61 protein-coding genes (1 of these 61 cut by a window edge) are annotated in these 84,101 nt (G+C 33.7%); 30 read left to right on the top strand and 31 right to left on the bottom strand.

Translation table 11 applies throughout. The features are described 5' to 3' along the window. Nucleotides 1–682 precede the first annotated feature (682 nt). Nucleotides 683–1,363: a DUF4294 domain-containing protein gene (locus tag BUC29_RS18430; RefSeq protein ID WP_073417638.1), complete on the bottom strand. Its 681-nt coding sequence runs from the start codon at nucleotides 1,361–1,363 to the stop codon at nucleotides 683–685. A gap of 80 nt (nucleotides 1,364–1,443) precedes the next feature. Between BUC29_RS18430 and BUC29_RS18425 the strand changes: the two genes are divergently transcribed. From BUC29_RS18425 to BUC29_RS18400, 6 genes are all read left to right on the top strand, one after another. After that, nucleotides 1,444–2,532, top strand: coding sequence for a M42 family metallopeptidase (locus BUC29_RS18425; RefSeq protein ID WP_073417637.1), 1,089 nt, complete (start codon nucleotides 1,444–1,446; stop codon nucleotides 2,530–2,532). Nucleotides 2,533–2,589: 57 nt separating this feature from the next. Beyond that, nucleotides 2,590–3,270, top strand: a complete 681-nt coding sequence (locus BUC29_RS18420) for a response regulator transcription factor (RefSeq protein ID WP_073417636.1) — start codon at nucleotides 2,590–2,592, stop codon at nucleotides 3,268–3,270. Continuing rightward, entirely contained in the window at nucleotides 3,267–4,628 is a 1,362-nt protein-coding gene (locus BUC29_RS18415; protein ID WP_073417635.1) for a sensor histidine kinase, read from the top strand. Before BUC29_RS18420 ends, BUC29_RS18415 begins: the two co-directional genes overlap by 4 nt. Nucleotides 4,629–4,715: 87 nt before the next feature. Beyond that, nucleotides 4,716–5,963 (top strand): TolC family protein, encoded by a 1,248-nt coding sequence (locus BUC29_RS18410; RefSeq protein ID WP_084538674.1) that lies wholly within the window; start codon nucleotides 4,716–4,718, stop codon nucleotides 5,961–5,963. A gap of 12 nt (nucleotides 5,964–5,975) precedes the next feature. Then, complete coding sequence (locus tag BUC29_RS18405) at nucleotides 5,976–7,061, top strand: efflux RND transporter periplasmic adaptor subunit (protein ID WP_073417634.1); 1,086 nt, start codon at nucleotides 5,976–5,978, stop codon at nucleotides 7,059–7,061. A gap of 3 nt (nucleotides 7,062–7,064) precedes the next feature. Further along, complete coding sequence (locus BUC29_RS18400; protein WP_073417633.1) at nucleotides 7,065–10,163, top strand: efflux RND transporter permease subunit; 3,099 nt, start codon at nucleotides 7,065–7,067, stop codon at nucleotides 10,161–10,163. Between the two features lie 158 nt (nucleotides 10,164–10,321). On the opposite strand, the gene BUC29_RS18395 is transcribed toward BUC29_RS18400, so the two are convergent. The 6 genes from BUC29_RS18395 to BUC29_RS18370 all read right to left on the bottom strand — a co-directional run bounded on the left by BUC29_RS18395 (nucleotide 10,322) and on the right by BUC29_RS18370 (nucleotide 15,954). Next, complete coding sequence (locus BUC29_RS18395) at nucleotides 10,322–10,708, bottom strand: ankyrin repeat domain-containing protein (protein ID WP_073417632.1); 387 nt, start codon at nucleotides 10,706–10,708, stop codon at nucleotides 10,322–10,324. A 487-nt stretch (nucleotides 10,709–11,195) separates the two neighbouring features. Continuing rightward, complete coding sequence (locus BUC29_RS18390; RefSeq protein ID WP_073417631.1) at nucleotides 11,196–12,335, bottom strand: glycoside hydrolase family 26 protein; 1,140 nt, start codon at nucleotides 12,333–12,335, stop codon at nucleotides 11,196–11,198. A gap of 33 nt (nucleotides 12,336–12,368) precedes the next feature. After that, a complete protein-coding gene (locus BUC29_RS18385) occupies nucleotides 12,369–13,322 on the bottom strand; it encodes a phosphoribosylaminoimidazolesuccinocarboxamide synthase (protein ID WP_073417630.1) in 954 nt (317 codons plus the stop codon). Between the two features lie 172 nt (nucleotides 13,323–13,494). Then, nucleotides 13,495–14,325, bottom strand: a complete 831-nt coding sequence (locus BUC29_RS18380) for a Cof-type HAD-IIB family hydrolase (protein ID WP_073417629.1) — start codon at nucleotides 14,323–14,325, stop codon at nucleotides 13,495–13,497. Nucleotides 14,326–14,461: 136 nt separating this feature from the next. After that, nucleotides 14,462–14,824 (bottom strand): DUF1801 domain-containing protein, encoded by a 363-nt coding sequence (locus tag BUC29_RS18375; RefSeq protein ID WP_073417628.1) that lies wholly within the window; start codon nucleotides 14,822–14,824, stop codon nucleotides 14,462–14,464. A 179-nt stretch (nucleotides 14,825–15,003) separates the two neighbouring features. Continuing rightward, nucleotides 15,004–15,954 carry a PhoH family protein gene (locus tag BUC29_RS18370; protein WP_073417627.1) on the bottom strand — a complete coding sequence of 317 codons (951 nt, stop codon included), beginning with the start codon at nucleotides 15,952–15,954 and terminating at the stop codon, nucleotides 15,004–15,006. A gap of 295 nt (nucleotides 15,955–16,249) precedes the next feature. On the opposite strand from BUC29_RS18370, the gene BUC29_RS18365 reads away from it, so the two are divergent. The 7 genes from BUC29_RS18365 to BUC29_RS18335 all read left to right on the top strand — a co-directional run bounded on the left by BUC29_RS18365 (nucleotide 16,250) and on the right by BUC29_RS18335 (nucleotide 22,732). Beyond that, nucleotides 16,250–17,077, top strand: a complete 828-nt coding sequence (locus BUC29_RS18365; protein ID WP_073417626.1) for an SAM hydrolase/SAM-dependent halogenase family protein — start codon at nucleotides 16,250–16,252, stop codon at nucleotides 17,075–17,077. Between the two features lie 26 nt (nucleotides 17,078–17,103). Then, nucleotides 17,104–17,442, top strand: coding sequence for a hypothetical protein (locus tag BUC29_RS18360; RefSeq protein WP_073417625.1), 339 nt, complete (start codon nucleotides 17,104–17,106; stop codon nucleotides 17,440–17,442). Between the two features lie 290 nt (nucleotides 17,443–17,732). After that, nucleotides 17,733–18,029: a putative quinol monooxygenase gene (locus tag BUC29_RS18355; protein ID WP_073417657.1), complete on the top strand. Its 297-nt coding sequence runs from the start codon at nucleotides 17,733–17,735 to the stop codon at nucleotides 18,027–18,029. 75 nt (nucleotides 18,030–18,104) lie between these two features. Then, the gene (gene gldF / locus BUC29_RS18350) at nucleotides 18,105–18,830 is read left to right on the top strand and encodes a gliding motility-associated ABC transporter permease subunit GldF (protein WP_073417624.1); all 726 of its coding nucleotides are present in this window, start codon (nucleotides 18,105–18,107) and stop codon (nucleotides 18,828–18,830) included. Next, entirely contained in the window at nucleotides 18,830–20,515 is a 1,686-nt protein-coding gene (gldG, locus tag BUC29_RS18345; protein WP_073417623.1) for a gliding motility-associated ABC transporter substrate-binding protein GldG, read from the top strand. Before gldF ends, gldG begins: the two co-directional genes overlap by 1 nt. 106 nt (nucleotides 20,516–20,621) lie before the next feature. Further along, nucleotides 20,622–21,740 carry a DNA polymerase III subunit beta gene (gene dnaN / locus BUC29_RS18340; protein ID WP_073417622.1) on the top strand — a complete coding sequence of 373 codons (1,119 nt, stop codon included), beginning with the start codon at nucleotides 20,622–20,624 and terminating at the stop codon, nucleotides 21,738–21,740. Between the two features lie 362 nt (nucleotides 21,741–22,102). Then, nucleotides 22,103–22,732: a DsbA family oxidoreductase gene (locus BUC29_RS18335; RefSeq protein WP_073417621.1), complete on the top strand. Its 630-nt coding sequence runs from the start codon at nucleotides 22,103–22,105 to the stop codon at nucleotides 22,730–22,732. A gap of 58 nt (nucleotides 22,733–22,790) precedes the next feature. On the opposite strand, the gene BUC29_RS18330 is transcribed toward BUC29_RS18335, so the two are convergent. The 9 genes from BUC29_RS18330 to BUC29_RS18290 form a co-directional block, all read right to left on the bottom strand. Continuing rightward, nucleotides 22,791–23,690 carry an ROK family protein gene (locus tag BUC29_RS18330; RefSeq protein WP_073417620.1) on the bottom strand — a complete coding sequence of 300 codons (900 nt, stop codon included), beginning with the start codon at nucleotides 23,688–23,690 and terminating at the stop codon, nucleotides 22,791–22,793. A gap of 24 nt (nucleotides 23,691–23,714) precedes the next feature. Further along, a complete protein-coding gene (locus BUC29_RS18325; RefSeq protein WP_073417619.1) occupies nucleotides 23,715–25,178 on the bottom strand; it encodes a glycoside hydrolase family 125 protein in 1,464 nt (487 codons plus the stop codon). A 5-nt stretch (nucleotides 25,179–25,183) separates the two neighbouring features. Then, nucleotides 25,184–27,463 carry a GH92 family glycosyl hydrolase gene (locus BUC29_RS18320; RefSeq protein WP_073417618.1) on the bottom strand — a complete coding sequence of 760 codons (2,280 nt, stop codon included), beginning with the start codon at nucleotides 27,461–27,463 and terminating at the stop codon, nucleotides 25,184–25,186. Nucleotides 27,464–27,543: 80 nt separating this feature from the next. Beyond that, on the bottom strand, nucleotides 27,544–29,820 hold the full coding sequence (locus BUC29_RS18315) for a GH92 family glycosyl hydrolase (RefSeq protein ID WP_073417617.1): 2,277 nt from the start codon (nucleotides 29,818–29,820) through the stop codon (nucleotides 27,544–27,546). Nucleotides 29,821–30,350: 530 nt separating this feature from the next. Next, nucleotides 30,351–31,865 carry a SusD/RagB family nutrient-binding outer membrane lipoprotein gene (locus tag BUC29_RS18310; RefSeq protein ID WP_073417616.1) on the bottom strand — a complete coding sequence of 505 codons (1,515 nt, stop codon included), beginning with the start codon at nucleotides 31,863–31,865 and terminating at the stop codon, nucleotides 30,351–30,353. A gap of 11 nt (nucleotides 31,866–31,876) precedes the next feature. Then, nucleotides 31,877–34,969, bottom strand: coding sequence for a SusC/RagA family TonB-linked outer membrane protein (locus BUC29_RS18305; protein ID WP_073417656.1), 3,093 nt, complete (start codon nucleotides 34,967–34,969; stop codon nucleotides 31,877–31,879). Between the two features lie 204 nt (nucleotides 34,970–35,173). Then, nucleotides 35,174–36,184: a LacI family DNA-binding transcriptional regulator gene (locus BUC29_RS18300; RefSeq protein WP_073417615.1), complete on the bottom strand. Its 1,011-nt coding sequence runs from the start codon at nucleotides 36,182–36,184 to the stop codon at nucleotides 35,174–35,176. Nucleotides 36,185–36,630: 446 nt separating this feature from the next. Then, a complete protein-coding gene (locus BUC29_RS18295) occupies nucleotides 36,631–38,403 on the bottom strand; it encodes a MutS-related protein (RefSeq protein WP_073417614.1) in 1,773 nt (590 codons plus the stop codon). Nucleotides 38,404–38,471: 68 nt separating this feature from the next. After that, complete coding sequence (locus tag BUC29_RS18290) at nucleotides 38,472–39,305, bottom strand: universal stress protein (protein WP_073417613.1); 834 nt, start codon at nucleotides 39,303–39,305, stop codon at nucleotides 38,472–38,474. 183 nt (nucleotides 39,306–39,488) lie between these two features. On the opposite strand from BUC29_RS18290, the gene mnmE reads away from it, so the two are divergent. Next, nucleotides 39,489–40,889, top strand: coding sequence for a tRNA uridine-5-carboxymethylaminomethyl(34) synthesis GTPase MnmE (gene mnmE / locus BUC29_RS18285; RefSeq protein ID WP_073417612.1), 1,401 nt, complete (start codon nucleotides 39,489–39,491; stop codon nucleotides 40,887–40,889). A gap of 105 nt (nucleotides 40,890–40,994) precedes the next feature. Here the strand turns inward: mnmE and BUC29_RS18280 are convergent, their stop codons facing one another. After that, a complete protein-coding gene (locus tag BUC29_RS18280; protein ID WP_073417611.1) occupies nucleotides 40,995–41,969 on the bottom strand; it encodes a hypothetical protein in 975 nt (324 codons plus the stop codon). 728 nt (nucleotides 41,970–42,697) lie between these two features. On the opposite strand from BUC29_RS18280, the gene BUC29_RS18275 reads away from it, so the two are divergent. The 3 genes from BUC29_RS18275 to BUC29_RS18265 all read left to right on the top strand — a co-directional run bounded on the left by BUC29_RS18275 (nucleotide 42,698) and on the right by BUC29_RS18265 (nucleotide 49,134). Further along, on the top strand, nucleotides 42,698–46,012 hold the full coding sequence (locus BUC29_RS18275) for a SusC/RagA family TonB-linked outer membrane protein (protein WP_244160847.1): 3,315 nt from the start codon (nucleotides 42,698–42,700) through the stop codon (nucleotides 46,010–46,012). Between the two features lie 12 nt (nucleotides 46,013–46,024). Next, on the top strand, nucleotides 46,025–48,025 hold the full coding sequence (locus BUC29_RS18270; RefSeq protein ID WP_073417609.1) for a RagB/SusD family nutrient uptake outer membrane protein: 2,001 nt from the start codon (nucleotides 46,025–46,027) through the stop codon (nucleotides 48,023–48,025). Between the two features lie 320 nt (nucleotides 48,026–48,345). Continuing rightward, on the top strand, nucleotides 48,346–49,134 hold the full coding sequence (locus BUC29_RS18265; RefSeq protein WP_073417608.1) for a polysaccharide lyase: 789 nt from the start codon (nucleotides 48,346–48,348) through the stop codon (nucleotides 49,132–49,134). Nucleotides 49,135–49,192: 58 nt separating this feature from the next. On the opposite strand, the gene BUC29_RS18260 is transcribed toward BUC29_RS18265, so the two are convergent. Both BUC29_RS18260 and BUC29_RS18255 read right to left on the bottom strand, forming a co-directional pair. Further along, nucleotides 49,193–50,215: an LLM class flavin-dependent oxidoreductase gene (locus BUC29_RS18260; RefSeq protein ID WP_073417607.1), complete on the bottom strand. Its 1,023-nt coding sequence runs from the start codon at nucleotides 50,213–50,215 to the stop codon at nucleotides 49,193–49,195. Between the two features lie 118 nt (nucleotides 50,216–50,333). Beyond that, nucleotides 50,334–52,709: a TonB-dependent receptor gene (locus tag BUC29_RS18255; RefSeq protein WP_073417606.1), complete on the bottom strand. Its 2,376-nt coding sequence runs from the start codon at nucleotides 52,707–52,709 to the stop codon at nucleotides 50,334–50,336. Between the two features lie 58 nt (nucleotides 52,710–52,767). Between BUC29_RS18255 and BUC29_RS18250 the strand changes: the two genes are divergently transcribed. Both BUC29_RS18250 and BUC29_RS18245 read left to right on the top strand, forming a co-directional pair. Next, nucleotides 52,768–54,483, top strand: a complete 1,716-nt coding sequence (locus BUC29_RS18250) for a histidine kinase (RefSeq protein WP_073417605.1) — start codon at nucleotides 52,768–52,770, stop codon at nucleotides 54,481–54,483. Then, a complete protein-coding gene (locus BUC29_RS18245) occupies nucleotides 54,480–55,175 on the top strand; it encodes a LytR/AlgR family response regulator transcription factor (protein ID WP_073417604.1) in 696 nt (231 codons plus the stop codon). The genes BUC29_RS18250 and BUC29_RS18245 overlap by 4 nt, the downstream gene beginning before the upstream one ends. 178 nt (nucleotides 55,176–55,353) lie before the next feature. On the opposite strand, the gene BUC29_RS18240 is transcribed toward BUC29_RS18245, so the two are convergent. Continuing rightward, nucleotides 55,354–57,741 (bottom strand): TonB-dependent receptor, encoded by a 2,388-nt coding sequence (locus BUC29_RS18240; RefSeq protein ID WP_073417603.1) that lies wholly within the window; start codon nucleotides 57,739–57,741, stop codon nucleotides 55,354–55,356. Nucleotides 57,742–57,979: 238 nt separating this feature from the next. Between BUC29_RS18240 and BUC29_RS18235 the strand changes: the two genes are divergently transcribed. Further along, a complete protein-coding gene (locus BUC29_RS18235) occupies nucleotides 57,980–58,828 on the top strand; it encodes a helix-turn-helix domain-containing protein (protein WP_073417602.1) in 849 nt (282 codons plus the stop codon). Between the two features lie 138 nt (nucleotides 58,829–58,966). After that, complete coding sequence (locus BUC29_RS18230) at nucleotides 58,967–59,458, top strand: hypothetical protein (RefSeq protein WP_073417601.1); 492 nt, start codon at nucleotides 58,967–58,969, stop codon at nucleotides 59,456–59,458. Between the two features lie 51 nt (nucleotides 59,459–59,509). On the opposite strand, the gene BUC29_RS18225 is transcribed toward BUC29_RS18230, so the two are convergent. Further along, complete coding sequence (locus BUC29_RS18225) at nucleotides 59,510–60,448, bottom strand: alpha/beta fold hydrolase (RefSeq protein WP_084538672.1); 939 nt, start codon at nucleotides 60,446–60,448, stop codon at nucleotides 59,510–59,512. Between the two features lie 85 nt (nucleotides 60,449–60,533). Between BUC29_RS18225 and BUC29_RS18220 the strand changes: the two genes are divergently transcribed. Together BUC29_RS18220 and BUC29_RS18215 are read left to right on the top strand one after the other, a co-directional pair. After that, a complete protein-coding gene (locus tag BUC29_RS18220; RefSeq protein WP_073417600.1) occupies nucleotides 60,534–61,400 on the top strand; it encodes a LysR family transcriptional regulator in 867 nt (288 codons plus the stop codon). Nucleotides 61,401–61,405: 5 nt separating this feature from the next. Beyond that, a complete protein-coding gene (locus BUC29_RS18215; RefSeq protein WP_073417599.1) occupies nucleotides 61,406–61,765 on the top strand; it encodes a hypothetical protein in 360 nt (119 codons plus the stop codon). 63 nt (nucleotides 61,766–61,828) lie between these two features. Here the strand turns inward: BUC29_RS18215 and BUC29_RS18210 are convergent, their stop codons facing one another. The 5 genes from BUC29_RS18210 to BUC29_RS18190 form a co-directional block, all read right to left on the bottom strand. Continuing rightward, on the bottom strand, nucleotides 61,829–63,202 hold the full coding sequence (locus BUC29_RS18210) for an alginate export family protein (RefSeq protein ID WP_073417598.1): 1,374 nt from the start codon (nucleotides 63,200–63,202) through the stop codon (nucleotides 61,829–61,831). Nucleotides 63,203–63,237: 35 nt separating this feature from the next. After that, entirely contained in the window at nucleotides 63,238–64,257 is a 1,020-nt protein-coding gene (locus BUC29_RS18205; RefSeq protein ID WP_073417597.1) for an MBL fold metallo-hydrolase, read from the bottom strand. A gap of 21 nt (nucleotides 64,258–64,278) precedes the next feature. Then, entirely contained in the window at nucleotides 64,279–65,283 is a 1,005-nt protein-coding gene (locus tag BUC29_RS18200; RefSeq protein ID WP_073417596.1) for an alpha/beta fold hydrolase, read from the bottom strand. Nucleotides 65,284–65,693: 410 nt separating this feature from the next. Then, entirely contained in the window at nucleotides 65,694–66,395 is a 702-nt protein-coding gene (locus BUC29_RS18195) for a CPBP family intramembrane glutamic endopeptidase (protein WP_073417595.1), read from the bottom strand. A 72-nt stretch (nucleotides 66,396–66,467) separates the two neighbouring features. Continuing rightward, nucleotides 66,468–67,058, bottom strand: coding sequence for a Crp/Fnr family transcriptional regulator (locus BUC29_RS18190; RefSeq protein WP_073417594.1), 591 nt, complete (start codon nucleotides 67,056–67,058; stop codon nucleotides 66,468–66,470). Between the two features lie 200 nt (nucleotides 67,059–67,258). On the opposite strand from BUC29_RS18190, the gene BUC29_RS18185 reads away from it, so the two are divergent. Further along, nucleotides 67,259–67,552 (top strand): hypothetical protein, encoded by a 294-nt coding sequence (locus BUC29_RS18185; RefSeq protein ID WP_073417593.1) that lies wholly within the window; start codon nucleotides 67,259–67,261, stop codon nucleotides 67,550–67,552. Nucleotides 67,553–67,632: 80 nt separating this feature from the next. Here the strand turns inward: BUC29_RS18185 and BUC29_RS18180 are convergent, their stop codons facing one another. The 5 genes from BUC29_RS18180 to BUC29_RS18160 all read right to left on the bottom strand — a co-directional run bounded on the left by BUC29_RS18180 (nucleotide 67,633) and on the right by BUC29_RS18160 (nucleotide 74,428). Then, nucleotides 67,633–67,881 carry a hypothetical protein gene (locus tag BUC29_RS18180; RefSeq protein WP_073417592.1) on the bottom strand — a complete coding sequence of 83 codons (249 nt, stop codon included), beginning with the start codon at nucleotides 67,879–67,881 and terminating at the stop codon, nucleotides 67,633–67,635. 174 nt (nucleotides 67,882–68,055) lie between these two features. Further along, entirely contained in the window at nucleotides 68,056–69,576 is a 1,521-nt protein-coding gene (locus BUC29_RS18175) for a glycoside hydrolase family protein (RefSeq protein ID WP_073417591.1), read from the bottom strand. Nucleotides 69,577–69,584: 8 nt separating this feature from the next. Beyond that, nucleotides 69,585–71,765: an HAD-IIB family hydrolase gene (locus BUC29_RS18170; RefSeq protein ID WP_073417590.1), complete on the bottom strand. Its 2,181-nt coding sequence runs from the start codon at nucleotides 71,763–71,765 to the stop codon at nucleotides 69,585–69,587. A 107-nt stretch (nucleotides 71,766–71,872) separates the two neighbouring features. Further along, nucleotides 71,873–73,540 (bottom strand): serine hydrolase domain-containing protein, encoded by a 1,668-nt coding sequence (locus BUC29_RS18165; protein ID WP_073417589.1) that lies wholly within the window; start codon nucleotides 73,538–73,540, stop codon nucleotides 71,873–71,875. A 78-nt stretch (nucleotides 73,541–73,618) separates the two neighbouring features. Next, a complete protein-coding gene (locus BUC29_RS18160) occupies nucleotides 73,619–74,428 on the bottom strand; it encodes a helix-turn-helix domain-containing protein (protein ID WP_073417588.1) in 810 nt (269 codons plus the stop codon). 158 nt (nucleotides 74,429–74,586) lie between these two features. Between BUC29_RS18160 and BUC29_RS21580 the strand changes: the two genes are divergently transcribed. From BUC29_RS21580 to BUC29_RS18135, 6 genes are all read left to right on the top strand, one after another. Then, entirely contained in the window at nucleotides 74,587–74,742 is a 156-nt protein-coding gene (locus BUC29_RS21580; RefSeq protein ID WP_167369547.1) for a hypothetical protein, read from the top strand. A gap of 149 nt (nucleotides 74,743–74,891) precedes the next feature. Next, nucleotides 74,892–75,269: a response regulator gene (locus tag BUC29_RS18155; protein ID WP_073417654.1), complete on the top strand. Its 378-nt coding sequence runs from the start codon at nucleotides 74,892–74,894 to the stop codon at nucleotides 75,267–75,269. A 105-nt stretch (nucleotides 75,270–75,374) separates the two neighbouring features. Next, a complete protein-coding gene (locus tag BUC29_RS18150) occupies nucleotides 75,375–76,826 on the top strand; it encodes a sensor histidine kinase (protein ID WP_073417587.1) in 1,452 nt (483 codons plus the stop codon). Beyond that, nucleotides 76,823–77,254 (top strand): response regulator, encoded by a 432-nt coding sequence (locus BUC29_RS18145; protein ID WP_073417586.1) that lies wholly within the window; start codon nucleotides 76,823–76,825, stop codon nucleotides 77,252–77,254. Before BUC29_RS18150 ends, BUC29_RS18145 begins: the two co-directional genes overlap by 4 nt. A gap of 133 nt (nucleotides 77,255–77,387) precedes the next feature. Next, nucleotides 77,388–83,762 (top strand): hybrid sensor histidine kinase/response regulator, encoded by a 6,375-nt coding sequence (locus tag BUC29_RS18140; RefSeq protein WP_084538670.1) that lies wholly within the window; start codon nucleotides 77,388–77,390, stop codon nucleotides 83,760–83,762. Nucleotides 83,763–83,771: 9 nt separating this feature from the next. Beyond that, nucleotides 83,772–84,101, top strand: partial view of a sensor histidine kinase gene (locus BUC29_RS18135; RefSeq protein WP_073417585.1) — the start only. The gene runs 915 nt beyond the window's last position; the window shows 330 of its 1,245 coding nt (coding positions 1–330); it begins with the start codon at nucleotides 83,772–83,774; its stop codon lies off the right edge, out of view.

Genomic DNA, 84,101 nt, shown 5'->3' with positions numbered 1-84,101 from the left:
TATCAAAGAGCTTTCCGTGTTTTGCGGGGTGCAAATGTAAAAAGCATTTTCAAATCTCACAAGCTTTTTTGAATCTTTTTTTCGAAAATTTCTTTTCACTAATTCAATACAACCTGTCAGTATTTCGAAGAGCGTTTTTCGCTGTTGCGGGTGCAAAAGTAGAACCTTTTTCCATTTATACAACAACTTTTTACAAGTTTTTTTATTCTTTTTTTGATTTATTTCTTAACTGTCTCATAACAGCTTATTTACATTTTAAACTTTTTTAACTTTACGTACGATTTTTCTTTGTTCTAATAGTATTTAGGTTATTTTACGCAAAGACACCAACACAAAAAGCTTTCTTTTCTGCCTTTTTTAATTCCGAAATACCGCTGATATACTAAGTTTATGCTTCTCTTTCTTCTCGAAACAGATCTCCCGGCCCCGATAGAAAGGGAAATCTTTTGATTTTTTCTTTAAAAACCAAAAAATTGAAGCCGGCAGAGAAATTAAGATCTTCATTATATTCAAATATTAAATTAAAATCCTAAATTCCAAAAATCAAGACCTCGCTTAGCTCAGATGAACAAAATATTTACTCATATATATTATAGTATACTTTTCTAATCTTAATATATCTATAAAAAACAAACCCGACTGGTTTTTAAAACCTATCGGGTTGTACATATAATAGAGTATGTTATTTTTTATTAAGTTCTTTTGCTTTTGTTTCCCAATGTTCCATAAGATTGTTATAGTTTACGGGATGTGCTGGTGTTTGATTTAGCAAGCGTCCAGATTCGAAACCTCGGACAAGGATTGTTTCTATTAAATAGTCTTCGTTGACTTCGTATGGTTTGTATTCTTCTTTTAAACTTATATCAAATAAATTTGCTGTTGTATTTGATACAAATGCTTTAAAACCACTTTTTAATGTTTTGATTAATTCATAAGTCGTTTTTCCGGTTTGGCGGTGAACTAACTTTACCAGAATCTGTCCTTGTTTTCTGGAAAGCTTTTTAAGTCTGTCTTCAAATTCATTATTAAGATAATCTTCGACGATTTTAAAATATTTCTTTTTTTCGCGATTGGTTTTCAATCTAGCCATTCCGTTATTTAATGCCGTCAATCTATCTGCCGCTAATCTAGCATATGGATATACTTTATAAACTCTGTTCTGCAAGATTTGAAATTGTTTCATTTCTTCGGCACTCATTCTCTCTCCTTTTGAAATAATAATCTCAGGCAGCTGGATAGTGTCATTCAGGATTGAATCTTGCTCTGTTAATATATAACCCATTTGCTGATTTTCTTTTGGAGTAACCTGGGCCTGACTTGTAAAGGCAATCAATAGTAAAAACAAAATACTGGTAAATCTCATAGAGTCTTAATTTAAATGTAAAATTATATATTTATACACAACTCTGATACCAAATTTATAAATTAGCGAAAATTTTTTTTATGAGTACAAAATCTATCTTAAATGATACTTCGATTGCTTTCCTTGAAAGCTACTTAAATAACGCTTCGCCGACTGGGTATGAAAGTGAAGGGCAAAAACTTTGGATGAATTATTTGAAACCGTATGTTGACACATTTATTACTGATACATATGGAACAGCTGTTGGTGTTATTAATCCAGATGCTCCGTTTAAAGTTGTTATAGAGGGACATGCCGATGAAATTTCCTGGTATGTAAATTATATTACTGATGATGGTTTATTATATGTAATTAGAAATGGTGGTTCTGATCATCAAATTGCGCCTTCAAAACGCGTTAATATTCATACCAAAAAAGGAATTGTAAAAGGTGTTTTTGGATGGCCGGCAATTCATACACGTTTAAGAGATAAAGAGGAAATTCCGAAGTTGAGCAATATTTTCATTGACCTTGGATGCGAAACCAAAGAACAGGTTGAAGCAATGGGAGTGCACGTAGGATGTGTGATTACTTATCCTGATGAATTTATGATTTTAAACGAAAATAAATTTGTATGTCGTGCAATTGATAACAGAATGGGTGGTTTTATGATTGCCGAAGTGGCTCGTTTACTATATGAAAATAAAAAATCACTTCCGTTTGGATTATATATCGTTAACTCGGTTCAGGAAGAAATTGGGCTTCGCGGTGCAGAAATGATTGCGCATACTATTAAACCTAATGTTGCGATTGTCACAGATGTTTGCCACGACACCACTACTCCAATGATTGATAAAAAGGTTGAAGGCGATTTAAAAATGGGAAAAGGTCCAGTTATTGCTTATTCGCCGGCGATTCAAAATAAATTACGTGATTTGATTGTAGAAACTGCCGAAGAAAATAAAATTCCTTTTCAGCGTCATGCAACATCGAGAGCAACCGGAACTGATACTGATGCTTTTGCTTATAGCAATGGCGGTGTAGCATCGGCGTTGATTTCTTTACCTTTACGTTATATGCACACAACTGTAGAAATGGTTCATAAGGAAGATGTTGAAAATGTGATTCAGCTTATTTATGAATCTTTGCTAAAAATTGAAAACAATCATACTTTTTCATATTTCAAATAAAAAATTAAAACATAAACCAGGTCAATATTAATGACTGGGTTTATAAAAAAATAAAACATGAAAATTTTACTACTCGAAGATGATTTTACTTTATCAAAAGAGATTTCGGCGTTCTTTAAAAATAAAGAATTCGAGTGTGTACCCTATTATGATGGTTCGTTATTATTAAAAAAATACTTTCCTTACGAATATGACTTGATTATTCTTGATATCAATGTTCCGGGAAAAAACGGAATTGATGTTTGCAAAGGTATTCGTGAAATTGACAAAAAGACTCCTATAATAATGCTGACGGCTTTTAGCGAGATTGAAGATAAACTTTCTTCTTTTGATAATGGTGCCGATGATTATTTGGTTAAACCTTTTCATTTTGACGAATTATTTGCAAGAATTTCATCTTTATTAAGAAGAAAAGAAATTCCGCAGCAGGTAGAAAAAAAAATCATTGTTGAAAATCTGGAAATTCTGGAAGAAGAAATGAAGGTTTTTCGTTCTGGAGAAGAAATCAAACTTACCCCAAAAGAGTTTAAACTTATTTTGATTTTAGCTCATGCTAAAGGAAAAGTTTTGTCTAAGCAATTCATTGCCGAAAAACTTTGGGATTACCATATCGAAACAAACCAAAATACAATTGAAGTTTATATTAATTTTCTTCGAAAGAAAATCGACAAAGATCATGAAACAAAACTTATTCGTACCAAAATTGGTTACGGATATTACTTAAGCAGTGAAGAATGACTTTAAAAAACCGAATATCACTTTTAGTAAGTTTACTGTTTACAATCCTTTTTGGGTTGGCTTCTACGGTGATATTTGTTTTGTATTCTAATTTCAGAAAAGAAGAATTTCGTGATCGTTTAGAGATAAAAGCGCTATCAAACATTAAACTTTTAGTGAATGTTAAAGAAGTCGACGATCAGCTTTTGAAGATGATTGACCAAAATTCAATCAATAAATTATATGATGAAAAGACTTTGGTTTTTGATTCTCATTATAAACTTATCTACAGCAGCATTGACGATGCAAAAATAAACTGGTCGGTTGAAGATTTAAAATATCTTAAAAAACATAAAACCTTTTTTAAACAGCAAGGTGATTATGAAGTTTATGGTGTTTTTTATGATACAAAAGACAAAGATTTCTATGCCTTAATTTCGGCTACGGATGATTACGGGAAGAGGAAACTATTATTTTTAAGATATACTTTAATTGTATCCTATATTTTATTCACCTGTATTTGCTGGGTTTTAACTTCTTTTATGGTAAGAAAGGCCATGAATCCACTTGGTTTATTTCATCAAAAAATAAAAAACATTAACGAAAACAATCTCGATACCCGTATTGAATCAAAAAGCAATAAGGATGAGATCGATTTGATTGCCAGCGAATTTAATTTCATGATGGACAGAATCGAAATTTCTTATCAAAAACAAAAAGAGTTTACAGCTCACGCTTCTCACGAACTGAGAACGCCTTTATCGAGAATTACAGCTCAAATAGAAAATACGATTTCAGATCCGGCAACTTCTGTTAAAGGAAAAACTTTCCTGACTACTATTTTATCTGATGTCAATCATTTGACAGAATTAATTAGCTCTCTATTAATATTGTCAAAAATCGACAATAATAGAAACAACGAAGACAATGAAATTCAAAGAATGGATGAAATTCTCTTCTCGGCAATTGAAAATTTAAAGAAAAGTTTTCCTGAATTTAGTATTTTATTTGAAATTGAAGAAAGTGATAATTTAGATACAGCTTTAGAAATTAGAGGAAATAAAAACCTGTTGGAGATCGCTTTAATTAATGTTTTAAAAAATGCCTGTGTTTATTCAGATAACAAACAAGCTTTAGTAAAAATAAGCACTCAGGAAAATCATCTCGTTATTTCTGTTTTAAATAGCGGAAAAACCTTAAGTGAAAGCGAACAAAAGAATTTATTTCAGCCTTTTATGCGAGGTAAAAATTCTAAGGGAACATCTGGTTTTGGCCTTGGTTTACGAATTGTAAATCGTATTTTGACTCTACATAAAGCAAACATAACTTACAGCATACCAAACAGTAAAGAAAATTTATTCCAATTATTCTTTCATTAATATTTTATTTTAAGCTATTTTTAAGGTAGATTTTAAGCCCTCTTAAAGTCTGCTGATAGCATATTTGTACAAAATAAAATAGATACAATGAGAAAAGTATATGCATTATTGCTGCTTGTGCTAATTAATCAGGCAGTTTTGGCTCAAAAAACAATCACACTTCAGGATTGTGAGAGCCAGTTTCTTAAGAATAATCTTTTTTTGTTAGCCTCTCATTATAATATTGATGCTGCAAAAGCAATGACCATTCAGGCCCGAATATGGGATAATCCCACGATTACTGCAGAATTAAATGCCTACAATCCAGACAGCGATAAACTATTTGATGTTGGAAAAGAAGGGCAAAAGTCATTTGGCGTTGAGCAGCTAATTTATTTAGGAGGAAAAAAACGTAATGAAATTAAACTGGCTCAAACCAATGAACAGCTGGCAGAACTTCAATTTAATGATTTACTAAGGACATTAAAGTTACAATTACGTCAAAGTTTTTACACTGTTTATTACAATACAAAAAGTCTTGAAATAACAGATAAACAGCTCGCTCACATCGAAGATTTAATTAACTCCTACTCTATTCAGGCTCAAAAAGGTAATATTCCTTTGCGAGATGTTGTGCGTTTACAGTCTCTGTATCTTAATTTTAAGAACGAACGAATGGAAGTTGTCAATAGCAGCATCGAAGAACAGGCAAACCTGAAACTTCTGCTGAACTCAACCGAAACCATAATTCCGGATGTTTCTAAAGATGATTTTAATAAATATCTTAAAATAATTCCTTTTGATTTAAAATCTTTTGAAGATGATGCTATTGCCAATCGCCCGGATTATTTAGCAAAGCAAAAAGAAATTGAGGCAAACGAACTGAATGTAAAATGGCAGAAATCACTTGCTGTTCCTGATTTAACATTAGGCGCCAATTACGATCAGCGAGGCGGCGCTTTTAATAAAGAAGCCAATGTAACTATTGGGATTCCTTTGCCGCTTTGGAACAAAAACAAAGGGAATATAAAAAATGCCCAAACGGTTCTCGCACAATCCAAAGTAGAAAAACAAAATTTTGAACTTCAATTACAGACTGAAATCACATCGGCATGGAATAAATGGGACGAATCCCGTAAAAACTATGCGGTAATTAAACCAACTGTAAATGCAGATTTTGAAGCGGTTTATAATGGAATCTTAACCAATTTTCAAAAGCGAAATATCAGCTTATTAGAATTTACCGATTTTATGGAAAGCTATAATCAGGCTAATATTCAGGTTAATGAACTGAAGAAAAAACTGGCTCTATCTGGCGAAGAACTAAATACTACCATCAACAAGGATTTATTTTAAAATTAAATAATAATGAAACATACACTAATTATAGGAATTGCAATTGTGAGTTTATCACTTACAAGCTGCAAAAAAGAAGTAGATAATCCTCAGACAAATACTTCTTTCGCCTTGAGCGATAGTATGCTAAAAACTACTACTACTGCAACCGCAGAAAAACAAACTGTAAAAAATGAACTGAGTTTTTACGGAAAAATCACAGCTGACAACAATAAATTAATCGATGTTTACCCGCTAGTTGGTGGAAACGTAATTAAAGTAAATGTTGAACTTGGAGATTATGTAAAGAAAGGGCAAGTTCTGGCTACTATAAAAAGTACCGATGTAGCTGATTTTGAAAAGCAGTCTATCGATGCCAAAAGCGATTTACTGGTTGCCAAAAACAATTTAAAGGTCGCTCAGGAATTATTTGACGGAAAATTAAATTCTGAAAGCGATGTGCTTCAGGCAAAATCTGAAGTAAATAAAGCACAGTCTCAATTAAGCAAAATTCAGGAAACGTATAAAATCTATAATATTAAAGCGGGTTCTATTTATGAAGTAACAGCGCCAATAAGCGGTTTTATTATTCAAAAAAGTATTAATCAGGATATGCTTTTACGTTCAGACCGTTCTGAAAATATTTTTGACATTGCCGAAATCAGCGAAGTTTGGGCAATGGCTAATATTAATGAAATTGATATTAATAAAATAAAACTCGGAATTGATGCAAGCGTTACAACTTTAAGTTATCCTGATAAAGTTTTTAAAGGAAAAGTCGATAAAATCTTCAATGTAATTGATCCAGAAACCAAAGCGATGCAGGCGCGAATTAAACTTCAAAATCCCGGATTTTTACTAAAACCGGATATGAATGCTAATATCAAATTATCTTACGATGAAAACGAATCAATGATAGCAATTCCAAGCAAAGCTATTGTTTTTGATAAAAGTAAAAATTTCGTGATGATATTTAAAGATCGTCATAACATAGAAACAAGACAAGTTGAAGTTTACCGAGTTGTGGGCGATACAACTTACATTTCCAGCGGTTTAAAGGAAAATGAAAAAGTCATTACCAATAATCAATTATTTATTTATCGCGCTTTAAACGATTAAGACATGAACAAATTCATACGAAATATAATTGCTTTTTCGCTTAAGAATAAAGCCTTTACATTTTTTTGGGTGGGAATATTGGCCGTGGCCGGATTTATTTCCTTCAAAAATATGCCAATTGACGCTTTTCCAGATGTAACCAATACGCAGATTATTATTATTACACAATGGAACGGTAAAAGTGCCGAAGAAGTAGAACGTTTTGTTACTACTCCGATTGAAATCTCAATGAACTCTGTTCAGAAAAAAACAAGCGTTAGAAGTATCACCATGTTTGGTTTATCTGTAATCAAAATTATTTTTGATGATGGTGTCGACGATACTTTTGCCCGTTTTCAGGTAAATAACCTTCTTAAAAATGTCACACTTCCAGATGATGTTGAACCAGATGTTCAGCCGCCATACGGACCAACTGGAGAAATTTTCAGATATATTGTAAAAAGTAACAGCCGTGACAGCCGTGAATTATTGACTTATCAAAACTGGGTAATTGACAAACAATTACGTGCCGTTCCCGGAGTTGCAGATTTAAACGTATTTGGAGGTCAGACAAAAACGTATGAAGTTGGTGTTGATCCTGTAAAACTGGCAAAATATAATATTACGCCGCTTCAGGTTTACAATGCTATTGATGCCGGAAACTTAAATGTTGGCGGTGATATTATAGAAAAAAACGGTCAGGCTTTTGTCGTTCGCGGAGTTGGTCTTTTAAAATCGATTCAGGATATTGAAAACATTATTGTTGACGATGCCGGAGGAAATCCGATTTTGGTAAAAAATGTCGCTAATGTTTATGAAAGCTCTATGCCAAGAGTGGGTCAAACCGGAATTGGTAAAAATGACGATGCCGTTGAAGGTATTGTTGTAATGCGAAAAGGTGAAAATGCTCAGGAAACTTTAGCCTTAATTAAAGATAAAATTAAGGACTTAAATGAAAATGTACTTCCGAAAGACATTAAAATTGAGACGTTTTACGATCGTGACAATTTAATGAATTTCACTACTGAAACGGTAATGCATAATTTATTCGAAGGAATTATTCTCGTTACCTGCGTCGTATTTCTTTTCATGGCCGACTGGAGAACCACTTTTACAGTTTCTATTGTAATTCCGCTTTCATTATTATTTGCATTTTTATGTCTGAAAATGATGGGAATGAGCGCCAACCTGCTGAGTTTAGGTGCGGTCGATTTCGGTATTATCATCGATGGAGCCGTTGTTATGGTCGAAGGATTATTTGTTGTTCTCGATCATCGGGCGCATCAGTTAGGAATGGAGAAATTCAATAAAATTGCCAAAGGAAGCCTGATTAAGAAAACAGGAACTGAAATGGGAAAAGCTATTTTCTTTTCTAAATTAATCATTATTACAGCTTTACTTCCAATATTTTCATTCCAAAAAGTAGAAGGAAAAATGTTCTCTCCTCTTGCCTACACATTAGGTTTTGCTTTAATGGGAGCTTTAATTTTTACTTTGACTTTAGTTCCGGTTTTATCTCATATTTTATTAAACAAAAATGTAAAAGAGAAAAATAATCCGTTTGTGAATTTTTGGGACAGAAATGTTGCAAAAGGTTTTGCCTGGACATTCAAACATAAAGTAAAAACGTTAGTTATCTCTTTGTCAATAATTGCTGTAACTTTCTTCTCAGCTTCGTTTTTAGGAACAGAATTTTTACCGCAGTTGAATGAAGGAGCATTATGGGTTACGGCCGAATTACCAATGAGTACTTCGCTTCCTGAAAGTGTGCAGACAGCTGCAATGATCAGAAAAGATCTGGAAACTTTTCCTGAAGTAAAAAATGTGCTTTCTCAAACCGGACGAAGCAACGACGGAACAGATCCAAACGGTTTTGGGTTTATTCAGCTACAGGTAGATTTAAAACCAAAAGCAGAATGGAAACGAAAAATCTCAATGGATGAACTGATTAATGAAATGGATGAAAAGCTAAAAGTTCACCAGGGAATCACTTATAACTATTCTCAGCCTGTAATTGACAACGTTGCCGAATCTGTAGCAGGATTTAAAGCTTCAAATGCAGTTAAAATTTATGGGGATGATTTAGATAAACTCGATGAATTATCGAATGAAGTTTTGGCAAAAATTAAAAACATTCCAGGAATCAAAGATGTCGGGATTCTTCGAAATGTTGGGCAGCCGGAAATAAGTGTAATTCTTGATCGTGAAAAAATGGCAGCTTACGGAGTAACTTTAAGTGATGCCCAAGCGGTTTTAGAATTAGCTTTTGGAGGAAAAACGGCAACTCAAAAATATGAAGATGAAAAGAAATTTGATGTTCGAGTTCGTTTTTCTAAAGAATACCGTAAAGACGAAGAAGATTTAGCAGAATTAAAAGTTCCAACAATCAGCGGAGCAAAAATTCCGTTAAAAGAAATCTGCGATATTAAAACGATAACCGGGCCTGCATTTATATATCGAGATAATACAAAACGTTTTATCGGGGTAAAATTCTCTGTTCGAGACCGTGATTTAGGAAGTACAATTGCCGAAGCACAATCAAAAGTAGCAGAAGTAAAAATGCCTCCGGGATATACCACAGGATGGACAGGTGAATTTGAAAATCAGGTTCGTGCCAGTGCTCGTCTGGCTCAGGTAGTACCAATCAGTTTAATTGGAATATTTGTTTTGTTATTTATTCTGTTTGGAAATATTAAAGATTCATTACTTGTTTTGGCGAATGTTCCGTTTGCTGTAATTGGCGGAATTATCGCCTTACATGTTACCGGAATGAATTTCGGAATTTCAGCCGGAGTTGGATTTATTGCTTTGCTCGGGATTTGTATTCAGAACGGTGTAATTCTAATATCTGAATTCCATCATAATCTCAAGGCAAAATTCTCACTTGAAGAATCAATTTTAATGGGAGTTAAAGCCAGAACGAGAGCCGTAATCATGACAGCGCTTATGGCATCGATAGGTTTAATGCCGGCAGCAATTTCAACCGGAATTGGCTCTGAATCTCAAAAACCTCTTGCAATTGTAATTATTGGAGGTTTGGTAACTGCAACCATTTTAACACTATTGGTTTTCCCGATTTTGTTCTGGATATTCAATCGAAAAAAACATGAAGCAATAGAATAGTTCAATTTACGATAAAATTAATTTGGTTAGATTAATTTGGTTTAAAAAGAAAAAGCATCATTAAAATTTAATGGTGCTTTTTTGATTTTCTATTAAAATAAAAAAACAGCCTTCCGCTCAAAGAAGGCTGTTTGTACTAACTCAAACTTTTTAAACTATTATTTTGCGTCTTTTAAAAGTGCAATAGCTTCTGTTGCATTTGATAATTGAGCAAATTTTAATGCTGTGTATCCTTTTTCGTTTTTATCTGATGGACGAGCTCCAGCAGCTAATAAAACTTTGATAATTTCTACTTTATTATAACGAGCAGCTGTCATTAATGGTGACATATCATCTGATTTTTCATTTACATTAGCACCGTACTCAATAAATTTCTTTACTGTATCGATATCTCCTTTACTTACTGCAACTACTAGAGGTGTTCCGTCATCGTATACAGCTGATACTGCAACTTGATTTTTAACAACTGATGTGTTATTTGAAGCTGTTGCTACATTTACAAATGTTACTAAAGCTAATCCTAAATAAATAACTGAATTTTTCATAATGATTGGGTTTGTTTAATTGATTGATAAATATTTGATTGATAATGAATTATTTTTAATTCTTGACAAATGTAATCTATTTTCATTACAATGCATTACATAGTACTTTGTTTTAACTAATTCTTAACGTTTTATTAATGAATTCGAAATATTGTCTTTCTAAAATTGAAATTCTATATAAAAGACGCTGCAAATGTAGAAATGTTACACGAAATCACATTTTTTTTCAAAATAAAACCTAATTTATTTAAGAAAAATGGCGAAGAAAAGTACATAGTTTTAACTATACAATAATTACATGTATAAAAAAGGAAGATTTTTTTCATTAAAGCTAAAATTTATACCCAGATTTTATGAATTTTCAATTAAAATCAAGTTACTTGTTAAATAATTTAAATAGTAGGAAATAACTTAAATTATAACGAAATAGTTTTGTGATTTTAGTAGTCCAAAATGCTATTAAATGCTAAAATCTTCATTAAAAAACTTATTTTAACTTTATTTTTTTCTTATAAATATCCTTTAAATCATTTTCAAACAATGTAAACGGATCATTATAGAATTCAATAAAATCGGCTGCACTAACCTGCCCGAGATAAGGAGCGTAAAAATGTGTCGGACTATGTACATCATTACGCCAAACTAAAACATAAGAAAGCTGAATATTTTCTTGTTTGAGACTTTTTAATAAAATATCTGTCCACCAGGTTTTATTGGGAACAGATTCTAAACCTGTTTCTGTAAAAGCGGCTAATTTTTTCTTTTTAATGGCTAAATCTGAAATTATTTTAAGTCTTTTAACTCCTGCATCCAAATCATATTTTCTATCTCGCCCGAAGTCACCATAATCATCAATTCCGAATAGATCAACGTATTTATCACCGGGATAACGTTCTAAATATTCTGATTCTGAATTGAATCTTGTGTCTGGAGAAAATGCATAAATAAAATTATGAACGCCTAAAGTATCGCGTAAATAGGAAACGGTAAACTGCCATACTTCTATAAAATCTTCACGCGAAGTATATTTCTTTCCCCACCAAAACCAATCACCGTCAAATTCATGAAAAGGTCTGAAAATCATCGGAACTAATTTTCCGTCTTTAGCTTTTACAGAATGAGCAAAGTCAGCAATGGTTTTTAAAATTTCTTTGTATTGTTCATGATGTGAACCATCTTTTTTGATTAAGGACATCGCAGCGAGCGAAACAGAATCTTTCCAATAAAAGCCGCCTCCGGAAGCCGGATTATTAAAATGCCATGAAACGGTTGTAATTCCGCCGCGTTCATACGTATCAATAACATTCTTTTTTAAAACCGTTTTATTTTTTTCGATTTCTTCTTTAGAATGTCCAGAAAATCCACTAAAATCAATTCCTACGACTGCGGGATGCGAACCTGTAACTAATTTCACATCAGATTTATTGGATTCGTCTTTCCAGCCGTGTCCGTATTCTAAGGCATGCTGATGTCCGAATAAAATATGATTTTTAGAAATAGTTTTTAAATTTTGATATAAAATTTTGGTTTCTTTAGTAGCTTTTTTATCAATCTGCGAAAAAAGAAAATGCCCTGTTATCATACATACAGATAACAAGGCAGTTTTTTTATTTGTTATAAATTTCATGGTTTTAAATAGTTAGTTTAAAACCCGAAATTACTATTTAGAAGCAAGGTATTGTAATACGTTTTTTTCAATACGTTGATCAATATTGTCAATATCGGCTTTTACAAATTTTTCTCCTAAAATATTCTCGTACAATTCAATGTATCTTTCAGAAACTGATTCAATATAAGTATCTGTCATTTCCGGAATCTGTTGTCCTTCCTGACCCTGAAAACCGTTTTCGATTAACCAGCGGCGAACAAATTCTTTAGAAAGCTGTTTTTGCTCCTCTCCTTTTGCTTGTCTTTCTGCATATCCGTCAGCATAAAAATAGCGAGAAGAATCCGGAGTGTGAATTTCGTCAATTAAAACGATAACACCGTCTTTCGTTTTTCCGAATTCGTATTTTGTATCAACTAAAATCAAGCCGCGGGCAGCAGCAATTTCAGTTCCTCTTTGAAATAATGCTCTAGTATATTTTTCTAAAACTAAATAATCTTCTTCAGAGACAATTCCTTTTGATAGAATATCTTCACGAGAAATATCTTCATCATGAGAACCATTATCTGCTTTTGTAGTAGGCGTAATAATTGGCTCAGGGAATTTATCGTTTTCTTTTAACCCTTCGGCCATAGTTACGCCGCAGATTTGTTTTCTTCCAGCTGCATATTCACGTGCTGCGTGTCCTGAAAGATAACCTCTTATAACCATTTCTACTTTAAAAGGTTCGCATAAATGTCCAACAGCAACGTTTGGATCCGGAGTTGCAATCAGCCAGTTCGGAACAATATCTTCTGTCAATTCCATAAATTTTGTTGCAATCTGGTTTAAGATTTGTCCTTTGTAAGGAATTCCTTTTGGTAAAACCACATCAAATGCCGAAAGTCTATCGGTTGCTACCATTACCAAAAGTTCGTCATTTATATTATAAACTTCTCTAACTTTTCCTCGGTAAACTGATTTCTGATTCGGAAAATTAAAATTTGTGGTTGTGATTGTATTACTCATTATTTTGTTGTGTTGTTTTTTATGAATGCAAATTTAAAATTATTTCACAGAGTTTCATCATCAAAAGAAAGAGATAAGTAAGAAATGTGAAATATTTCAATTTTAATATATGGGTAAACAAAAAATCCCTGAAATATATTCAGGGATTTCTATTATAATTGATTCCAAAAAATCAGCCTGCTGCTAATTCTTTATCTAATATTTTAGATGCAATGTATCTTGCCACACCATCTTCGGCATTTGTTTTTATAATTTCAAGATCCGGGAGTGTTTCTTTTAAAATTGAAGGCGCGTTTCCCATAATTAAACCTTTTCCTGCCGCAGATAACATTTGTACATCATTAAACCCATCTCCAAATGCTACTGCTTCTGCCAATGTAAAACCTTCTTTTTCCAGAACTTGCTCAATTGCAACTGCTTTATCTATAGATTTATCCATAAATTCCAAACAAGTTGGCAAACTGAAAGCGTGGTGTAAATGTTCCGAAGAATTGGCTAAAACATCATCTTTTAGTTTTACTAATTTTTCGTGATTATCGCATGAAAAAAATATTTTAATGGCTCCAAAATCTTCCAGCGCTTTATAATCTACTAATTCCGGACGATAATTTAATTCTGATTGATAAGCATTCAGCTTTTCACTTATTCTATTGGTCTGCCAAACGTTTTCTTTAAATAAAACTACGGTAATTTCGGGATCGATTTCTACATTTAAAGCCGCTTTTACAACATCGCTGTCTAAGTTAAAAGAAAACAATTGTTCTTTATTTGGTGAATGAATTCTCGCTCCATTAGAACTCACTAGATAAACCGGAACTTCCAGTGTTTCGATAATTGCCATGGCATCAAGATGATGACGGCCTGTAGCAACAACAATAAGATAATTTTGATTGTGAAGTTCCTGAAAAATGGATTTTGTATAATCTGAAATTCGGTGTTGAGGGTTGAGTAAAGTTCCGTCAAGGTCACTTACAACAACTTTTATATTTTTAAGTTTTGTCATATTAATATTAACTATTTATAATAGCAAATTTAAGGTTTTATGCCCAGCTGAACAAAGTTTGAACGGCTTAAAAGCCTAAAATAAGGCAAGTTTATTATTTATTTAACTATTCGGTTAAATACTGCGTTTTAAATATTTAAACCTTAATAATCTCAGATTTATATAAATTTATTGCTTTCTGAATTACGAACTCAATTTGTTCTACGGGAAGATCTTCATTAGAATCAAATAACATAATTTTCATTCTTGAACGACTTTCCTCAATTAAAAAAGATTCATCAAAATGTTTTCCTTCTACAATCCCTATATAAGGTTTTTTAAATTTTTTATGAATCCATAAATAGCAAAACATTTTTCCTCTATAACAGAAAAATGGCATTCCGTATTTTAAAACATGTGTAATGTCTTTGTCTTGCTTTAAAATAATATCTTTTAATGCCAGAAATGTTCCTTTAATAGGCTCTTCAACGTTTAAGTAAAAATCATCTATTGTCTTCATTTGGTTGGTTTATTTCTTTAAATAATATTAAATCAAAAAAAGATTTTGTTTTGGCAAAACATCTTTAAAAAAATATTCGTTTTACTCATTTCTAAAAAGAACATGAATAAAACGAATATAATAAATGCTAAAACACATTTTACGATTTACATTTAACATTTGGCTAAAAAAATTAAACTTTAGTCGTGATTTTCTATTTGTTTATAAGCGTCGATTACCTTTTTCACTAATCGGTGACGTACGATATCTTTATCATCCAGATAAATAATTCCGATGCCTTCTATATCTTTTAGAACCAAAAGTGCTTCTTTAAGTCCCGAAATAGTTCTGCGTGGTAAATCGACCTGTCCAGGATCTCCTGTAATCATGAATTTGGCATTTTTTCCCATACGGGTCAAAAACATTTTCATCTGCGAATGTGTGGTGTTTTGAGCTTCGTCAAGTATTACAAAAGCATTGTCAAGCGTACGTCCGCGCATAAAAGCCAAAGGTGCAATCTGAATAATTCCTTTCAGAATATAATCTTCAAGTTTTTCGTTTGGAATCATGTCGCGCAATGCATCATAAAGCGGCTGCATATACGGATCAAGTTTTTCTTTCATATCGCCGGGTAAAAACCCTAAATTTTCTCCAGCTTCAACCGCCGGTCGTGTCAATATGATCCTTTTTACTTCTTTATCCTTCAGCATTTTCACAGCCATTGCAACACCAGTGTAAGTTTTTCCTGTTCCGGCTGGCCCGACTGCAAAAACCATATCGTTTTTTTTGACTGTATCAACCAGCAGCTGCTGGTTTGGTGTCATGGCTTTTACGATTTTACCTCCAACACCGTGAACCAATATTTTGTCATGATCGTATGCTTTTTTTTCATCCTGACCATCACTCATTATTACACGTTCAATTACATTATCGTCGATGTTGTTGTATCTGGTAAAATGAAGCATCAGCCTCTGAAATCTCTTTTCGAATTCATCTAAAACATCTTTTTCGCCAAAAGCTTTTAAAGTTGTCCCTCGCGCTACTATTTTAAGCTTTGGGTAGTACTTTTTAATAATTTCAAGATGAGAATCCTGTGCGCCCCAAAAGTCTTTTGGAGCAATGTCTATAAGCTCAATAATTCTTTCGTTCAAATGAGATAAATTTAAATTAAAAATAAATTTGTTTTGTAAATCTATTGTTGTCGGGTATCTTTTATGAGTTGACAGTCGCAGTACACAGTGGCAGTTGTTTAAGGCAAATATTTATACATTTATAAGAGTCTGAAAACTGAAACCGATAACTGAGACTATTATAACAGTTACTTTACTTTAAAAATTGCAAATTGTCTTTTCTTTCTTTCAATTTGCATTTACTATTACTAGATTTGCATTTCTCAAATTTAATAAATTTTAGAGTTAAATACTATCAATAGTTATAAACAAAATGATGTCAATAATTACCCTTACTACAGATTACGGCTTAAAAGACCACTTTGTGGGTTCGCTGAAGGGTAAAATCATTTCGGAACTTCCAGATGCAAAAATTATTGATATTTCACACGACATTGATCCATTTAACACAGCAGAAGCAAGTTACATTGTTGGGGCATCTTATTTGAGCTTTCCAAAAGGTACTGTACACTTAATTGGAGTCGATATCGAACGCAATAAAGAAAACCAGCATATTGCCATGCAGTGGAACGATCATTTCTTTATTTGTGCAGATAACGGAATTCTCAGCATGCTTACGCAAAAGATTGTACCGCAAAAAATTGTCGAAATTAACATTCATGATCGTTTTCCTGTCGAATATACTGATCTTGATATCTTTATACAAGTTGCCTGCCATATTGCAAAAGGCGGTTTACTGAATGTTATTGGCAAAGAAATTCAAACCATTAAGGAAGTAACCGAATTACAAGCGGTTGTCGCCGCCGATGGAAATTCGCTAAAAGGTTACGTTATTTATATTGATCATTTTGGAAACGTTGTGACAAATATTTCAAAAAAACAATTTTTGGAAGTTTCACGCGGACGTCCTTATGAAATCGAAATGAAACCAAAAAGTATTAAAACTATTCTGCCAAATTATTCGGCTATAGCAACTTCTGAAAAATATCCGATTAAAACTTATGAAGGCGAAAAACTGGCGATTTTTAATGAAGCCGGCTTTCTGGAAATCGCCATTTTTAGAAGCAATCCTTCTAAAGTGGGTTCTGCTAATAGCCTGCTTGGATTAAATTATCGTGATGTGATTACGATTAAGTTTTCTTGATCAAAAACTTAAATACTATTAAAATTATGACACCTGAAGAATTTGTAAAGGGATTTTATTTAGAAAAAAAATCATTAATGAATGATGCATTCAATAAAGACAGTAAAAGTTCTGTTTCAACTTTAATTACTGAATTGAATCTAGATTCAGCCAATAATGAAAAAATAAAACGTATTATTTCAACATTGCTTACTGATGCCTTCTATACAATACTACTGGGTTTAGATGGAGCAGCATCAATTGGAGATGAACAACACATGTATAAAATATTAGATGAAAATGACAATGAAATTTCTGGCGGAGAAATTGAATCTTATGCTTACGATTATTTTCATGGTAATCAATTTGATTTAGAAAACGAATAACATAGATTGTATATCGATTATCAAAATAAAATCATTGTTTTTTGATTACGATTAAATTTAAATCGAATAAATCACAATGTTATCTTTAATATTCATTATTAAGTTGAATCTAATTTATTTTTGTCATTGTCTTTATGTTGAAATGACGAAATTGTAGAGAAACCATGTCTTTAGATTATTTTATTTTTTCTTAAAAAGAACAATCAATTTTGGTATTTTTGCGCACCTGTAAAGACTTTTTGGTTTCAAACAAATCTAAAATCAACATTCTAAAATCTAAAATTAAACACATGTTCGTAAGAATAGTAAAAATGAGTTTTCACGAAGAAAAAATTCCGGCTTTTCTGGAGAATTTTGAATCGGTGAAAGATAAAATACGAAATGCAGATGGAAATCGTTTTTTAGAATTGTATCAGGATAAAAATGATAAATGTATTTTCTTTACCTATAGTTATTGGGAAACCGAAGCAGATTTAGAAAATTACAGACAATCTGAATTATTTAATACCGTTTGGGATTTTACAAAAAAATTATTCAATGCAAAACCAGAAGCGTGGAGCGTTGATAAATTGGTTAGTTTAAATTAGTTTCATGTTTCAAGTTTCACGTTAAGTGGAGAACTTGAAACATGAAACATGAAACAATAAAAACAAAAAACACAAATGAAATCAATCATTTTAAGAGAAATAAAATCCTTTTTTGGCTCTCCTATTGGCTATTTGGTCATTGCGATTTTCTTAATCAGCAACGGACTTTTTTTATGGGTATTTAAAGGTGAATACAATATATTAGATACTGGTTATGCTGATTTGACACCGTTTTTTACTTTAACACCCTGGATTTTAATTTTCCTTATTCCGGCCGTAACCATGAGAAGTTTTTCTGATGAAAGAAAACAAGGAACTCTTGAATTGCTTTTGACTAAACCATTATCAATCTGGCAGATTGTAAACGGAAAATTTCTAGGATCTTTTTTTCTGATTATTCTGGCTATAATTCCAACTTTTATTTACGTAGAAGTAATTTCAAGTTTAGGTTCACCAGAAGGAAATATCGATATGGGAAGCACGATTGGTTCTTATTTCGGATTATTATTTCTGATAGCTTCCTATTCAGCAATTGGCATCTTCACTTCTACTCTATCAGAAAATCAAATCGTTGCATTTATAATTTCAGTGTTTTTGTGTTTCATATTTTATTTTGGTTTTGAAGGTCTGGCTTCATTAGTTCCGGGAGAATCAAACATAATTTCAGCATTCGGAATGCAGGATCATTTTAAAAGTATGAGCCGTGGCGTTATTGATACCCGCGATGTTATTTACTTTTTGAGCATCAGCGTTTTGTTTTTATCTTTTACCGTTTATCAATTAAAATCATTTAAAGCGTAATGAAAGCATCTAATAAATTAAATTTAAAGGCATTAGGCATTACAATTTTTATTTTAATTGTTTTAAATGTTCTCGGAAACTTATTTTTTCATCGTTTTGATTTAACCAAAGACAAACGGTATACTTTATCACCAACTTCTTTACAAATCGTAAAACAGATTAAAAACCCATTATCGATTAAGATTTATATGCAGGGCGATCTTCCTGCAGATTTTAGACGTTTGCAGCAGGAAACCAAACAATTACTGGAAGAATTTCAGGCTTATAACAGTAATATCGTTTTTGAGTTCGTCAATCCGTTGGAAAACGAAGACGAAAGCATGGAAATGGTAAAATCTCTTTACCAAAAAGGACTTACACCAATAAACATAACTGTTGACGATAAAGGAAAACAATCTCAGGCAATGGTTTTTCCGTGGGCAGTTGCAGTTTACAACAACAAAGAAGTGAATATTCCTTTATTGAAAAATATTATGGGAGCTTCGACTACTCAAAAAGTAATTGGATCAATTCAGCACTTAGAATATTCAATTGCCGATGCTATTAATAAAGTAACCAAAGACAGACAAAAAAAGGTTGCCATTATAAAAGGAAACGGCGAATTGTCTGAAATTCATATTGGTAAATTATTACGTCAAATTAAAGAAAGTTATTTCATTGCACCGATTACATTAGATTCTGTTGCCAAGAATCCAATCGGAACTTTAAATGAGCTTAAAAAATACGATCTCGCTATTATTTCGAAACCAACTGAAAAATTTTCAGATGAAGAAAAAGAGGTACTGGATCAGTTCATTATGCACGGCGGCAAAACTTTATGGCTAATCGATCAGGTTGCAGCAGATATGGATAGTTTATACAATCAGGCGGGTGCAACTTTGGCATATCCACGAGATTTGAATTTAAACGATTTGTTCTTCAAATACGGATTCAGAATTAATCCTGATCTGGTTAAAGATGAACAAGGAAGTCCAATAAAACTAGCGACTGGAGAACAAGGAAGTGCAACTCAATATCAGGATTTTATCTGGAAATTTGCACCTCAGGTTTATCCAACGAGCCAGCACCCGATCGTTAAAAATTTAGGCGGAATTAAATTTGATTTTGCCAGCCCGATCGATACTTTAAAAAACGGAATTAAAAAGACAGTTTTACTCCAGTCGTCTCAATATTCTAAAAAAATAGGAACTCCTTCTGAAGTTAATCTAAACATTGTAACAGAGAAAACAACGCCGCAGGATTATATTAATAAAGGAAATTTAAACCTTTCTGTTTTATTGGAAGGAAGTTTTCATTCGGTTTTTGAAAATCGCGTTCTGCCATTTAAAGACAATTCTTTTCAGGCGAAAGGAAAACCAACAAAAATGATTGTTGTTGCAGACGGAGATATTGCAAGAAATCAACTGGATAAAAATATGCTGCCTGTTGAATTGGGTTACGATCAAAGAACAGGAAATCTTTACGACAACAAAGATTTTATGATGAATTGTGTCAATTATCTTCTTGATGACACAGGACTTATTAACATTAGAAGTAAAGATGTTGAACTGCCTTTGTTAGATAAAGAAAAAGTTTACGAAAATTATACTACAACACAATTCATAACTATCGGGCTTCCAATCCTTATTTTATTGGTTTTCGGGTTAATATTTACCTTTATCAGAAAAAGGAAATACAGCCGATAGATGTTAATAAAAAAATTGCGAAACTTAGAATGTTTACGATATATTTGTAATCCGTATCTTTAGCGCATAAATACTAAAGAAGACTCCAAAAAATAAAACAAAAGAGATGAAATTTATAGTATCGAGTTCGTACTTATTAAAACAATTACAAGTTTTAGGTAGTGTAATTAACAGTAACAATACGTTGCCTATTTTAGACAACTTTTTATTTGAACTAAACAATAATGAGTTGACGGTTTCGGCTTCAGATCTTGAAACTACAATGTCGGCTACATTATCAATCGATTCTAAAAGTAAAGGAAGCGTTGCAGTACCTGCAAAACTTTTACTTGAAATTTTAAAAACATTTCCAGAGCAGCCTTTAACTTTTACAGTTGCTGATAATAATACCGTTGAGATTAGTTCTAACTCAGGTAAATATGCATTAGCATATGCTGCCGGAGAAGAATTTCCAAAATCTGTAAATCTTGAAGATCCGTCTATAACTTTAGTTCCTGCTGACGTTTTAGCTACTGCTGTAAGCAAAACAATTTTTGCTGCAGGAAACGATGATTTACGTCCGGTTATGTCTGGAGTTTTCTTTCAGTTCTCTCCGGAAGGTTTAACTTTTGTTGCTACTGATGCTCATAAATTAGTAAAATATGCACGTGCTGACGTAAAAGCGTCTCAGGTTGCTGATTTTATTATGCCAAAGAAACCTTTAAATATTTTAAAAAGTATTTTAGGAAGTTCTGACGCCGAAGTAAAAATTGAATACAACGATTCAAATGCGACTTTCTCATTTGACAATTATATCTTAATGTGTCGTTTAATCGACGGAAAATATCCGAACTACGAAGCGGTAATTCCAAAAGAAAATCCAAACAAATTGATGATCGATCGTTCTTTATTTTTAAGTTCTGTTCGTCGTGTTGCGATTTTCTCAAACAAAACTACACACCAAATCCGTTTAAAAATTGCAGGAGCTGAATTGAATGTTTCTGCAGAAGATATTGACTACTCAAACAAAGCAGAAGAAAGATTAACTTGTGATTATCAAGGAGATGATTTGCAAATTGGTTTTAACTCTCGTTTCTTAATCGAAATGCTCACAAACCTTCAATCTGATGTGATTATGTTAGAAATGTCATTGCCAAACAGAGCCGGAATTTTAACTCCTGCTGATGGTTTAGAAGAAGGTGAAACAGTAACAATGTTGGTAATGCCCGTAATGTTAAATAGTTAACATCAAAACTTCTTTTTGTTACAGGGATTTTTTTTAATTTAAAATTAAAGACATATCATTGTAAAAAAAAAATATCGCTATTAACCAACCATTTTTTATACCTAGAAACCGCAATTCTTTTTTAAGATTTGCGGTTTTTTATTTTGGTTTCAGGTTTCAGGTTTAACCGCAAAGAGCGCTAAGGTTTACGCAAGGTTCGCAAAGTTTTTAACACAAAGCTTTGCGAACCTTGTACTTATTAAGGATTAAAAACTTTGCGCTCTTTGCGGTTGAATTATTTATAAAGTATATCCAACCTAAAACTTTAAACCTGAAACCTAAAACTTTAAACCTGAAACAATTTTTTTCCGTAATTTTGCAATATGAAAATAGAAATTTGGTCGGACATCATGTGTCCGTTTTGTTATATCGGAAAAAGACAATTAGAAACGGCTTTAAAACAGTTTCCTGAAAATGAATTTGAAATTGAGTGGAAAAGTTTTCAGCTCGATCCAACTATTACGCCACAACCGGATAAAGACGTTTATGCGTATTTAGCGGAAAGAAAAGGCATGTCTGTTGAACAATCTAAAGAAATGCATAAAGGTGTCGCAGATCGCGCAAAAAGTGTTGGTTTAGATTACAACTTTGATAAAGCTGTAATTTCAAATTCTTTAGAAGCACATAGGATTATTCAGCTGGCAAAAACTAAAAAGCTAGGCGATGAAATGGAAGAAATCTTCTTTAAAGCTTATTTTACAGAAGGACGAGATTTAAACGACGGCCCGACGTTAATCGAATTGGCCGAAAAAGCAGGATTAAATAGAAATGATGTTTTAGAAGTTTTACAAAGCGAAACTTTATATTTAAAAGAAGTTGAGCATGATATTAATGAAGCACAGCAAATTGGTGTACAGGGAGTTCCGTTTTTTGTTTTTGACAGAAAGTATGCGGTTTCTGGTGCTCAACCTGTTGAAGCTTTTGTTCAGACAATAAAAGAAGGATTAAAATAAGATTTTAAATATGTCAATAAAAAAACGGATGAGTAAAATCATCCGTTTTTTATTTAATCTAATCGCGAAGAAAACTAACTGCTCCTAACAAGGCTGCAATTTCATTATTGTTAGAAATTGAAACAAGGATTTTGGTTCCTGATTCGTGAATGGCTTTTTTAAATGAAGGCATAAACAACCTGCTTGCATTGGCTATTTTTCCACCAATAATAATATGCTCTGCAGAGAAATTCTTTATCCATGGCAAAACAATAATGGCTAAATCTTCACCCATTTTTTCAAAAACCTGAATTGCTGGCTGATCTCCATTTAAAGCTAAATTATAAAGCTCTAAACTATTATTAAGGTCAATATTGCTTAAGGCTTTATAATGTGACAAAAGGCCTCGCGCAGAAACATAATCTTCTGCAATTCCTTCTTTATAAGGAAGATTATATATTTCGCCGTCTTTTGGCACAGAATCGCCTGAATTTACAGAAATTCCTTTGTCAATAAAACAAGCTCCTAATCCTGTTCCTAGTGTAACAGCCATTACTTTTCTCGAAAGGTTTTCCTGTTGTTTGAAAACTTCTCCTTTTCCAAAACAAACAGCATCATTTTCAAAAAGAACGGGAAAATCATTAGAAAATTTAAGACTTTCCAAAAGCAGTTCTCTAACATTAGAACCGTAAAAATGTTCGTATTTTGACTGATCTTTAATCCAGCAGATTCCGTTTTCATAATCAAAAGGTCCCGGCATACAAACCGCTAATCCTTTTATATTCTCTACTTTTGAATTTTCTATTGAAGTATTAATTACATCTTTCCAGATATTCATTACCTGATCTACCGGTAAGTTAGAATCAAATGATTCTTTATGCAATGAAAAGTCTATAACTTTCATTTCTGTTTTATCAATAACAGCTGCGGTAATATGTGTTCCTCCTATATCTAGCCCAATGGCATATGATGTGTTCATTTTTAATTATTTAGCTATTTAATACTAGATATTTTTATCTTTTAAAATTTGAGGATAATGGATACTGGTGTGTACAATCATTTCTCCAAATAGTGTATTGGCCCAGGCAAACCATTTACGGGTAAATTTATTTACGTCGTCTTTATGAAATGATTCGTGCATAAACCCTGTGTCGGCATTTGTTTTGATTAAATTGCTAATACAGGCTTTTATTTCTTTTTCATCGACACTTGTAATGGCTCTTAAAACAATACTCATTGGCCAGATAGTATCAACTCCCGTATGTGGGCCGCCAATTCCTTCTCCTGCTTTTCCTTTATAGAAAAACGGATTATTTTCTGAAAGCACTACTTTTCGCGTGTTTAAATACAAAGGATCATTTGGAGCAATGGCACCGAGATAAGGAAGTGATAATAATGACGGAACATTAGCATCATCCATCATGTGGAAACTTCCGTATCCGTTTACTTCAAAAGCGATAATTTTTCCGAATTTTGGATGTTCAATAATTCCATGTTCGTTTAGCCCTTTTTGAACCTGATCTCTTAATTCTGTGGCTTTGGCAACCAAATCATTATCTTTTAAAGCCGGTAACGAAAATATTTCGATCAAATAACCTAAAATTTCAATCGCGAACATATTACTAGGAATCAAATATCCAAACAGAGTACTGTCGTCACTTGGTCTAAAAGTAGAAACAATTAACCCGCAAGGTTTTACAGGATATCCGTAACCGCCCAACGGAACCCCATCTGTTGCCCAGGCTGTCTGACGCTGGAAACTGTATGGTCCGCCTTTTCCATCTAGTCTTTGCTGTTCTTTAAAAGTCTGCAGAATCAAAAGCATCGCCTCTTTCCATTTGGCATCAAATAAACTGATATCTCCGGTTTCTTTCCAATATCCGTGAGCTAATCGAACGGGATAACACAAACTGTCAATTTCCCATTTTCTTTCGTGAATTCCGGGCTGCATTTTAGTCAGGTCGTTTTTCCATTCGCTTTCTTTGGTAAAATCTTTATAAAAAGCATTGGCATACGGATCAAGTAAAATACATTTTGCCTGACGATTGATAACACCTTTTACCAGTTCTGCCAGTTTTGGATCTTCTTTTACAAATGGAATATAAGGCCAAATTTGTGCTGTACTATCCCTAAGCCACATGGCATCGATATCTCCGGTGATTACATACGTATCCGGTTTTCCGTCGATAATTTCAAAATCGACCGTTGTATCAAGTGTATTCGGAAAACAGTTTTCGAATATCCATGCCAGTTCAGGATTTGCTATTTGCTTTTTAATTTTTACAATCGCTGCTTCTACGGCTTTACTTGTAAATTTTCTTTCGGCAAGCGGAGGTCTTTTGCTTACAAATTCTTTTAAAGGAAACTGGAAAACGTCTGAATTAAATCCAAAAACATCAGTTTGCATGGCTAATAATCCTGCGGAAAAAATTCCTGTATTTTTTAAAAATTTTCTACGTGACTGCATAAATTTTATTTTGAGGTTGAATAAGAATAAGGATACGACTCTGATGCTGTACCTCTTTTTAAATTTGGCGAACTTACCATATCAAAATTTAGTTCTCCGCCTTTTAATACATCAAAATGGTTGATATAATTTTTATCGTAAGTCGAATTGTCCCATTTTAATTCATTTACATATCGGCTTACATCTGAGTTATTTGGCGCATTTATAATTAGCTCTTTTCCATTTTCAAGCTGTAATGTCATTTTCTTAAATAACGGTGCTCCCAAAACATATTCTTCTGTTGCTGGACAAACGGGATAAAATCCCATTGCTGAGAAAATATACCATGCAGAAGTTTGTCCGTTATCTTCATCACCACAATATCCATCCGGAGTTGGTTTGTATAAACGATTTATCACTTCTCTTGTCCAATATTGTGTTTTCCATGGTTCACCGGCATAATTGTATAAATAAATCATGTGCTGAATTGGCTGGTTTCCGTGTGCATATTGTCCCATATTCATGATCTGCATTTCGCGTATTTCATGAATAACAGAACCGTAATAACTATCGTCAAAAACCGGAGGTGTTGTAAATACGGCGTCTAATTTTGCTGTGAAATTTTTCTCTCCGCCCATCAAATCAATTAAACCCTGAATATCATGAAATACACTCCAGCTATAATGCCAGCTGTTTCCTTCTGTAAAAGCATCTCCCCATTTAAACGGATTAAAATTTTGTGGAAAACTTCCGTCTTTATTTCTTCCGCTCATTAAACCGATTGATGGATTATAGAGTTTTTTATAATTCATCATTCGTTTTTCCAAAAGATTAATTTCTTTTTTCGGACGATCTAAAGCTTTTGCTAATTTCCAGATTGCAAAATCATCATAGGCGTATTCCAGCGTTCTGGCTGCATTTTCATTAATCTGAACATCATAAGGAACATAACCTAAAGTATTGTAATACTGCACTCCTTTTCTGCCTACAGCTTCAAGCGGACCTTCATTATTAGCTCCGTGCTGTAGTGCTTCATACAAAGTATTGATATCATAACCTCGTAATCCTTTTATGTACGCATCAGAAACTACAGAAGCAGAATTATTTCCTACCATAACATTTCTAAAGCCCGGACTAGACCATTCTGGCAGAAAACCTCCTTCTTTATAATCGTTTAATAAACCTTCCTGCATTTCTTTATTTATCGAAGGATAAACTAAATTCAGCAAAGGGTATAAAGCACGGAAAGTATCCCAGAAACCTGTTCCTGCATACATATATCCATGTAAAATTTTCCCGTTATAAGGGCTGTAATGCACAATATTTCCGTCTTTATCTATTTCATATTGTTTTTGCGGAAAACAAACGGTGCGGTATAAACAAGAATAAAATGTTTTTAACTGATCTTCGTTTGTATCTTCTACTTTTATTTTGCCTAAAACTTTATTCCACTCGTTTTTGGATTGTGCTAAAGTTTCTTCGAAAGATGCATTACCTAATTCGTTTTTTAAAGTCAGTTCTGCCTGTTCCTCACTTATAAATGAAGAAGCGACTTTTACGTTGACTTTTTCTCCTTTTTTAGTTTTAAAACCAACGATTGCACCTGTATGAAATCCAGCTGCTTCTAATTTATCTTTGGTTAGAACTTTATCAACCCAAGTGGAATTTACAGCAAATGGCTTGTCGAAAATTAATACAAAATAGTTTTTAAAATTCTGGGGAACTCCCCCGCTGTTTCGGGTTGTATAACCAATAATTTTATTTTCTGAAGGAATTATTTTGATATATGATCCCTTGTCGAATGCATCGATTACGATGGAAGATTTTTCGTTTTGCGGAAATGTTATTTGAAAATGTGCCGCACGTTCTGTCGTTGTGATTTCAGTTGTAACGTCGTGATCGGCCAAATAAACACTGTAATAATAAGGTTTTGAAACTTCTGCTTTATGACTGAACCAGCTTGCTCTTTCATCTTCGGCAAAAGCCACTTTTCCCGTAACGGGCATTATCGAAAATTGACCGTAGTCGTTCATCCACGGCGATGGCTGATGCGTTTGTTTAAAACCCCTGATCTTTTCGGCAGTATAAGTATACGCCCATCCATCGCCCATTTTTCCGGTTTGCGGTGTCCAGAAATTCATACCCCAAGGTCTGCAGATTGCGGGATAAGTATTTCCGTTAGAAAGATTATGCAGCGACTGCGTTCCCATTAACGGGTTTACATATTCTACGGGTTCTTTAACTTGTGCATTTACTGAAATGCAATACTGTATTAATCCAAAAAAAATTAAACTTTTTATTTTCATAGTTTTTTTGTTTTTTGCTATATGCTTTAAAATGTAGGTTTTAGGCTGAAAATCTAAAATCTACACTCTTAAATCTAAAATCAATTAGGTCTGTTTTCTTTCTTCACTCCAAATGTTGGTGACGGTTTGTTTCCCATATACAATTTCAGTTCTCCGCCTTTTACAATCATTTCTTGTGTGATGTATGATTTAGTATAGGGTTTTCCGTTATACTCTGCTTTTTGAATGTAAATATTTGCTGCGCTGTTATTCATTGCATTTACAGTAAATGAAATCCCTTTTTTATGATGTATAACAGCTGTATTTACCAACGGACTTCCTAAAACGTAAATTCCGTTTGCAGGGTTTACAGAATAAAATCCCATTGAAGATAAAACATACCAGGCCGACATTTGCCCTAAATCTTCATTGCCGCATAATCCGTCTGGTTTTGTAGAGTAGAATTTATCATCGATTTCACGGATTAATTTTGCTGTTTTCCAAGGCTGTCCAGCAAAAGCATACATATATGGAATATGATGATTTGGTTCATTTCCGTGAGCATACTGGCCTATTAAACCACTTATATCCGGCGATACGTCTTCACCTTCTACTTTATCAGTTATTAAAAATAAGGAATCCAGTTTGGCTAAAAATTTATCTTCGCTTCCAAACAAATCGATCAAACCATAAGGATCTTGCGGAACAAGCCATGTATACTGCCATGCATTTCCTTCGACATAATCATCTTTACGATGCGCCGATGAAAGCGGATTAAAAGGTGTTCGCCAATTTCCGTTGGTTAATTTACCTCTCATAAAAGTAGTTTCTTTATCAAAATACAGTTTGTACAAATTGGCTCTTTTAGAAAAATATGTATAATCTTCTGTCTTATTTAATGCTTTTGCCATTTGTGCAATACAGTAATCGTCAATGGCATATTCAAGCGCATTTCCAACAGATTCGAGCATTTTATCCGCAGGAATATATTCCAATTTCTGAACATAATCCATCCCGTCGCGGGTTTGCATTGCTGTTTTTTTGATGGCTTCGTAAGCCAGTTCGGTATCATAATCACGATATCCTTTTAAATAAGCATCTACAATAACAGCGATTGAGTGATTTCCGTTCATGGTATTGGTTTCATTACCCATTAAATGCCAAACCGGTAACCTGCCCTGCTGCTGATAAATTGCTAAAAAAGATTTTACAATATCATTAATTTTTTCCGGCTGTGTTATTGTATATAATGGATGTAAACCGCGATACGTATCCCAAAGTGAAAAAGTAGTATAATTTGTAAAATCTGCTTTTGGATAAACTTTTTTATCTGTTCCCAGATAATCTCCGTTGGCATCATTAAAAATAGAAGGCGCAAACATGGTGTGATACAATGAAGTGTAAAAAACTTTCATTGTTTTTTCGTTTGCTTTTATCTGAATTTTACTAAGTTCTTTGTTCCATTTTGAATCTGCTTCTTTTACTATTTTCTCAAAATCCCAATTCGGAATTTCAGTTTTTATATTTGCAGAAGCATTTTCAGAACTTACCGGAGAAATCCCAACTTTTACCAGAACTTGTTTATTTTTTAAGGTTTTAAAATCTAAAACAGCTTTCATTTTTAATCCCTCACCCTGATTTACTTTTACAACTGCAGTACTGTCGTATAAAGCGATATTTGTGATAGGTTCAGAAAATTCCATGGCGAAATATATACGCTGGTCTGCAGCCCATCCGGAAGAATATCGATAGCCTTCGATCTTGTTTTCACTGACTTTTTTTATAAACGTTTTTACAGGTCTGTCCCACCCTATTCCGTCTGCTAAATCTAATAAAACATGATTATCATCGGCTGAATTAAAAGTGTATCTATGAAAACCCACTCTTTCACTGGCAGTTAATTCGGCTTTGATTTTATATTTATCTAAAATAACGCTATAATAACCTGGTTTGACAATTTCATTATTATGAGAAAAATAAGATCCATAACCCGTTGTCATATCTTCTTTTGTCCCTTTTGTTAGAGCCGCTTTGCCCGAAACCGGAAGCAGAAGAATGTCATTTAAATCACCAATTCCTGTTCCGCTTAAATGCGTATGCGTAAAACCTAAAATCGTGTTGCTTGCATAATTATAACCGCTGCACCAATCCCAGCCTTCAAAAACATTTACAGGACCTAACTGTACCGCTCCAAAAGGAACATTTGCTCCAACAAATACATGACCGTGACCTGCTGAGCCTATTAAAGGATTTACGAATTGTGTATAATTTAAATTCGTTTGTCTGGTCTTTTTTACCTGAGAAATAATAGGTTGAGAAAAGAATATGCTTAAAGTGAAAATACCGCTAAAAACGATTCTGTTGTATTTTTTAATCATTTTTTTATTTTTTGATCTCTAAAGTTCTAAGATACTGAGATTATCTGTTTTTCTATTAATCCAATATGATATTTGCTTGATATTTTTTAATTATTTTACCAAAGAAATGATGAAGAAATAGAAAAAAAATTTAATTATTTTGGCAGTTTAGAGAAGGAACAGAGCTTACTAATTATTCCTTCTCCCCAGAAATCTATTTTTTCGTTATTAACTCAAAAAAACAACTATTAATAGTTTCTTTTTTTACTGCCGTATGTGTATTGTAATTGATGTAGTATTTTGTTCTAAATCAACTTATTAATAAATTCAAAAACATCTTATTTACTGTGAGATTTTTTTAATTTATTGAAAGTAAAGCCATCTTTTTCAGCAAAGGCGCTCTCTGCCGCTGCGAAAAAAAAGGTTTTTAAGTCCTTAAATTATATCTTTCAGAATTTCGGATTGCATCTAAATTTTTAATGAAGAAATTTAAAAATAAGCCGGGCATGCTCAGTACCCGACTTATTTTAACTAACCAACCAATTTAAAAATTATTTATCCCACCAGATTCTTGTGGTCATTAAATCTAAACCTTGACGTTGAATTGCTTCTTTATAATTAGCCGCATTTGTTATTAATTCTGACTGATCATAAATTAACCTTCTAGGAATAGTTCCCTGTGTATCTCCTGTTGGATCATTTACCGGAACTAAAACTGGATATCCGGTTCTTCTGTATTCAGAGAAAGCTTCAAAACCATTAAATAATAACAAAATCCATTTTTGAGTAATAATCTGCTCAATTTTTTGAGCTTCTGTTCCTGCAGTTTTAAACGGATATGTTGTGATGTATGTATTGTATTCTGCTGTTGTAACCGCAGGTACTTTATCTCCAAAAATGGTTAAAATATTCATCGCAGCTTTTACTCCGTTTTCATAGTACGTTTGTGCAGATCCGCCAACATTCCATCCTTTTACTGCAGCTTCTGCCAATATAAACTGAACTTCTGCATAAGACATAATCAATGTTGGGGCGTCTAAACGTAATACTGTTGAAGTATTTGGATCTGAGAAAAGTTTTTTATCTCCTCCGGGAAAATCTTTTGCTTCATTTGGCAAACCTTGCTGACTTGCTGGATTATTATCTCCGGTTGCTTCTAGTTTTGCATAAATTCTTAAACGTGGGTCGTTTGTATTTTTCAATAAATCAATAAACGTTTTACTGAATTTAATATTAGATTCTCCTCCGTTCAAATCATTTCTAACCCATGAAGATGTGATTGGATTTGTTTTAACTCCTGCAGGGCCTGCATCATGTTTTAAAACCAAACTGTCATCATTTGAAGTAAAAACTCCTTTTGAATACGCTTTTTCTACAAATTCTTTTGCTTTAGCCGGATTTACTTTAGACAGACGCATTGCTACTCTAAGCATTAAAGAGTTTGCTAGTTTTTTCCATCTTGCAACATCACTTTGGTAATACAAATCAGCGCTTCCTACAAAAGGTTTTGCTGCATCTAAAGCTGTTCCAGCTTCATCCAATTCTTTCAAAAGATCATTGTAGATGGCCTCTTGTGTATCATATTTTGGAGAAAAGATATTTCCGTTATATCCTTTTCCTGCTTCAAAATAAGGAACTTCACCATAAGTATCTGTCAATTTTTGAAACAAGAAAACTTTCATGATTCTTAACGCCTGAATCATATTAGTATTTTCCGGAGTATTGTCAACTACAGATAATAACTGATAAATTTGATTTAATCCTTTTCCGTAAGTTTCTCCAAAAAGCGCTGCTGAATACTCAGAAGAATAAGTATATTTTGAACCTGCACCTCCAGGTGAAGAAAAGTGCTGTACAATTTGTGCAGCATATATATTATTTCCTCGAGTATTAGAAAAATCCTGCCCGTCTACATAAATCTCTGCAAGTGTAAACATTGATTTTACAGCAGGGTCAGTTAAAGCATTTGGATTCTTGTTCATTTCTTCGAATCCTTTATCGCATGAAGCTAATGTCAAAGCACTAACGATTGCGATACAAAATATTTTTATATATCTATTTTTCATCTTTATAAGTATTAGAATTTGACATTAAGTGAAAAACCATAATTTCTTGTCAAAGGCATTGAAGCTCTCTCCATACCTTGTGCATTACTATTTGAATAGTTTGACTCTGGGTCAATGTTTGGCACTTTGTCATAAATTGTCCATAAGTTATGAGCAGAAAATGCTAAACTAACCGATTGAAAAGGTGTTTTTTGTAAAAACAGTTTTGGGAAATTGTAAGCAAATGAAATCGCTCTTAGTTTTACAAAATCAGCATCGTATACAAAGTTTGATGTAACATCGCTGTAACTTCTCCAGTAATCATATGCAGAAACGGTTGTGTTAACCGGATTTCCGTTTACATCTCTTCCGCTTACAGCAACTCCGCCTTCACGTCCCGGAAGCGTAATTTCAGATAATCCGTAACGAGTTCCTAACTGGTTTGTTGCAGAGTAGATTTCTCCACCAAATTTAGCATCAACAAAAACAGAAAGTGTGAAATTTTTATAAGAGAAATCATTTGAAAGCCCCATTGAAGTTGGTGCAACACCTTGACCTGCAATGATTAAGTTTCCTCTCATGAATTTTCCGTTTGTATCCAGAACAATATTTCCCTGCGCATCTCTTAAATAATCGTAAGCTTTAATAACTCCAAAAGGCTGACCTTTTTCTAAAACTACAGAAGCTCTTCCGTCTCTGTTTCCTTCTAAAGATTTTGTTGTAATTTTATCCGAAAGACTGATTACTTCACTGTCATTATATGCAAAATTATAACCTACGCTCCAAGAGAAACTTGGTGTTTTGACAGCTTTTACATTGACAGCAAACTCAACCCCTTTATTCATGATTTCACCTACATTGATTTTTGTAGTTCTGTAACCAGAAGCCAGAGAAACATCGGCATCAGTAATATCATTTGTTGTTCTTTTTTGGTAAAAAGTCAAGTCTGTGCTTACTCTGTTGTTGAAGAAAGTATTTTCAAAACCAAACTCTATTGTACTTACATTATAAGGTTTTAAAGTTCTGTTTGGAATAGTTTCTCCATTTACACCTAAAATTGGCTGACCTAATGAATCTGTTTGTCCGTCTGGTGTTGTGTAAGTTAATGCCAAAGCATAAGCTTCCGGCAATGCACCTCCAACGTTACCCCAGCCTGCTCTTAATTTACCATAAGAAATCCATTCCGGTAATTTAATTACTTCAGAGTAAATAAAACTTGAACTTACAGAAGGATAAAAAGTACTGTTGTTTGCAGGATCTAAAGTTGAAAACCAATCTTCACGACCAGTTAAACTTAAGTACAAGAAATCTTTGTATCCAATATCTGCAGAATAGAAAAGAGAGTTCACTTCACTTTGTGAAAATAATTTTTCTGTTTTATCCGGCTGTGTGTTTCCGTAGAAATATTCAAATGGAACGATAAAATTATTTCCTTTCATTTTAATACCACTATAACGGTTATGCTGGCGGTTTGCTCCAACAAATGCGTCTAATGAAAGGTCTTTTACGATATTGCCTTTATATCCTAAATAACCCGAAGCATTAACCTCAGAACGTGTTTCAATTCTGTTTTCAATAGATCCTCCTGGGTTGTAATTGATTCCTGTTGGCTCAATTTCAGTATATTCATAATTAATATCATCAATACCAAGAACACCTTTTGCATAAATTTTGTCTGTAATATTATAAGTAACTTTTGCAGAACCAATAAAACGCTTTCTTAAATCGTCGTTTAATGGAGATTTTGTAGCAAAATATGGGTTGGTATGATAAACGTTTGCACCCAAAAAGTCTTCTTCTCCTCCGTTAGCATCATACGGATTGCTTAACCATCTAATATCAGAACTTGGCGTCATGAAAGTAGTTGGAAAAGATGGGTTTCTTGGCGAGTCATTCAAATAAGGTCTGTTATGACTTTTTTCTGAAATATACTGCGCGTTTGATTCAATGTTGATCTTTTTATTTGGAGCCGAATTTAAGCTCAAAGCCACGTTGTTTCTACCAAAAGTAGTTCCTGGCATAATAGACTCATCTTTAGTGTTTCCAAAAGATAATCTGAAATTTGTTGTTTCGTTTCCACCAGAAATAGCCAAAGTATTACTGAAAGAATATCCGGTTCTGTAGAAATTCTCAACGTTATCTTTTCCATAAGCTTTGTATGGTCTTGTAGTACCATCAAGAGCTATAGAAGGAGTTCCGTCGTATTTATCCCCCCAGGCAAAATAGTATGAATCTCTAAGTTCTTGTAAATTTGTAAATCTACTTGGAACACCGCTCGCATTTGGAGCACCTGCACCATACTGATCCTGCCAGTTTAAAAGACTTGCAGGCGTATTGAAAGTTGAATTTGTATTGAAATCAACGCCAATTCCGGTTCCGTTTTTACCTTTTTTAGTTGTAATTAAGATAACACCATTTGATCCTCTATATCCATAAAGAGCAGAAGCGGCACTACCTTTTAATACTGACATCGAAGCAATATCATCCGGGTTGAAAGACGACATACCATCTCCTTTATCAGCACCTCCCCACATTCCGGCATTTCCCTGCTGTGTATTATCAATCGGGATTCCGTCTACAACATACAAAGGCTGGTTAAGTCCTGATGCTGAAGTTGCTCCACGAATTACAACACGGCTCGAACCTGATGGTCCTGTTACCGGTGCCGAAACGTTAACTCCGGCAATTTTACCCTGAAGTGCGTTTCCTAAGTTGATTTCTTTATTTTTTGTCAGGTCCTCACCTTTTAACTCACCTACGGCATAACCTAAACTTTTTCTTTGTTTTTTAACTCCAAATGAAGTTACAACAACATCTTTTAATTCTTGTGTCGTTTCTGTTAATACAACTGAAACTCTTGTTTCATTTTCCTGAACTTCAACAGATTTTGACTGAAATCCGATAGAAGATACATTTAAGATTACTTTTCCCTGAGGAACATTCATTCTAAATCGCCCTTCGGCATCTGTAATTGCACTAAATGGTTTTCCTTGAACCTCTACTGATGCGGCAACAATTCCCTTGTTCTCTGCATCTGCTACTACGCCTGTTATTAATCGGTTTTGTGCTGCAGCTCCTAAACTGCTCAACAATACCATTCCTAACACTGCTAATATTCGTTTCATAAGCATTTTTTTGGTTTTGATTTGGTTTAAATTTTTGTTTTGTTCGTCTGTGTTTGTGTTTGTTAATAATTAATAAAATTTTGAACTCAATTCCGGATATAAAAAGCCCTTAGTAAAATTGACTGAACGTCAGTAAAATCAAGGGACGAATTAACTAAATCGATTTAGTAAAATGAGTAAAAAAAACTCTTTTTTGTCTTTATTTTAAACTGACTCTCTTATAATTAATTTTCCCTTTTGAAGGATTTTTTCTATTTTAAAATCATCATAATTTGTCATCTGGTCCATTAATAATTGTATAGATTTAACAGCAATCTCTTCGATAGGCTGTGCTACAACCGTAATCATAGGAGTATGCAGTTCGAAACTGTCGTGATCATCAAAACTGATAACCGAAATGTCTTCAGGGATTTTATATTTTAAATTTCTACAAGCCTGAAGTCCTGCAAGTCCTAAATAATTGGATAGAAACAATACAGCATCTATTTCAGTGTTTTCCTTAAGAAAATTAGTAATGGCGTTAATCCTGCTTTTGTTACTGATCCTGTAATCTAAGTGAAGGGTAAGGTTTTCATCATAAATTTCATTTTCCTTCAAGGCTTCTACATATCCCTTTTCTCTTAATTTCATCTGGATCATTCCAGTTTTAATATTTACAACAGCAATTTTTTTGCGGCCCTTTTCAATTAAATATTTAACGGCAGAATAAGAACCTTCGTAATTATCCATTGCTACATGACTTACTTTTTGATTGGTGAAATACCTGTCAATTAGTACAACCGGTTTTTGCATTTTTAAAAGCATGCCGATGGTTCTCTCTAAATTTCGGGTTGGTGTAATGATAAAACCTTCTACATTTGCCTGTAAAAGACTTTGGACTAATTCTTCAGAGCGCTCATTATCGTCTCCGGTACTGCAGTAAAAAACCCGGTAATTGATGTTTTTTGCTTCATCTTCGATAACTCTTGCCAAGTCGGCAAAAAATTGATTGGATATATCTTCGACTATAAGCCCGATTGATTGTGTTTTTCCAGTTCTTAAACTGCTTGCAATCATACTTGGTTTATAGTGAAGCTTTTGTGCAACGTCCTGAACTTTTTTTATTACAGCAGGTCGTATTGCCATTCTTTCGCCTTTTCCGTTAATAACAAAAGAAACTGTCGAAATAGATACTTCAGCTTGCTTGGCAATATCTCTTATTGTAATCTTTTTCATCGGGCGTATAAACTATTAATGTAAATTTTAGTACATCGCAAATATATGTAATCGAAACTTACAAAATCGTTTTAGTAAAATTTATTTTTAATAAATCGTTAATTTATAGCCAAAATAAAGCAGAATAATCAGCAAATACTGGTTTTTACTCTGTTATTGTCATTTTGACTTTTAATAGTGTTTTAATAGTTTTTATGCCAATTTGATTAGTTTTTGATGTGGTAAAACTAATCTTTATGAATACCATTAATAGAAAAATAGGCTTAAAATCTTTAATTAAATTTTAAGCGAATTTTGAAAAATAAGCAGGAATGTAATAGATATTGTAATGCAAAATCCCGGACGAATTTTAATATTCATCCGGGATTTTGAATTAAAAAAGATCAAATATATCTCATGGTTTCATCCACGGGAATGCATTAGATTTATTTTTTTCGAATCTAAAATTATATCACTCCCATTTTTTGCATTAAAAAAGTAGCACTTTTGTTTTTACAGATTCCGCTGCGGAGTTTATAATCAAAATGAAGTTCGTTGTTTTCAATTTCAACTTCAAAACATTGATTGGTTAAAATATCCGGATATTCATTTGTTGTCAAACAAACTTCAATATCGTGTGTTGCGATGGCGCCAATTGCTTTTTTAGCAATTACTTTTTTCACTACTTCGATAGTTCCGTTACGCTTATCATCGGAATTTGTTCCTCTTAAAATTTCGTCTAGTAAAACAAAAGCCGGGCGTTCTTCCAACGCATCCATGATTTGTTTTAATCGTTTAATTTCTGCAAAGAAATAGGATTCGCTATCGGCCAAAGAATCCGATAATCTCATTGAAACTAAAACTGGAAGTGGATGAATATTAGCTTTTGAAGCACAAACGACTGAACCAATTCCGCCTAAAACCATATTAATTCCCAAACTCCTTAAAAATGTACTTTTTCCTGACATATTCGATCCGGTTAAAATCATAAAAGATTGAGGATAAAAATGAGTATTATTCCCTACTCTCGTCTCCGGATTTAATAATGGATGGCTTAAATTTTCAAAACCAATTTTATATTCTGAATTAATTTCAGGGAAAACGAAATCAGAATTATTATAGGACAAATTTGCCAAACTATTTAAAGCTTCAAATTCTCCAATAATATTGATCCAGTTTTCAAGTTCGTGCGCATAATTTTCTTTCCATTTTAAAAGAGCCCTTAAAACGTGAAGATTAAATAAAAAAGAACCATTAAATACGATTGCAGTAACAAAATTGTTGATTGTATCCATTCTAGAAAACAACTCCGACAATTGTTTTAAATGAGAACTCGCTGCTGCATTTTTAGATATTAATTGTTTTTGTAGTTCAATCAGTTTTTTAGATTCGAATTTTTCGGTTTCAATTTTTTCAACCAATAAACTGTATTGTTTAATTGTTTTATCAATATTATCCGCTTTTGCAATTTCGGACTGAATTCGCTTAAGCGATCTTCCTAAAACCATTAAATTGAAAATAAAAATATAAGTGGCATACGATAATAATATCGCTTTTGAAGTAATAAAATAGGATGTTATAAAACCGAAAAATACAGTTGGGAGTATGACAGAAAGCGAAAGTAAAACTTTAGATAATGAATTATTTTTAAATGAAATCCAATGAATTAATGATTCGTATGAGTTTTTACTGTCAGCACTGACAATGGCAAGAGATTCAAAATCCTGACGCCAGTCGATTTTAGTTTTTAATTCATTAACTGCATGCTGGTTTTCCAGAATTGTTTCATTAGAAAATAAATTTAATAACTTATTTGCTAATGTTTTTTTACCTATAAAAGTGGCTGTTCTGTTTAAATTTTGAAATAACGAATGTTCTCCAAAAATGTCTAAATCGTAAGCATAAGGATGATGAAAATCGTTGAATTCGATTCCGTTTTCAAAAGGAAGTTTTTCTCTTTTTAAATAAGCAATTTCATCTTCATTAATTTCTAAAATAGCTTTGGTCAATTCTCTTTTAAAAGATAATTTAGAATGGATTCTCATTAAAAAAAGAAAACCAGCAAAAGATAAAAAAGCAATTACTGCATAGAATATTTCGTTGGTTTTGATGTAATAAAACAACATAAACAAACAAAAAAATATGCTTAAAAGCCTTAACAGACTTATGCTGTTGTATCTTTTGCTGATTTGGTTATAAACTTTTGAATAATGATCGACCTTATTAAAATATATTTCCATTTTTAAAATTTAATGAAATACAAATATAGGTTTTACACTTTCAAAAGATATTGGACTAAAGTAGAATTTTATTTTTCATGCATTATCAAAACAGGAATAGAAACTTCTTTTGTAATTTTTTTGCTAAAACTTGTATCAAAAATACTTTCGAGGAAAGATCTTTTATGAGTAATTGTGGTTAATACATCAATATCTTTATAAAGTATAAAATCCAGGATTGTTTCATTGACTTCATCGCTTGGCAGTACAAGGAATTCTACATTTTCGCCGGAAAATTCTTTTTCCCATTCTTTAATAGTAGCATCAGAAACATCAGAGCTTGAAGTTTTTACATATAAACTTTTAACTTTTGCATCTGTTTTCTTTGCAATTTTAAGCACTTTTTTCAAAATGCTTTTATCTTTTTCACGATATCGTGTCGTAAAACCAATTGTTTTGATTTTCCTGAACTTGGAATCAATAGGCACACATAAAACCGGAACATTTACTTCTGAAATAACAGAATTTGTGTTTGAACCTGTAAAAAACTTTGTCCAGTCAGACACGCCCGTCGTTCCCATAATTACAAAATCAATTTCGTCTTCTTCAACTGCATTTCTTAAATTGTAAATCAGATCTCCATCCATCAAACGATGTTTTATAACTATATCATCGAGATTTCTTTCGGCTGCGATTGCTCTAAGTTTTGGAATTTCATCCTTAAACATTTCAAATTTTGCCAATTCTATAGAGCTGTATATCGATGCATAATTTTCTGGAAAAAACTGACTGTCGTAAACCGGAATCTCAAATGTATGTAATAAAATAAGTTCGGCTTTTACAACTTTTGCAAATTCTAAAGCATGTACAAACGCATTTGTAGCAGCGTCAGAAAAATCTGTGGGGAATAATATCTTTTTCATTTTATTTCAGATTATAGGTTTGTTACTCAAATTTAATCATTCTAAATGCAAAATAACCTGATAATTATCAGGAATTTAACAGTTAATAATTTCTTAAAAAGTCCGTATATTGTAATGATTATGCCCGTTTTCAAGTCAGTATTAAGGTATTATAATTTTCTGCTTTTTTCTTACCTTTGCAGCATGATAAATCAAGATTCTATAGTTGCATTGGCTACTCCCTCTGGGGCTGGAGCTATTGCTGTAATTCGTATTTCCGGAGCTGAAGCTATTTCGATTGGGAATTCTGTTTTTAAATCTATTAAAAACAAAGATTTAACGAAGCAAAAAACACATACGCTGCATTTAGGCCATATTGTAGATAATGGAAAAACGCTTGATGAAGTTTTGGTATCTGTTTTTAAAGGTCCAAATTCATATACAGGCGAAGATACAATCGAAATTTCATGCCACGGTTCTACTTATATTCAGCAGCAAATTATCCAGTTATTGTTGAGAAAAGGCTGCCGTATGGCCGATGCTGGTGAATTTACTTTAAGAGCTTTTTTAAATGGAAAACTGGATTTATCTCAGGCAGAAGCTGTTGCCGATTTAATTTCTTCGGATAATGAAGCTTCTCACCAAATTGCCATGCAGCAAATGCGCGGCGGGTTTAGTAATGAAATTGCCAAATTGCGTGAAGAACTTTTAAATTTTGCTTCTTTAATTGAGTTAGAACTTGACTTTGCAGAAGAAGATGTAGAATTTGCAGACAGAACGCAGTTTCATGAATTATTAAACCGTATTGAATTTGTTTTAAAACGTTTAATTGACTCTTTTGCAGTTGGAAATGTTATCAAAAACGGAATTCCGGTTGCAATTGTCGGCGAGCCAAACGTTGGTAAATCTACTTTATTAAATGCTTTGCTTAATGAAGAACGCGCCATTGTCTCTGACATTGCAGGAACAACAAGAGATACGATTGAAGATGAATTGGTTATTGGCGGAATTGGTTTTAGATTTATCGATACGGCCGGAATTCGCGAAACTAAAGACGTTGTCGAAAGCATCGGAATCAAGAAAACTTTCGAAAAAATCGATCAGGCACAAGTTGTTATTTATTTATTTGATGGCTTGAAGTTTAAAGCATCGAGTTCAGAATTTGTTTCAGAAATTGAACAGATAAAAAATAAATATCCTTTAAAACCTTTAATTATTGTCGTGAATAAAAAGGATATTTTGTCTGAAGATGAAGTTTTGAATATTACCAGTAAACTAGAAAATTTAAATGCAAAACTTCTTCTTATTTCTGCAAAACAAAAAATTGGTGTTGAAGAATTAAAGAATGAACTGCTTTCGTTTGTAAATACCGGAGCTTTGAGAAATAACGAAACAATTGTTACGAATACAAGACATTATGACTCTTTATTAAAAGCTTTGGATGAAATTCAAAAAGTAAAATTTGGTCTTGAAACAAATCTTTCAAGCGACTTGATTGCACTTGATATCCGTGAAGCTTTATATCAATTCGGACTTATTACAGGTCAGGTTTCAAACGACGAATTGCTGGGAAATATATTTGCTAATTTCTGCATCGGGAAATAGGAGATAAATAAAATTAAAGAGACGACTTAGTAGTCGTCTCTTTTTGTAATTAAAATAGATGTTGCTTCTCCAAAATTTAAAATCAATAATATAATTTTCAATTGATTATTTCCCTTCCACCACTTCCAATCTTTTGGTTAATGTTTCAATAATTTTTGTTAGTTTTTCAGTATTTTTCTGTTGATCAATTGTATATAAGGTTAATTCTTCAATTTTCTGCAAAAGTTTTATATTCATTTCAGATAAATTAATTCCTTCCTTTTTCATTTCATCAGCAGAAGCAATCTCAGGTAAATGTTTATTTTCTTTAATATATTTATCAAGAGCACTCAGAGATAGTAAATCATAATTGTTCTCAAAAACAAAATCAGCTCCAGCATCAACCGTTACTTTAACTTCTCTAGAATTTATATTACCAGCAACAGTAAGTTTAGAAGTTGGGTTCATTGTCCCCAAACCTAAATTTCCGGAAGTATTAATGTAGATATCTGGAGTTGTACCTGATAATTGTGCACTAATTAATAATGGCTTAGGGGTAGTTGGAACAACATCTGTTGATTTTATCCTATTGTATCCAGTACTTGAGCCATCAAAAAAGAAGCCTCCAGATGCATCCACAACATGTAATGCACCTACAGGATTAGATGTTCCAATACCTATTTTCCCATCTGACTTAGCTCTTAAAACTTCATTCATTACCCCGTTAGATTTTCTAACTGTAAGTGCAAATTCGCTATTAGAATTTGCTGCAACTGGTTGTATAACAGCCAAATTTACGTAAGCATTATTACTTCCGTTATTTCCTGTAACCGCTAATGCCAATGCAGAATATTGATCTGCCCCTCCTGATCCGTGAATATTTGAAACCCTTAAAAAGTCATTTGTTGGTGAACTTAAACTGGATGTATAAGTTGTTGTTTTAACCCCAAGAATATCTAGCTTCGCAACTGGTGCCGTATTCCCAATACCTACATTATTATTTGCAGATGTTCCTTGAATTGTACCATTTGGAGTATAGACCTGAGCATTTACAGAGATTACAGAGAGAGTAAACAATAAGAATAGTGATTTAATTTTCATAAATAATTTTTAATTTAATTTTGTTGGTTTTATTTAAATATTTTTGGAATTTTTCAAATCTAATAGGATTTATCTTTTATTCATCTTGATGAAATCATGTAAATGTATTTTTTTCTTTTTTTTACAATAGTCAAGTAGTTCTGAAAGTTTTTTTTAGATTTTATGTGCGAAACTAAGTATTTAATTTGTAATATAATTACTATTTTAAATATTTAGGTTAGATACCAAAAAGAACGATAAAAGGGCTATTAAATTTGTCTCGCTTGAAATTTTTTTTCATGGTAATAAGAATTTACAAGTCAGGTTTCAAACGACGAATTGCTGGGAAATATATTTGCTAATTTCTGCATCGGGAAATAGATAAAAACAAAATAGTACAAACGAGTTAAGATATTTTATTAAAATATTTTAACTCGTTTGTTTTTTGGCTGATAATGAAAATTTTATTCTTCTCATTTTTTTCTAAGATTTTTTTTATAATCTTAATTTTTTAAGATAAAAAAAACGATAAAGCACATTTTCAAGACTTTTGTACACCTTAAATCGTATTTTTTTACTCCTGGCAGAACTCATTAATAATCATTTTTGTACGGTTAATCACGGTATCAATTTTAACCAAATTGAGGTGATTTTTTAAACTAACTAATTATTAACCACAAAAATGAAAACCAAAAATGACAAATTTTATTAGGATTAAAAAAAGTCCTGATTGCAAATCTGTATTTAATTTGAAAAAGAAAATACTGCTTGCCTGCGTATTATTCTCTTTATCTCAAATTCACAGTTACGCAATAGGTACAAAGAGTACAACACACCCTAAAAATGTACTGGAACAAAAAAACATCAAAGGCCAGGTAAATGATGAAAACGGTATGCCGCTGCCCGGGGTAACCATTTTAGAAAAAGGAACCAAAAATGCCGCCTTAACAGATTTTGATGGAAAATTTTCTTTACAGGTAGAGAATGATAATGCCATTCTTGTAATATCTTTTTTAGGCTATACTACTAAAGAAATAAAATTAAAAGGCGAAACTTCAATCAATGTACAACTACAAAAAGCAACAACATCATTAGACGAGGTTGTCGTGGTTGGATATGGTAAAATGAAGAAAAAGGATTTAACGGGAGCAGTCGTTCAGGTTTCTCCTGATAAATTAGCAAACCAAAATCCGCAGACGGTTCAGGACATCTTAAGAGGTACTCCCGGCGTAAGAGTTGGTTATGACCCTTCTGCAAAAGGAGGGGGAAATATACAGATTCGCGGGCAGACTTCTGTGTATACCGGAGGAAGCCATAATTCACCGCTTATTATTTTAGATGGAATGCAGTTTTATGGTGAGCTTTCAGAAATCAATCCTGATGATATTGCACAGCTTGATATCTTAAAAGATGCTTCGGCAGCTTCTGTATACGGATCGAGAGCAGCAGCAGGGGTTATTCTTATCTCTACCAAAAAAGGAAAAACCGGTAAGCCAATGGTTAGTTTTACAACTAACACAACAATTAGCAATAAGAGCGCTTATCGTCGTGTATATTCTCCGGAAGGTTACTTAAAATATCGTGAAGACTGGGAAACTGCTCAAACGTATGGTGTCAATACAGCAACGGGCCAATACGAAGCTTTTATAGCAGGAACGGTTGCAAATGGTAAACCCGGATATTTTTCGAATCCAAATGATTTAGAAAAATGGGGTATTACCGAAGCCCAGTGGTTAGCTTATCAGCCAGCTGCCCAAACGGCTGGAAAAAGCTCCAAAGAAGTATGGGGAGCACGCTTAGGACTTAATTTTGATCCTTCATTAATGGCCAATTTCCTTGCAGATAAAACACATGACTGGAGTGACAGCTCTTTTAGAACAGGAATTAACCGTGATAATAATTTGAGTATTTCCGGTGCAGGCGAAAGGGTAAATTACTATATGTCTTTTGGTTATTTAACTTCAGAAGGAGCCATTGTTGGAAATGATTATAAATCTGCTCGTTCTAACATGAAAATTGATGCTAAAATTACTGACTGGCTTGATCTTGGGGCAAACGTTAATTTTCAGGACCGATCAGATGGAGATATTACGCCTTCTTTAGGTACAAATGCCGGAGATAATAATATGATGAGAACCAGTCCATTTGGAACTTTTAGAGATGAAAATGGTAATTATGAGAGACAGCCAATGGGGAAAAACGTTTCCGGTCAGAATTATAACTATTACTACGAACGCCAATTTATTGATAAAGAGACCGGATATACGACATTAAATACAATTTTCAATGCAAAAGTAACTTTACCGTTAGGCATCACTTATGCATTTAACATTGCGCCTCGTTATCAGTTTTTTCATGATCGTTATTTCAGATCAACACAAAATCCAAACTGGCCTGCCGCTACTACAGGTGTAAACAGAAATAATGCTATTCGATTTGATTATAACCTCAACAACACATTAACATGGGATTATACAATTGCACAAAAACATCACATCATTGCAACTTTTGTTCAGGAAGCTGAAGAACGTCGTTTTTGGTCAGACGGTATGGATGCCTATAATATTCAGCCTTCAGATGCTTTAGGATTTCACCTTGTGAATACAGCAACAATGGCAAACAGCGCGCTTAGATCAAACGATACGCATGAAACGGCTGATGCATTAATGGCCAGACTTTTCTATTCGTTTGATAATCGTTATATGCTTACTGCAACAGTTCGTCGCGATGGATATTCGGCATTTGGAGCTTCAAATCCTTACGCAGTTTTCCCTTCTTTTGGGGTTGCATGGAATTTTAAAAATGAAAATTGGTTCAACTGGGATGCGATGAGTACTGGTAAATTACGTTTGTCATGGGGTAAAAACGGAAACAGAACTCTTGCTGATCCGTACATTTCTTTGGCCAATCTGGTTAATACAGGAACAATGGGATATTTGGATGCTTCAGGAAAAGCTCTTGAAATAAAGTATTTATCTCTTGATCGTATGGCAAATCCAAATCTGGAATGGGAAAAAACTACATCAACAAATATTGGTCTTGACTTAGGCTTTTTAAATGATCGTATTACTGCAACTTTAGACGCTTACAGAGCATCAACTCATGATATGATTATGAGTCAGTCTCTTCCGGGTTTTACTGGATTTTCATCAATTGCGACTAATCTTGGAGAAGTTCAAAATCAAGGTATCGAATTGAGTCTTAATACTCTTAACATGAAAAAGCCAAATTTTGAATGGCGAACAACATTTGGAATATCTTATAATGAAAATAAAATCATTTCATTGTATGGCAACATGGTAGATATTAAAGATGAAAATGGAAATGTTATTGGCCAGAAAGAAGGAAATGATTCTGCAAATGGATGGTTTATAGGCAGGCCAATCACTCAAATCTGGGATTATAGAGTAACGGGAATCTGGCAGAAAGATGAATGGAAAGAAGCTCAAAAATACGGACAGCGTCCCGGAGATCCAAAAGTAGCCAACAGTTATACCGCAGATGATGTGGATGCAGTAGATGCCAATGGAAATCCTTATAAAAAAGCGGTTTATAATGAAAAAGATAAGCAGTTTTTAGGAAATTACAATTCTCCAGTACAATGGTCTCTGCGCAATGATTTTAAGATTTATAAAAATTGGGATTTGGGTATCAGTATGTATTCTAACATGGGAGGTAAATCGCTTAATTCAAATTATATGAATACTTTCAACGATGCGAGTTTATATAAATTTAACTTCAATCCTTATGTAAATCCATATTGGACACTTGATAATCCAACCAATGAATGGGCACGTCTTGATGCAAAAGGACCTGCAGGAACGCCGGTTGCACCTGGAAGATTGTATGATCGTAGTTTTATTCGTTTAGACAACATTTCATTGGCCTATACCCTTCCTAAAGATCTTTTAGACAGAGTGCGTATTAAAACCATAAAGATTTATGCTTCAGTTCAAAACGCAGCAACATGGTCTGCTTCTAAAGAATGGAAATATTTTGGAGATCCGGAAACAGGAGGATTGGCTACAAGACAGTTTAATTTAGGTTTTAATGTCCAACTTTAAAATTAATCAACAATGAAAAAATATATACAAAATAAGATTTTAAAACTTGTCCCTTTTGCAGTATTGGCAATATTGGCCAGTTCTTGTTCAAAAGATTTTCTCGACTCAGATCCGCTTTCGTTTTATGAACCGGAAACTACATTCTCTACAGAAGCCGGTTTGCAGGCAACTTTAGCACTATGCGATAAACAACTTCGTAATAATTATATTCACTATGGTTTTTCTGGGGTAAGCGTGCCTATTGGTACAGAATATCTTTTCTCTGACATGGCACAATATGGAAAAACAGATACAGGCAGCAACATTGCCGATTATGCTAATACTATTGTTCCTACCGGAGATTTTAGAAGAGATCCAAGTGGAGAATCTCTTTACCTTGGCTTTATGTGGACAGAAGCATATACAGGTATTAAAAACGCCAATACGGTATTAACGTATATTGGTAACGTAAAAAGTTTATCCGAAGAAGTTAAAAATAAATATATTGGACAGGCTTATTTCCACAGAGCATATCGCTATCTTAATCTGGTATATCAGTTTGGGGATATTCCATTGATCACAAAAATTTTATCAGTACCTAAACAAAGTTATTATTCTACTAAGAAGGAAGCCATCATAGAAATGATTACGGCAGATATGGAAAAAGCTGTAGAATGGGTTCCGGAACAGTCAAAAATAGGTTATGTAGGTATGGTTAGTAAAGGTGCATGCCGTCAGTTACTAATCAAATGTTATTTAGCATCAGGAAGATTTGCTGAAGCAGAAACACAAGCCAATATTTTAATTAATCAATCAGGTTATTCTTTGGTACAAAATACTTTAGGAATTTTTGATTCGGGAGGAAATCCAACTGCATGGCCTATTACAAGAAATGTAATCTGGGATTTACACAGACCTGAAAATAAAGTGATTTCTGCAAATACAGAAGCCATATTAGTTGCACCAAACGGAGGAGCGCAGTCATTTTTAGCATTTGCATCAATGAGAATTTTTGGGCCTAACTGGAATGATGCCAACTTAATTACTCCAGACGGCAAAACAGCTGCGCCTCGTTTTCCTCTGACTGATAAAACAAATTATAATGCAAAATATGATTATCAAAGAGCTATTGGACGTGGTATTGGTACAATAAGCGGTTCATATTATTCACAACATCCTATGTGGGTTGTAAATGGTGTTGAAGATAAAGTAGATCTTAGACATAACAGTACAGTTGGTAACTGGGTAAATATGGAAGATCTTAAATATGCTCCCGGAGCTGGTGGAAGTGCTGCCTGGGCTGGCCAAAATTTTAGAATGCGAGAAGCTGGCAAATTGTTAGCACAGGATTCTATACGTGACTGGTTCGATTTTCCACACTATAAAATCTATTATCATGATGTTGTAGCCGAAGCAAATCCGGCGGCAAATGATTTTCAGGGTGCTACAGCCGGAGCAAGTGCACACATGTACATTTATCGACTAGCCGAAACTTATTTATTACGTGCAGAAGCTCGTTTTTATCAGGGAAATGTTTCCGGAGCAGCTCAGGATGTTAATGTTGTTAGGGCAAGAGCAAAAGCCTCGCAAATGTACAGCACCGTAACTATTGGCGATATTTGTGCAGAAAGAGGAAGAGAACTTTATATGGAAGAATGGCGAAATGTAGAATTAAAACGTATTTCGCATTGTCTGGCCCTCAGTGGAAAACCAGACGAATGGGGACATACTTACAATAAAGATACCTGGGATAAACAATCAGGAAAAGATGCATCAGGCGGCAGTTATTGGTGGCAGCGTATTGTTCATTACACTCTTTATAACAAATATCCGGCAGGTATTGCCTTAAAACCGGGTGTAAAGTTTTATTCGATGGACAAACGCAATAATTACTGGCCAATTCCTTTTAGACTTGCTATAGAACCAAATATAAAGGGTCAATTAAGTCAAAACTTTGGTTATGATGGATACAATCCGGGAGTTAAAGTTTGGGACAAATGGCAGGATGCTGTTGAAGATGAAAACAAAATTTAATTTTTTTCAAATCAAACAATAAAAATCGGGAGATTATAGATTTCCGAAAAATAAAAAGCGAGTTAGATATTTTAACTCGCTTTTTTTGTGTCGTTTACGATCTTGTTTTTTGTTCAATATTTCATTTTGATATTTTTTCATAATATTTTTTACCAATATCATTTTTAAAACCCAATAAATATGCACAAAACACATAGTCTGAATTTTTGTGTACGTAAAACCGTACTTAATTACTCCTCTTGCTAGTCAATATTATTGACCTTTACGACGCAATTGCTATTAACTATCATTAATTATTTATTAACCTTAAAATTTTAAAAATGAAAAAATTCTTAAAATTAACAAGTATGCTGTTTATTACGGCATTAGTGTTTAATTCCTGTGAAAAGGAACAAGATGTAATTGAACCACAAACTGTTAACAAAGAAACGCAGCAAAGTGTTACCAAAGACGTTTCTGCAAACACTGCCGCTGCAGAACCTAATGTTGAAGCGCTTGGAAGTGCCGGAGCCAGAACAATTACATTGCAGACCAATACTCTCTCCTGCCCTGGTGGTTTGTGCACATCTTATGGCGTTTGGTCAACGGGTCTTTATACGGTGTGGTTTCAAATGAAATTTAATTCCGGATTTTATTGGAGCAGAGGCGGTAAATGCGGATATGGTATCTTAATTGGTGACCAAAATACCGGTGGTGATCCGGGATGGGATGGAAACGGCGGTAGTGCCAGATTTATGTGGTACTGCCCAAATGGATCAAATACTGCTAAAGGAAGCGGAGCTTATCTTCAGCCTTATGTATATTATAAAGATCAGCCAGGACAATATGGTAATGATTTTGGAAAAAAATACTATATACAAGAAGGTGTAACATATAACTGTCAAATCTCAGTTAAGTTAAATACCGGCTCAAATACTGATGGATACGTTAAATACTATGTAAATGGTACAGAAATACTGAATCAAAAAATTCGCTGGGTAACTAATGATGCTAAACGAAATGTCAATGCAGTAAGTCTTCACACTTTCCGTGGAGGCAGCCAAAGTTACTGGACAGCTCCTGTAACAAGTTCTATTTACTATCCTAGCGCATCTTGGGATGCTCAATAAATAACTAAATAAAAAGCTCCCTAAAAAGGGAGCTTTTCTGTATTTACATTTAAAAGATTTAACGCCAGCCCAGTTCTGGAGCTATATATTTTAATATCGATGATAATATATGCACATTGTACTCAACACCTAAAGTATTAGGAATTGTCAGGAGCAGAGTGTCAGCTTCCTGAATCGCTTCATCCTGTGCTAATTCTGCAATAAGTTTATCAGGTTCGGCAGCATAACTTTTACCAAAAATTGCTCTTTTATCAGCTTCTATGTAACCAATACTATCTGATCCTTTGCCCTGATTTCCAAAATAAATTTTGTCCTGATCGTTTACCAGTGCAAAAATAGATCGGCTTACAGAAACCCTTGGTTCACGTTCATGTCCCGCTTTTTTCCAGGCTTCTTTATATATCCTAATTTGTTCGGCCTGCTGAATATGAAAAGGTTTACCATTTTCATCATACTTTAAAGTAGAACTCTGCAGGTGCATTCCGTTTTCGGCAGCCCAGACAGCTGTAGCATTCGATGCGGCTCCCCACCAGATGCGTTCCCTTAATCCTTCAGAATAAGGTTCAAGACGCAATAAACCCGGAGGATTTGGAAACATCGGATATGGATTTGGTTCGGCAAAACCAACACCATTAAGTTTATCCAAAAATTCCAAAGCTTTTTTACGCCCCATATCGGCATCTGTCTCACCTTCTAAAGGTTCATAACCAAAAGAACGCCAGCCGTCAATAACCTGTTCCGGCGATCCTCTGCTTATTCCTAATTGTAAACGTCCTTCTGAAATTAAGTCTGCAGCACCGGCGTCTTCAACCATATACAAAGGGTTTTCATATCGCATATCGATAACCCCCGTCCCTATTTCGATTTTTTCTGTTTTTGCGCCAATAGCCGAAAGCAGTGGAAATGGTGATGCCAGCTGTTGGGCAAAATGATGCACTCGAAAATAAGCACCATCCAAACCTATTTCTTCTGCAGCTACGGCTAAATCGATAGATTGAAGAAGTGTATCGCTTGCTGTACGAGCTTTATAAGAAGGATGATTGGCCCAATGTCCAAATGATAAAAATCCTATTTTCTTCATAAATCGCATTATTGTTTTACTATTCCCAAATATACGCATCATTATTGGAATGAACCTTCAATCTTTATTAGAAAACGTTTACCATTTATAAGCATTTAAAAATTTCATAAAATCAGAGTTAATTACGATTAGCATTATTAGCCTGCCTAATCCCTTTTGAATCTGTTAGATTAAAACGATACACAAAACTAAGTCGGTAACGGGCGGCATTTGGAATATTGTTTTGATTAATATAATAATCTGTACCTGTAGTAATACTTTTATTCTGACGTAAATTAAAAGCATTTGAAACATCAAATACCAAAGTAGCTTTGTCTTTTAATAATATTTTGCTTAAACCAAAATCGAGCGATTGTAATGCATCATTTTTAGTCTGCGCATTTTGCTGAGCTCCTCGAAAATTATAACGCCCCTGAAAACTAAATTTATACGGCAGTTTTATCTGTGTGCTTAAACGTCCGGTAAATGTTTTTCCTTCATAATCCAGGTTTTCTTCCTGATAACTTCCTTTCTGTTTAAATTGATAAAAATTCATTTCTAAATTTACCTGAAGCCATTTTAATGGATTGTATAATGTTGAAAGTTCTATACCGCTTCGTATTTCATGCTGAATATTAATAGGTGTTGTAAAAAATATATCATCTTCACGATACGTAAAATCCTGAATATGATCATGCTCCCATTGATAATAAACAGAAGGATTCAGCGTAAAATTTTTCCATGATTTCAGGAAACCCAGTTCAAATACATCCGAATAAGAAGGATTTAGATCTGGATTACCAATGTATTGTGCATTAAGGTCGGTCAGTTCGTTAAAAGGATACAAAGCATATAGTGACGGACGGTTAATGCGCTTACTGTAATTGAACTGTAAAGTAGACTTATCAAACTTATAACTTAAATTAACGGTTGGGAATAATCGACTATATTTTTTGTCGTTACTATACGTGTTTTTAACATCGTTAATTGATATTTTGGTAAATTCTGCACGAAGACCCAACATATAATTAAACTTTGATGTTTTATTACTGTATTGTAAATAAGCACTTTCTATATTTTCGTTATAATTAAGATCATTATCAATGCCTTGGTAAACTGCCCAGTTATTTTCTTGCTGCTGTTCTGCTAAATACTGGCTTGAAACTTTACGAAGTTCGGTTTTTACTCCCATTTCAAATACCGAAACCGTATCTACAGGCTTAATAAAATCACTCTGAATAACCAAATCCTTACTATTTCCTATTGAATTTGTTCGAATACCGGGATAAATCAAAGATGTTGGATTAAGACGCTGAGTAGATAGATTCCAATCTTTATCACTGTTCCACCAGTCGTATTGAATATCGACAGTCCATTTTTTGGATGGCTCATTAAAAGTCTGGGTAAAATTAAATTCTAACTGATTATAATCTCTTTTTTCTAATGATTTTCCTTCTCTTGTTAAAACACTATCCTGTTCATGGTTAGCATTACTGTAATCGTATAATAAACGGGTTTTATCATCATCTGTAGTGGCATTTTTTAAAAAGGCGGCCGTAACTGTGCGATGATCATCAATATAATAATCGGCACCAAAATACATCAGTTTACCATCATCATGGCGATCCTCATTCTGTACAAGATTCATATAATTTGTAGTTCCGTTATTGGCAGTAGATTGGTTTGTTGTATATAAGCCAACATAATCCGAAGATCGTATACCGAAATTTGAAAAAATATTAATTTTATCTGATTTAAAATTAATGCTCGGATTAAGACGGCTGTCATTGGGTGATCCGGCTACTACGCGAACCTGACCGCTAAAACCGCTTTTTTTGTTCTTCTTTAATATAATATTGATGATTCCCGCCGAACCGGAAGCATCATATCTCGATGAAGGATTGGTTATAACTTCAATACGTTCAATTTGGTCGGCCGCAATTTGATCGAGAGAATTACTCTGCGTTAAACCAGATTGGCGTCCATTGATCAATACCAGTACACTGCTGTTACCACGAAGACTTATCCCTCCCGTTGGGCTCACACTTACAGAAGGAACCCCGTTTAAAACATCATGTGCAGAACCATTCTGCGAAAGCACATCTTTACCCACCTCAAAAACTTTTTTATCCAGTTTTAAGCTCACACTGTTTTTTTGTCCTGTAACTTCTACAGCGTTTAATTGTACAGCATCGGTTTGTAAATTAACAGGTGCCAATTCTATTTTTGGTTTTCCTGAAATAATATCTAATTTCTGAGTATAATTTTGATATCCGATATAACTAAAAGAGAGTATCACAGAACCCGCTGAAAGGCCTTCAAAATTAAAAATACCATGCTCGTCGGTTACGCCTGCTGCTATCGCTTTTGAAGAATTATCTTGTATCGATACTGTTACATAAGGAATCGCTTCTTTAGTAACATTATCCTGGACTTTACCGGAAACAGCAATTTGCTGAGCAAAACCAAACATCGGAATTAAAAAAAATAAAATACTGGTTATTAAGGTTTTCATATTTATTGGTTTTATGATACAAGATTAGTTTATAAAATAAAATCTTACCTTTTAAAACATGTCAACGGCTCTAAGAGCTTTCGAAATGCATTTCTCAATTCGATATTTATTTTATCTTTATCTCATGTATCGACCGGCCTTTTTTACCATTTTATTATTACTGTTGTTTACCTCTTGTAAGCACTATAGAGAATACGTTAAATCGGATGTAACGTATTATGTCGATGATGAGAATCCTCCGCACAATTATTTGGGCAAAGCCGAAAATTCTATTTTTAAAGTTGAGATAGAAACCAAAATATTGAACCGCGAAAACAAATTAGAACCATTAGGACTACAGGTTAATGCTTTTGGTTCTTTTGATGTTTATTGGGATGGTGTTTTTGTGGGAAGAAATGGTCAAATGGCAAAACCAGGACGCCCTGAAATACCGGGAACTGAAATGACCTATTATCAAATCCCTGAAAAACTGGCTTATATAGGTAAGCACGTTGTCACAATTACCGGAACACAAACCAAAATTCGGGAAGCAAACCGAAGCATTGATGTAAAACTTGAGAGTTATTTAAGACTTCATCGTGCACCGCTTGTTGTTATGTCATTTATGAATCTCATGGCTGGGGCTTTTCTTATTGCTTCGATATATTACTTTTTTCTATATATAAACAGTACCCGCAAGGAAATAGCGGTTTTACTATTCGGAATAATCTGTCTTCTGTTCTTTTTTCTGCTCATTATAGAATATGTAAAATTTTATGTGGATATTCCCTATACCCATTTTTATACCCGATTAAAGATAATCGGCTGGCTTACTTTTATCGTTTCAATATTGGTTCCGTGGTATTTTATGCTGCAATTTGATTTTAAAAGAAAGCGGTTATTTTTATTTCTTTTAATAGTAACCCTAATCGGCATTTACATTGATTATTATGGTCATTATGATATTTCTGCTGCTTATTTTACACTCGCTGCCCGTGTTTTCTCAACTATTATTGCTTTTGATGCCGCATATAGAAAAACCAAAGGCGGACTTATAGTAACAATTGGTTTACTGGCCGGTTTTGTAGTTAATTATTTTATGTTTTATGATTTCGGGTTGTTTATCGCTTTTACCATTTTAGTCTTCTGTATGCTTTATCTGCATACCATACGAGCCAAAGCGCTGGAAGAAGCTCATAACGCATCCCTTCTCCTTTCTTCAAGATTACAGCTGGAACTTGTTAAGAAAAACATTCAGCCGCATTTTCTTCGTAATACATTAACTTCATTAATTGACTGGATCGAAGAATCACCAAAACAAGGTGTAGTTTTTATCCGCTCGCTGGCTGATGAATTTGATATAATGAATTCTATTTCTGAAGAAGCCCAAATACCTATTCAGAAAGAGATTGAATTATGCAGGAAACATTTAGAAATAATGTCTTTTCGAAAAGAAGTATCATATAAATGGGAACAAAATAACATTGATGAAAATGAACAGGTACCGCCTGCTCTTTTTCACACGATTATAGAAAACGGAATTACGCATAGTTTACCGCCAAAACAAGGTTGTATTACTTTTGTTTTAAGTTTTTCAAGAGAAAAACAATACAAACAATATAAACTGCTCACCATAGCTAAAAACCGAATCAGAAAAAGAGAAAACAACAACGGAACTGGTTTTAAATATATAAAAGCCAGACTTAGTGAAAGCTACGGAAACAATTGGTATTTTGATTCATTTGCTGTAGAAGAAGGATGGTGTACAACAATTAAAATTTTTGATAAAAAATGAAAATTCTAATTATTGAAGACGAAGCCCGAATTGCTAAAAGAATCGAAAGAATGACCCGTGATTTTTTTGATAAAGAAACTCAGGTTTTAGTTAGTGATTCTATCGAAAACGGATTAAATACAATTGACAAACATTCTATCGATTTGTTGCTGCTCGACCTGAACCTGAATGGCGAAGACGGATTTGATGTTCTGCAGACTGTTGTTTCAAAATCTTTTCAAACCATTATTATTTCGGCTTCTACTGATAAGGCGATTTTGGCATTCAATTACGGTGTGTTGGATTTTGTACCAAAGCCTTTTGATGAAAACAGACTGGTACAAGCTTTTATGCGTTTTATAACATCCGAAAAAAAAGGCAGTCAGGAACTTCAGTTTTTGGCCGTAAAAAAAGCAAAATCAATTAAATTAATTCCTGTAAAAGAAATAATATATATAAAAGGTGCTGGAATTTATACTGAACTACACTTATCAGACGGTCGTATAGAACTACATGATAAATCTCTTGAATCGTTAGAAAAACTGCTTCCGTCATCATTCGAGCGAATACATAAATCTTATATTTTATGCTGGAATGAAGCAGAAAAACTTGTTGTAGAAGCCGGCGGAAAATACAATATGCTTCTTAAAAATGGTGAACTATTACCGGTAGGTCGTTCAAAATATAAAGAAATCAAAACCAAATTAATTTAATTTTTTCCGCAGGAATATTTGATTATAAAAAAATGCTCTAAAAATTAAATGTCTAACATAAATATGACAATAATATAATTGTCTCCCAACTATATGTTTTTACGAATTAAAATAACATAAAAAAGGGCTGTCTCAGCTTTTTGAGACAGCTCTTTTTCTATTCTAAATATTCCTAAAATTAGAATTTATACGCTACGCTTCCCATAATTGTGCGAGGAGCCTGAACGTTGATTGTTGTATAACCGTTGAAATACAATTCATCTGTAAGGTTATTTACTTTTAATGAAACTCTGTATTTAGGCTGATCGTAATACAAAGCAGCATTTACAACAGAATATGAAGGAAGTTCAAAAGTTTCTCCCGGACCGGCATTGTAGATGTATGTAGCATCTCCGTAGTTACCTCCAAATCCTAAACCTAAACCTTTTAATTTTGTTGTTTGAAGGTTATAGCTAAACCAGTAGTTAATTAAATTCTCTGGTCCAGCAGTTACAGGTCTTACATCGTTTAACTCAGAATCATTTTTTGAATATCCTACAAGTAAGTTTAATCCAGGAATTGGGTTTGCTGTAACTTCAAGTTCAAAACCTTTACTGAACTGAGTACCATTTTGCACATTTGCATTTGGGAAATTTGGGTCAGCAGTTACGATATCTTTTACTTTAATGTTATAGTAACTAACTGTAGCACTCAATTTGTTTTGGAAAGCATTTGCCTTAATACCAAATTCATACTGGTTCGCTCTTTCCGGATCAAATTGTTTCAATTCAAGATTACCTCCAACATTTGCACTTGCATATCCTACGTTTTTAAAACTATTTTGGTAGTTACCAAATACAGATAACTGATCTTTTAAGATTTGGAAAACAGCACCAAATTTTGGAGAAAATGCATTTTGAGAAAATTTACCAGCCTCTGTATTTGCGGCAGGATCAAATGATCCCTGATTTTCAAAATGATCAAAACGAACTGCAGCCGAAAGAATTAATCTTTCTGTAACATTAAGTGCATCAGCAACATAAGCACTGTAAGTTGATACAGAACTAGTGCTAGTATATGGATTATTACCATTTCCAGTAAGCGCGTTTCTTACATTGGTTGGATTAAAATCATAATAATTTGAAGCTGTTCCTGTGTAATTTACGACATCATAGGCAGCATAACCCGGAAGATTTTTGAATACTAAATTATTAGAACCATAATAGATATCACCACCTACTAAAAAACGGTTTCTCATTGATCCTAAATAGAAATCACCATTAAAGTTTTGTTGGAATTCGATAGCGTTATCTCTACCATTTGCATCCCATGCATTTCTTGATAATTGCTGGTTTGGCAAAAGGTAAAACCAGGTTTGTAAACCCGTTGCTTTATTAGAACTGCTGCTAAATACAGATTGTGAAGTCCATTTTTCAGAAATTTGGTATAAAGCCTGTGCAAAAACATTTAATGTTTTAGTATTCATAATAAATTCGTCTCCTAAAAATGATCTTTTAAAATTGATATCAAGATCTTTAGCATTATCAACTCCTAACTGAGCAATTGAAACACCATAAGGAAGATAAATTAAAGGCATACCAGAGTTGTCCTGATTTCCTATTTCGGCATCGATAGAAATCGTAAGTTTTTCGTTTACTTTATAAGAAAAAGACGGCGCTACAAAAAAGCTTTTTGAAGAACCAAAATCCTGAAAAGTATTTGCATTTCCAAAAGCAGCATTCAATCTGAATAAAGCGGTATTGTCATCATTAACCGGTGTGTTAATATCAGCCGTTAAACGATTAAAACCATAACTTCCGTTTTGGTATGAAACTTCACCGCCAAACGTTTCATACGGTTTTTTAGTAACACGGTTGATCAAACCTCCGTAAGAAGAAACGACGTTTCCAAAAAGTGTAGCCGATGGTCCTTTTATAACTTCGATTCTTTCTAAGTTTACAGCATCAGTATTACTGTTTACTTTTCCGGCAAGACCGTTTCTTACCAAACTCTGTGTTGTGAACCCGCGTAGTGAATACCAGGAAGCTCCGTCACCGGCACGGTTTGTAGCAGCCCATAACTGGTATAAACCAGGAACGTTTTTCAACGCTTCATCCTGATTTGTAACCAACTGGTCTTTAATAAGTTCTTTAGTCACCACGTTATAAACTTGTGAGTTTTCAAGGTTTTTAACAGGCATTCGGGAAACATACTGGCTTTCTGCCTTTGTATATTTGTTTGCATTTCCTTTAACAAATACTTCAGTTAATGCTTCAGATGTAGTAATCAATGTAAAGTTTTCTACAAGTACATTTCCTGCTGTAACATAAATCGTTTTTTCTTTTGGTGAAAAACCAACTACAGAAGCTCTTAATGTGTAATTACCCGGTTTAATGTTTTTAATCTCATAGTTTCCCTGAGCATCAGTAACAGTTCCAATTTTTGTCCCTTTAAGAGTTACTGAAATATTGTCGGCAGCTTCATCATTAGAGAGCGAAACTGTTCCTTTTATTGTACCAGTCTGTGCAAACGAAGCTGCTGCCAGCATAAAAAAGCTCAATAGAGGAAGTAGTAATTTTACTTTCATGTTATTTAGAATTATTTTTGATAACGCAAATGTATGTGTTGTCTTCAAATAAACCAAATTATTTATATTTATTCCAAATAATAATAACATAAATAGTTTTTACTGTTTATTTTTCATTTTTTTTAATATAAAAAAGAAGAATTCGTTTATTTAAACACAAATACTTTTTTTTAGCGCAGCAAAAACTTTTAAAAAATATTTATAATGAGGTTTTCATTATTATTTATATTTTAGACAAATGGTTATTGATTATAAAAAGATTGATTTATTCGGAAAAACTTTAATGCAGAAAGTAGCATTAAATTCCCCATTTGAATTTGATTTTCCAGTTTCAGATTATGCTTGTTTTTTATTTTCGCTTGACGGTGATATAGAATTTCATGTAGACGATCAGCAAATTGTTGTTCCTACTAATTATTCCTTATTTTTAAATTGTTTAAACACAGGAAAAAAAATAAACAATTCAGTTTTAAGCACTAAAAACGAAATTGTAGTAATTAGTTTTCATCCGGAAATTTTAAAAAAAATCTATGAAAAGGAATTTCCGTTTTTGCTCCAGCAGCCCAAAAATAAGATAACCAACCAGTCGAGCGAAAAAATAAATAATGACTTTTTGATTCAAAAGTATATTGAAGGCCTTTTGTTTTATTTTGAAAATCCATCTTTGGTAAATGATGAAATTTTAATTTTAAAATTAAAAGAAATCATTCTTTTGCTCTCACAAACACAAAGTGCCGAAACAATACAAGTTATATTATCTCAGCTTTTTTCGCCAACAGTTTATACTTTCAGGCAGATTATAGAAGCGCATTTATTTCAGCCGGTAAGTATCGAAGAACTGGCACAGAAAAACAATCTAAGTGTTTCTTCTTTTAAAAGGGAATTTACCAAATTGTATAACGATTCTCCTGCCAGTTACATTAAAACCAAAAGACTTGAAAAAGCAGCCGAACTGCTTTTAATTACTGATCAGCGTATTACAGATATTGCTTATGACTGCGGATTTAACGATCTGTCGAATTTCACAAAAAGTTTTCATGACAAATACAACTCTTCGCCTACAAACTACAGATTAAACAAAAAATAATAAAGCGATATTCCAGCTGAACCAAATTGACAAATAATTGACCTGATTGACAAAATCCTTATTGTTTTTGTACCGCAAATTTGCATTGTCATTAATGACCTAAAATTAAAAAAAGTACTTATCAAAAAAACAAAAATTATGGGATTATCAGCTTTAGGAATTTTTCATACACTTATCGGAATAATCGCTATCGTTGCAGCAATCATAGCATTTATTCGTTATGGCAAAATTGATTTAGGCCAGCTTACAGGAAAAATTTATTTCTACACTACTCTTGTCACTTCTTTAACAGCTTTAGGAATATCAAAGCACGGCGGTTTTAATCCGGGTCACGTTTTTTCAATATTAATTATAATTCTGATTTCGGGAGCTTATTATCTTCATTTAAAAAGAAAAGGAAATAGAAAATCACGTTATTTTGAAAACTTTGCACTTTCATTCAGTTTTTTTCTATCCATGCTTCCAACTGTAAATGAAACTTTTACACGCATTCCGGTTGGGCATCCTTTAGCAAAAGATATTACAGATCCTGTGATTGGGAAAACACTGCTTATTATTTTACTGCTCTTTATTTTGGGTTCTGTTTATCAGTTTTTAAAACAAAAGAAAATTAATAAAGCTGTAATTTAAAAATAAAAAAACCCGGTTTAAAGCCGGGATTTTTATTGCTTTTATATATAATTATTTTGGAAGGGAAGCCATAAACTTCAAAATTTCACTGCCAATTTCGTTTACATGAGTTTCCAAAGCAAAATGTCCAGTATCATAAAATTTAATCGTTGCATCCGGAATATCCCTTTTATAAGCCTCTGCTCCCGGTGGCAAAAAGAACGGATCCTTATTTCCCCAAACAGCTAAGAATTTTGGTTTGTATTTTCTAAAATATTCCTGAAATTTTGGATAAAGCGCTACGTTTGTTTTATAATCTTTTAGAAGATCCAATTGTATCTCTGTAGATTCCGGACGATCCAGAAAATGCTGATCCAAAATATACGATTCGGGTGCAATTAAACTCGTATCTGAAACTCCGGTCAGATATTGAAATTTAGTCCCTTCCAGTGTTAAAAATGATTTTAAAGCATTTCTGTTTTCGGGCGTATCATTTTGCCAATATTTCTGAATAGGATTCCAGCCCGAACTTAAACCTTCTACATATGCGTTTCCATTTTGAGAAATAATACCCGTTATTTTCTCCGGATTTGCCAATGCCAGACGAAAACCTGTAGGTGCTCCATAATCAAATACATAAATGGCAAACCTTTTAAGTTTTAGTTCATCAATAAAAGACTGCATTGTTTTCGCCAGATTATCAAAAGTATAAGCAAATTTTGTTCTGTCTGGAGCATCAGAATAACCAAAACCAGGAAGATCTGGAGCAATGACATGATATTTTTCCTTTAATATTGGAATTAAATCACGAAACATGTGCGATGATGTTGGATATCCATGAAGCAATAATAAAACCGGTGCGCCGGCAGGTCCCGCTTCTCGATAAAAAATATTTTGGCCATTGACCTTTATTTCACGATAATGAATTTGTACTGTTGATTGTGCCATAGCAATTGCATTTGATATTAAACAGGTAATCACAATAATAAATGTGGTATTAATTTTTTTCATCTTTCTTTTTTTTGTCAAAAGTATCGATTACATTTGATCTCTAAAAATGATTTGTTTTGATACAAGTTATCACAAAATATGATTTATGAATACAAATGACCTTAATTTATTTGAAGCGGTTGCTTTTCACGGGAGTTTTACAAAAGCTGCAGAATCAATGTTTACAGTTCAGTCAAATGTTACGGCGCGCATAAAAAGTCTGGAAGAAGAATTTGGTGCTCCGTTGTTTTCCAGAACTTCGCGCAAAGTAGAATTAACAGCTGCAGGACAAACATTAATGCAATACAGCAAACAAATTAATCATTTAATAACCGAAGCAAAACGTTCTGTCGGTAAAAGTGACGTTATAAAAGGACAAATTAAAATTGGTTTTCTTGAAACTATGATGACTGCCAAAGGACCTCAAATTGTAGACGAACTGGCACGTAATTTTCCTTTTGTTGATTTAGAATTCAAATCGGCCATGCGTGAAAGTTTAATCAACGATGTGATGAATTTTAGAATTGATGCTGCATTTGTACCAGGACCACTTGATATCCCAGAATTGGGACAAATTGAAATTGGCAATGAAGAAATTATGATCGTAACGTCATCAAACCATAAAAGTTTAGATGATATATTAAAGAAAAATCCATTAAAAGCTATTGTTTTTGACCAGGGATGTGTTTTTAGAGCAAGATTAGATGCATGGCTGGTAACAAAAGGCATTTCTCAATATCATAAAACGGTTATGAATTCTATCGAAGGTGTTATTAATTTTGTAGAATCTGGAATTGGATTTGGAATATTACCTTCGGAAATTATTTCTACTTTTTATACCGGAAGAAATATCAAAACATTTTCACTTCCAAAAGAATTGGGGCTTATGAAAACAATTTTGATTTTTAGAAAAGATGTCCCGCTTTCACCAGCATTAAAGGCTTTCATCAGTCTTTACGATAATAAAAAATAAATTAAATGACAGTACAAGATTTAATTGGCGATTTTTCCATTTCGGGAAGTAATCAGGACGAAAGCAGCCAAATAACATATAAAGGTATTTTGAGTTTATCTTTGGACCAAAATAACAGGATTAATGCCAAATGGATTATCAATAATTCGCAGATACAAAAAGGCCACGGCTTTTTTAAAGACAATATTCTGGTTATCAATTTTAGTTATAAGGGCGATGATCACAAGATTTACAAAGGTGTTGCGGTTTACAGATGTATTACAAAAGATGTTCTCGATGGCTTTTGGTCAGAAAAACATGGAAATCCACTTTATTTAGGAACAGAACATTGTTTAAGAATCGAAAGCTCTGAAAGATTAAATTAGATATTTTCATAAAATTAAATTGATAAAAAGCCTCTAAATAAATCTTTCGAGGCTTTTATTTTCTTAAAAATTCAACTGCATGGTAATTCCTGCGAAGAATGTATCTTTTCCTGTTCCCGATGCTTTTATGTATTCTCCGGCATCAAACCATGTACTTTCAAAACGGAAATACAAAAATGGATTGGGCTGCCAGATGAGCTCAGTTTCCAGCTGGTTTCCAATTTTCTTATTCGTTGTTGTATCGCCCGGATAAATTAATAATGTATTGGGACCATATATTCCGTCGTTGGCACTGTACCGCCAAAACATGTCGTAATCAATAATCCAATCGATATTTTTACTTAGCTGTAAGCTTATTCCCGGGTGAAAATCAATAAGATTTGAAGGACCAATTACTGAAGCTAATCCGAAATAACCGCCGCGTGGAAATAACGGGTTAAAGGTTTGCAGCTGCTTATCCCCCATTTGTTTGTCTCCGCTTATAGCTTCGGCTTTAAACCCCAGTTCGGGATGAAATTTTACCGAATTAAAACGATATCCAATATTGATAGAAGCCGTCCATGCCGATATGTCTTTTGATATAAAATCTCCAAACTGATAAAGTGCTTCGCCATCATAACGCCAATTTTCGGTTTTTCCCCAAATACGGGTTCCAACAGAATGTCGTTCTTCTTTTCCAAAACCATCATTAAAAGTTGCTTTTGTTCTTTCGTATCCGAAATAATAGACATCGATATTTTTAATAACAGGAACTTTGTTAATTACAAAATAACTTCCCCAAAATTGTCTGTCTTTATTGGACGAATCATCAAAAATTCCATCGTGAGCAACCACAAAATGACTGTAGAAAAAGTCTCCCGAAATATTGTCTTTTGAAGTTATAATCTTCACAGCATCAAAAGACTGACGATTGTTTGGACCGTCTCTTACGGCAACCAAACGCTGAGAACCATATGTAAGTTCCTGTCTTCCGGCTCTTAGAATAAGCTTTTTACTTTTTTCGTTTATGAAATTAAAATCGGTGAAAGCCTGGTGCACTTCCAAAGGATTCTGATCTACGGGACTTGGATCAATTCTACTGTCTGCCAAACTACTTTGTGTTTGTGCAAAAACCCTAAAAAATCTTCCGGCATGAAAATCGGCATGAAACAAATATCTTGATAAAATATAGCCGTCACTGTCCTGCGGGTCGTCTCCCCAATTTTCGTTTTCGGCATAGAAATATTGAAATCTCACACTTCCGCCAAAACTTATATAATGTTTTTTTGAATGGGAAAGCGGTAAAAATTTCATTGTTTTATACCAATTGTCTTTTACAGTATCATTTTTAAGGAAACTATAATTTTCATCATACCGAAGTGATTTAAAATCCGGATACTGCTGGCCAAAACAAGATATTGAAATCAACAAAAACAAAAATAAAATTGTAGTTTTCATAATTCTTATTTTTAAGCATTTACAAATAATCGACATTATTTTGAACTATTTTGTTTAATGTCTTTGTAAGCATTTGGAATATTAAAATTGAAATGAAGCCAATTAAAAAGTTCATAACCTTTGTCAAACTCTTTCATTTTAACCTCAGTTTTGGTTTCTTCTAAAGTAAGTCCCTTTTTAACGGCATTTTCTACATTGGCTTTTAAAGCTTCAACATAGTCAATGGTATATTTTATTCCGGCTTTATTGGTAATTCGGCCGTGACCGGGAACAACAATATCATTATCACCAATCATATTGTAAATCTTATTGAGGTTATTTACAGGTTCGAGAAAATAACCGTCAAAAAGCCACGGAATTGTCGGGCTTTCGGCAATAAAAGGATTTCCTGCCCAAAGAACATTTCCTGCGGGTGATTTTAAATACACAAAAAGATCTGCCGGAGACTGCGCCGTTCCTACATTTATAACCTCAACGATATTTCCTCTTCCCATATCAATTTTCATATTTTGATTGATTGCAATGGTAATATCTGCAGGACGATAAACGCTTTCTTCAATTCCTCTTTCTTTACCAAAAAGCATAATCATAAACTGTTTTATGTTTTCGTAATTTTTAGATAGGTTTTCTTTGCAGAATTCGTTTTGAATAATAATTGTTTCTTTTGGAAGCAGATAATTTCCAAAACAATGATCGCCATGATCGCTCGTATTTATGGCATAAACAATCGGTTTATTTGTTACGCTTCTGATTAATTTAAAAAACTGATCGTAAAGCCTTTTACTCAACAAGGTTTCAATTACCAAAACACCTTTTTCGCCCACAATAAATCCTGCAGAAGTGGCTTGTGCTATACCTTTTGTAGTTTCGGTTTCGACGGTTGATGGCGAAACTACATATATGTTTTCAGATATTTTATGGAGTTTTAAGGTTACTTTATTGGCATCCCAAATTGGCACATGATCCGGCATAGGAAATTGGGCGTAAGCAATTGTATTACTCAGGACTAACAATATTATTATTGTTAATCCTGAAATTATTTTTTTAGATTTCATTTTCTAATTTTTCTAATAAAATTATTTTGAAGTAAAAAAGGCTAAAAGATCTTTTTGAACCTGAGCTGTGTTTTCCTGAACTAACCAATGTCCGGAACCAGCAATTTTAGATTCAGTAACATTTTCGGCAACTAATTTAGAATGGTCTTTAAGAAATGCTGCCGCAAAATATTCTCCCCCCATTGCCAGCAAAGGCATTTTTAGTTTTGTTTTGGCAAAAACCAAATTGTCTTTTCCGTCCTGAGGGAAATTTGCAAACCATTTAAAACTTGATTTTGCGCCATCTTTAGTCGCATAAGCTCTAATAAATTCTGCTGTTTCTTCTTGTGTAAACGGATTTTTAACATGACCTACAATTGGCCAGAAATTAGTCAAAAACTCTTTTTCTTTTCCGGCAACAATATCTCCGGAAGCTGGCCATCCAAAAAAACCAAACCACCATGCTGATGCCGAAACCTGAGACCAAACTGGTTCTATTCCCGGAAGAAGCGCATCCATTAAGGCTAGTTTTTTAACTTCATTTCCGTATTGTGCCGCATAAGCGTATGCCACCATAAGCCCGATATCGTGTCCGGCAAGATTGATATTATTATAACCGAGTTTTTTTACTAATTCGTGAATATCCGCTGCCATTGTTTTTTTGTCATAACCTCCTTCAGGTTTATCAGATTCGCCTACTCCTCGTAAATCTGGCGCTATAACAGTAAAATGTTTAGAAAGTTCAGGAAGCAGACGATTCCACATATACCAGTTTTGTCCAAAACCGTGAACTAAAACAAGTGGTTCGCCTTTACCGCCAATTACGTAATGAATATTAACTCCATTTACTAAAGCGGTTTGATGTTTAAAATTTGATGGCGGATCTGCTGGTTTTACTGAAGCTGTTTCTGCTGAAACTGCAGGTTCTTCGGTGGTTTTAGCCGGTTCTTCTTTTTTATTACAAGAAGCAATTGAAAATAAACTGATTATTAACAGGCCTAAAAATGTTTTTACTGCCCATGAATTCTGGTAGAAAATTGGTTTCATAATTTTAAAAATTTAATTGTTGGTAATTTTTATGATTTTGATTCTTTAATAAAAAAGTAAAAGGCTAAAATGATGCCTTTATTTACAAACTTCGTATTACCAATACTTTAGCTAAATTTTCAAAATTATTTTAGTTACTATATTTCGCTATAGCTAATATATTAGTGGCGATATAGCGATAATGAGGTTAATTTGGATTTTTATCTGAAGCGTTTTAAAACTAATTCAGATATAAAAAAAGAGCTGTTACAAAAGTCTCTGCAGCCGCTATTTTATATAAATTTTGTCCCGTAAAAACATTTCATCGATAGAAAAATTATATTGTTACCATTGTTTACGTCCCGTAAATGCGATTGATTTCTATTTTTCTACCAATGAAACATTTCTAACAGAATTGATTATTTATGTGTCTACGCATTACTGCTGTCTAAATCATATTTTGGTTTATTTTTTCGATCGTAAAAAATTATAAACCCAATCCATATTGCCAGCAAAACTACTATCAATATAAGTTCTGTTTGATGTAAACCATTTCTAAAAAAATTATTTAAAGAATGAACTCCGGCTACAGCCAGTAATGAGCTTGTTTTGTTATATATTTTTCCGATTCCCCAGGTGCCAAAAAAGATAATTCCCAAGAAAATTAAATTACTTGCGGTCATTTCTAGATTAAGATGCCAGATAAACCAAAGAAGTCCGATTATTAAATTGGCATATAATGTTCGAAGCGGTTTTAGTTCTTCCTGTAAAAAGCCTCTCCAGCCAATTTCTTCTAAAAGTCCGTATACTAAAACGGTAAACATTAATAATATTGGAAATTTACCTTCAATGAAATAATATACTCCGGCTATTAAAAATGCTGGTAAAATCCAATAAACAGCAAAAGGCAAAACTATATTAGTATAAGTTCCTTTTAATGAAAACTTATTAGGCAGAGAAAATATTGTAACTGCTGCAATTGCACCCAAAGCCGGGCCAACGCCACGAAGCAGGATTACTAAATATCCGTTGCTGATTCCAGACAGTAGATCGGTTTTAACAGCTGCATATCTGCAAATAATGGCAATGATATAAAAAACTGCAATTGCCCAATAATTAATTTTACGTTCCATAAGTAAGTTGTTTGATTAGTTGAACAAACTTAGGAATTGAAACTAAAAATAAAATTGACTTTGGGTAAGAAATTACCTCTCTGTAATTCTTCTTCTAATTCGGCTTAGACTTTCGGCAGTTAAACCGAGATAAGAGGCAATAATTTTTAAGGACGTACGCTGTAATATTTCTGGACTAGATTCAAGAAGTTTTAGATATCGCTGTTTTGGAGTTAGTGTCAAAAGGTTTATCTGTTCCTGCTGCTTTCGTATGTAGAGCATTTCTGAAATTGCTTTTCCGACTCTTAAACCAGTTTCTGAACGGTTGTAAAGTTCATTAAGGTCTTCGTAACTTATCGACCACAAAATGATATCCTCTAATGCTTCGACTTTTATAACAGTTGGCTGCTGATTAAGAAAAGAAAGATAATCACTTATAAAATTATTTTCATACAAAAGATTGATACATATATCCCTGCTTCCATCCCAGACAAACAATCCCGCCGAACCTTTTACAATGATATTAAGATGTCTTTCTATATCATTATACTTTTTTATAATTTGAGATTTGGCAAATTCCCTGACTTTTATCTTTTCAGAGAATCCTTTCCAAATATTGCTGTCTGCAGGATAATAACGATCAAAAATTTTCTTTACTTTTTCTGGTGATGGATTTTGGGGCATATATGTGGTATTGGTTTATAAAAACCAAGTTACGAAACAAAAAAAGGTTCACAAACTATTCTATAAAATTATGTGTTAAAATCACACCTTTAAAATTTTACAAAAATCATAAAAACCTGTGAATTATATAATTACAAAACTTTTAAATGTAAATTAATCCTACATAACAGTAATACATTTACAATCTCGAATTATCTAAAATGGAGAGCATAAAAATAACCCTAAACGATACTAACATGAATTTTGAAGAAAGAGAAAATTACCGTCAATATGACCAGGATTTTCAATATGACGAAACGAAATTTAGAAGACAAGAATCAAATTCTTTTTCTTTATACGATTCAATAACTGTGTGCGGCGATCTGGAAAATCAGTATTTCAGAGGCAAATGTAATGCAACTGCCTGGGACGATGAAGAATTAGATGACAACATTGATGACGAAAACGAATATTATGATGACGATTCTCTGGAGAGCATCGATCGTCCGTTATAAGTTTTCTAACCTTATACAATTATAAAAGCTATCTGAAAAAAACAGATAGCTTTTTTATTTTACCAGCCATAGAATTTACTTTATTTAAAAACGGTAACCGCATCGGTTAGGTTTTGGTTTAAAATAAAATCTACAATAAAATCTTTGACTTCATTTCTGCTTTCTACTGCAGTTTCAAAAGAATTGATATGATATTCATCATCCTGATCTAATATATGTATTATTTCAGTATAGCCTTTGGAAATTAAACTGCCTTTTAACTTAATTACATTAAACTGCTGACGTCCGTCTAATTCTTTACGTACTTTTAGTTTTATAGCTCGTTCCATATATTAATTATTTAAATTAATTCCTTAACTATTTCTTTATCAAATATAAACATTCAGAATTTTAAGACAACAGAAATCAGAACACTAGTTATCAACTGTTTATCAGCATATTATCAACAATTAAAAATTATTATAAAGAAAAGGGATTATCTTTTATTAATGCGTTTAATTAATTTAACTAGGATTTATCTGCATCATTCTGCTATAATCTTTAGAATATTTATCAGGATCTGCAGCTGCGTATTCGTTCTCCGGTTCCGGAATTGTGTGGATTTTAGAATCACTTATCGATATAACTGCCGAGCACACATAAATTCCAATTTTACCTTCATTATATCTAAAATCTAACAATGTCAGCTTTACAATTTCATTTATCGAAAGTTCATAATAATTTCCGTAGCGGATAATTTTAAAATAAATTTGTTTGTTCTCTCCTATTTCAAATTGATTGGTTTGAATATTTTCAAAAATGAAATTATTCTTAACGTCTTTTTCATTAAATCCCCAGGCTCTAAACTGTACAAAGCCATTCATGAAATCTATAGAAATATAATATCCGGTTCCTTCTTTATCACACTCAATTACAAAACCGGTTTTTCCCATACCTTCAACTGCAAGAGTTCCTTCCCATACAAAATCCATTGAAGGTTTTTCGAAACAATAAATTTCATAACCGCTTCGGCAGCCAAATTGCCATTTATTTTCATTTTCTTCAATAAACTCTGCAGTTGGATTTCCCAAAACTGGTAAAGGCTGCGGAAGGTCTTTTTGTAAAATGGTTTTCTGATAGAGCTTTTCCCAGAAATAATAAGTCTTTAATAAAAGTCTACCGCTTTTATCGATATCGAGTTCTTTTGGCGGCGGAATAACACGGTGTGTATTGACATTTCCGTCGGCAAAATAAAAGTTATAAACCAAAAAATGTTTACCATCTTTAACCACACGTGCGGCATAATTGCCTTGCGGAAGTAAAACATTGTTATGAAAAGCACAATATTCTCCACGAAATTCCGACGCAGACCAATAACGTACTTTAACATCTTCCCTAATTGATCCGAGTAAATAATGTGTTCCTTTGATTTCTATAACACACGGACATTCGACATCATCATAAACATATGGAAAATGAAGCGGTTTTTGCAAAACAAAACCTTCCTTTTCTCTTTTGGCAACACCTATACAGCCTCTTCTGTATATAGGTCCCGATGCACTTCGCGCGCAGATTAAGAGATAATCTTCTCCTTCATAAGTATATTTAAAAGGATCTCTAAAACTTATCCATTGCCGCGGATTATTTGAAAAACTTTCATAATGCGGTGCTTCACTTTTAAAAGGCAAACCTTCAAAATTTTCTTTTTCCCAATGAATTAAATCGGATGAAACTGCTCTTCCTATTTTTTGTTCAATTCCTTTATCCTGACGCTTTAATCCGGTATAGTACATTTCATAACCTTTCTTGTCTGATCTTTTGCTCACATGCATCGTCCATAACATATCATCGTCCCATTCGCCGGGATCGCCAACAAAAAGAGCATTTTTTACCCTTTTCCACGAAAGTCCGTCTTTTGAAACCGCATGCGCAATATAATCATGATTGGGAATAATCAAATGAAATAAATGATGAATTCCTTTTTCGCCTATAAATACATCAACATCTCCAATTTCCCAATTGCTAAATCCTGAACCTGAATACATTTTATTACTTATTTAATTATTTTATAATATTTTAATCCTTCCAAAATTCCTTCAGAAGCCGATGTTTTGGCCACATAAATGCTTTTTGTTGTTTCATATTCTGCAAGTTCTGCGCTTCGGTTTCCTACGATAATTCCTTTTACAGGACCTCGAAACATATCAACATCATTTCCGGAATCTCCGGCGGCAATAACATTCGATAATGAGATATTCCATTTACGGCACAAAAACTTTATGGCATTGCCTTTTGAGGCCCGTTTGGGTATAAAATCAAGATACAAACCGTGACTCGGAATAATATTTACTTTATACCAGCCCGTTCCCAAAACCCTGATTAATTCATCGTGATCGTAATGTTCTTTTTCGTAATAATAAGAGATTTTATAAGGATTCTGAGCTTCTTCTTCCTGAAGTTTCATCCATTTTATTTCTTTTAAGCGTTCTGCGATATCATCTCTTTTCCAACGTCCTGAAAGGAATTTTGCCCAGCCTTTGTCCAGAATATAATCTTTTCCGTTTGTGTAATAAATCTCTGTTCCGACAGAACAAATGATAAAATCCGGAAGCGGAAACTGTTCTTCGTCAATTACTTTTTTAACCAAAGTTAAATTACGTCCCGATGCCATGGCAAAAGCCATTTTATCAGTACGATTACTTAAATGCTCTTTTAATTGTTTCAGCCCCGGATTATCTAATTTTGGTTCAATCAGGGTTCCGTCTATATCCGAAACTAAAAGATTTTCAATTTTTCTTTTCAAACGGTCAATATTAATATTCGGATAATGCTGTTTTTTTATTCCGGCTCCCGATGAAAGTGATAAATTCTCTTTAACCAATTCTACATACTGATTTACATGGCTTAGCCAGCTGTAATATTTTTGAATATTTATAGCGCCGTTATTAGAATAATATTTCCACTGATTTTCATCTGTCAAAATACGTAAAAGTGCTTTTTTGATTTGATTTTCATCCTGCGGATTAACTAATTCTCCGTTTTGGCAGACAGGAATAATTTCTGATGGTCCGCCATTTTTGGTAACCACAACAGGAAGTCCTGAACTGGCAGATTCTATAACCGTTAAACCAAAATTTTCATGCAAGGCCAGATTTACAAAAACACCTCTTTTTTCTGCCGCATAACGATAAATAATCGAAACTTCATTTTCGACATCGTGTTTCTTCGGAATTGCCATTTTTCCGTACAAATCGTATTTATCCATTAACAACAGCAAATCGGTTAAAACATCTTTTTCAGATTCTGGCATTTTGGCAATATCTTTACGAATACCTGCAAAAATCACCAAATTGGCAATGCTTTGTAATTCTTTGTCTTTGCCATAAACATCTATAAGTGTATGAAGGTTTTTGTGACGATCTGGTCTGGAAAGTGCCAGAATAAATGGTTTATGCGGATTGGTAAGAAATTTTGAAATAGTCTCAGAAACCCAGTATTTTCGTTGTGTTTCTTCTAAATGCTTATCATTATCCGCTTCCTGAAAATAATAAGGAACAAACTTTCTGGTATCAATTCCCGGAGAAATCGCGTGGTATTTTGCCAATCCGAAATTTTTATAGGCTTTATAGGTTTCTATTTCCTGTTCGGTCGAAGTAACAATAAATTCAGAAAGTTCGAGTGTTTTTTCTTCGGCAGCAATTCTGGCTTTAAACTTAAATTTTTTTTCCAGTTCTTCTTCGGTTTCACCATTTTCTAAAAGTTTTTTCTTTTTATAAAACCCCAAAGAATGTCCTGTGTGAGCAAAAGGAATATTGAGAACGGCTGATAATTCTGCTGCAGCATAACCCGCATCGCCATAATGAGAATGAATCCAGTCGGGATAAATATTATGCATTTTTATATGCTGCATAGCGCCGTTTACAAAAGTGTCAAGCCCTTCCCAAAGCTGTTCTTTTGATTTATATTTTTTTCCAAGAAACGGAATTCTTCTTATATCTAATTTATCATTGATAATTTCAACCGGAACAGCATATTCTGGAGAAAGGGCCGGGTCATCAATTAATCGGGTAAACAAATGAACATGTTCTACATCTTCATGCTGGGATAAAAATTCAGCAAGTTCATAAACATATTTCGTTTGTCCGCCATTATCTGCATCTCTTCCAATTTCAAGTCCCGATCCCTTTAAAAGTCCATGTATGTTTATAATTGAAATTCGTAATTTTTTCATCATTCTTGATTATTATTTGAAAACCCAATTTACAGAGCTCACAAAGATTTTGACGAAATAATTACAGTTTTAATTTACATATTTCCCACGTTTAAAAAATGTAATTGAAATTAAGATCCTGAATTTAAAATAGCAGGTAGAATATATTCTTTTACAATTTTCTCTGCCTGAGGATGTCCATAAGGTTTATTATATGCTTTTGAAGTAATGATAATAACCAAAGGAAGTTCTTTAAAAATTATAAATTGATTACCGCCGTTTCCTGCACAATAAAACGTTTCATATTTTTTTCCTTCAAATTCAACTGTTTTATTCCAAAACAAATAGCTGTAAAACTCATTTTTTCTTTCCGGAATTTGAATTTGTCTTGTAAAGGTTTTAGCTATCCATTGTTTATTTAAAACCTGTTTACCATTCCATACACCATTATTTTTATACAATTGTGCGTATTTAGCATATTCCAAAGAAGTCATTTGTAAACTTCCGGCTGTATTTGGCACTTTTTGCGGCGTATACTGCCATTGATAGTTGGTAATATTTAAAGGCTTAAAAAGTTTTTCCTGAGCAAATTTCTCCAAACCTTCGGGAGTAGATTTATTCAAAATATCTCCAAGCACAACAACCCCGGCTGTAAAATAATCCCATTGACCACCGTTTGTTTTTGTTTTGTCCATAGGAAGATCTAAAGCAAATTTTACCCAATTTTCTGTCGGATACATGTTATCCTCATTTCCAGGAGAATCTCCATTCATGTCAGATCCTTCAAAAGCAGAACTCATCGTAAGAAGGTCTTTTATTTTTATACTGTCTTTTTTAGGTTCATAATTATTGAACTTTTTTAAATCATAAAATGTACTCAAAGTCTGGTTTTCATTATTGATAAAACTATCCTGAATAGCAATTCCCATTAGAGTCGAAGTAAATGATTTTGCTGCCGACCGCGTATCGTGAAGCGTATTTCTGTCAGCGTCGTTAAAATATTCTTCGAGAAGCAGTTTACCATCGTGTATAACGACAAGGCTGGTAATTTCTTTTAGATTATAATTACCAATTGCCGTATTCAATTGTTCAATTTTCTTTTTATTAAAAGTTTTATTTGAAATTTCCCAATCGCTTCCGGGCTGAATCTTTTGTACTTCAATTTGTTGTTTAGATAATACGATTGGCTTTATAATTAATTTTATCTGACCTTCGGCAATTAATTTTCCCGTTTTTACTGCTCCGTTTTCTTCTTCTTTAATATACGGTCTAATTTCGATTTTTAGTTGATGTTCACCTTCTGTCAAAGCCTTGTCTCCGCCATTATTCTTAAATCGTTCCCACATGTACATTGCCCACCAGTCTTCGCCTTTTGAGCTTGTGAGCGGAACTCTAAAAGTTGTTGAGGTATTTTTATTTCCTCCAGATCCAAAATTGCATCCGTGGTGAATATTTTCTGTATAAATCAATTTACCGTCAACATAAAATGCAAATTGAAGATTTCCGTTTTTTAAAAGAATTTCTGCAGGAAGCCCGGGCGCTAACTGATGCAGATAATTTACCACAGAATTATCCATAAAGACCCTGATATTCAAATCGGATTTGTATTTGAGTTCAAAAGATTTTAATATATCTGAATTTTTATATTGATCCAGCGGAATATTTCCGTTCATGAAAGTTATTTTACCAATATTGGTTTTATGAATGTTATAAACAATTGTATCAGTTTTATACAAATCATTTTGAGAAGTAATTTTACTGCAGATAGATATTACAAGAAATAATAGTAATCGTGTCATTATTTAATTTTTATGATATTGAAAAGCAAAACTAGATTGTTCCATTCACTAAAAATTGTACAGAATTAACATTTGCAATTATTTCTTAAAAAGTATTCTTTTATGTTCTGAAGGATTCAGATCGTTCATTTCTCTAAAACATCGGTTAAAATGACTTTGATCTGAAAATCCACATTGATAAGCAATTTCGGTAAAAGACAGTTTTGAGAAAGACATCAGCGAAAGCGCTTTTTCGACTTTTAATTTTCTAATATATTCTCCCAGATTACAATGAAAATATTTAGAAAAATCTCTCGATAAATGTATAGGATGAATGTTTAATATCGAAGACAAATATTCTAAGGAAAGGTTTTCTGCAAATTCCTCATGTAGAAGTTCATCGAGTGTTGTTACCCATTTTGGCTTTTTGTCTTGTACAGATTTAAAAGTATCCTGCAATTTCGAAATTATTTCAAGCAGTAAAATTTGAGTAGGAAGATCTGGACTGGTTTCTACTTTTGAAGCACGAAAAACTTTATACATCAATAGTTTAATATCAGGGTTTAAAATTTTACTGCTTCCTTCAAGACTTTCACTGTTCAAATTCAAATTATCAAACCAGTGCTTTTCTATTTCAAGATGAAAACCTCTTGTAAATCCTTCTGGTTTTATATTATAATGTGCGTCCTGCCAATTATGAAACAACATACTTCCCGCCTTACAATTGTAAACCTCTTTTTTATTTCCTTCGATAACATTTCCCTGAAGAATAAAAGTAAAATAAGCATGTTCGTGATAATGCCAGTCGACTTTTGGATGCGTGTAAACTGTATCAGTAAGAGTAATTCCGTCTAAGTAAATCGTCTTATTGGTATCTCCGTAAAATTCACCCTTTTTTGAATGTTTCATAGTATTGGAAATTTCTATTTACAGCACTTGGATTTCTACAGTCTAATGTAAGTGATTTTACATGAGAATTATACAACATTAATAAAAAATTATGTAAATGAATTTTATTGCATAATCATACTTTTCAATTAAATAAATCACCTCCAAAACATAAACACATGAGAATAATTTTACCAATTTCAATAATAGTTTCTATTATTTCAATATTAAGCTATAGCTGCGAGGCGCTGCCCTGCGATGATGAAAACGACAGACGTGATCAAAATGAAGCCTTTTTTCATAAAGTTGACACGTTAGACAACAAAATCGATTAACTAATATTTTAAGAATTTTAGTAATTTTCTTTCAGCTTATAAACTAAAATGCATTTACTTTTATAATGTTTTTTTTACATTTGAGTAGAAAAACATTCATGCAGTATGTTATAAGCCAGTTATCATCTTATTTAAACATAAAGTATAAAATGATTTATAAAAATATATTGCAGATAGACGATGATATTGACGATTGCGAGTTTTTTATGGAAGCTCTGCAGGCTGTCTCTACCGCAGATTATACTGCAATGCAAAATCCTGTAGAAGCACTTAATAAATTAATCCATAAAGAAATTAACCCTGATGTAATTTTTCTTGATCTTAATATGCCTATAATGTCCGGCTTTGAGTTTTTAATCGAAATTAAAAAACAGGAAGCCATAAAAAACATTCCAATAATAGTTTTTTCGACCTCACAATTTGAAGAAATTAAGCTAAAAGCAAGAAAGTATGGAGCAAACGAATATATATCCAAACCCAGTGATTTTAATGAATTGAAAAAAATACTCAGCCATTATATTGTTTAATATATGCTGTATTTACAATGAAGCCGCTAAACGTAGAAAATTGGTCGTTTTTTGCTTTTTTTATTGCTAAACCTTAGTGCCTATGGTATTCTTAACAGAAAGACAATGAAATTATCAACTCAAATACTTCTTGCATTTACGCTAATAATTTTGCTTTCTGTTGCAGATTCATATACCAATTACAGATTGTCTCAAAAAGTACGTCTTAATTCTCAGTTTCTTTCTAAATCAGAAGCTGTCATTCGAAATTCAAATAAAACACACAGAGCTATTCTTGAAATGCAAAGTGCTGTGCGAGGTTATTTTTTAACTAATGACACTACCTTTTTAGGAGAATATTACAATGGAATAATACAGGTGCCTGAATATCTCAAAGAACAAAAATCACTCATTGGCATTAATAACACACAGCGTTCAATTCTGGATTCTATCAGCGAGCTTCATAACAGCTGGCTTGAATATACAACAGAATTAATAAAAAACAGAAACGATAATCCTGTAGTTTATCAAAATCTTTTGGATAATAAACTAAAAAAGCATGTAGGCAAAAATATTAATGATGCTATTACAAGAAAGTTTAAGCGATTTGATAAAATTGAATACAAAACACGAAAACATCATAGCGAAATGCTTCTTGAATCTTTAAAAAAAACCAGAACGTATTCGTTAATATTTTTATTACTGACCATTTTTGTCGGCATTGTCAGCACGGGTTATATCGTAATTATGATTACCAATCGTATTAATTCTATGGTTCGTGTAGCAGATACAATTTCGAAAGGAAAATTTACAATAGTCAAAGATTACAGAAATGATGAACTAAGTGCTTTGGCATCATCTTTAAATATAATGTCACGCAGGCTTGAAAAAAATATTCAGGATTTAGAAAACAAAAATGCCGAATTAAACAAATTTGCTTATGTCGTTTCTCATGATTTAAAAGCCCCGCTTAGGGGTATTTATAATGTAATAAGCTGGATAGAAGAAGATTTATCAGGCGAACTCTCTCCAGCCTTAAAGAATTATCTCAACATAATTCCGAAAAGAACACAGCGAATGGAAGCTCTTATTAATGGTCTTTTAGATTATGCCCGGATAAATAGAAAAACAACTCCTGAATTAGTCGATACAAACGCAATGGTTGATGAAATTTCTCAATCGATTGTACCCAGAAAATTTAAACTGGAAATGATTAACCTTCCGGAAATTTTTACAGAACGTTTAAAACTCGAACAAGTATTCTCCAATTTAATTAGCAATGCCGTAAAATATTCAAAAGCAGAAAACCCGAGAATACAAATTAAATGCGAGAAAATAATGAACGTTTATGAATTTTCGGTAAAAGACAACGGAATTGGAATCGATCCTGAATATCATCAAAAAATATTCGAAATCTTCCAGACATTAAGAGAAAAAAACGAAATGGAAAGTACCGGAATTGGTCTCGCTATTGTAAAAAAAATAATAGACGAACAAGGAGAAACCATTAATGTACAATCTAAACTGGGTGAAGGAGCCGAATTTACTTTTACCTGGAGAAATAATAAAACAGTATGAGAAAACCAAACATTTTATTAATTGAAGATGATGAACTGGATACAATTTCAGTAGAGCGTTCTTTAAAAAAATTAGAAATACAATACGTTCTTTATACTGCATACAACGGGCTTGAAGCTCTAAAGTTATTAAGAGATACAGAAAATCCGCTTATTCCGGATGTTATTCTTCTCGATATTAATATGCCCAAAATGAACGGAATTGAATTTCTTACAATTCTTAGAGACGATGAAAATCTAAAACATTTAAACGTTTTTATAATGACCACATCTTCTGAAAGCAACGACAGAACCGATGCCGAAAAATTAGGTATTTCCGGGTATATTATAAAACCTTTAAATTATAACGACAACACCAAAAGACCGGATTCTATGGATGCATTCGTGCAGTTTCATTTAAGAAAAATATTATTGAAAGAAAATGGTTAAAAAATGACAATGACAATGACAATGACAATGACAATGACAATGATAATTTTAATAAAAAATCTAAAATCTAAAATCTAAAATTTTAAAAATATCCCAATCCAAAAACACAACCTATACCAACTCCTGCCCGATTATGAAAAAAGCAAAACACATCGATAAAACACCAGAAAACGAGGTGTTAATCGCACTGCCAATCATAACAGATGAGAAAAAAACATCTGGAACCAAAGTAAAGAAAATCAAAACCGAAGAATCTATACTTAACGATGCAGAATTTTTAAAGATTTTGCTGAAAGTTAAAAACGGAAACTTCTCACAGCGTTTTCCAACCGATCAAAACGGAATAAAAAGATCAATCTGCGATACTTTAAACGAAATCATAGACCTGAATGAAAGAATGGTTTTTGAGTTTCAAAAAGTGGGTAAAAGTATTGGTAAACAAGGAAAATTAACCAATCGTGTAGTGTTAGACGGAGCAAGAGGTTCGTGGAGTTCCTGCGTCGATTCTGTAAATACTTTGATATCAGATCTGGTTCATCCAACAATTGAAATTGCCCATGTAATTACCTCTGTAGCAAAAGGAAACCTATCTCAGGAAATGCCATTATCTATTGAGGGAAATCCACTTCAGGGAGAATTCCTCAGAATTGCAAAAGAGGTAAACGGAATGGTAAAACAGCTTAATCTTTTCTCGATGGAGGTTACACGTGTGGCACGTGAGGTTGGTACCGAAGGAAAACTGGGCGGACAGGCAAAAGTTCGCGGTGTTGGTGGTGTTTGGAAAGATTTGACTGATTCTGTAAATAAAATGGCCAGCAACTTAACCGGTCAGGTTCGTAATATTGCCGATGTAACAACAGCCGTAGCAAAAGGAGATTTATCGAAAAAAATTACCGTAGACGTAAAAGGAGAAATCTTAGAATTAAAAAATACCATCAATACCATGGTAGATCAGCTAAACTCTTTCTCTTCTGAGGTAACCCGTGTGGCGCGTGAGGTTGGTACCGAAGGAAAACTGGGCGGGCAGGCACAGGTAAAAGGTGTTGGCGGAACATGGAAAGACTTAACCGATTCTGTAAACCAAATGGCATCGAATCTTACAGGACAAGTACGTAATATCGCAGATGTAACAACAGCCGTAGCAAGAGGAGATCTTTCTAAAAAAATTACCGTAGACGTAAAAGGAGAAATCTTAGAATTGAAAGACACCATTAATACCATGGTAGATCAGCTAAACTCTTTCTCTTCTGAGGTGACCCGTGTGGCGCGTGAGGTAGGTTCTGAAGGAAAACTGGGAGGGCAAGCCAGAGTACGAGGTGTCGGTGGAGTTTGGAAAGATTTGACCGATTCTGTAAATCAAATGGCATCAAACTTAACAGGTCAGGTGCGTAATATTGCCGAGGTAACGACAGCCGTGGCAAAAGGAGATTTATCCAAAAAAATTACTGTAAACGTTGAGGGAGAAATCCTCGAATTAAAAAATACCATCAATACCATGGTGGATCAGCTTAACTCATTTGGTGCCGAGGTAACCCGTGTGGCACGTGAGGTTGGTTCAGAAGGAAAACTGGGAGGTCAGGCAAAAGTAAAAGGTGTTGGCGGGACATGGAAAGATTTAACCGATTCTGTTAACCAAATGGCATCAAACCTAACCGGACAAGTACGTAATATTGCCGAGGTTACAACAGCCGTAGCAAACGGTGACCTTTCGAAAAAAATTACGGCTGTAGCCGAAGGAGAAATCTTAGAATTAAAGAAAACCATCAATACGATGGTAGATCAGCTGAACTCCTTCTCTTCTGAGGTTACGCGTGTGGCACTTGAAGTAGGTACCGAAGGAAAACTGGGAGGTCAGGCAAAAGTAAAAGGTGTCGGCGGAACCTGGAAAGATTTAACAGATTCCGTAAACCAAATGGCATCCAACTTAACCGGACAAGTACGTAATATCGCCGAAGTAACAACAGCAGTAGCAAAAGGAGATTTATCACGCCAAATTACGGTTGATACCAAAGGAGAAATCTTAGAGCTAAAAAACACAATTAATACCATGGTGGGTCAGCTTAACTCTTTCGCTTCAGAGGTAACGCGTGTGGCTCGTGAGGTTGGTACCGAAGGAAAACTGGGCGGACAGGCACAAGTAGAAGGTGTTGGCGGAACCTGGAAAGATTTAACAGATTCGGTAAACCAAATGGCATCGAACTTAACCGGACAAGTGCGTAATATCGCCGAAGTAACAACAGCCGTAGCAAAAGGAGATTTATCGCTCCAAATTACCGTTGACGTAAAAGGAGAAATTTTAGAGTTAAAAAATACCATTAATACGATGGTGGATCAGCTTCGAGGCTTTGCATCAGAGGTTACAAGGGTTTCGCGAGAAGTAGGAACTGAAGGAAAACTGGGCGGACAAGCTAACGTTCCCGGAGTTGCCGGAACATGGAAAGATTTAACAGATTCCGTAAACCAAATGGCCGGAAACCTTACCGCTCAGGTACGTAATATTGCCGATGTAGCAATTGCAGTGGCAAATGGAGATATGTCCAGAAAAATTACCGTAGATGTACGAGGAGAAATCCTGCAATTGAAAGAAACACTGAATACCATGGTGGATCAGCTTCGTGAGTTTGCCTCTGAGGTAACGCGTGTAGCACGTGAAGTAGGTACCGAAGGAAAACTGGGCGGACAAGCCAATGTTCCGGGTGTCGCCGGGACATGGAAAGATTTGACGGATTCCGTTAACCAAATGGCGGGTAACTTAACAACTCAGGTACGTAATATTGCTGAGGTAACCATTGCCGTTGCAAACGGAGATATGTCGAAAAAAATTACCGCCGACGTTCGTGGAGAAATTCTTCAATTAAAAGAAACCGTAAATACGATGGTAGATCAGCTTCGTGCATTTGCCTCAGAGGTAACACGTGTGGCTCGTGAAGTTGGTACCGACGGAAAATTGGGCGGACAAGCATTCGTTCCCGGAGTTGCCGGAACATGGAAAGATTTGACCGATTCCGTTAACCAAATGGCATCCAACTTAACCGGTCAGGTTCGTAATATTGCAGATGTAACCAAAGCCGTTGCAAATGGTGACCTTTCGAAACAAATTACCGTTGACGTAAAAGGAGAAATCCTTGATTTGAAAAATACATTCAATACAATGGTGGAACAGTTAAATTCGTTCGCTTCTGAGGTAACACGTGTGGCACGTGAAGTTGGTACCGAAGGAAAACTGGGTGGACAATCTGAAGTAAAAGGTGTTGCCGGAACATGGAAAGATTTAACAGATTCGGTTAACGTAATGGCATCCAACTTAACCGGTCAGGTTCGTGGTATTGCAAAAGTTGTAACATCGGTAGCAAAAGGAAACTTAAAACAAAAATTATCTATTGATGCAAAAGGTGAAGTAGCACAGCTTACCGATACTATTAATGAGATGATTGATACACTGGCAACATTCTCAGATCAGGTAACAACGGTTGCCCGTGAGGTAGGTGCCGAAGGAAAATTGGGAGGTCAGGCAAACGTTCCTGGAGCTTCCGGAACATGGAAAAACTTAACCGAAAATGTAAACCAATTAGCAGCAAATCTTACCACTCAGGTACGTGCAATTTCTGAAGTGGCATCGGCAGTAACACAGGGAGATTTAACGCGAACAATTGGTGTTGAAGCAAAAGGTGAAGTTGAAGCTCTTAAAGATACTATTAACCAAATGATTTCAAACCTTAAAGCAACTACTTTACGTAATCAGGAACAAGACTGGCTGAAATCAAATTTGGCTAAATTTACTCAGATGCTTCAGGGGCAGAAAGAACTTAAATCTGTTACCATGAAAATTCTTTCTGAGCTTGCAGCGGTTGTTACCGCACAGCATGGTCTATTCTATATTCTGGAAGAAGGAGAAGAATTCATGGATTCAAAACTGAATTTAATTGCGTCTTATGCTTACATCAAAAGAAAAAATTCACCAACGCAATATGCAATGGGTGAAGGACTTATAGGTCAGGTTGCAATTGAAAAAGAAAGAATTATTTTAAGCAACGTACCAAAAGACTATATCCGAATTAACTCAGGATTAGGAGATGCTAAACCAAAAGATGTAATTATTCTTCCGGTTTTATTTGAAGGAAGACTTAAAGCAGTTATTGAATTAGCTTCACTTGACACCTTTAGTCAGACTCACTTAGATTTTCTTGAAGGCTTAACAGAAAGTATCGGTATCGTATTAAATACAATCGAATCAAACTCAAGAACAGAAGAATTACTGGTTCAGTCACAATCATTGGCAAATGAGCTGAAAAGCCAGCAGGAAGTATTAAAAAATACCAACGAAGAACTGGAAGAAAAAGCCATTCTATTGGCTAATCAAAAAGAAGAAGTTGAGCTCAAAAATCAGGAAGTTGAGGTTGCCCGTAAAGCACTGGAAGAAAAAGCAGATCAGCTGACACTAACATCCAAATACAAATCAGAATTCCTGGCTAACATGTCGCATGAGCTAAGAACACCGCTAAACAGTTTACAGATTCTTGCAAACGAATTAATCGCCAACCGAGACGGAAATTTATCCGAAAAACAAATTCAGTTTGCCAAAACAATAAATGCATGCGGCGATGACTTGATTCAGCTTATCAATGACATTCTGGATCTTTCTAAAATTGAATCTGGTTATATTTCTGTGGATTATAACCCGATTACTTTTGCAGAAATCAGCCGATTTGTAGAATCTACCTTCAACCCTATTTCGCAGGCTAAACATCTTCATTTTGAAATTATGATGGATGAAAATCTTCCTGAAGCAATGGAAACCGATTCGCAGAGATTGAATCAAATTCTAAAAAATCTTCTTTCGAATTCATTCAAATTTACTGAAAAAGGTGAAGTGAAATTAAACATTTACAAAGCTGATAATAACTGGAAAACTAAAAATCTTAGTCTGGAAAATGCCGAAGCGGTAGTTGCTTTTGAAATTTCAGATACAGGAATCGGAATTTCGAAGGAAAAACAAAACATAATTTTTGAAGCTTTTCAGCAGGCAGAAGGATCTACAAGCCGTAAATATGGCGGAACCGGTTTAGGATTGTCCATCAGCCGCGGACTTTCTGATTTATTAGGCGGAAGCATCGAATTAGAAAGTGATACCAATATAGGAAGTAAATTTACTTTATTCCTCCCTTTAAAATTTGTTCATATTCCTGAATTAGAAAACATTAATGTTAATGAAGAAACTAATGTGATTCACGCCGGAAAAAGCCGCTTAAAATCGCTTCCGTCAGCAAGTTTTAATAAATCTGATATTGATTTGTATTTTGTAGACGAAATTGGCGACGATCGTACTGATATTAAGCCCGATGACAAGATTCTTTTAATTGCAGAAGACAATGTAACTTTTGCTAAAATTTTATTAGAGAGGGCACATCAGCATAATATAAAAGCCATTGTAACCACACGCGGAAATGACGTTGTAGATTATATCAATCAATTTCAGCCGCACGCGATTACTATGGATTTGAATATGCCGGATACGAGCGGATGGAAAATTCTCGACAGGTTAAAAACCGATTTTACACTTCGTCATATTCCGGTTTACATCATTTCCGGAGAAGATGAAAGAAATAGAGGCTTGAAACGCGGAGCGAGAAATTTCTTTGTTAAACCGGTTAAAAACGAATTACTGACCTCTCTTTTTAACGATATTCAGGATTTTAAAGACAAGAAAGAAAAAAACCTCTTGATTGTCGATGATAATAAAACTGATTTAAAACGAATTTATGAAGCTGTAAAAGGAGAAGATATTTCAATTTCGACGGCATTAACTGCAAAAGATGCTGTAGAACTTATTAAACAAAAATCTTTTGACTGTATTATACTCGATTTAGTACTTCCGGATGCAGATGGTCTTGATTTAATTGGCGATTTAGAAAACAATATCAGTGGAGAAACGGCTATTATTATTCATTCTGCCGGTGACGTAAATAAAAAACAACGCAGCAGACTGGGTCGATTTGCCCATAGTATTATTACAAAAAGTGCTTCTTCAATTGACGAAGTAGTAGACCAGACTGCCCTATTCATGCATCGTGTACATAAAGATCTCCCTGAAAGCATGAAAGAAAGAATTGAAACGTATTATTTAAAAGAAGATGTTTTAATTAATAAAAAAGTGCTTTTGGTTGACGACGATGTTCGAAATTTATTCGCACTAACAACCGCTTTAGAACGATTTGGTTTAGAAGTTATTAGCGCAGAAAGTGGTCATGAAGCAATAGATATTTTAAATCAGAATATTAAAATAGATATTGTTTTGATGGATATCATGATGCCGGAATTAGACGGTTATGAAACCATGAAAATTATTAGAAAAAATATAAAACATAAAGACCTGACCATAATAGCAGTTACAGCAAAAGCAATGAAAGGAGACAGACAGCGCTGTATCGAATCTGGTGCATCAGATTATATTACAAAACCGGTTAATGTTGAACAATTATCCTCTTTAATGAGAGTATGGTTAAAATAATTTTTGATTATGAAAAACCAAAATTCGATAGAAGAACATTCGGTTAAGATATTAATTGTAGACGATAAGAAGGAAAATCTGCTTTCGCTTCAGGTTATTCTTGCCGATAAAGGATATGAGTTTGTAGAAGCGACTTCGGGTAAGGACGCGCTCAGAATTTTGCTTAAAAACCAGGATTTTGCCATTATACTTATGGACGTTCAGATGCCTTTAATGGACGGTTTTGAAACCGCTGAACTTATCCGTCAGAGTGATAAACTCAAACATGTGCCTATTATTTTTTTAACGGCCAATATGAATACCTCAGATTATATTTTTAAAGGATATCAGTCTGGTGCT

Source organism: Flavobacterium defluvii (assembly GCF_900129555.1).
GTDB classification, from domain to species: domain Bacteria; phylum Bacteroidota; class Bacteroidia; order Flavobacteriales; family Flavobacteriaceae; genus Flavobacterium; species Flavobacterium defluvii.
This window is presented reverse-complemented; position numbering and strand designations above follow the sequence as displayed.

What these genes read in the sequence shown, in the direction of transcription:
- BUC29_RS18430 (WP_073417638.1), bottom strand. Translation starts at nt 1,363, where the DNA reads ATGAGATTTACCAGTATTTTGTTTTTACTATTGATTGCCTTTACAAGT.
- BUC29_RS18425 (WP_073417637.1), top strand. Translation starts at nt 1,444, where the DNA reads ATGAGTACAAAATCTATCTTAAATGATACTTCGATTGCTTTCCTTGAA.
- BUC29_RS18420 (WP_073417636.1), top strand. Translation starts at nt 2,590, where the DNA reads ATGAAAATTTTACTACTCGAAGATGATTTTACTTTATCAAAAGAGATT.
- BUC29_RS18415 (WP_073417635.1), top strand. Translation starts at nt 3,267, where the DNA reads ATGACTTTAAAAAACCGAATATCACTTTTAGTAAGTTTACTGTTTACA.
- BUC29_RS18410 (WP_084538674.1), top strand. Translation starts at nt 4,716, where the DNA reads ATGAGAAAAGTATATGCATTATTGCTGCTTGTGCTAATTAATCAGGCA.
- BUC29_RS18405 (WP_073417634.1), top strand. Translation starts at nt 5,976, where the DNA reads ATGAAACATACACTAATTATAGGAATTGCAATTGTGAGTTTATCACTT.
- BUC29_RS18400 (WP_073417633.1), top strand. Translation starts at nt 7,065, where the DNA reads ATGAACAAATTCATACGAAATATAATTGCTTTTTCGCTTAAGAATAAA.
- BUC29_RS18395 (WP_073417632.1), bottom strand. Translation starts at nt 10,708, where the DNA reads ATGAAAAATTCAGTTATTTATTTAGGATTAGCTTTAGTAACATTTGTA.
- BUC29_RS18390 (WP_073417631.1), bottom strand. Translation starts at nt 12,335, where the DNA reads ATGAAATTTATAACAAATAAAAAAACTGCCTTGTTATCTGTATGTATG.
- BUC29_RS18385 (WP_073417630.1), bottom strand. Translation starts at nt 13,322, where the DNA reads ATGAGTAATACAATCACAACCACAAATTTTAATTTTCCGAATCAGAAA.
- BUC29_RS18380 (WP_073417629.1), bottom strand. Translation starts at nt 14,325, where the DNA reads ATGACAAAACTTAAAAATATAAAAGTTGTTGTAAGTGACCTTGACGGA.
- BUC29_RS18375 (WP_073417628.1), bottom strand. Translation starts at nt 14,824, where the DNA reads ATGAAGACAATAGATGATTTTTACTTAAACGTTGAAGAGCCTATTAAA.
- BUC29_RS18365 (WP_073417626.1), top strand. Translation starts at nt 16,250, where the DNA reads ATGTCAATAATTACCCTTACTACAGATTACGGCTTAAAAGACCACTTT.
- BUC29_RS18360 (WP_073417625.1), top strand. Translation starts at nt 17,104, where the DNA reads ATGACACCTGAAGAATTTGTAAAGGGATTTTATTTAGAAAAAAAATCA.
- BUC29_RS18355 (WP_073417657.1), top strand. Translation starts at nt 17,733, where the DNA reads ATGTTCGTAAGAATAGTAAAAATGAGTTTTCACGAAGAAAAAATTCCG.
- gldF (WP_073417624.1), top strand. Translation starts at nt 18,105, where the DNA reads ATGAAATCAATCATTTTAAGAGAAATAAAATCCTTTTTTGGCTCTCCT.
- gldG (WP_073417623.1), top strand. Translation starts at nt 18,830, where the DNA reads ATGAAAGCATCTAATAAATTAAATTTAAAGGCATTAGGCATTACAATT.
- dnaN (WP_073417622.1), top strand. Translation starts at nt 20,622, where the DNA reads ATGAAATTTATAGTATCGAGTTCGTACTTATTAAAACAATTACAAGTT.
- BUC29_RS18335 (WP_073417621.1), top strand. Translation starts at nt 22,103, where the DNA reads ATGAAAATAGAAATTTGGTCGGACATCATGTGTCCGTTTTGTTATATC.
- BUC29_RS18330 (WP_073417620.1), bottom strand. Translation starts at nt 23,690, where the DNA reads ATGAACACATCATATGCCATTGGGCTAGATATAGGAGGAACACATATT.
- BUC29_RS18325 (WP_073417619.1), bottom strand. Translation starts at nt 25,178, where the DNA reads ATGCAGTCACGTAGAAAATTTTTAAAAAATACAGGAATTTTTTCCGCA.
- BUC29_RS18320 (WP_073417618.1), bottom strand. Translation starts at nt 27,463, where the DNA reads ATGAAAATAAAAAGTTTAATTTTTTTTGGATTAATACAGTATTGCATT.
- BUC29_RS18315 (WP_073417617.1), bottom strand. Translation starts at nt 29,820, where the DNA reads ATGATTAAAAAATACAACAGAATCGTTTTTAGCGGTATTTTCACTTTA.
- BUC29_RS18310 (WP_073417616.1), bottom strand. Translation starts at nt 31,865, where the DNA reads ATGAAAAATAGATATATAAAAATATTTTGTATCGCAATCGTTAGTGCT.
- BUC29_RS18305 (WP_073417656.1), bottom strand. Translation starts at nt 34,969, where the DNA reads ATGAAACGAATATTAGCAGTGTTAGGAATGGTATTGTTGAGCAGTTTA.
- BUC29_RS18300 (WP_073417615.1), bottom strand. Translation starts at nt 36,184, where the DNA reads ATGAAAAAGATTACAATAAGAGATATTGCCAAGCAAGCTGAAGTATCT.
- BUC29_RS18295 (WP_073417614.1), bottom strand. Translation starts at nt 38,403, where the DNA reads ATGGAAATATATTTTAATAAGGTCGATCATTATTCAAAAGTTTATAAC.
- BUC29_RS18290 (WP_073417613.1), bottom strand. Translation starts at nt 39,305, where the DNA reads ATGAAAAAGATATTATTCCCCACAGATTTTTCTGACGCTGCTACAAAT.
- mnmE (WP_073417612.1), top strand. Translation starts at nt 39,489, where the DNA reads ATGATAAATCAAGATTCTATAGTTGCATTGGCTACTCCCTCTGGGGCT.
- BUC29_RS18280 (WP_073417611.1), bottom strand. Translation starts at nt 41,969, where the DNA reads ATGAAAATTAAATCACTATTCTTATTGTTTACTCTCTCTGTAATCTCT.
- BUC29_RS18270 (WP_073417609.1), top strand. Translation starts at nt 46,025, where the DNA reads ATGAAAAAATATATACAAAATAAGATTTTAAAACTTGTCCCTTTTGCA.
- BUC29_RS18265 (WP_073417608.1), top strand. Translation starts at nt 48,346, where the DNA reads ATGAAAAAATTCTTAAAATTAACAAGTATGCTGTTTATTACGGCATTA.
- BUC29_RS18260 (WP_073417607.1), bottom strand. Translation starts at nt 50,215, where the DNA reads ATGAAGAAAATAGGATTTTTATCATTTGGACATTGGGCCAATCATCCT.
- BUC29_RS18255 (WP_073417606.1), bottom strand. Translation starts at nt 52,709, where the DNA reads ATGAAAACCTTAATAACCAGTATTTTATTTTTTTTAATTCCGATGTTT.
- BUC29_RS18250 (WP_073417605.1), top strand. Translation starts at nt 52,768, where the DNA reads ATGTCAACGGCTCTAAGAGCTTTCGAAATGCATTTCTCAATTCGATAT.
- BUC29_RS18245 (WP_073417604.1), top strand. Translation starts at nt 54,480, where the DNA reads ATGAAAATTCTAATTATTGAAGACGAAGCCCGAATTGCTAAAAGAATC.
- BUC29_RS18240 (WP_073417603.1), bottom strand. Translation starts at nt 57,741, where the DNA reads ATGAAAGTAAAATTACTACTTCCTCTATTGAGCTTTTTTATGCTGGCA.
- BUC29_RS18235 (WP_073417602.1), top strand. Translation starts at nt 57,980, where the DNA reads ATGGTTATTGATTATAAAAAGATTGATTTATTCGGAAAAACTTTAATG.
- BUC29_RS18230 (WP_073417601.1), top strand. Translation starts at nt 58,967, where the DNA reads ATGGGATTATCAGCTTTAGGAATTTTTCATACACTTATCGGAATAATC.
- BUC29_RS18225 (WP_084538672.1), bottom strand. Translation starts at nt 60,448, where the DNA reads ATGAAAAAAATTAATACCACATTTATTATTGTGATTACCTGTTTAATA.
- BUC29_RS18220 (WP_073417600.1), top strand. Translation starts at nt 60,534, where the DNA reads ATGAATACAAATGACCTTAATTTATTTGAAGCGGTTGCTTTTCACGGG.
- BUC29_RS18215 (WP_073417599.1), top strand. Translation starts at nt 61,406, where the DNA reads ATGACAGTACAAGATTTAATTGGCGATTTTTCCATTTCGGGAAGTAAT.
- BUC29_RS18210 (WP_073417598.1), bottom strand. Translation starts at nt 63,202, where the DNA reads ATGAAAACTACAATTTTATTTTTGTTTTTGTTGATTTCAATATCTTGT.
- BUC29_RS18205 (WP_073417597.1), bottom strand. Translation starts at nt 64,257, where the DNA reads ATGAAATCTAAAAAAATAATTTCAGGATTAACAATAATAATATTGTTA.
- BUC29_RS18200 (WP_073417596.1), bottom strand. Translation starts at nt 65,283, where the DNA reads ATGAAACCAATTTTCTACCAGAATTCATGGGCAGTAAAAACATTTTTA.
- BUC29_RS18195 (WP_073417595.1), bottom strand. Translation starts at nt 66,395, where the DNA reads ATGGAACGTAAAATTAATTATTGGGCAATTGCAGTTTTTTATATCATT.
- BUC29_RS18190 (WP_073417594.1), bottom strand. Translation starts at nt 67,058, where the DNA reads ATGCCCCAAAATCCATCACCAGAAAAAGTAAAGAAAATTTTTGATCGT.
- BUC29_RS18185 (WP_073417593.1), top strand. Translation starts at nt 67,259, where the DNA reads ATGGAGAGCATAAAAATAACCCTAAACGATACTAACATGAATTTTGAA.
- BUC29_RS18180 (WP_073417592.1), bottom strand. Translation starts at nt 67,881, where the DNA reads ATGGAACGAGCTATAAAACTAAAAGTACGTAAAGAATTAGACGGACGT.
- BUC29_RS18175 (WP_073417591.1), bottom strand. Translation starts at nt 69,576, where the DNA reads ATGTATTCAGGTTCAGGATTTAGCAATTGGGAAATTGGAGATGTTGAT.
- BUC29_RS18170 (WP_073417590.1), bottom strand. Translation starts at nt 71,765, where the DNA reads ATGATGAAAAAATTACGAATTTCAATTATAAACATACATGGACTTTTA.
- BUC29_RS18165 (WP_073417589.1), bottom strand. Translation starts at nt 73,540, where the DNA reads ATGACACGATTACTATTATTTCTTGTAATATCTATCTGCAGTAAAATT.
- BUC29_RS18160 (WP_073417588.1), bottom strand. Translation starts at nt 74,428, where the DNA reads ATGAAACATTCAAAAAAGGGTGAATTTTACGGAGATACCAATAAGACG.
- BUC29_RS21580 (WP_167369547.1), top strand. Translation starts at nt 74,587, where the DNA reads ATGAGAATAATTTTACCAATTTCAATAATAGTTTCTATTATTTCAATA.
- BUC29_RS18155 (WP_073417654.1), top strand. Translation starts at nt 74,892, where the DNA reads ATGATTTATAAAAATATATTGCAGATAGACGATGATATTGACGATTGC.
- BUC29_RS18150 (WP_073417587.1), top strand. Translation starts at nt 75,375, where the DNA reads ATGAAATTATCAACTCAAATACTTCTTGCATTTACGCTAATAATTTTG.
- BUC29_RS18145 (WP_073417586.1), top strand. Translation starts at nt 76,823, where the DNA reads ATGAGAAAACCAAACATTTTATTAATTGAAGATGATGAACTGGATACA.
- BUC29_RS18140 (WP_084538670.1), top strand. Translation starts at nt 77,388, where the DNA reads ATGAAAAAAGCAAAACACATCGATAAAACACCAGAAAACGAGGTGTTA.